At 56.8% G+C, this 115,343-nt stretch carries 94 protein-coding genes and 3 pseudogenes (2 of these 97 running past the window's edge); 35 read left to right on the top strand and 62 right to left on the bottom strand.

The window, feature by feature from the left end:
* From LPW13_RS04515 to LPW13_RS04500, 4 genes are all read right to left on the bottom strand, one after another.
* On the bottom strand, positions 1–274 hold the start of the coding sequence (locus LPW13_RS04515) for a glycine zipper 2TM domain-containing protein (protein ID WP_230438244.1). Its footprint begins 329 nt before the window's first position; only the first 274 of its 603 coding nucleotides appear in the window; its start codon is at positions 272–274; the stop codon falls past the left edge of the window.
* Positions 275–455: 181 nt separating this feature from the next.
* Positions 456–1,832, bottom strand: coding sequence for an L-cystine transporter (locus tag LPW13_RS04510; protein WP_230438243.1), 1,377 nt, complete (start codon positions 1,830–1,832; stop codon positions 456–458).
* Positions 1,833–1,963: 131 nt separating this feature from the next.
* Entirely contained in the window at positions 1,964–2,470 is a 507-nt protein-coding gene (locus LPW13_RS04505) for a TlpA family protein disulfide reductase (protein WP_230438242.1), read from the bottom strand.
* Positions 2,454–3,845, bottom strand: a complete 1,392-nt coding sequence (locus LPW13_RS04500; RefSeq protein WP_230438241.1) for a YihY family inner membrane protein — start codon at positions 3,843–3,845, stop codon at positions 2,454–2,456. Before LPW13_RS04500 ends, LPW13_RS04505 begins: the two co-directional genes overlap by 17 nt.
* 121 nt (positions 3,846–3,966) lie before the next feature.
* On the opposite strand from LPW13_RS04500, the gene arsC reads away from it, so the two are divergent.
* The 7 genes from arsC to LPW13_RS04465 all read left to right on the top strand — a co-directional run bounded on the left by arsC (position 3,967) and on the right by LPW13_RS04465 (position 11,748).
* Positions 3,967–4,311: an arsenate reductase (glutaredoxin) gene (gene arsC, locus LPW13_RS04495; protein ID WP_230438240.1), complete on the top strand. Its 345-nt coding sequence runs from the start codon at positions 3,967–3,969 to the stop codon at positions 4,309–4,311.
* Positions 4,311–4,919: an NAD(P)H:quinone oxidoreductase gene (gene wrbA, locus LPW13_RS04490; RefSeq protein WP_230438239.1), complete on the top strand. Its 609-nt coding sequence runs from the start codon at positions 4,311–4,313 to the stop codon at positions 4,917–4,919. Before arsC ends, wrbA begins: the two co-directional genes overlap by 1 nt.
* Positions 4,912–5,325, top strand: coding sequence for a DUF2069 domain-containing protein (locus tag LPW13_RS04485; RefSeq protein WP_230438238.1), 414 nt, complete (start codon positions 4,912–4,914; stop codon positions 5,323–5,325). The genes wrbA and LPW13_RS04485 overlap by 8 nt, the downstream gene beginning before the upstream one ends.
* A 127-nt stretch (positions 5,326–5,452) precedes the next feature.
* On the top strand, positions 5,453–7,318 hold the full coding sequence (sppA, locus tag LPW13_RS04480; RefSeq protein WP_230438237.1) for a signal peptide peptidase SppA: 1,866 nt from the start codon (positions 5,453–5,455) through the stop codon (positions 7,316–7,318).
* Positions 7,319–7,736: 418 nt separating this feature from the next.
* Positions 7,737–8,627 carry an HAD-IIB family hydrolase gene (locus LPW13_RS04475; RefSeq protein ID WP_230438236.1) on the top strand — a complete coding sequence of 297 codons (891 nt, stop codon included), beginning with the start codon at positions 7,737–7,739 and terminating at the stop codon, positions 8,625–8,627.
* 16 nt (positions 8,628–8,643) lie between these two features.
* Positions 8,644–9,867 carry a glycosyltransferase family protein gene (locus LPW13_RS04470; protein ID WP_230438235.1) on the top strand — a complete coding sequence of 408 codons (1,224 nt, stop codon included), beginning with the start codon at positions 8,644–8,646 and terminating at the stop codon, positions 9,865–9,867.
* Between the two features lie 123 nt (positions 9,868–9,990).
* A complete protein-coding gene (locus LPW13_RS04465) occupies positions 9,991–11,748 on the top strand; it encodes a sugar phosphorylase (protein WP_230438234.1) in 1,758 nt (585 codons plus the stop codon).
* A 24-nt stretch (positions 11,749–11,772) separates the two neighbouring features.
* On the opposite strand, the gene LPW13_RS04460 is transcribed toward LPW13_RS04465, so the two are convergent.
* From LPW13_RS04460 to leuC, 25 genes are all read right to left on the bottom strand, one after another.
* Positions 11,773–12,789: an HPP family protein gene (locus LPW13_RS04460; RefSeq protein WP_230438233.1), complete on the bottom strand. Its 1,017-nt coding sequence runs from the start codon at positions 12,787–12,789 to the stop codon at positions 11,773–11,775.
* Between the two features lie 122 nt (positions 12,790–12,911).
* On the bottom strand, positions 12,912–14,168 hold the full coding sequence (locus LPW13_RS04455; protein WP_230438232.1) for an MFS transporter: 1,257 nt from the start codon (positions 14,166–14,168) through the stop codon (positions 12,912–12,914).
* A gap of 155 nt (positions 14,169–14,323) precedes the next feature.
* A complete protein-coding gene (locus LPW13_RS04450) occupies positions 14,324–16,330 on the bottom strand; it encodes a transglutaminase TgpA family protein (RefSeq protein WP_230438231.1) in 2,007 nt (668 codons plus the stop codon).
* The gene (locus LPW13_RS04445; RefSeq protein WP_230438230.1) at positions 16,330–17,352 is read right to left on the bottom strand and encodes a DUF58 domain-containing protein; all 1,023 of its coding nucleotides are present in this window, start codon (positions 17,350–17,352) and stop codon (positions 16,330–16,332) included. The genes LPW13_RS04450 and LPW13_RS04445 overlap by 1 nt, the downstream gene beginning before the upstream one ends.
* A 2-nt stretch (positions 17,353–17,354) precedes the next feature.
* Entirely contained in the window at positions 17,355–18,266 is a 912-nt protein-coding gene (locus LPW13_RS04440; RefSeq protein ID WP_230438229.1) for an AAA family ATPase, read from the bottom strand.
* A gap of 327 nt (positions 18,267–18,593) precedes the next feature.
* Positions 18,594–19,778, bottom strand: coding sequence for an O-succinylhomoserine sulfhydrylase (locus LPW13_RS04435; RefSeq protein WP_230438228.1), 1,185 nt, complete (start codon positions 19,776–19,778; stop codon positions 18,594–18,596).
* A gap of 378 nt (positions 19,779–20,156) precedes the next feature.
* The gene (purF, locus tag LPW13_RS04430) at positions 20,157–21,644 is read right to left on the bottom strand and encodes an amidophosphoribosyltransferase (protein WP_230438227.1); all 1,488 of its coding nucleotides are present in this window, start codon (positions 21,642–21,644) and stop codon (positions 20,157–20,159) included.
* Positions 21,645–21,712: 68 nt separating this feature from the next.
* Positions 21,713–22,210, bottom strand: a complete 498-nt coding sequence (locus LPW13_RS04425; RefSeq protein ID WP_230438226.1) for a CvpA family protein — start codon at positions 22,208–22,210, stop codon at positions 21,713–21,715.
* Positions 22,211–22,451: 241 nt separating this feature from the next.
* Positions 22,452–23,219: an SPOR domain-containing protein gene (locus tag LPW13_RS04420; protein WP_230438225.1), complete on the bottom strand. Its 768-nt coding sequence runs from the start codon at positions 23,217–23,219 to the stop codon at positions 22,452–22,454.
* The gene (gene folC / locus LPW13_RS04415) at positions 23,206–24,471 is read right to left on the bottom strand and encodes a bifunctional tetrahydrofolate synthase/dihydrofolate synthase (protein WP_230438224.1); all 1,266 of its coding nucleotides are present in this window, start codon (positions 24,469–24,471) and stop codon (positions 23,206–23,208) included. Before folC ends, LPW13_RS04420 begins: the two co-directional genes overlap by 14 nt.
* Positions 24,472–24,777: 306 nt before the next feature.
* On the bottom strand, positions 24,778–25,632 hold the full coding sequence (gene accD / locus LPW13_RS04410; RefSeq protein ID WP_230438223.1) for an acetyl-CoA carboxylase, carboxyltransferase subunit beta: 855 nt from the start codon (positions 25,630–25,632) through the stop codon (positions 24,778–24,780).
* A 218-nt stretch (positions 25,633–25,850) separates the two neighbouring features.
* The gene (trpA, locus tag LPW13_RS04405; RefSeq protein WP_230438222.1) at positions 25,851–26,681 is read right to left on the bottom strand and encodes a tryptophan synthase subunit alpha; all 831 of its coding nucleotides are present in this window, start codon (positions 26,679–26,681) and stop codon (positions 25,851–25,853) included.
* Positions 26,682–26,692: 11 nt separating this feature from the next.
* Positions 26,693–27,913, bottom strand: a complete 1,221-nt coding sequence (trpB, locus tag LPW13_RS04400; RefSeq protein ID WP_230438221.1) for a tryptophan synthase subunit beta — start codon at positions 27,911–27,913, stop codon at positions 26,693–26,695.
* Positions 27,910–28,554, bottom strand: a complete 645-nt coding sequence (locus LPW13_RS04395; protein WP_230438220.1) for a phosphoribosylanthranilate isomerase — start codon at positions 28,552–28,554, stop codon at positions 27,910–27,912. Before LPW13_RS04395 ends, trpB begins: the two co-directional genes overlap by 4 nt.
* Positions 28,555–28,740: 186 nt before the next feature.
* On the bottom strand, positions 28,741–29,622 hold the full coding sequence (gene truA, locus LPW13_RS04390) for a tRNA pseudouridine(38-40) synthase TruA (protein ID WP_230438219.1): 882 nt from the start codon (positions 29,620–29,622) through the stop codon (positions 28,741–28,743).
* A 194-nt stretch (positions 29,623–29,816) separates the two neighbouring features.
* Positions 29,817–32,972 carry a FimV/HubP family polar landmark protein gene (locus tag LPW13_RS04385; RefSeq protein WP_230438218.1) on the bottom strand — a complete coding sequence of 1,052 codons (3,156 nt, stop codon included), beginning with the start codon at positions 32,970–32,972 and terminating at the stop codon, positions 29,817–29,819.
* 305 nt (positions 32,973–33,277) lie between these two features.
* Entirely contained in the window at positions 33,278–34,273 is a 996-nt protein-coding gene (locus tag LPW13_RS04380) for an Asd/ArgC dimerization domain-containing protein (protein ID WP_230438217.1), read from the bottom strand.
* 529 nt (positions 34,274–34,802) lie between these two features.
* Entirely contained in the window at positions 34,803–42,842 is an 8,040-nt protein-coding gene (locus LPW13_RS04375) for a calcium-binding protein (protein WP_377563511.1), read from the bottom strand.
* Positions 42,843–44,051: 1,209 nt separating this feature from the next.
* Entirely contained in the window at positions 44,052–44,846 is a 795-nt protein-coding gene (locus tag LPW13_RS04370) for a hypothetical protein (RefSeq protein ID WP_230438216.1), read from the bottom strand.
* 14 nt (positions 44,847–44,860) lie between these two features.
* Entirely contained in the window at positions 44,861–46,231 is a 1,371-nt protein-coding gene (locus LPW13_RS04365) for an HlyD family type I secretion periplasmic adaptor subunit (protein ID WP_230438215.1), read from the bottom strand.
* Complete coding sequence (locus LPW13_RS04360) at positions 46,228–48,411, bottom strand: type I secretion system permease/ATPase (RefSeq protein WP_230438214.1); 2,184 nt, start codon at positions 48,409–48,411, stop codon at positions 46,228–46,230. The genes LPW13_RS04365 and LPW13_RS04360 overlap by 4 nt, the downstream gene beginning before the upstream one ends.
* 382 nt (positions 48,412–48,793) lie before the next feature.
* Positions 48,794–49,909, bottom strand: coding sequence for an aspartate-semialdehyde dehydrogenase (asd, locus tag LPW13_RS04355; RefSeq protein WP_230438213.1), 1,116 nt, complete (start codon positions 49,907–49,909; stop codon positions 48,794–48,796).
* Between the two features lie 75 nt (positions 49,910–49,984).
* On the bottom strand, positions 49,985–51,058 hold the full coding sequence (gene leuB / locus LPW13_RS04350; RefSeq protein ID WP_230438212.1) for a 3-isopropylmalate dehydrogenase: 1,074 nt from the start codon (positions 51,056–51,058) through the stop codon (positions 49,985–49,987).
* A gap of 244 nt (positions 51,059–51,302) precedes the next feature.
* Complete coding sequence (gene leuD, locus LPW13_RS04345) at positions 51,303–51,950, bottom strand: 3-isopropylmalate dehydratase small subunit (protein ID WP_230438211.1); 648 nt, start codon at positions 51,948–51,950, stop codon at positions 51,303–51,305.
* A complete protein-coding gene (gene leuC / locus LPW13_RS04340) occupies positions 51,950–53,416 on the bottom strand; it encodes a 3-isopropylmalate dehydratase large subunit (protein WP_230438210.1) in 1,467 nt (488 codons plus the stop codon). The genes leuD and leuC overlap by 1 nt, the downstream gene beginning before the upstream one ends.
* A gap of 301 nt (positions 53,417–53,717) precedes the next feature.
* Here leuC and LPW13_RS18190 point away from each other — a divergent pair, with 301 nt between their 5' ends.
* The 3 genes from LPW13_RS18190 (at position 53,718) to LPW13_RS04330 (ending at position 55,388) form a co-directional block, all read left to right on the top strand.
* Complete coding sequence (locus LPW13_RS18190) at positions 53,718–53,939, top strand: LysR family transcriptional regulator (RefSeq protein WP_329957930.1); 222 nt, start codon at positions 53,718–53,720, stop codon at positions 53,937–53,939.
* Positions 53,940–54,596 (top strand): LysR family transcriptional regulator substrate-binding protein, encoded by a 657-nt coding sequence (locus LPW13_RS04335; RefSeq protein WP_329957929.1) that lies wholly within the window; start codon positions 53,940–53,942, stop codon positions 54,594–54,596.
* A 114-nt stretch (positions 54,597–54,710) separates the two neighbouring features.
* A complete protein-coding gene (locus LPW13_RS04330; RefSeq protein ID WP_230438209.1) occupies positions 54,711–55,388 on the top strand; it encodes a TIGR04219 family outer membrane beta-barrel protein in 678 nt (225 codons plus the stop codon).
* 82 nt (positions 55,389–55,470) lie between these two features.
* On the opposite strand, the gene aroC is transcribed toward LPW13_RS04330, so the two are convergent.
* Both aroC and prmB read right to left on the bottom strand, forming a co-directional pair.
* Positions 55,471–56,568 carry a chorismate synthase gene (aroC, locus tag LPW13_RS04325; protein ID WP_230438208.1) on the bottom strand — a complete coding sequence of 366 codons (1,098 nt, stop codon included), beginning with the start codon at positions 56,566–56,568 and terminating at the stop codon, positions 55,471–55,473.
* A 129-nt stretch (positions 56,569–56,697) separates the two neighbouring features.
* Complete coding sequence (prmB, locus tag LPW13_RS04320) at positions 56,698–57,627, bottom strand: 50S ribosomal protein L3 N(5)-glutamine methyltransferase (RefSeq protein ID WP_230438207.1); 930 nt, start codon at positions 57,625–57,627, stop codon at positions 56,698–56,700.
* 216 nt (positions 57,628–57,843) lie between these two features.
* Between prmB and folE the strand changes: the two genes are divergently transcribed.
* Both folE and LPW13_RS04310 read left to right on the top strand, forming a co-directional pair.
* The gene (gene folE, locus LPW13_RS04315; RefSeq protein ID WP_230438206.1) at positions 57,844–58,383 is read left to right on the top strand and encodes a GTP cyclohydrolase I FolE; all 540 of its coding nucleotides are present in this window, start codon (positions 57,844–57,846) and stop codon (positions 58,381–58,383) included.
* A 29-nt stretch (positions 58,384–58,412) separates the two neighbouring features.
* On the top strand, positions 58,413–58,769 hold the full coding sequence (locus LPW13_RS04310; protein ID WP_230438205.1) for a 5-carboxymethyl-2-hydroxymuconate Delta-isomerase: 357 nt from the start codon (positions 58,413–58,415) through the stop codon (positions 58,767–58,769).
* A 39-nt stretch (positions 58,770–58,808) separates the two neighbouring features.
* Here LPW13_RS04310 and LPW13_RS04305 read toward each other — a convergent pair whose 3' ends face one another.
* The 8 genes from LPW13_RS04305 to LPW13_RS04270 all read right to left on the bottom strand — a co-directional run bounded on the left by LPW13_RS04305 (position 58,809) and on the right by LPW13_RS04270 (position 66,941).
* Positions 58,809–59,675, bottom strand: a complete 867-nt coding sequence (locus tag LPW13_RS04305; protein ID WP_230438204.1) for an alpha/beta fold hydrolase — start codon at positions 59,673–59,675, stop codon at positions 58,809–58,811.
* Between the two features lie 98 nt (positions 59,676–59,773).
* A complete protein-coding gene (sixA, locus tag LPW13_RS04300) occupies positions 59,774–60,235 on the bottom strand; it encodes a phosphohistidine phosphatase SixA (protein WP_230438203.1) in 462 nt (153 codons plus the stop codon).
* 36 nt (positions 60,236–60,271) lie between these two features.
* Positions 60,272–60,922 (bottom strand): DUF4389 domain-containing protein, encoded by a 651-nt coding sequence (locus tag LPW13_RS04295; protein ID WP_230438202.1) that lies wholly within the window; start codon positions 60,920–60,922, stop codon positions 60,272–60,274.
* A gap of 110 nt (positions 60,923–61,032) precedes the next feature.
* Complete coding sequence (locus LPW13_RS04290; RefSeq protein WP_230438201.1) at positions 61,033–61,308, bottom strand: DUF4389 domain-containing protein; 276 nt, start codon at positions 61,306–61,308, stop codon at positions 61,033–61,035.
* An 87-nt stretch (positions 61,309–61,395) separates the two neighbouring features.
* The gene (locus tag LPW13_RS04285; RefSeq protein WP_230439146.1) at positions 61,396–62,418 is read right to left on the bottom strand and encodes an NAD(P)H-dependent glycerol-3-phosphate dehydrogenase; all 1,023 of its coding nucleotides are present in this window, start codon (positions 62,416–62,418) and stop codon (positions 61,396–61,398) included.
* Between the two features lie 328 nt (positions 62,419–62,746).
* Positions 62,747–64,663, bottom strand: coding sequence for a molecular chaperone HtpG (gene htpG / locus LPW13_RS04280; RefSeq protein WP_230438200.1), 1,917 nt, complete (start codon positions 64,661–64,663; stop codon positions 62,747–62,749).
* Positions 64,664–64,811: 148 nt separating this feature from the next.
* On the bottom strand, positions 64,812–65,966 hold the full coding sequence (locus LPW13_RS04275; protein ID WP_230438199.1) for a serine hydrolase domain-containing protein: 1,155 nt from the start codon (positions 65,964–65,966) through the stop codon (positions 64,812–64,814).
* A gap of 372 nt (positions 65,967–66,338) precedes the next feature.
* Positions 66,339–66,941, bottom strand: a complete 603-nt coding sequence (locus LPW13_RS04270) for a peroxiredoxin (protein ID WP_230438198.1) — start codon at positions 66,939–66,941, stop codon at positions 66,339–66,341.
* 377 nt (positions 66,942–67,318) lie between these two features.
* On the opposite strand from LPW13_RS04270, the gene LPW13_RS04265 reads away from it, so the two are divergent.
* From LPW13_RS04265 to bfr, 3 genes are all read left to right on the top strand, one after another.
* Positions 67,319–67,531, top strand: a complete 213-nt coding sequence (locus LPW13_RS04265; protein ID WP_230438197.1) for a bacterioferritin-associated ferredoxin — start codon at positions 67,319–67,321, stop codon at positions 67,529–67,531.
* Positions 67,532–67,762: 231 nt separating this feature from the next.
* Positions 67,763–69,082, top strand: a complete 1,320-nt coding sequence (locus tag LPW13_RS04260) for a DUF2254 domain-containing protein (protein WP_230438196.1) — start codon at positions 67,763–67,765, stop codon at positions 69,080–69,082.
* A gap of 387 nt (positions 69,083–69,469) precedes the next feature.
* On the top strand, positions 69,470–69,952 hold the full coding sequence (bfr, locus tag LPW13_RS04255; protein ID WP_230438195.1) for a bacterioferritin: 483 nt from the start codon (positions 69,470–69,472) through the stop codon (positions 69,950–69,952).
* A 75-nt stretch (positions 69,953–70,027) separates the two neighbouring features.
* Here the strand turns inward: bfr and grxD are convergent, their stop codons facing one another.
* Positions 70,028–70,360 (bottom strand): Grx4 family monothiol glutaredoxin, encoded by a 333-nt coding sequence (gene grxD / locus LPW13_RS04250; protein WP_230438194.1) that lies wholly within the window; start codon positions 70,358–70,360, stop codon positions 70,028–70,030.
* Positions 70,361–70,607: 247 nt separating this feature from the next.
* Between grxD and LPW13_RS04245 the strand changes: the two genes are divergently transcribed.
* The 4 genes from LPW13_RS04245 to LPW13_RS04230 all read left to right on the top strand — a co-directional run bounded on the left by LPW13_RS04245 (position 70,608) and on the right by LPW13_RS04230 (position 78,173).
* Positions 70,608–71,795, top strand: coding sequence for an aspartate aminotransferase family protein (locus LPW13_RS04245; RefSeq protein WP_230438193.1), 1,188 nt, complete (start codon positions 70,608–70,610; stop codon positions 71,793–71,795).
* Positions 71,796–71,813: 18 nt separating this feature from the next.
* Positions 71,814–72,728, top strand: coding sequence for an ornithine carbamoyltransferase (argF, locus tag LPW13_RS04240; RefSeq protein ID WP_230438192.1), 915 nt, complete (start codon positions 71,814–71,816; stop codon positions 72,726–72,728).
* Between the two features lie 965 nt (positions 72,729–73,693).
* Positions 73,694–76,657, top strand: a complete 2,964-nt coding sequence (locus LPW13_RS04235; RefSeq protein WP_230438191.1) for a ribonucleoside-diphosphate reductase subunit alpha — start codon at positions 73,694–73,696, stop codon at positions 76,655–76,657.
* Positions 76,658–76,883: 226 nt separating this feature from the next.
* Positions 76,884–78,173, top strand: coding sequence for a ribonucleotide-diphosphate reductase subunit beta (locus LPW13_RS04230; protein WP_230438190.1), 1,290 nt, complete (start codon positions 76,884–76,886; stop codon positions 78,171–78,173).
* Between the two features lie 140 nt (positions 78,174–78,313).
* Here LPW13_RS04230 and LPW13_RS04225 read toward each other — a convergent pair whose 3' ends face one another.
* From LPW13_RS04225 to LPW13_RS04215, 4 genes and pseudogenes are all read right to left on the bottom strand, one after another.
* A complete protein-coding gene (locus LPW13_RS04225; protein WP_230439145.1) occupies positions 78,314–78,406 on the bottom strand; it encodes a transposase domain-containing protein in 93 nt (30 codons plus the stop codon).
* 129 nt (positions 78,407–78,535) lie between these two features.
* Positions 78,536–78,679 (bottom strand): annotated as a pseudogene (locus tag LPW13_RS04220) (IS66 family transposase); the annotation flags it as partial.
* Positions 78,658–78,726 (bottom strand): annotated as a pseudogene (locus tag LPW13_RS18185) (hypothetical protein); the annotation flags it as partial. The pseudogenes LPW13_RS04220 and LPW13_RS18185, both read right to left, overlap by 22 nt.
* Before the next feature lie 449 nt (positions 78,727–79,175).
* The gene (locus tag LPW13_RS04215; protein ID WP_230438189.1) at positions 79,176–79,733 is read right to left on the bottom strand and encodes a hypothetical protein; all 558 of its coding nucleotides are present in this window, start codon (positions 79,731–79,733) and stop codon (positions 79,176–79,178) included.
* 389 nt (positions 79,734–80,122) lie between these two features.
* Here LPW13_RS04215 and LPW13_RS04210 point away from each other — a divergent pair, with 389 nt between their 5' ends.
* A complete protein-coding gene (locus LPW13_RS04210) occupies positions 80,123–80,350 on the top strand; it encodes a hypothetical protein (protein ID WP_230438188.1) in 228 nt (75 codons plus the stop codon).
* A 148-nt stretch (positions 80,351–80,498) separates the two neighbouring features.
* Here LPW13_RS04210 and LPW13_RS04205 read toward each other — a convergent pair whose 3' ends face one another.
* The gene (locus LPW13_RS04205) at positions 80,499–81,401 is read right to left on the bottom strand and encodes a LysR family transcriptional regulator (protein ID WP_230438187.1); all 903 of its coding nucleotides are present in this window, start codon (positions 81,399–81,401) and stop codon (positions 80,499–80,501) included.
* Between the two features lie 223 nt (positions 81,402–81,624).
* Between LPW13_RS04205 and LPW13_RS04200 the strand changes: the two genes are divergently transcribed.
* From LPW13_RS04200 to LPW13_RS04170, 7 genes and pseudogenes are all read left to right on the top strand, one after another.
* Positions 81,625–82,611 carry a cyclase family protein gene (locus LPW13_RS04200; RefSeq protein WP_230438186.1) on the top strand — a complete coding sequence of 329 codons (987 nt, stop codon included), beginning with the start codon at positions 81,625–81,627 and terminating at the stop codon, positions 82,609–82,611.
* Positions 82,612–82,700: 89 nt separating this feature from the next.
* A complete protein-coding gene (locus LPW13_RS04195) occupies positions 82,701–83,567 on the top strand; it encodes a glutathione S-transferase C-terminal domain-containing protein (RefSeq protein WP_230438185.1) in 867 nt (288 codons plus the stop codon).
* Positions 83,568–83,665: 98 nt separating this feature from the next.
* On the top strand, positions 83,666–84,250 hold the full coding sequence (locus LPW13_RS04190; RefSeq protein WP_230438184.1) for a nucleoside deaminase: 585 nt from the start codon (positions 83,666–83,668) through the stop codon (positions 84,248–84,250).
* Positions 84,251–84,331: 81 nt separating this feature from the next.
* Positions 84,332–84,817: a YcxB family protein gene (locus LPW13_RS04185; protein WP_230438183.1), complete on the top strand. Its 486-nt coding sequence runs from the start codon at positions 84,332–84,334 to the stop codon at positions 84,815–84,817.
* Positions 84,818–84,868: 51 nt separating this feature from the next.
* Entirely contained in the window at positions 84,869–85,132 is a 264-nt protein-coding gene (locus LPW13_RS04180; protein WP_277611015.1) for a zinc metallopeptidase, read from the top strand.
* Positions 85,020–85,553 (top strand): arsinothricin resistance N-acetyltransferase ArsN1 family B, encoded by a 534-nt coding sequence (locus LPW13_RS04175; RefSeq protein WP_230438182.1) that lies wholly within the window; start codon positions 85,020–85,022, stop codon positions 85,551–85,553. Before LPW13_RS04180 ends, LPW13_RS04175 begins: the two co-directional genes overlap by 113 nt.
* Positions 85,525–86,757, top strand: a pseudogene (locus LPW13_RS04170) (linear amide C-N hydrolase). The gene LPW13_RS04175 and the pseudogene LPW13_RS04170 overlap by 29 nt, the downstream one beginning before the upstream one ends.
* Before the next feature lie 17 nt (positions 86,758–86,774).
* Here the strand turns inward: LPW13_RS04170 and LPW13_RS04165 are convergent.
* Both LPW13_RS04165 and LPW13_RS04160 read right to left on the bottom strand, forming a co-directional pair.
* The gene (locus LPW13_RS04165) at positions 86,775–88,598 is read right to left on the bottom strand and encodes a cation:proton antiporter (RefSeq protein WP_230438181.1); all 1,824 of its coding nucleotides are present in this window, start codon (positions 88,596–88,598) and stop codon (positions 86,775–86,777) included.
* A 29-nt stretch (positions 88,599–88,627) separates the two neighbouring features.
* Complete coding sequence (locus LPW13_RS04160) at positions 88,628–90,157, bottom strand: BCCT family transporter (protein WP_230438180.1); 1,530 nt, start codon at positions 90,155–90,157, stop codon at positions 88,628–88,630.
* Between the two features lie 234 nt (positions 90,158–90,391).
* Here LPW13_RS04160 and LPW13_RS04155 point away from each other — a divergent pair, with 234 nt between their 5' ends.
* Complete coding sequence (locus tag LPW13_RS04155) at positions 90,392–90,721, top strand: hypothetical protein (RefSeq protein ID WP_230438179.1); 330 nt, start codon at positions 90,392–90,394, stop codon at positions 90,719–90,721.
* Positions 90,722–90,764: 43 nt separating this feature from the next.
* Here the strand turns inward: LPW13_RS04155 and LPW13_RS04150 are convergent, their stop codons facing one another.
* Entirely contained in the window at positions 90,765–91,610 is an 846-nt protein-coding gene (locus tag LPW13_RS04150) for a metallophosphoesterase (protein WP_230438178.1), read from the bottom strand.
* Between the two features lie 209 nt (positions 91,611–91,819).
* Here LPW13_RS04150 and LPW13_RS04145 point away from each other — a divergent pair, with 209 nt between their 5' ends.
* The 4 genes from LPW13_RS04145 (at position 91,820) to LPW13_RS04130 (ending at position 95,521) form a co-directional block, all read left to right on the top strand.
* The gene (locus LPW13_RS04145; protein WP_230438177.1) at positions 91,820–93,445 is read left to right on the top strand and encodes an alpha/beta hydrolase; all 1,626 of its coding nucleotides are present in this window, start codon (positions 91,820–91,822) and stop codon (positions 93,443–93,445) included.
* Between the two features lie 141 nt (positions 93,446–93,586).
* Entirely contained in the window at positions 93,587–94,453 is an 867-nt protein-coding gene (locus tag LPW13_RS18300; protein WP_230438176.1) for a hypothetical protein, read from the top strand.
* A 168-nt stretch (positions 94,454–94,621) separates the two neighbouring features.
* A complete protein-coding gene (locus LPW13_RS04135; RefSeq protein ID WP_230438175.1) occupies positions 94,622–95,011 on the top strand; it encodes a DUF2750 domain-containing protein in 390 nt (129 codons plus the stop codon).
* Positions 95,012–95,035: 24 nt separating this feature from the next.
* Positions 95,036–95,521, top strand: a complete 486-nt coding sequence (locus tag LPW13_RS04130; protein ID WP_230438174.1) for a DTW domain-containing protein — start codon at positions 95,036–95,038, stop codon at positions 95,519–95,521.
* Positions 95,522–95,573: 52 nt separating this feature from the next.
* On the opposite strand, the gene LPW13_RS04125 is transcribed toward LPW13_RS04130, so the two are convergent.
* The 6 genes from LPW13_RS04125 to LPW13_RS04100 all read right to left on the bottom strand — a co-directional run bounded on the left by LPW13_RS04125 (position 95,574) and on the right by LPW13_RS04100 (position 105,324).
* Positions 95,574–98,723: an efflux RND transporter permease subunit gene (locus tag LPW13_RS04125; RefSeq protein WP_230438173.1), complete on the bottom strand. Its 3,150-nt coding sequence runs from the start codon at positions 98,721–98,723 to the stop codon at positions 95,574–95,576.
* Positions 98,724–98,726: 3 nt separating this feature from the next.
* Positions 98,727–99,788, bottom strand: coding sequence for an efflux RND transporter periplasmic adaptor subunit (locus LPW13_RS04120; RefSeq protein WP_230438172.1), 1,062 nt, complete (start codon positions 99,786–99,788; stop codon positions 98,727–98,729).
* A gap of 293 nt (positions 99,789–100,081) precedes the next feature.
* Positions 100,082–100,504 carry an acyl-CoA thioesterase gene (locus LPW13_RS04115; RefSeq protein ID WP_230438171.1) on the bottom strand — a complete coding sequence of 141 codons (423 nt, stop codon included), beginning with the start codon at positions 100,502–100,504 and terminating at the stop codon, positions 100,082–100,084.
* Positions 100,504–101,418 (bottom strand): dienelactone hydrolase family protein, encoded by a 915-nt coding sequence (locus LPW13_RS04110; RefSeq protein WP_230438170.1) that lies wholly within the window; start codon positions 101,416–101,418, stop codon positions 100,504–100,506. The genes LPW13_RS04115 and LPW13_RS04110 overlap by 1 nt, the downstream gene beginning before the upstream one ends.
* A gap of 1 nt (position 101,419) precedes the next feature.
* Positions 101,420–103,012, bottom strand: a complete 1,593-nt coding sequence (locus LPW13_RS04105) for a BCCT family transporter (protein ID WP_230438169.1) — start codon at positions 103,010–103,012, stop codon at positions 101,420–101,422.
* A gap of 98 nt (positions 103,013–103,110) precedes the next feature.
* Positions 103,111–105,324, bottom strand: coding sequence for a TonB-dependent receptor (locus tag LPW13_RS04100; RefSeq protein ID WP_230438168.1), 2,214 nt, complete (start codon positions 105,322–105,324; stop codon positions 103,111–103,113).
* A 129-nt stretch (positions 105,325–105,453) separates the two neighbouring features.
* On the opposite strand from LPW13_RS04100, the gene LPW13_RS04095 reads away from it, so the two are divergent.
* From LPW13_RS04095 to LPW13_RS04085, 3 genes are all read left to right on the top strand, one after another.
* Positions 105,454–106,470, top strand: coding sequence for a GlxA family transcriptional regulator (locus LPW13_RS04095; protein ID WP_230438167.1), 1,017 nt, complete (start codon positions 105,454–105,456; stop codon positions 106,468–106,470).
* 234 nt (positions 106,471–106,704) lie between these two features.
* Positions 106,705–107,601 (top strand): BKACE family enzyme, encoded by an 897-nt coding sequence (locus tag LPW13_RS04090; RefSeq protein WP_230438166.1) that lies wholly within the window; start codon positions 106,705–106,707, stop codon positions 107,599–107,601.
* A 9-nt stretch (positions 107,602–107,610) separates the two neighbouring features.
* Positions 107,611–108,582 (top strand): L-carnitine dehydrogenase, encoded by a 972-nt coding sequence (locus LPW13_RS04085; RefSeq protein ID WP_230438165.1) that lies wholly within the window; start codon positions 107,611–107,613, stop codon positions 108,580–108,582.
* Between the two features lie 291 nt (positions 108,583–108,873).
* Here the strand turns inward: LPW13_RS04085 and LPW13_RS04080 are convergent, their stop codons facing one another.
* From LPW13_RS04080 to LPW13_RS04045, 8 genes are all read right to left on the bottom strand, one after another.
* On the bottom strand, positions 108,874–109,497 hold the full coding sequence (locus LPW13_RS04080) for a peptidase E (RefSeq protein ID WP_230438164.1): 624 nt from the start codon (positions 109,495–109,497) through the stop codon (positions 108,874–108,876).
* A 61-nt stretch (positions 109,498–109,558) separates the two neighbouring features.
* A complete protein-coding gene (locus LPW13_RS04075) occupies positions 109,559–109,927 on the bottom strand; it encodes a nuclear transport factor 2-like protein (RefSeq protein ID WP_230438163.1) in 369 nt (122 codons plus the stop codon).
* A gap of 109 nt (positions 109,928–110,036) precedes the next feature.
* Entirely contained in the window at positions 110,037–110,648 is a 612-nt protein-coding gene (locus LPW13_RS04070; RefSeq protein WP_230438162.1) for a LysE family translocator, read from the bottom strand.
* 402 nt (positions 110,649–111,050) lie between these two features.
* Positions 111,051–112,234 (bottom strand): IS3 family transposase gene (locus LPW13_RS04065; RefSeq protein WP_230435272.1). Its coding sequence is split into 2 segments (ribosomal slippage): positions 111,051–111,946 and positions 111,946–112,234, totalling 1,185 coding nucleotides; the frame shifts between segments, so codons are not numbered across the junction.
* A 455-nt stretch (positions 112,235–112,689) separates the two neighbouring features.
* Complete coding sequence (locus tag LPW13_RS04060; protein WP_230438161.1) at positions 112,690–113,364, bottom strand: alpha/beta fold hydrolase; 675 nt, start codon at positions 113,362–113,364, stop codon at positions 112,690–112,692.
* A 579-nt stretch (positions 113,365–113,943) separates the two neighbouring features.
* On the bottom strand, positions 113,944–114,330 hold the full coding sequence (locus LPW13_RS04055) for a tautomerase family protein (protein WP_230438160.1): 387 nt from the start codon (positions 114,328–114,330) through the stop codon (positions 113,944–113,946).
* 94 nt (positions 114,331–114,424) lie between these two features.
* Entirely contained in the window at positions 114,425–115,033 is a 609-nt protein-coding gene (locus LPW13_RS04050; protein WP_230438159.1) for a hypothetical protein, read from the bottom strand.
* A gap of 128 nt (positions 115,034–115,161) precedes the next feature.
* Positions 115,162–115,343 carry the final stretch of a hypothetical protein gene (locus tag LPW13_RS04045; protein WP_230438158.1) on the bottom strand. The gene runs 385 nt beyond the window's last position, so only the last 182 of its 567 coding nucleotides appear in the window; its start codon lies beyond the right edge, outside the window; it ends in the stop codon at positions 115,162–115,164.

Raw genomic sequence — 115,343 nt, 5'->3', positions numbered from 1 at the left:
CCGCCGCCCCGATCAGGCCGCCGATAATGGCGCCGGCAGGGGAAGCCTGCTGGTAGGTGACGGGCTGATCCCAGCACTGGGTACGGGGTTCCACCACTTGGATATCGTTATAGACGGGAGTAACAGCGGTGACGATGGCGTAATCATAACCATCGTTGCCCTCATAATAGCCGCTTTCGCCGGCGGCAGAAGTGGCGCTGAAGCCAACCAGTACCGCGACCAAGCTGGCGAAAGCCAGTGACTTGAACGGTTTGGAAAGAAGTTCTTGATGCATGTCATGCTCCCTGAGACCCGGACCCTGCGGCCGATGGAAGCACTATATGAAACGCTCGCTGAATCGATCCTGAACTCTAGTGGTCCATGCGGAAAATTCTGTAACCGATCACTTCGCCACAGGCTCCAGGTCGACGCTGCAGATTGCCGACCACCGGGACACTCAGACCTGACGGCGGGATTCAGCCATCGATCACCCGGTCCTCCTCGCGAATCTCCGGTACCTCATCCCCCAGCCAGTGCTGAGTCAGGGTACCTGCAGTCATGGCCCCATTCACGTTCAACGCCGTGCGCGCCATATCGATCAGCGGCTCGACGGAGATCAACAATGCTGCAATGGTTACCGGCAGCCCCATGGTGGGTAGCACCACCAGGGCCGCGAAGGTGGCGCCGCCGCCGACCCCGGCAATCCCGAAGGAGCTGATCACCACCACTGCCACCAGAGACGCCAGCCACACCGGATCAAACACGTTGATCCCCATGGGCACTGCCACCATCACCGCCAGCATCGCAGGATAGATCCCCGCACAACCGTTCTGGCCGATGGTGGCGCCGAACGAGGCGGAGAAGTTGGCGATGGCCGGAGAGTTCCCCAGTTTATCGATCTGGGTCTCCACATTCAGGGGAATGGTCGCAGCGCTGGAGCGCGAGCTGAAGGCGAATACCAGTACCGGCCATACCCTGGCGAAGAACGACACCGGGTTGACGCCGTTCACCAGCAGCAACAGTCCGTGCACGATAAACATCAACGCAATGGCAACGAAAGACGCCACCACAAAACTGAACAAGTTGAGAATATCCGCCCAGCTGGACTTCGCAATCAGGGCCGTGACCAGCGCCATGACGCCATAGGGGGTGAACGCCATGATCAGACGCACCAGTTTCATCACCCAGGCCTGGGCAACCGAAACAAATTCCTCGATCGCCGCACCGTGCTCCGGGTTTTCCTTGCGAACACCGAGCGCCGCCAGACCCAGCAACACCGCAAAAATCACAACCGCGATTACCGAAGTATCCCGATGGCCGGCGAGATCGAAGAATATATTGCGGGGAATAAAGGCGGTGAGAATCTCTGGAATACTCAGATCGCTGACCTCGCCGATACGCACATTCAACTCATCGACCCGCGCCGCTTCCCGCGCGCCCTCCACCAGACCTTCTGCGGTCAGACCGAACACGGAAGCGATCACCACACCGATCAACGCCGCCACAGCGGTGGTACCCAATAGAACCGCCAGCACCGAGGCACTGATCTTGCCCAGAGAGCGGGTATCACTGACCCGCACGACCGCGCCGAGAATCGACACCAGCACCAGCGGCATGACCACCAGATGCAGCAGATTGACGTAGCCGTCACCAATCAATCCAACCCAGCCGAGCACCCACTGGCTGTCGACGCCCCAGCCCTGCGCCAGATGTATCAAACCGCCGAACAACACCCCGAGGAGCAGACCGGCGAACACAGCGGGTGCAAGCGATTGGCGACTGCGGTGCCAGCGTGCCAGCGGCCACAGCAGTAACAGGTAGAAAGCGAAGAGTAAGAATGCGCTCAATTGCATTAGCCGACAGTCCAGTTATCCAGAAGTAAGCGATCAGAAAAGGCGGGCATCCTAGCAGTTGTCGCGTCATTCATTTAAAGACGCTTTGGTTATAGGCCTATAAGCACTGCGCTCGGCACCGGAAATGCTTGTTATTCCGCGCCCGATTCCCCTTCAACAGACGGAACGACTCTCGACAGCGCCTGCTCCAGGCTTTCCAACGACTGGGGGCCGACCAGACTTTCCCGCCAGTTGCCCTCCGCATCAATCAATAGCGTAGTCGGCAACACCTGGGGGCGTGGCTGCCCCCAACGGGCTTCCGGCTCCCGGGGCAATACCGGAAATGCAATACCGAACTTGTCCGCCTGCCGGCGGATCTCCGCTACCGGAAGGTCATCAAAAGAGATGCCGATGACCTGGACCCGATCCTGATTCGATTGCTGAAATTGATTCAGCTCCGGGATTTCCTCACGACACGGCTTGCACCACTCCGCCCAGTAATTCACCACCAGCACCTTGCCGTCTACCGCAATAGGGTCGCCGCTGAGGTCGCTATAGGTCACATTTTTTCCGGACGAAGAGTTGGAATCGCACCCGCTTACCAGTGCCGCGGCGAGACATAGGCAGGCCACGATCAGCACATCAATCGGTATCTGCACCGGCCTTCTTGTTTGTACTGCGTGCGCGCCCGCTGCTCTTCTTACGGTTCTTTTGTGCATCGATATTTTTACCCGATTCGTTGCCATCTGTTTCCTGAGGGCCTTTTTTCTGGGGGTCTTTGTCCTCAGGACCTTTATATTCGAGCGCCGCCTGCGCACCCTCGGCCAGGGAATTTCGAAACAGCTCGCCCAGGCTCAGAGAAAGTCGCTCCCCGGAGAATGTCTGCGCTTCCTTGAAGCGTGTTTCCACCTCGCGATACCAGGGCTGAGACTGCAGTTCACGATGCCCCTGCACCGGAATCGGCGCCGGGTGCAGCCAGCCAAGCAGTGTCTGCAGGGAAACGGCGTCCAGATCCCGCACCAGCACATAATCGTTGCGCTCTGTCTGGGTGATGACTTTGTGATCATTCAGCACCTGGCGGATACGTCGCCACTGTGCAGGCCGGATACCCGCCCGGGAGACATCCTGGTCACGCAGCGCCTCTCCCTGTTGGTATTTGCTGAACATTTTCTGCAACAGAACCAGCGCTGCCATCAGATCAGAATAATCCCGCCCCTGCGCCGCTGCATGGTAGGCAGACAGTGTCCGCACCAAGACACAACCGGCAAGCACGATTATCCAGATCAGGAAAATCCACATCAGGAACAGTGGCACAAAAGCAAAGGCACCATAAATGGCCTGCAGAGAGCTGCGAGCCACAATGGCCCCAAACAGATACTTGGCCGCTTCAAACGCAAATGCGGTAATCACGCCCCCCGCGATCCCGTGCCGCAGCGGCACCCGGCAATTGGGCACCGCAACAAACAGCAGGGTAAAAGCGATGGCGGTAAACAACCAGGGTAAAACACGCAGTACTACGGGCAGCATGCCCAGCATGTCGTTTTCCCCCAGCACTCTCTGCGAGAACAGATAGGTGGTAGCAGCCATACCGGCGCCGAGCAGAATCGGCCCCAGACTCAGAATGGCCCAGTAGAGCAGAAAACTGGATATGCCCCGACGCCCCCGGGGAATGTCCCAGATGGCATTGAAGGTCACCTCGATATTGCGCAACATCAGACCGGCAGTGACCAACAGAAAGGCAACACCCACACCGGTCAGCCGCTGCGCCTGCGAAGAGAAACTATTGATATAGTCCTGCACCTCGCGCCCGCTTTCGGGGACGAAGTGCGAAAAAATCTGTTCCTGAAGCTTGCTTTCCAGCCCGGCAAAATCCGGGAACAGGGACAACATGGCGTAGCTCACCGTCACCAGGGGGACGATGGCAAACAATGTCATATAGGTAAGTGCGGCAGCGTGCTGACGACAGTTCTTTTCGTCAAACAGTGTCCAGAGGGAGGTAAAAAAACGACGCCAACGGTGCACCATTTCTGTCATGGGTCTTCTCTTGTTCTTAAGGCCAGCGATAAGCGGTGCTGTGAATTTACGCATTATCCCAGCGTAGACGAGCCCCCGCAGGCTGTTAGAATACGCCAAACCTTAACAGGATACTGCCTCAATGTGGACGATCTACCACAACCCTCGTTGTTCAAAATCCCGTCAGACGCTGCAGCTGCTGCAGGAACACCAAGTTGAACCGGAAATCGTGCTCTACCTGGAGACACCCCCGGACAAAGGGACCCTGAAATCACTCCTGAAAAAGCTGGGCATCGAGCCACGCGCACTGCTGCGCAAAGGCGAAGACGATTACAAGGTACTCAACCTGAAAGACCCCGCCCTCAGCAACGACCAGCTGATTGAGGCCATGGTGGCCCACCCCAAGCTGATCGAACGTCCCATTGTGGTGAAAGGCGAACACGCCGTACTCGGCCGCCCACCGGAAAATGTCTTGGAGCTGCTGTAATGGCGACCCCGGAACCCTACGTACTGGTGCTTTATTACAGCCGCAATGGCGCGACTGCGCGCATGGCGGCAGAAATCGTGCGCGGCGCCGAGGCCGCAGGCCTGCCGGCAAAATTGCGCACCGTGCCGCCGGTTTCACCGGATACCGACGCCAGCCTGCCCGCGGTCCCAGACGCCGGTGCGCCCTACTGCACCGCCGATGATCTGCGCCACTGTGCCGGCCTGGCGATGGGGAGCCCGACCCGTTTCGGCAATATGGCGGCGCCCTTGCGCTACTTTCTCGACCAGACCAGCGATCTGTGGCTGGACGGCGGCCTCTCCGGCAAACCGGCAGCGGTGTTCACCTCCACCGGCAGCCTGCACGGCGGACAGGAAAGCACGCTGATTTCCATGATGTTACCGCTGCTGCATCACGGCATGGTGATTGCGGGACTGCCCTATTCCGAAGCGGCGCTGATGCATACCCGCACCGGCGGCACGCCCTACGGCGCCTCCCACTGGGCCGGTGGTAACAACGGCGAACTGAGTGACGACGAAATCACCCTCTGCCGGGCACTGGGCAACCGCGTAGGGCAACTGGCCCGCAAGCTGGGAGATGGGCATGACTGACTCCACACCGAAAAAGCCACCGGAAGACACGCAGCAAGAAGCGCAGAAAGAAAAGGGCGTTCTGGCTCGCAAGCTGCATGTCGCCCGGCGCCTGAACTGGGTGTGCTACATCGCCCTGCTGGTGCTGTTTGTGGTCTGGAACCTGTTTCTGGGCGGCTCCCTCAAGTGGTGGATCCTGCAGACAGTCCCGCTATTGCTGGTGCTACCGGGCATGCTGAAACAGCGCCAACGCAGCTATTTATGGCTATGTTTTATTCTGTTGCTGTACATCACCGCTGGTATTGTCGACGTAATGATGCCCGGGCGCGGTTGGCAACATGGCGCACTGACCCTGTTGAGCCTTACCCTGTTTCTGTCGGCCATGATGACCAGCCGCTGGCAGGTAAAGTACCACTCCCTCAGCTGACACCGCCGATGTAAACCGTTCCGGTAGCCGCAGGCTACCGGTAAGAACACAGCAAGCCACAAGATATTCGAGCCGTACAACATTCGAGCCGTACAACATTCGAGCCGTACAACAAGGAGTTTCAGGTTTGACAGAATCATCGACGCATAATAAAGGTTTCATCCGGCGCTTTTTCGGCGCCATTGGCGGTGCCATCACCTGGCTGCGCCGGGTGTTCACCAACCTCCTGTTTCTGTTAATCCTGCTGTTTATCGGCATTGCGATTTTCGGTGGCGAAGAGCGCATTACAGTCCCTCAGGGTGCCGCCCTCAAGATCGCCCCCGCCGGCTATCTGGTAGATGAAGTCACGCAGCCCGCCGGTATCCCGGCATTTCTTGGTGGCCGGGCCACGCCGCCGGAAACCCGGGTCAAGGACCTGGTTGAGGCGATCGATCGCGCCGCAAACGACAACCGGATTTCTTCACTGGTACTGGAGCTCGATCATCTGGCCGGCGCCAGTCTCAGCAAACTGGAAGAGGTCGGCGAAGCCGTACAGCGTTTCAAGGCAAAGGAAAAGCCCGTCTATGCCTTCGGCGACAACTACACCCAGGGCCAGTACTTCCTCGCCAGCTACGCCGACAATGTGTATCTCAACCCCATGGGGTCGTTGCTGATTACCGGCTTTGGCAGTTACCGCAATTACTACAAAAGTGCGCTGGATAAGCTGAAAATCAACTTTCACGTTTTCCGCGTGGGTGACTATAAAGATTTTATCGAGCCCTACACGCGCGATGATATGTCCCCCGCGTCCCGTGAAAATAACCAGCGCTGGCTGCACCAGTTGTGGGGAGAATATACCGAGCAGGTAACCGGGCTGCGCAACCTGCCCCCGAACGCTGTCGACGCTTTCGTCAACGAACTGCCAGAAAACATGCGCGCCAACGGCGGCAGCTGGGCAAAGGCAGCACTGTCCAACAAACTGGTGGACAAGCTCGCCAGCCGCCGCGCTGTAGTCAGTGAGCTGCAGGAGAAAGTCGGTGTCGCTGAAGGGAACAAGCAACAGTACAAGTCGATTGATGCCATGTCCTACCTGCGCCAGGCCAGGCTTACCAATCTACCCAACCCACAGAGTGACAAGATCGGCCTGATCACCGCAAGCGGTGCCATCATCGATGGAGAGGCGCCCGCGGGCCAGATCGGCAGCACCACGCTCAACAAACTGATCGCCAATGCGCGCGACAAGAAGGTCAAGGCCCTGGTGCTGCGTATCGACAGCCCCGGTGGTTCTGCATTCGCCTCCGAAGCCATTCGCCAGGAACTGTTGGCCACGCGTGAAGCCGGCATCCCGGTCATCATCTCCATGGGCAGCGTAGCGGCGTCTGGCGGCTACTGGATTTCCACCGCCAGCGACCGCGTGTGGGCCTCACCCTCTACCATCACGGGCTCTATCGGCGTCTTCGGTGCTTTCCCGACGTTTGAAGATTCCATGGAACACCTGGGCATTTACAACGATGGCATCGGCACCACAGAACTGGCGGGCGCCATGCGTATTGATCGCCCGCTACCGGAGATGGCGGCAAATATCATTCAGCAGGGCGTCGAGCACACCTACAATCAGTTCCTGCGCATTGTCGCGGAAGCCCGCCACAGCACGCCAGAAGAAGTCCACAAGATCGCCCAGGGTCAGGTGTGGACGGGCCGCACCGCCCTGGAGCTGGGCCTGGTAGACGAGTTGGGCAACCTGAAAGACGCCATTGCCGATGCGGCGCAGGTGGCCGAACTGGATCAATTTGAAGTGATAGAGATCCAGCGCGAGTTGACTCCCAGTGAACGGATCATGCGTGCACTCGCGGATAACGTGGATGCAGTGATCGGCGAAACCGTCCGCACCAACATGCCGCTGGGCGCCTGGTTACAGAGCCTGCAGCCCGCCCTGCAACCACTGCAGGAACTACACAGCTTTCAGGATCCTCGCGCGCTCTACGTACGCTGCATGAACTGCGTGGCTCCCTGACGCGCACTTTACACTCCTTTTTTCCCCTCCCCCGCAAACCCACTTTGCGGGGGAGCACACTGAGCATCGGTGTGGACGACTGACACCTCTTCTCCGACTACTCTCCTCCTCCCGTTTCTCCACACTGCCCTTCACCCGTTCTCCACCACTCTTCAGCACACCTGATCGCACCAATTTGGTGCAAAGAGAAATTGCCACTTACCCCAACATCCCAGATTGATGCACCGGTGCTTCACCTCCGCCCAAACGCGCCAGGTACTTGAAGTTTCTTGTGCCAATTCTGTCCCCACAAGCACCGTCACTGCTCACTTTTCTCCGTCTGGCACTATTTTTGGATTGGAATTAAGCAGAGGCTTAATGAAAGGCCTACGTAAAAGTGGATGAATAAATCATAAAACCCGGACCAGCGCGGTACTCAATGACAAAAGCACATCGCGAGGCACCCCCCTACTCCAGAGCTCATCCAGGAGTCCCCTGGCTGATAGTCAGCGATCTGGATGGCACACTCCTGGATCATTTCACCTATTCCCACGCACCAGCAGACCCAGTCCTGCGCAGGCTCGAGGAGCACGCAATACCGCTGATCCTCAACAGCAGCAAAACCCGCGATGAAATACTCAGTCTGAGAAAAGCACTCGACAACCAACACCCGTTTATCGTCGAAAATGGCTCGGCGATTTTTATTCCAGTGGGGTACTTCCCGAACTGCCCTGCAGAGGCCACACAACACGGGGAATACTGGGTGGTGGAACCGGGCGCCCCTCGCGGCCGCATCCTGGAGTACCTGCAGCAGGATCAACAAACCCATCCCGCGCCTTATCTCAATTTTGCCGCCGCCACTACTGCAGAAATTGTTGCCACCACGGGTCTGACGAAACAACAGGCCGGGCAGGCGCAACAGCGGGATTACTCCGAACCCCTCCTATGGCAGGGCGACGAGCAGCAGAAGCAGGCCTTTATTGCTCGCGCCAACGCCGCCGGCTTCCGCACGCTGCAGGGGGGGCGCTTCCTACACCTTCTCGGAAATACCGACAAGGGGATCGCCACCACACAGCTGAAAAAATACTATCAACAGTACAGCGACGTTCCCTGTCAGCTGATCGCAAGCGGGGACGGCCCCAACGATCTGGCTATGCTGGAGGCGGCGGATATCGCCGTTCTGGTGCGCTCACCGGTACATCCGCCCCCGGAATTTACCCACCACAGACTGCTCACTACACGGAAGCCCGGCCCCCTGGGCTGGGCAGAAACCGTGCGCGAAATCCTTACCGACGCAGATATTTTCAGCGGACCGATCTATCGGAAATAACCAACGGGAGTTTACCGTGACCGATTTTTTTCAAAATGGCGCCCTCACGACCCTGCACAACCTTTCCAATCGCAGCCTAGAGGATATGGAAGCGGAGCTGCTGAAATTTTCCAAGCATCGGCCGATGACCCTGCTGCTGCCATCACTCTATTCAGAACTGGAAGGCGCCGCACTTCCCCGTATTCTGAAAATCCTCGCGGAGGTACCGTACCTGTCGGAGATCGTCATCGGCCTGGATCGCGCGGATGAATCCCAGTATCGCGATGCACTAAAACAATTCAGCCAGTTGCCGCAACATGTACGGGTGCTCTGGAACGATGGCCCGCGCCTGCGCGAGCTGGATGCACAGTTGAAGCGCGACGGTCTCTCACCAAAAGACGCGGGCAAGGGGCGCAATGTTTGGTATTGCCTCGGCTATATCCTTGCCTCCCGCCGCGGTGAGGCCATTGCCCTGCACGACTGCGATATCGTTACCTACGATCGCCTGATGCTGGCGCGACTGTTCTACCCGGTAGCCAATCCCAACTTCAACTACGAGTTTTGCAAAGGCTACTACTCCCGTGTTGCCAACGGAAAAATCAACGGGCGCGTCTGCCGGCTACTGGTAACACCGCTGGTGCGTACGCTGAAAAAAATCTATGGACATACCGATTACCTCGAATACATGGACAGCTTCCGCTACTCCCTCGCCGGTGAATTCTCCTTCCGCCGCGACGTGATCAACGATCTGCGCATCCCCAGCGACTGGGGGCTGGAGATCGGTGTTCTCTCCGAAATGCACCGTAACTACTCCACCAACCGCCTGTGCCAGGTAGATATTGCCCACGCCTACGACCACAAACACCAGGATGTTTCATTTGGCAATGACGAGGGCGGGCTGTCAAAGATGTCCATAGATATTGCCAAGTCTCTGTTTCGCAAACTCGCCACCCAGGGCACCGTTTTCTCTTCCGAAACTTTCCGCAGCATCAAGGCAACCTACTTTCGCGTAGCACTGGATTTTGTGGAAACCTATCGCAACGATGCCATCATCAACGGGCTGGACTTTGATATCCACCGGGAAGAGCAGACAGTGGAGCTGTTCGCCAGCAACCTGGTAAAAGCCGGCCAGGCATTTCTCGACAACCCGATGGAGACGCCGTTCATTCCCAGCTGGAACCGGGTAACCAGTGCAGAGCCAAAGTTTCTGTGTGAACTGAAAAATGCAGTGGAAGCGGACTATGAGCAATACAACGTATAAATAAGCGCTCTCAATCAGAAACCGGTTATAGCCAAAACTTAAAGCTCGAGATTTTCTCCGTGGGCGCTGCGCACCAGAGTGCCCTTCGAGCTGCCAGTATTCAAACAGACCGCGGGGGGTTCCGTGACAGAGACTGCAGACTTACCTATCGAAGAAATACTGTTTCAGAAAGTGATCGATCACCTGCGGGTGATCTACCCGGAACTGGATATCAGGGCCATCGCCCGGGACCTGATACACACCATGCGACTGGACGAGGACTGCCAGAAGCCGCTCGCCCATAAAAATCTGTGGGACCAGACTGATATCACCGTCATTACTTACGGCAACAGTATTCTTAGTGACGATAACAATCAGAAGCCGCTACATACCCTGCATCACTTCCTGAAAACACACTTCACCATGCTGATCAACAGCGTGCATATCCTGCCGTTTTTTCCCTATTCCAGTGATGACGGCTTTGCGGTCTCCGCCTACAAACAGGTGGATCCTCCACTGGGAGACTGGAACGATATACTGCGTATCAGTACCGATTTCCACCTGATGGCGGATCTGGTGATCAACCACTGCTCGGCACAGCACGAGTGGTTCCGGAATTATCAGCAGGGCAAAGATCCCGGCAATGGCTTTTTCGTCGAAGCAGATCCCAGAGATGACCTCAGTATGGTGGTTCGCCCGCGGGTTACACCGCTCTTACGCCCCACCGAAACCCCGGACGGAACCCGCTATGTGTGGTGTACTTTCGGGCACGATCAGGTCGACCTGAACTTCCGCAACCCGAAAGTACTAGCCAAGATTGTCGACATCATCCGCCTGTATCTGGATATGGGTATACGGATATTCCGCCTGGATGCAGTCGCCTTTATCTGGAAACGGGCCGGCAGCATCTGCCTGAACCTGAAAGAAACCCATGAGATCGTTCGCCTCTTGCGCACGCTGATCGAGCATGCCAACCCCAATGCCGTCATCATTACCGAAACCAATATTCCCAACCGGGAAAATCTGTCCTACTTCGGCAACGCCAACGAGGCCCACTGCATTTATAATTTCTCGTTGCCACCGCTGTTGGTCAATACGTTGATTTCCGGTAACTGTCAGCACCTGAAGAACTGGCTGATGGCGATGCCGCCTGCCCAGAACGGCACCACCTATTTCAACTTCATTGCCTCCCATGACGGCATTGGTCTGCGGCCGGTAGAAGGCTTGCTGGATGACAGCGAGCAGGAAGCGCTGGTGCAGACCATGGAAAACTTTGGTGGTCAGATTTCCTGGCGCGCCCTGGATGACGGTAGCAACAAACCTTACGAAATCAATATTTCTTTGTTCGATGCGCTCAAAGGGACGGTGTCCGGTGAGGATCAGTGGCAACTGGAGCGGTTTATCTGCGCCCACGCAATCATGCTGGCACTGGAAGGCATCCCCGCGTTTTACCTGCACAGCCTGGTAGGCACGACCAATGACTATGCGCGGATGAAAGAACATGGCCACAATCGCGCCATCAATCGTCGCCAGTGGCAAGAGCAGGAGCTGAATGAAAGACTGGCAGACAGGGAAAGCCACCACCACAAGGTTTTCCATCGTTTGCGGCAGCTGATTCAATTGCGCCGGGAGCAACCCGCATTCCACCCCAATGCCACGCAATTTACCCTGCATCTGGGACAGCAGATTTTCGCCTTCTGGCGCCAGAGCCTGGATCGCCGTCAGAGTATTTTCTGTATCAACAATATTTCGGATGTGCCCCAGGAAATTTCACTCAACGCCATCAACCTGATCGGTACCGATGAGTGGAAAGACCTGGTCAGCGACACCACCTTCAACGACATGCTCGCCACGGTGACGCTGGCCCCCTACCAAACTCTGTGGATTACCAACCGTACTTGACCGGGCACACTTCAATAAAGCAGATCAGGATGCGTTGGTGGTGCGGGATTCCACCGGCTCGTCCACGTCATCAATACTCTCACCGGCCTTGATCCAGTGTCCGTTTCTGAATTCCACCTCAAAACGGGCCCAGTGTCGAAACTCTTCTCGCAGGCAGATTCCGGTTTCGTATCCGCCGTCCCCAGCCAGTACTTTGTAGATAATACGGTCCCTGACCGGTGGTGGTTCGCGGGATTCGTCGACCACCTGGCGCACACTCCAGAGCTTGCCCAGTTTGCCATTGCTGTAGCAGCGGCCGGCCACGATCGATCTGGGGTGGGTAATGTTGCGCTCGGCGTGCCGCTTGGCCAGTTCCAGTAGTTCCGTCAGCCCTTCTGCGGTGATATCCACGAAGGAGTCCTGCTCCTGGATCGCGGCAGCGAAGTCTTCCTGGGTGATTTCGTGCTCCCGCGTAACCGGTTCCGGGCTTACGGAAAGCTTGGCGCGGCGCCCCAGGTGCACCGGGTAGCGGCGCCAGTGAAAAAGGCCATTGAATGCCAGCGCCACCATCAGTATCAACAGGACATTGGTCAGGATCGGCACCAGCAAAAATTCAAAACCCAGTTGATACACTGCATCGCCACCGGTAACCGCGGTCAGTGCGGTCGCGCCTCCGGGAGGGTGAATACAACGGAGATAGTACATACCCGCCACAGCCAGGCCGACCGCAGCGCCGGCGGCGATGAGCTCAATGCCGATCCAGCGATGACACAACACACCAATCAGCGCGGATAGCAGGTGGCCGCCCACCAATTGCCAGGGTTGCGAAAGCGCCCCGTGCGGCACCGCAAACAGCAAAACAGCGCTGGCACCCATGGAGGCAATAATGAAAAAACTGGTGCCCACATTGATAAACCCGGCCTGCACGGAAAGCTGTGTTGCCCAGTTGACCACCACAATGGCGAGGGCCGCCCCCAGTGCAGACAACAGTTTTTCCCGGTGGCTGGTGGTATTGCGCTCAATCCCCAGATACGCACGCGATTCTCCAATCAACGTCGCCATCCTCGCCGCTGCCCACACCTGAAACCGCACTGTTCCCCTCCCCTTGATACCGGGCCGATTTATTAATTGAATTCTTGTTGACGTCGAAAGACGGCGACTCAGAACCGCGTGCGCTGATCGCTTCAGCGCTCGGGAATTTCCCCGTGTTCTAGACGCAACTGTCGCAATGCACCGCTGAACCACACCACCATGAAAGCCAGTACACTGAGGATTCCCGCCCACAATAGTGTGGTAAGCGGTGCGGAGTACTGACTCACGGCCCCCGCCGCCAGCGCACCGATCGCCGCTGAACCGAAAAGTGACAACTGGTAAATGGAAATAATACGGCTGCGCACCGCCGCTGGCGCCAGCACCTGTACGATCGCCTTGCCCAGCGCAGCCGAGGCAGCGGATACCGCCCCCCAGCAGGCACATAACAACATCAGTCCGTAGGGTGTCGGCCCGAAACTGATGGCTACCAACAGGCCGGCACTGTAGAGCAGGCACATGAGCACACCGCGCCCGGGCTGATCGCCCTGCCCGCGCCGCAGCATCATTACTGTGGCGACCACAGTTCCCGCCACGAAGGCAACCTGCAAGGTCGCGTAGTAGCTGGCACCGCGCCCATACTCTTCCGCCAACAGAGGTAAAACCACCAGAAAAACACCGATGTGGACCAAGCCATTGAACGCCACCAGCGCCACCAGCTCGCTGATAGCGCGACTTTTTTTTACTTCAGAAAACCCTTCCAGCAGCGCCGAGGGCAGATTTCTGGAGCCCCGGGTTTGCGGTGCAGGCCCGAGGTGGCGCATGGAGAAGAAACACATCGACGCGATCAACAGCACCGACAATTGAATCAGCAGCAGAGGCTGAGCCCCCCAGTGATCAAAGCGACTCGCAAGTAACATCCCCACGGCCTGACCACCATACTGGGCCAGCATCATCCAGGTCACCATATGTTGCACCCGGCTTTCACTGAGTTTGCCACTGCCCTCTTCCGGCTTGTGCGCAGAGCGCTGTACCAGGTTGTCCCGCGCCGGTTGCAGAAAAGCCGTACAGACCCCGAGACTGACCCCGTAGGCGAGCAGCAACGCCAGATCCGGCACCTGGAACCAGAGGGTGTAAGCCAGAGTGGCGTGGCAGAGGGAGAGACCGATACAAGACAACATTGCCACACGGGCAGAATCGAACCGGTCCGCCAGCGCGCCGCCGAAAAGAAGGAATAAAAGATTTGGCAATAGCACCGAAGCCTGCACCCACCCCAGCTGCAGAGCCGGCAGTTCCACCACCGATACCGCCAGCCACGGCAGCAGTACGACCTGCAGACCAGTAGCCAGAGAAGTGCCGCTGTAGCCGAGCAGGAAGGTTTGCAATCGTGCCGCGAACGCGGGAAATGCCATGACAGAATCCGGTAACTCTTACACTGAACTGGGCACGGAACACCACCACGGTTCCGGCACGGCGCTATTTTCCCACACATTGCACCGCTTGGGGGCATCCATAGCAAACGGATAACTTTCGGTTTGTGGAATCAGCGGTTCAACGGGCCAACCGCTTAATGAGTTAGCCGCATGGGCCAGAATCCGCGCAGTAAACGACGCAACTGTTTCTCCGCCGCCGGATCCTCGGCAAAGGCCGCTTTCTGGTACGCCGCAGTGATTCTGACAGCAGCACCGCCAAGGCGGGGATTCTCGGCCTGGATACGACGGGCGTAATCCGCCGGCGCTTCCCCGGAGTGACGCGCCAGCCCCACTCTCGCCATCCGTCGGCAGAAGCGCAGATACAAGCGGTTGGCGGGCGACAACCGAGGCCCCCGAGCGGACACCTTTAACCAGATCAGCAACCCGAGCAACGCCACCCCTGCGGGGACACCAAAAAACAGCAACAATCGGGAAACAGACACCTCTCCCAACAGCCGGCGCAGCAGCCCCTGCTGACGCTCACTGTCAAAGCTGACAACTGTCTGATACCAGCGATAGTTGATCATGTCCCACTGCAGGCGTATCCGGTTGAGGAACGCCAGCTTGTGCAGCGGCACCAGGGAATCCTGCATAAATTGATCGGCCGCGGCAGACTGCAATCCATCGCGAATGCGCTCCGGAGATACCGCAGCAGTGGGATCCACCCGCACCCAGCCTCGTGCAGGTAACCAGATTTCCGCCCACGCATGGGCGTCGTACTGGCGCACTAGCAGGTATTCCTCCTGCTCAACCCACTCTCCGCCCTGATAGCCGGCTACCACGCGCGCCGGAATACCCGCCGCGCGCATGGTAAACACATAACTGCTGGCAAAGTGTTCACAGAATCCCTGACGAGTAGAAAACAGGAATTCATCGACGGAATCCCGGCCCAATGCTGGCGGCTTCAGGGTATAAGTAAATTGACCATGGTATTCGGCAAGAACTTCCTCCGATATCTGCTCACCACTGAGCCCCCGGCGCTGTAACTCTGATGCCCATTGACGGGCACGCGGGTTGCCGTCATCCGGCAATTGCAGGTTTCGACGCCGCACTTCGGCGCTCAATGGGGTAACCTGAGGCGTACTTTCCCGCGGCCAGGTCTGAACCTGGTAGGCCAGTCGGCTGGCCACCGGCGCGCGATAAACCAGCGTATCCTCTGCGGTCGCCATCACGCCGCGGGTTTCAGAATCCGGCCGCGCGAGGGCAAACAGCCACGGATTGTAGCTGGGCTCCTGAATCACCTGATAGCGATAACGCGGGCCTACTTCCGGTAGCGGGCGAACAGTTTTACTTCCAGTGATCGCAGCGCGCCCGCGGCCAAAAGCGTCTGCAGGCTCTCCCTCACTCCAGCGGCGCCCATCGAAATGGCTGTATACCAGGCCGCGCCAGTAACGCTGCTCCGGCGGGGGTACCGAGCCATCGAAGGCGATCCGCAGCGCGGGCTTATCGGATTTCGACAGGCGGCTGAAATCCCCCGGCGTCATGGAATCACTGATACCGGTAGAAGCACCAGCACTGTTCTGCGGCACTGCCCACAGCGGCCCTAAACGAGGCACGGCGATAAACAGCAGCAACATGACCGGCATCGACTGCGCCAGCAGGCGCGCCGAAAGCCCCAGTGCGCGCCCGGGTCGCGCGCTGCCCCTCCCCTGTTGCGCCGCCAACGCCGCGGTAACAATCACCACACAGAAAATACCGTAAACGGCATAGGGGATGGTCTGCTCGAAGACAAACAGAGTGGCAGCGAGGAAATACGCAAGCATCAGGCTCAACAGCGCATCCCGCCGGCTCACCAGCTCGATATTTTTCAGGGTGAACGACACCGCCAGCAATGCCACCATGGGCTCCAGCGCGAACCAGCGCCGGTAAGTGAGCGATAACCCGGCCACCGCCAGCGTTACCACCGCCAGCTTCACCAGCCGCCCCGGCATTTCCCAGCGACCGCGATACACTTCGAGGCGCCAATAGACCGCTCCACACCAGGCCCCCACCAGCCAAAGCGGCAAGTGGGAGAACTGCGGCAGCAACACCGCCAGTTGCGCGGCAAAAATCCACAACAGGCTCTCCCGCGGCAACAGAGAATGTATCTGACTGGTGGCCACTAGCTTTCTCCTCCGCCGCGGACACTCTGCACCGGAAACAATGCCAGTGCCTTCAATACCTGCTGCTGGTGAGTGCTTCCAAGCCCGGGCTTGATCGTACAACCCGGCATTTTGAGTCCGTAGGCAATACCCGCCCGCTCGGCTTCCAGCACCCAGGCGCAAAGGTTGCTGAGACGGATCTCCACATCCCGACCGGCCAACAGGTCCCAGTCCAGCCACAGTCTCTCATCGGAGCCGCTGGCATATTCCCGGCTGTAGAGGTCGCGCCCTCCGGCATACTGCTTCCACGCTACATGGCGCAGGGAATCTCCCGGTTGATAGGGTTTGAGTCCGGCAAAATCTTCACCGCCACGTATATGCGGCTGCGGTGCGTCACCCTCCCCAACGCTGGCGCCTACCGGCAGCGGGCCAACCGATCTCGGTTGCGGGTACACCAGCCACTCGCAGTCGAGATCCACCCAGCTCCAGCAGCGGTACAGCCCTAACGGGAAAGTACTTTCTACCCGGATTCGCGGCGCGCGCACATGACCGCGCTGCACCACGGGCAGTGCGATTTCCACCTCGTTTTCGCGCCCTGTCACCAGATCGGTCTCGATGCCTTCTTCCGGCGGCCAGAAAATGCGCACACGCTCGTGTCCACGCCGCCCCCTGCGTTCGAGCACAATACGCGCGCGGGCAAAATCGCCGGCAAATGCTACTGGAGCCTCGACCAAGCGCAGTTTCAGTCCGGAGAGGTTGGCAAAGGTATGTACCGGCAGCACCACCATGAGCCCGACCATCAGAAACGCAAGGGCGAAAACGAGGTTGTTCTCGTAATTGGTGCCGAGAAGCCACAGTAAAAAAATCACCAGCATAAACGCGAGCCCGCTGCGGGTGGGCAGTACGAACAGGGTGCGGTGATTGAGGGTAACTGAGGTCGCGGCCGGGGAACGGCGATCGAGCCAGCGCATCCAGCGGCGGCGCCAGCGTTGCGCGATACCGGTGGATACGTCGGAAAAGGTGGATGCAGATCCTGTGCGCATTGTCAGGCGGCGATGATATCGACCTGGTGCATCATGCGCTCCACCAGTTGCGCGCCGTCGCTGCCGTCACTCTGCAGGCGGTGACCGGCGACGGCAGGCAGTACTGCCTGCAGGTCTTCCGGCAGCAGGTGGCCGCGATTGTGGATCAGTGCCCAGGCGCGGGCGGCGTGCAGTAGTGCCAGGGCGCCCCGCGGTGACAATCCCACGGCGCATTCCGGACTCTGGCGACTGTGTTGCACCAGGCGCTCGAGGTAGTCGAGCAGGGAGTCGGACGCTTTGACCTGGCTGACCAGGGCCTGCAGCTTTTTCAGGCCATCCCGATTGATGCGCGGTTTGAGGGCGGCGAGCTGTGCGCGGGGGTCGACGCCCTGGAACAGGGCGCGCTCGGCTTCGCGGGTGGGATAGCCGAGGCTGATACGCATGAGAAAGCGGTCGAGCTGGGATTCCGGCAGGCTGAAGGTGCCGGATTGCTGCAGGGGGTTCTGGGTGGCGATGACGAAGAAGGGGCTGGGCAGTGGGCGGGTTTCGCCGTCGATGCTGACCTGGCGCTCTTCCATGGCTTCGAGCAGTGCGCTCTGGGTTTTTGGGGAGGCGCGGTTGATTTCGTCGGCGAGCAGTAGCTGGCTGAAGACGGGGCCTTGATGAAAGCGGAATTGGCCGCTGTCGCGCTCGAAGATGCTGACGCCGAGGATGTCGGCGGGGAGCATGTCGCTGGTAAATTGGACGCGGTTGTAGGATAGCCCGAGGACTTGTGCGAGGGCGTGGGCCAGGGTGGTTTTGCCCATGCCGGGCAGGTCTTCGATCAGCAGGTGACCACGAGCCAGCAGACAGGCCAGTGCGAGCTTTACCTGGTGGTCTTTACCCAGAAGTACTTTGCCGATATCGGCGACAATGGCGGAAATAATTTTTTGCACGGCAAATCCATTACTGCTCGGTTTTTCTTTCCCCGTCGCTGTTCAGAAGTACTCCTTCAGAGATGACCTCCATCTAGCTCGGTGGTACGCAAGTAGTTAGGTTCAGGGGCGGTGCTGCTAGCGATAGTCGCTCACAAGACACGCCGTAAACCCATCCATGGGGGCTCTTCTGCGAGGTCCCTCTCACAGAAGGTCTTGTGAGCGACTATCCCTATCAGCCCCTTCGCATCAAAGGGCGAATATTGACCGAACCACTAGCCATTAATCATAGGCTCCGCGGTTAGCGGGGCTATTTATCATGTCACATTCTGCGTCATTGTGACCGGTTTATGTGAGCGTGGACAAGCCTCGCGCCAGATCTGCCTTCAGATCTTCGACATTTTCCAGCCCGACAGAAATCCGGATCAGGTTTTCGCTGATCCCCGCCCTCTCCTTGTCTTCATCGCTCAAACGCCCGTGGGTGGTGGTGGCCGGGTGGACGATGGTGCTTTTGGCGTCGCCGAGGTTGGCGGTGACGGAGAAGATATTGCAGGCGTCGATCACTTTCCATGCGGCTTCACGCCCGCCTTTGACCGCAAAACTGAACACGGCGCCGAAGCCGGATTGCTGGGCGGCGGCCAGTTGGTGGCCGGGGTGGCTGGGGAGGCCGACGAAGTTCACTTTTTCCACCGCTGGCTGTTCGCTCAACCACCAGGCAATATCCAGTGCGCTGGTGCAGTGTGCCTGCATGCGCAGCTTGAGGGTTTCCAGGCCTTTGAGGAATACCCAGGCGTTGAACGGGCTCATGCTGGGGCCGCAGGTGCGCAGGAAGATGACGATTTCGTCCATGACTTCCTTTTTGCCCACCACAACACCACCCACGCAGCGGCCCTGACCGTCGAGGAATTTGGTGGCGGAGTGCACGACGATATCGGCACCGAGGTCGAGCGGGCGCTGTAGTGCGGGGGTACAGAAGCAGTTGTCCACTACCAGCTGGGCACCGGCGCTGTGGGCGAGGTCGGCCATGGCGCGGATGTCGGCGACTTCGCACAGCGGATTGGACGGGGTTTCCATAAACAGCAGCTTGGTCTTGCCGTCGAGGGCGTCTTTCCACCCATTGAAGTCGGTGAGATCGACAAAGGTGACCTCTACCCCGAACTTGATCATGTAGCGGGTAAACAGCGCGGTGGTGGTGCCGAAGACGCTGCGGGAGCAGATGACTTTGTCGCCGCTTTTCAGGGTGGCCATGCACAGGCTGAGAATGGCGGCCATACCGCTGGACGTGGCGACGGCGGCCTCCCCTCCTTCCATGGCGGCGATGCGTTGTTCGAACATGCGCACGGTGGGATTGGTGTAGCGCGAGTAGACGTTGCCGGGGGATTCCCCGGAGAAACGCGCGGCGGCTTCTGCCGCGGAGGGAAAGACGTAACTGGAGGTGGCGTAGATGGATTCGGAGTGCTCGCCTTCCGCCGACCGGCTCTGGCCTGCACGTACCGCCAGCGTTTCCAGTGCGTAGCCGTCGTCTTCAAACATGGATTAACCGTCCCGGGTCTGTGTGATTGGAAGCGGTAATCTTACCCCAAGAAAAAGAAAAACGCAGAAACAAGAGACTCGGGCGAGAGAGCACTACGAAGTGCAGTAATCTGACGTGAAGCCAGAGTAGCGGGGATCCGTTTTCAAAAGCGTCGGCGACAGGGACGTCGCCGCCGCAGCGTACAGGGATGTATACACAGCGGTTTTGAAAACGGATACCCGATGCTCTGGCGCCACTACAGGACACTACGGAGTTCCCGGGGCCCGGTAAAACCTCGTAGTTCTGATGGTAGCGGTGCTTTAGCGTTAGACTAAAACACTTCGGCCCACCGATTGGTGGGCCGAAGTGATACTTAGACTGGTCTAGATAGTGAGAAGTTACAACGAACTATCATTGCCCTTACTGGACTTCGCATTGTCATTGCGCGCCGCGTGCAGGCTTTCCAGGTATTCCTCGGTTACATCGCCGGTGATGTACTTGCCATTGAATACCGCGCAATCGAACTCTTTGATCTCACTGTTACCTTCCGCAGAAGACTCCACCAGATCTTCCAGCTCCTGATAAATCAGCCAGTCCGCACCAATCTCCTCACAGACCTCTTCCGTCGTGCGACCGTGCGCAACCAACTCAGAGGCCGAAGGCATATCAATACCGTACACATTCGGGTACTTGACCGCCGGCGCCGCAGACGCGAAGTACACCTTATTGGCACCCGCCTCGCGTGCCATCTGGATAATCTGCTTGCACGTAGTACCGCGCACAATCGAATCATCCACCAGCAACACATTCTTGCCGCGGAACTCCAGCTCGATCGGATTCAACTTCTGACGCACAGATTTTTTACGCTGCTTCTGACCTGGCATGATGAAGGTACGGCCGATGTAGCGGTTCTTCACCATCCCTTCCCGGAATTTTACACCCAGACGGTGCGCCACCATCTGGCCGGCGGAGCGGGAGGAATCCGGGATCGGGATGACCACGTCGATATCGTGATCCGGGCGTTCGCGCAGAATCTTCTCTGCCAGGTGCTCCCCCTGACGCAGGCGCGCCTTGTGTACGGAAACACCATCCATGATCGAGTCCGGACGGGCAAAGTACACATGCTCGAAAATACACGGGTTCAGTGACGGGTTTTCCGCACACTGCTCCGAATGCACGGTGCCATCCAGTTCGATGTAAATGCACTCACCCGGCGCCACATCGCGTACCAGGGTGTAGCCGCCCACATCCAGCGCGACGGATTCAGAGGCCACCATGTATTCGGTGCCCTTGTCGGTTTCGCGCTTGCCGTAGACCAGCGGGCGAATGCCATTGGGATCGCGGAAGGCGACGACGCCGTAGCCGACAATCAATGCCACACAGGCGTAGCCGCCGCGAACGCGCTTATGTACCGCGCGCATTGCGGTAAAGATATCTTCCGCTTTGGGCTGTAGCTTGCGCTGTTCCAGCAGTTCGTGGGCGAACACATTCAGCAACACTTCGGAATCGGAGTCGGTGTTGATGTGGCGCAGGTCCTGCTGGAAGATTTCTTCCTTCACCTCACTCACGTTGGTGAGGTTGCCATTGTGGGCCATGGCGATGCCATATGGGGAGTTGACGTAAAACGGTTGCGCCAGTGCGGGGCCGGAGCTACCGGCGGTGGGGTAACGCACATGGCCGATACCGAAATTACCTGTCAGGCGCTGCATGTGCCGCGCGCGGAACACATCCCGCACCAGGCCATTGGCCTTTTGCTGATTCAGGCGGTCACCATCACAGGTGACGATGCCCGCGGCATCCTGGCCCCGGTGCTGCAACAGGGTGAGCGCGTCGTACAACTGTAGATTGACGTCACTCTTACCGACGATTCCAACGATGCCACACATACTTCAGTTAACCCCAGTCATTGTGAGATGGTCATGGTGATCTAGCGCTGCCTCCTGCAACCCAGGGATCATTCAATTTTTCCTGCGAAGAATTCCTTGATCGCACCGGCCGCTTCGCGTGCGCGATCCTCAAATCCGAGAAAATGCGGAATCAGCGACGATTCCTGCCACCAGCCATCCTCATTGACCGGCGCCAGCGCCGGCGCAAAAATCAGTAACGCAAGTACGATGATGCAACCGCGAAACAATCCGAACACCATACCCAATACCCGATCCGTGCCGGAAAGCCCGGTGGCTTCCACAAACGCAGACAGTGTCATATTCAGGCCGGCGCCTGCCAGCAGGGTAAAAATGAACAGAATGGCAAAGGCGGCGATGGCCTGTAGAGAAGGTGTATCGACAAGGTTGGAAAGCAGTGGTGCCAGCTGGTCGCGGAACATCATCGCCACCACGAATGCCGCCACCCACGTGAGGAGCGATAGCACTTCGCGCACAAATCCCCGGCCCAAGCCGATCAGCGTGGAAATGGCGATGATTGCCAGAATGGTCCAGTCAGCCCAGTTCATTCAACCCTACCTGCTACGCAGCGGCCGCCGCGAAGAGCGCGCATTCTAACTTACCGACCGGGGCGCGTGAAGCCGTTCACTCAATCCATATGAATTAGGCTGAACCTTTCGCGACCAGACAGTTTGCACTCCTGCCCCGGGATCCCCCGGTACACAGGGCCCCGAACCCCATTCCCGCCCCCTGTATAGTATGGTCTGCGCAGGTTTTTCAGAGGCGATATCGAGGCGACCCGCTAAGCCCTCAAGCTTTGTAGCGCAGCACCAGCGTTTCGGTCTTGAGCAATTGATCCAGACGACGCTTTTCTGACTCGGCATCTGCACGCTCCAGTTTTGGGCCCACGAAGACACGCACAAAGCGCCCTTTGGGCGTCTCTACCGCCCGGGTATAGGCGCGGAAGCCGGCGTCGAGCAGCTTGTCCCGCATCCGGTCTGCGCTGGCCTCCTTGCTATAAGCCGCCACCTGTACCACCCATCCCTCCGGAAGCCCCGCGGCGTCCAGACGGGTTTCTTTTGCGGTGGAGACCTCGGCCTTCTTGGCCTTCTGCTGAGCGTCCGGCTTCGGTAACGAAGTGGGTTCCTCGGCAGTTTCTGTTTGAACCCGCGTCGTGGCTTCAGAGGGCTTGCTATCGGACCCGGAAGTCACAGGCTCGAGGTTATCGGATTCAGCTGCCGCCAGCGGCGCATCCGGGTCCGGTGCCGGGCCGAATTGCTCTTTGAATTCCGGCTGAAATACCTCGTTGACTGGCGGAGCCGGTGCCACATCAACCACGGGCTCCGGCTCTGCGATGGCAATGGGCTGAATATCCGGGGGCTCTGGAATCTGTGAGGTAATATCGATGTAGCGCGCGCCCTCGCGATCGAGCAATGAGGGCAGAAAGATTACGGCCAGTGCCACCAATACCAACGCGCCGACAACACGCTGCCTGACCCCGTCGTTCAGACGACGCGACTGGGTATTCCGGGTAGTTTTGGAAGAAGGATTGGCGGAGTCACTGTTACGACTGGCCATCGTGTTGTTCTCTTGTGAGCTGCAGGACTTCCGCAACGGTAAAGAAAGAACCGAATACAAGCAACCTGTCTCCCGCCTGCAGCACTTCAATCAGCGACTGCAACCGCTCCGCAACGGGCATGCACTGGCGGTCCACCTGTGCTTCAGGCACCCCCGCTTCCGACAAACCGCGCAACAGCTGAGCGGCATCTGCCGCGCGCGGATTGTCCGGCAACAACGCCGGGAACCAGTGATCAATCTCGTGTTTGAGGGGCGCCACCAGGCCGGGCACATCCTTATCCGCCATCACCGCCACCAATGCCAGCGTGCACCCGGAAACCGGCCGCTGCGCCAACCATTCCGCCAGATAGGTGGCTGCCGCGGGGTTGTGACCGACATCCAGCACCAGCTCCCTGCCCAACCAGTCCAGACGCTGGCAGCGTCCCGGCATCTGGAGTGTTTCCAGTACCCGGCAGACTTCGTCTGCCCCCGGGAGCGCACCTGCGAGCGACAGCGCGGTCAATGCGGCGGCGACGCTGGCCGGCGGCAGCTGAACCTGCGGCACACCAATAGTCAGCTCCGGCTCCCCCTGCAGGCGGAACCGATGGTCCCCGATCTCAAACTGGTGACCGATAAAGTAGCTCTCGCATCCCAGCTCACGAGCCGCATCCACCACCGAAGCAGGCGGGTGCGCATCGGCACACACAAAAGTTTTACCGCGGCGCAGGATGCCCGCCTTCTCGGCCCCGATCACTTCGCGGTCATTGCCCAGCCAGGCCTCGTGATCTACGGCCACACTGGTGATCACGGCAATATCCGCATCCACCAGATTGACCGCATCCAGGCGCCCACCGAGCCCCACTTCCAGCAGCGCAAACTCCACCTCGGCGCGCTTGAACAACCAGAAGGCCGCCAGCGTGGTGAACTCAAAGTAGGTCAGGCTGGTCTCCCCCCGAGCCTGCTCCACCGCCTCGAAGGCAGTGATCAGGTCTTCATCACCGACCTCTTCCCCATCAATCCGGATCCGCTCATTAAAGCGCAACAGGTGCGGCGAGCTGTAAGCCCCAACGGTGTGACCTGAGGAGCACAGCAACGCCTCCATCGTGCGCACACAACTGCCCTTGCCGTTGGTACCCGCTACGGTGACAACCCGCCGCGCGGGAGTGTCGGCATCGAGCCGACGGGCGACCGCAGATACCCGCTCCAGGCCCAGTTCAATTTCCGTGGGGTGCAGTTGTTCCAGGCGGGTGAGCCAGGATTGCAGATCGCGCATGGGGAAAGCCCGAGTTGATTAAAACAGTGAGACGAAAGTGACTAGAGCGGCGGGAATTTTAGTCGCGAAAGGCGGCAGGAGGAAGACATCGAGGGACAATGCCCTCTCCCCCATTTTCTCGGGGAACTCATTGGCGCTGTCGCTACCGGGTGTGGTTTTGCGAGACACGCCGTAAACCCATCCCTGGGGGCTCTGCAAAAACATCCCTGTTTTTGAAGGTCTCGCAAGACCACACCCGGTATCGACCGCTTCTCCCGCGGCTGGGTTTGGCCGAAAGTATCGTCGCGGGATTCAGGTCAGGGACGATCAGTTATTGGTAAGCTTGCCCAGCAGGCGGCTCACGGTATCGCGCATATCGGCGCGGGGGATAATCATGTCGATCGCGCCGTGCTCCAGCAGAAACTCACTGCGCTGGAAACCTTTGGGCAGCTTCTGGCGGATGGTCTGCTCGATAATGTTGGGGCCGGCAAACCCCGCACGGGCACCCGGCTCCGCGGCGTTAATATCGCCCAGCAGCGCCAGGGATGCGGATACACCACCGTAAACCGGATCGGTCATGATGCTGATATAGGGCACACCGGCACGGCGCATCTTCTCAAGCACTGCCGAGGTCTTCGCCATCTGCATCAGGGAGATCAAGGCCTCCTGCATACGCGCACCACCGGTCGCGGAAAAGCAGACCAGCGGGATATTCTCTTCCAGAGCACGTTGTGCCGCACGGGTAAACTTCTCACCGACGACGTAGCCCATGGAACCGCCGTGAAACGCAAACTCAAATGCAACGGCCACTACGGGCTGACCTTTTACCAACCCCTGCACCGCGATCAGCGCGTCTTTTTCACCGGTGGCCTTCTGGGCCTGGGTGAGGCGATCCTTGTACTTTTTGACATCTTTAAACTTCAGGCGGTCGACCGGTTCCACATCCGTGGCCAGCTCTTCCCGCGCCTCGTTGTCGAGGAACAGGTCGAGTCGACGGCGGGCGCCAATACGGAAGTGATGGTCACATTTGGGGCACACATCCAGGTTGCGCTCCAACTCCGGCAGATAGAGAGTGGCATCGCACTTGACGCACTTTTTCCACACTCCTTCCGGTACTTTACTGCCACCGGAGCGGCGCTCGGTTCGAATAACCGCGGGAACAATTTTTTCTAACCAGCTCATTCTGCTTCCAATTTTGCGAGGCGCGAAAGCAACAGACGTCTTCCGCGTTCAGATTCTCTACCCGATTTACCGTAAATTTACCAAGGGGCACCGGCAGATGATAAATGACCGGCGATCCTGAAACCGCGAATTAAACCACTTTCGCGCTATTCCCTCTTGGCCAGATAAGCCGCGCATACGGTCTTTCTGGCCAGTCAATCCGGCACATCCGCAGTCTATCAGGCATCCAGTGCCACGCGCATTTCACTCACCATCGCGCCAATACGATCCTTGGCTGCAGCGGCATCCCCGGCCTCACCTACAGCAGATACCAGAACGCTGCCCACCACCGCGCCATCGCCATCGGCACTCACGGCTTTGGCGGAGGCGCCATCCTTGATGCCGAAGCCGACACATAGCGGTAGATCGGTATGCTGGCGGATACGGGCCAGATTGTCGCGCACCGAGTCCAGATCCAGATGCCCAGCCCCGGTCACCCCTTTCAGGGATACATAGTAGACAAACCCGCTGGCAAGCCCGGTGATTTGCGCAATGCGCGCGTCACTGGTGGTGGGCGTCAGCAGGAAGATATTGCGCAGGTCCCGCGCACTCAGCAATTCGCTGAGCGGGCCCGCCTCTTCTGCCGGCAGATCCACCGTAAGCGCACCATCGGCACCGGCCGCTTTCAATCCATCCGCAAAGGCTTCGGCCCCCATTTTCTCAATAGGATTGGCATAGCCCATCAGAATCACCGGCGTCTCGACATCTTTGCTGCGGAATTCTTTGACCAGCTGCAGGCATTTGCGCAGGGAGGCTTTGTTGGCCAGTGCACGTTCATGGCCTTTCTGGATCACCGGCCCTTCCGCCATGGGATCGGAAAACGGCACCCCGAGTTCGATCAGGTCGGAACCGCTGGCGACCAGTTGATGCATCAGATCAACGGTATTCTCCAGACCGCCATCGCCGGCAACGATATAAGTCACCAGCGCCTTGCGGCCTTCGCCGCGCAATTTGGCGAAGCGGCGATCAATACGATTGCCCTGTGCAGTTTCTTTATTTTCCTCGGTCATGACGCCACTCCTTAAACTTCGATGCCGTCAATGGCGGCCACGGTAAAGATATCCTTGTCGCCACGCCCGGAAAGGTTAATGACGATGTTCTGCTCCGGCGACAGTGTGGCCGCGAGCTTCAGGCCATAAGCCACCGCATGGCTGGATTCCAACGCCGGCAGAATACCCTCGGTGCGGGTCAGCTGGCGGAATGCCGCGAGTGCTTCGTCGTCATTGGCGGTCACGTATTCAACCCGACCAATATCCCGCAACCAGGCGTGCTCGGGGCCAACGCCCGGATAATCCAGGCCCGCAGAAACCGAATGGGTCTCGATGATCTGGCCGTCTTCGTCTTCCATCAGGTAGGTGCGGTTGCCGTGCAGGATACCGGGTACGCCGTCGTTCAACGGTGCCGCGTGGCGGCCGGTCTCGACACCGTCACCGCCGGCTTCTACGCCGTACATCTTGACGGATTCGTCGCCGAGGAATGGATGGAACAGGCCGATGGCATTGGATCCGCCGCCCACACAGGCCACCAGGGCATCCGGCAGTTGTCCAAACTGCTCAAGGCTCTGGCGACGGGCCTCGCGGCCGATGACCGAGTTGAAGTCCCGTACCAGCTGCGGATAGGGATGCGGGCCCGCCACGGTGCCGATAATGTAGAAGGTGTCATCCACATTGGTGACCCAATCGCGCATCGCCTCGTTCATGGCGTCTTTGAGGGTTTTGGAACCGGACTCCACCGGTACCACTTCCGCCCCCAGCAGCTTCATGCGGTACACGTTGGGAGACTGGCGCTTGACGTCTTCCGCGCCCATGTACACTACACACTTGAGCCCCAGGCGCGCGGCAACAGTGGCGGTGGCCACGCCGTGCTGACCGGCACCGGTCTCTGCAATCACGCGGGTCTTACCGCTGTGTTTGGCCAACAGTGCCTGCCCCACGGTGTTGTTCACCTTGTGGGCGCCGGTGTGGTTCAGATCTTCCCGCTTGAGCCAGATGCGCGCGCCACCGGCGGCTTCGGTCAAACGCTCCGCCAGGTACAGCGGTGACGGGCGTCCCACGTAGTGCGCCAGATCTTTATCAAAGTCGGCAACAAACTCCGGATCGTTTTTCAGGCGCTGGTACATCTCCTGCAATTCATCCAGGGCGCTGATCAGGGTTTCCGATACAAAGCGACCGCCGAACTCGCCAAAATGCCCGCGCGCATCCGGGTAGGCCCCGAAATCAATGGGGGATGTGGGTTTACTCACTGCTCAAACTCCTTCTGCAAATTCTGTTCGCACGCCGATCTGGCGGCGTGAATAAAGGCGCGCACCTTGTGCGGATCTTTGCGCCCGGGGGATGCCTCAACGCCGCCGCTGACATCCACGGCATCGGGCCGTGCGGCGCGGATGGCCTCCGCCACATTGTCCGGGTTCAGCCCGCCCGCCAACACAATGGAACGCCCGCTGCTTCGGGGTACCCGCTGCCAGTCAAACGTGTCACCCGTGCCGCCGGGCACGCCGGGACGATAGGCATCCAGCAGGAAGCCCCGCGCATCCACGTAGGGCGCCATCGCCTCCAGCGGGTCGAGATCCGGCTTCATGCGCAGTGCCTTGATATAGGGTCGGCGGAACTGCCGACAATAGAGCGCGGTTTCGGCGCCGTGAAACTGTAAGAGGTTGAGTGGCACCTGCTGCACCACCTGCTCCACTTGGTCCGGGTGGGCATCCACGAACAGACCGGTCAACACCGCGAACGGCGATACCGCCCGCGCGATTTCGGCGGCCTGCTCCGGGGAGACATTGCGGGGACTGGGCGGGTAAAACACCAGCCCCAGCGCGTCGGCGCCGGCCTGCACCGCCACTTCCGCATCTTCGACACAGGTAATACCACAGATTTTTACGCGCATAATCCATCAAACCGCTGCTACAGGCCGCCGTCAGCGGGCAGGACTGCAACCTCAATCCCGGTTCGCATCAGCAAATACCGCCAGATCATTGATCTGCCAGAGACGGACGGACATGAAAACTGGAGAGCCCGCGATACTAGCAGATTGGCGCAGCGCGGGGAACGCGGGCACCAGACAGGCGCCAATTCAATCAGCCGGCAAACCACCCAGCGGCAGCGGCACCAATAGCGGGCCTGGCTCCACCTCCGGCAGCACAAACTCCCCGGGATACTCCACGTCCACCAGGTACAACCCATGGGGCGGAGCGGTGACGCAGGCGGCGGCGCGGTCTTTCGCGGCCAGCACTTCACCCACCCAGGCCGGGGGGTGATCGTTGCGCCCCACTGCCATCAACACGCCGGCGATATTGCGCACCATATGGTGCAGGAAGGCCGTGGCGCTGACTTCCAGCACGATCAACTGACCCACACGGCCGATATCCAGCTTCAACAGCCGACGCACCGGAGACCTGGCCTGACACTGGGCCGCGCGGAAACTGCTGAAATCGTGCTCGCCGATCAGGTGCTCGGCACCCGCGCGCATGGCATCGATATCGAGCACCCGGTCGGTCCAGGTCACCTCACTGGATGCCTGCGCGGAACGCGTGGGTGCGCTGTGGATCAGATAGCGATAGGTTCGCCGCCTGGCGGAGAAGCGCGCGTGAAACTGCGCCGGCATTTCCTGTGCCCAGTGCACGCGCACATCAAATGGCATCTGGGTATTTACCCCCTGAATCCACGCCTTGGTCGGGCGGATTGCATGGGTGTCAAAATGAATGACCTGTCGGGTAGCGTGCACCCCGGCATCGGTGCGCCCGGCACAGACCAGGGTCACCGGTTCGGCTGCCACCATGGACAGCGCCTTTTCCAGGGTTTCCTGCACCGTATGCGGATCGTGCTTCTGCTTCTGAAAGCCGCGCAGCCGGGTTCCGCAATATTCCACCCCCAACGCAATCCGCCGCAGGCCATCCGGCAGCGACTCCCCGGGCGGCACTTCGCCATTCGCTTTGTATTGGTAGTGACCACTCATGATTTGACCAGAAAAATTACAACTGCGCTGCCCCTATTACCTCAGAATATACAGCCTCCCAGGTTCCAGGATATTAGCCTGTGGGAGCAGACTGATGTAACAGGCTGGAAAGCAACGGACTGAAAAGAAAGACCCCGCGATGTGCGGGGTCAAGGTGTTGTTGCCGTAAATGGCGGAAAACGCTTAGACCGCGATCAGCTCATACGCTCCAGCATTTCCCTGGCGCGCTGTTGCGGCTCACCGGTAGCCTCGTCGGCAACTTCACCCAGAATTTCGCGGGCACCGTCTTTATCCCCCATATCGAGGTAAGCCTGGGCCAGCTCCAACTTGGTGCTGACCTCATCACCACCTTCAAGCAGGTTCAGCTCGGCGTCCAGGTCACCTTCGAGATCAAAGTTGAGATCATCGTCTTCCAGGGTTTCTTTCTGGGGGGGAGGTTTGGCCTGCGACGGAGCCTCAGCCACCGCGACATCGTCGGATTCTGGTTCCGGTTCCCGACCGCCCGTCGCCCGGCTTGCAGTGTCAGCCTGACGACTTTCCTGACCACTGCCAGTCAGCTCATCGCCTTCGAGCTCAAATTCGCCCAGATCGATGGAATCCAGATCCAGTTCGCCCAGGTCGTCACCAAAGCTTTCCAGGTCGTCATCCGCCAGCGCATCGGACTCCGCAGTTGTCTGCTGTGTCTGTGACTCGGACGGCTGATCTTCGTCCATCGGCGTCAGATCGAGATCGAATTCCAGGCCGCTCTCATCTTTACTGTTGACATCAGATGTGGTGTCCGCCTGCGGTTCCATATCCAGCTCGAACGCCATTTCCGGGGAGTCTTCAGAAGCGCCCCCCGCATTGGTCTCGTGCTGATCCAGGTCTCCATCCAGGTCGAGCGTGTCCAGATCCAGGTCCAGTTCACCACCGGCACTGAATTCGTCGAAATTGAAATCCTCATCAGATTCACTCGAAGCCGAAGCCTTCGCGTCCGACGACGGCACCCGGGTTACATCTTGGGCCGTCTCCAGCTCGATCGCTTCATTCTTTTCTGAAGACCATTCACTTTCCAGGCTATCGCCCAAATCCAGATCTTCGCCAAGATCCAGGTCTTCTCCCAAATCCAGATCCAGCTCGAGCGCATCATCGGACTGCGCGCTGGCTCCAGGCTGGCCAGTGGTTTCTTCCCCGGAATCCAGCTCCAGGCTCAGATCATCCAGCGAGAGGTCATCTTCACTCTCAGCAGCCTGTTCACTGCTGCTTGACGAAAACTCCTCCAGATCCTCAAACGAGGCACTGAAGTCTCCGTCGTCCAGATCTGCGCCAAGGTCGTCGAGCTGCACCGCTTCCAGTGACTCACTGGAGTAATCAATGTCAGGCAATTCGAAGGTACCGGCATCGGCAATGGTTTCCCGCAGACGAGCGGCGCGATCCGCTGCCGGGCCATCGCTGTAACCCAGCAACTGGCGATAGTGGTCGTCAAAATCGGTGACATTCTGCCGTTGAGCGTATACTTCCAGCAGCATCAGGCGTGCATCAATATTCGCCGGTGCCCCCTCCAGCCCTTTCAACAGCTTGGATTCGGCTTCCTGGTACTGTCCCAGGGACAGGTGGATTTCGGCTTCTCCCACCGGGTCATCGGTTTCCACTTCGCCCAGTTCGTCGAGGTCGAGGGATTCGCTGGTTTCGAACTCCTCCACTGCACTCAGGTTATCTTCACCTTCCTCGAATACCGGCTCCTCGGCTACCGTGGATTCAGCGGCCATTTCCGCCTCCACCTGGCGAATCGCCTCTTCTTCCTCTTTGCGACGGCGCCAGGTAAAGAAGCCGAATACTGCCGCCAGCAATGCCACAGCGCCGATACCGATCAGATGGATATTTTCCATCAGCTGCTCGACCAGTGTGGGTTCAGACCGGGTCTGCACCACTACCCGGTTGCGGGAGCCCTCGTCCTCAGCGGCCGGCTCGGGCGCCGCCTCTTCAGCTGCGGTTTCGGCGTCAGCAGTACCGTCTGCTTCTGACATTTCTCCAGCGGCCACCGGAGTCTCTTCGGCCAACGGTTCTGAAGCGTCTTCGGAAAGCGATTCTTCAGTCAGGGCGCCGTTTGCATCAACTTCACCGGCGTCAGCTTCGCCCGCATCGGTTTCCGCCGCAGCATCCTGCACTGCGCGCATCTCTTCGTTGGACACCTCTACCATGCGTTCCATGGTATCGATCTGCTCGTTGAGCTCGCCGATGCGGTCCTCCAGCTCGGCGCTCTCTAGACGGGACTTATCCAACTCTTCTTCGGTAGCGACCAGCTCCCCCTCAAGCGCCTCACTTTCACTGGCGCCACTACCGGAACCGGACAGTACGGATTCGTTATCGCCCGGTGCCGCAAGGGAGACACGGCCTTCCGGCGTTTCACTAATGGCAGCATCGGCTTCTGCCGCGCGTCCATCCAGAGGCGCCCCCACGGCATCGCTGGCAACATCACCCACGCGATCCCGCCAGGCCTCGTTCTGGGTCGCAACCTGGGTCACGGCTTCACTACGAGACATGGCGCGCACATCTTCCGCTGTGGGCAGGCGCAATACTGCGCCCTTCTTCAGCAGGTTGATATTGTTGTTGATGAACGCTTCGGGATTCAGGCGCTGGATTGCCAGCATGCTCTGCTGGACAGAGAGGTCGCGGGTTTCACGGGTATCGCGGGCAATTTCCCACAGAGTTTTGTTGGCTTCAACCGGACCGTAAACGCGGCTGCCGCTGTCTGCGGGCGCGCTCGGCTCGGCATAGGATTCTGCCGGCTGTTGAACCGTTTCCGGCTCGGCGCTCGGCGTCGGCTGAGCAGTCTCCGCCGCCGGCTCTACCGGCGCAGGTTCCGGACGCTGTGTAGTCGTCGTTTGCAGCGGACGCTGTACCGGCGCCTCGCGACGCACCTGCTGGCGCTCGCGCTCGGCGGCGCGCACAGGCTGGGACGCAGTATTAGTGGAGAAGGCAGGCAGGTCCATCAGCAGCGTGTATTCACGCAGCAGACGACCACTGGGCCAGCGGGTTTCCACCAGGAAGTTCAGGAAGGGCTCGCGAATCGGCTGGCGACTGGAAATGCGGACAACGGGCTCACTACCGGAGTAATCCACTTCGAAGCGCAGATCATTCAGGCCATAGCCCCGATCTACACCGGCCCGCTCAAAGTCTTCGTTACTGGCCAGCCGCACCTTGACTTCGTTTTCTGTCAGGCCACGGGTCTGCAGCAGCTTGATCTCAGCGTCGAGAGGCTGGTTCAGAGTGGAGTTGAGTTTGATCTCCCCCAGTCCGAGTGCCAGAGATACATTACTCCCCAGTGCACTGACCAGACCTACCGCTAGTGCCAGCTTTTGCACACGCATAACCGATTCCCTTTATTGTTAGAATCTACCCGGAACCCGAACAAAAAACACACAAAATGCACTATTCGGATGCCGGACTTGCGCAGTTTTTCTGCACAATCAATTATCAAAAAAGCCCGTGCGCTGGCGCAGGGCTCTACTCCCCGGCGATGAAATCGCCCCCCGTTTAATCAGCAATCCATCCGCAATGTTGCCTAGTGCCTCCTTTTGCCGCAGTTGGGCATTCTTTACGCCAAGCACCGCTTTTGGATGCAAATGGGCAAAGTTAAGGAGAAACCTTACGAATGGCCGCTAAGTATTAAATATCAATGGATTTTTAGCAACAAGTGGACAATCTGCGCACAATTAATTGCGACGTCTTTCCGAAGATTATCGGAAACCGCACAAAAATTAACCTGCCGTGGGCTAACCAAGCCCTGACGCAGCCTGCCAAGTAAGGTGTTCTCTCCCCCGACGGCCTCTTCCGCAGAAGGGCGCTCGCGCATCTCCAGGCGCGCACCATTGGCGAGCAGGCCGCGCACCGTATCCAGAGGCTGCGCCTCTTTCAACGTCACGCTGATATTGGCCAGCTGCCCATGAAATACCGAGGTGGTGTTGATGGTGGCATCCAGCAGCAGCTCGTCTCCCAACAGGCGACGCAACTCGTGCACCAACGCCAACTCGCCAAAACTGTGGCCGCTCTCCAGAATGGCTTCGGCAGAGCTCAGATGATTGAAGGCAAGACGCTGACCCGTGGTCGGGTCCACCTCTGCTTCCTGGCCATTGAACATTCGCGCGGTCTGCGCCGCGGCAGAATCCACCGCGGATTTACCCAGCGCGGAAACCGGCTGATTCAACACCACCTCCACCGAATGCAACTGCGACTTCAGCGGATACAACGCCTCCGCCACCATCGCCGCCCCGGCCACCGGCAGCGCGACTACATTGCGCTCACCAGACTGCACCTCGGCACTGTTCAGCAGCGGATGAACAAGGGCAACACTCTCATCGCCACGGGTAATCCCCGCCGCATCGATCACCCAGGCGCCGGCAGCTTCCGCGGCCGCCAGCACTTCGCGCGCCGTGTCGTCACTGTTCAACAGCAGAACCACCTGCCCTTCAGAGAAGGTGAAATCCTTTGCCACCTGCACCGCAATACTGCGATTGGCAAACACCTGCGGATCCGCATCCGCCGCATCCGCGGCCAGCAACTTCAGGTCCGCCGGCGCCACGGTTTTGCGCTCGGCGAGAATCTCCAGCAACGCATCAAATGCGGTGGCGTCGACGCCGACGATAACCAGTTCGCGGTTGGATTCAGTCATATTGAGTACTCATTAGCAGGACGGTGTACCGGGGCCACCCAAGGGTAAGGCCATAAAGTGTACACAAAAAGTGCAATTGGAAAGGCGGGCGATTATACGCATGCGAGAGAAATGACGAAACGGCAGGATTGCCGTTTTGCACAGCCGAAGGCTGCCCAAAGGGTGAGGGCCAGGGATGGCCCGAATGACAAAGCCGCTTCAACAGTGTGAAGCGACTATTGGTGCCAACGGGGTCACAAGATCGAAGGTATAGGGGGAGCCCTCAGTCATGATCCCGCCTGGGTTCACAACTAGCTGTGGGTGCCACCACAGGCCGGATGTTGACGTCCTTGCCCCGGAGTGGCTCTCCGGGGCAAGGAGTTTACCGCCTAGTGGTCCATGCGGAAAATTCGGTAACTAAAGCACACAGCCACAGGCTCCAGGGGGGCGTTGAAAAAGCGCAGGACTAGCAGCGTTAATTCAAGCTTTTGCAGCGTCGCCCTGGAGTCTGTGGCGAAGTGATCGGTTACAGAATATTCCGCATGGACCACTAGGCACTGGCCTGCCAGGCGGCAACGATCGCTGTGTTCACCTGGCTTTGGTCTTCCGGTGTCAAATTGAGCTCGCCACCGGCGGGAGCGCCAAATGCGGCCATGGCCGTTACCAATTGCTCCACTTCACTGGCCGTAATAACGGCATCATCCGTCCGCACCGCATCCAGTTGGTTGGCGGGGTCCAGGTACCAGTCCTGAACCCGCACCTGATCCTGAGTGCCGAGCAGATCCACGACCAGATCATCACCATCGCGATGGAACCACAAGTCTGACTCGTCGATACCGTCGGCAAACTGCAACTCGTCGTTACCCGCAGAATTGGAGAAGTTATTGATGGTATCGACTCCACCTCCCGCAGCAAAGTGGTAGGTATCATCGCCTTCACCACCGACAAGATAGTCGTCACCGAGGTTTCCGTGCAGCTGATCGCTGCCCGCACCGGCATCAATAAAGTCGGCATCGGAAGAAGCGAGAATAATCTCATCTGCCGAACTACCCACTGTCAAAGTGCCAAAACCGCGCTCGTCCGGCAGCCCCTGATAATCTGGCGACCCCACCGGGTCGGGATTACTCAGACCAAAGGCGCCGAAGATCTGATCAGCCGTCAACTCGCCACCAGAGGAAAACTCGATGCGGTCGATGGCGTGATCGCCCCCTTTGAAGAAGTCACGCAGGGTGACCTGATCACTACCGCCACTCACCTGCAACACCAGATTGTCACCGGACTTCTGCAGGCCACTGGCCACGTCGTTGAAACCGATGTCTTCGAAACGCAGTACATCAAGGCCTCCCCCTGTGTTGTCGATCACATCCTGGCCATCCCCGGCGTTGAAAACATAGAGGTCGTCACCGCGTCCGCCAATCAGCTGATCGTCGCCACTGCCACCACTCAGGATATCTGCGCCGTTGCCGCCCTCCAGATGGTCATCTCCGCTGGCGCCGCTCAACTGGTCATTGCCGTTGAAACCACGGATCAGGTCGGCTTCTGCTCCCCCATCGAGGGCCGCATCGTCGCCAGCACTGCCATCCAATGTCTGCGCATAGCCTTCCTGCGGGGCCGGCACTGGCAGGCCGAAGGCACCGAATATCTGCTCCGCAGTCAACTGGCCGCCGCTTTCAAATTCGATGGTCTCGACCAGTGCATCGCCGCCGAGGAAGAAATCCTTCAATGTCACCTGGTCGGTACCACCGCCCACCCGCAGTACCAGGTCATCTCCGGACTTGAGCAGGCCGGAGGCTACCTGGTTGAAGGTGATGCCTGCAGCAAATTTGAGCGTGTCCGTTCCAGAAGATTCTTCGATCAGGTCCTGCCCGCCGGTAAAGACGTAGACATCGTCGCCCTCGCCACCGAGCAGGCGGTCGTTGCCAGCGCCGCCGGACAAGGTATCGTTGCCGGAACCTGCCACCAGAGTGTCACTGGCGGCCGTACCGTTAATGGTATCGTCTCCGCCCAGACCAGGTTCCGGTGCCGGTTCGCTGTCACCACCGGAACCTTCATCACCCTCACCATCGCCTGGGTCGGTCTCGCCACCGCCGTTGTCGCCGCCTCCGCTGCCATCGGGCATCGGCGTCAGCAGTGCATCCAGGTCGGCTGCCGGGATCGAATAGCCACCGTCATCGGGCTGGATATAAGTGATGGCGTAGTCGCCACCGAGGAAGTGGTCGGTAACACGCACCTGCTGTTGCAGATCGCCGTCAACCAATATCACCAGATCATCGCCGTCACGGTGATAACTGAGGCGGGAGCGCTCCAGTCCATCGACGAAGAAAACGCCATCCGTACCGCCGCCGCTGTTGTCGATCACGTCCACGCCATGACCGGCCGCGTAGTAGTAATCATCGTCACCGGCGCCACCGAACAGCTGGTCGTCGCCATCCCCTCCGCTGAGGACATCGTTGCCGGCGCCGCCAACAATCACATCATTGCCGGTGCCGACACCGCCGCCGTTGCCTCCATACAATCTATCAGCGCCATCGCCGCCTTCGAGACGATCGTCACCGCCCATGCCGAAGACCGTATCGTCACCGCCCAGCCCCTCAATCAGGTCACTACCGGCGCTACCCACCAGTTGTTCTCCGTCGGTAGTACCGGTGATTACGCTATCGTACTCGCCGGTCTGCCCACCTTCGACACGCTGATTGATCTCCTGAGTGGAAATCATAAATCCACCATCCGGTTGTACCCAGTCGATAGCAAAATCTCCGCCGAGGAAATGATCGCGGACACGCACGCTATCGCTACTGCCGTCATCCACCAGGATCAGCAGATCGTCACCATCGCGGCTAAAAGTCAACCGCTCTTCGGTGAGGCCACCGGCGAAGAGCACACCGTCAAAGCCACCGTCGCCGTTAAGGATCTCGTCGTGGCCATCACCGGCGCCGAAGACATACTTGTCGTCACCGGTGCCGCCGCTCAACTGGTCGTCACCAACGCCACCACTGAGTTGGTCGTTGCCGCTTCCGCCGAGCAGTGTGTCGTTGCCTGCACCCGCCTCGAAGTAGTCGTCGTCTGCACCGCCGTCCAGGTGATCGTCCCCGTCACCGCCGAACAACTTGTCCTCACCATCCTGACCGAACAACTGATCGGACCCGGTGCCGCCCTGCAGGGTGTCACCGCCCAGACCACCCACGAGATAGTCGTCACCGCTACGGCCCACCAGGTTGTCAATGCCATCGCCACCGAACAGGCGATCATCGCCCTCTTCGCCGTCCAGGTAATCGTCGCCGGCCTCACCGTAGATCTCGTCGTTGCCGGTACGCCCCCACACCTTGTCGTCGCCGTCGCCCGCGTGAACCTCCTCGTTCAGGTCGCGGTAACCCAGCAGCGTTTCCGCCGCGTCGGTTCCCATCGTCACGGTGCGCGCCTCCACATCCGCAGCGGTGAGCAGAGTGCCGCCGGCAAATTCGAAGCGGTTTACCTTGTAGTGGTCGGTCGGCTCCTGGAACCAGTTGCGGATGGTGATCGCATCAGCGCCGTTGCTGTGCTCAATCTGCAGGTCGTCGCCGGTGCGGATAAATTGCAGGTCCCCTACATCAATGCCCGGACCAAATTGCAGGGTATCCATGGATGGATCGACATTGCCGTAAGCCTCGCCGTCGCGGCGCTCGATCAGCGTGTCGCGGCCGTCGCCGAGATTGAACTGGTAAATATCGTCACCGAAGGAGCCGTAGAGCGTGTCGTCGCCGGTACCGCCGGCTAGGGTGCTGGCGCTGCCGGACCAAGTGCCAGTATCCGCAATCAGAGTATCGTCACCGGCACCGCCAATTAGGATATCGGAGCCAAGGCCTCGCAGCTCGTCGTTGCCGTCTCCGCCATCCAGGGTTCCGATACCCTCCAGAAGATCGTCACCCGCGCCGCCGGAAAGTAGGCCTGATCCGTAAAGCTGATCGTTGTCATCGCCGCCATGCAATGTTCCGGCGCCCCACAACACGTCATCGCCCGCGCCACCTAAAAGCTGGCCATTTCCGTACAGCTCGTCACTTCCATCACCGCCGGACAACAGATCCTCACCTCCGTCACCATAGAGCTTGTCGTTGCCGGCATCTCCGTTGAGGGTGTCCTTCCCTGCACCTCCCCGAAGAAGGTCGTCGCCACCGCCACCCGAGAGCGTATCGTCACCACTTCCTCCGTGCAGAGTGTCGAGACCGTCGCCACCATCGACCGTGTCATTGCCATCAGCAGCCTGGACAAAATCGTCGCCCGCACCCGCAATAATTGCGTCATCGTCAGCGTGACCGTATATGGAATCGTCCTGCCCAGAGCCTTCCAACGCCTTCAGTTTGATCGCTTCGTAATTCCAGATAGAGCCATCCTGGAACTCAAACTGCTCGATTGCGGTCTTCCCCGCCATGCCGGCCTGATCGGAAAACTGCCCCTGCACACGCAGTTCGTCTCCGGTAACCAGATTGGTCACAACCAGATCGAATCCATCACGGCGTAACTGCAAATCGGCAGGCTCAACATCGGAGAAATACACGCTGTCGCTGCCAGCGGTGTCTGTGATCAAATCCTCGCCCCACCCTGTGCTGAATTGATACCGGTCACTACCCTCACCGCCTTCGAGCCGGTCATTCCCGGTACCGCCTTCGAGCAGGTCGTCTCCATCGCCTGCAAATAAGGTGTCATTGCCATCGCCACCCTGCAGATGATCATTACCAGCGCCCGCAAACACAGTATCGTCGCCGCCCAGCGCTTCAATGGAGTCGTCGCTGGAATACGCGCGGATCAGATCCGCCGCTCCCGTGCCTTCGAGAGTGAGCAGACGCAACTGAGCCGGGTCAATTGCAGTTGACAGCCCCGCGCCATACTCCACGCGGATACCGACTATCGGGGTCTCCTCGGGGAAGAAAGAAGTCAGGGTCAATTGATCTCCGACACTGTCCTGGAAAGTAACCTCCAGGTCGGTACCGTTGCGCCGAAACACCAGCCCGTCCAGTGAGAGATCCGATACATAGATGGTCACTACATCATCGTAAGCATCGGAAATGACGTCCTGACCATCCCCTCTGGCGAACAGGTAACGGTTGGTGCCGGTACCGCCATCGAGATGGTCATTGCCCTTACCACCCGCAAGGAGGTCGTTTCCGGCGCCGGCGGTCAGCGCGTCATCGCCGTCGCCTCCACGCAGTGTGTCATTGCCCGTATCGCCCCTCAGAAGGTCCTGCCCTGCGCCGCCGAGCAAAGTATCTTCGCCGGCGCCGCCGTATAAGCGGTCATCGCCGGCGCCGCCATTCAGGAGGTCGCTGCCTTCATCACCACGCAACTCGTCATTTCCGTCATTGCCGAAGAGCTGGTCATCACCCAGGCCGCCATCCAGGGAGTCTGATCCATCGCCACCAGACAGCGTATCTTCACCCGCGTACCCAAACAGTTGATCATCTCCCGCAAGCCCATCAAGGGTATCGTTGGAGCCATATCCTTTGATCACGTCGCTGTCATCGCTGGCCTGCAACACCAGAGACTTGACATCTTCGATACCCCACACGGTACCGTCATCAAATAAGATCTCATCAACCGCAGTACCATCTGCCGCCTCGCTTCGGAAGTAGTTGGCCAAGCGAATACTGTCGTTGGTTGAAGTCTGGATCAACAGATCGTCACCGAGACGCTCTAAGTCCACCGCACTCGGGACGATGCCTTGGCCAAAGACCACACGATCGCGCTTGCCCTCCGCTTCGGCGGCATTGTCGATCACGTCGTTGCCATGTCCCGCGTCAAACTGGTAGACGTCGCTACCTCGTCCACCAATCAATCTGTCGTCACCGATTCCACCTGTGATTAGATCGTCGCCGTCATCACCCATCAGCACATCATCGCCAGCACCGCCGGAAATCTGGTCATTCCCTGCCAAGCCATGAACAGAGTCACTGCCCGCCAACCCGTCGATGGTATCTCCCGAAGCCGAGCCAAACACTAAATCGTCGTTTTCAGTAAGCGAGGATTGGACCAGTAGTTCCAGGATTTCCGACTGACCTAGTGAGCTTCCGTCGGCAAAACGGATCAATTCAACGGCACCGAAGTCCAGCGTGCCGTCAAAGTCAAAGAAGTTGTCAATACGCAACGAACCGGCATCGCCGCCGTCCTGGTTCTTTACATGAACCCAGACACTGGTCGTGTTTCGGGAAAACTCCAAGCTGTCTTTAGTAATTCCTTCACCGAAAACCAGCTGATCCATGCCTCCCCGGTCGAGAATGACATCGTCACCATGCCCGGATGCGAAGTGGTAACTATCGCCACTTCCGTATCCGTACAGCTGATCATCGCCGTCGAGGCCGTAAAAAATAGTGCCTGTACGGGTGCCGTTTAGGGAATCACCTTCTGATGTACCGATGACCGAAGAGAAGTCGAAGAAAGGTGCCAAGTCGACACTGGATGCCGCGATGGCCTGAAATGCCGCATCACGCTTGTCACGATAACTGGGAGAATAGGTCCCCAGATCCGTCAGCACAGTTATCACACCAGAAATGCGTTCAGCCTCACCACTGGCAAGCAAAGTCTCCAAGCGCCCTTGGAGTTGGTCCCACGCCACAGTGATGCCGTGGGCGTCCGAGCCGAAAGCCGACTGAATGATGTCCAGCTCCTCGGCATATTCAGTCTGTGCCAGGATCTGTGCAGCGGTGAATCGCTTGAATTCCTCGTATTCGGCGATGAGCAGGGGCGCCGCCTGGCCATGGGGGTTGGGGTCCCGCTCACCCCAGCACCAGGTCCCCATATAAGGTCGGCCAACAAGATTTTCCAGCGTTACCAACTGCCGCGCATCCATCACGTGCCCGTAGATCTTGCTAGGATCGCGGCTGTAGGGGTCCACATCCGCAGCGCCGGCCCAGCGGTAAATCAGATCGTCCAGCAGCGCATCGCGAGCCGAATCATCGGCGGCAGACACATAGTCGGCGAGCAGATTCTTCAGATCGGGATCGAGGGTCATCGCCTGGCGCAGGTCGTGAACCTTGCCGAATCCCTTGGCGCTCGGCAGAAACAGCACGTCGGGTGTGAGTTCAATATCGCCACTGTTAACCCGGCGGCTGGCGTCCACCTTGAACCACACGTCGGCGGCAGTGGAGGCGGTGCCGTCGCTCAGCATCACAGTGGCCACCTGCCGGTGCTCGTGGCCGTGGGCGTCCACCTGGTCAGAATCACTATAGCCGGTGCTGATAGACACTACCCCGCTATCGGTAAGGCTTTGTAGCTCTCCTGCATCGCTGATACCGTTGCCGTTGAGGTCGCGCCAGACCTGCAGTGTGCTGAATGCGCTATCCTGTGCATCGACTACACCATCCCCATTAGAGTCGTACTCCGCCAGCGCCTGGAAGCCGTGCTCGGCCGCCTCTCCACTGCTCAGAATACTGTGGTTTCCAAACAGCTCCGCGCCGCTGCTGATGCGGCCGTTGCCGTCCCGGTCATGTACCAGCAGACCATCGTCAGCCCCTACCCAACCGGATAGCTCACTCAGGCCATCACCATTCAGGTCAAAATAGCTTGCGCCCACTGCAAGCGTCTCGATACCGTCGCCGTCGAGATCAATTACTATGGGAGAGGTACGGTTTTCCGCGTCATCGGTTTCCGGAGACTCGTCTTCCTCCTCTTCTTCATCACTCAGCACGATATTCAGGGAGCTTTGATCTTTGCTGTAATTGTGTATGGTAAGGCCGTCGTTGATGGTCAGTGTTGATCCACTCAGAACATAGACATTGCCGCGGCTATCCCGGTACTCATTTTCCGGGTCATCTTCTTCCCGGGTGCCCCCAGCCAGCAAACTACCATCGAGATATACACTTCCCTTGCCATCATCATCAGTGATCTCGTCCTCACTGTCGGCGGCATAGATGTCATTGCCGCTCCCTCCGTAGAGGTAATCTGCTCCCTCTTCTCCATCCAAAATATCGTTACCATCTCCCCCTTTCAGGGTATCTGAACCATTGCCGCCATTAAGTTGATCCGTGCCACCATCACCATAAAGCTCATCATCATTCTCCCCTCCGAAAATCTTGTCATCCCCGGAGCCTCCATAGATAATGTCCTGGCCTTCGAGACCATAGATTTCATCTGTACCCTCTTCTCCTTGCAAGGTATTGTCACCACTATTCCCGTGAATGATATTGTCTAGGGAATTTCCGGTACCATCTATGTTGTCGCTACCAGTTAGCTCAAGCTCTTCCACGTTTTCGGAAAGCGTGTAGGTGATACTCGTCTGGACCCGGTCCGTACCTTCATTTTGGTTTTCGATTACTTGATCATCTTCATGGTCAACGACATAGATATCGTCATCCAGGCCTCCAACCATTTTATCGGCGCCATCCCCCCCATCTAGAGAATCGTTGCCAGCGCCGCCGATAAGCTCGTCATTTTCGAAGGAAGTCCCGTAGATTATGTCGTCACCACCGCCCCCAATGGCAACTGCTCCCTTGTAGGGTAGAATCTCAGTAAAGTTTCTCAGGTCCAACGGATTTACAATGCCGTTATTGTCTGGGCCCTTTCCGTCGTAAACAACGAATCGCCCTTCACTATCCTCATAGGTGATAATGTCATTCGAAACCAAATCCGATAGAACTCCGGAAAACAGTCCCACGAAATGTGGAAGATTAGCAGCAATATAGGCTTTGCTAGCCTGCTCTTCTGCCCATGTCTTAGTATTCAGCAAATCCAGCCCCGTATAATCATCACTGGCAAGGTTCTGCTTACTAGAGACCGAGCCGGTGAATACTATAGGAACCTGCCTGCCGATTCCGGAAGGATCAATCTGATCTTCTGTTAGGTAATTCGTAATTCCCGCAAGGAAACCACCACCTTCATAATCAAAATTATCATTTACAGGCTCCACACAGATATCGACAATCTCCCTGAAGCCGTTTGGATGGACAACAAACTGCGCACCGTCATTAATTTTGAATTCAGTCGAGCCGAATACGTATGCTCGCTCCGCGTAGTCGCTATCAGTAACGCCACTGTAATATTGACTTACAGACAAAGTGCTATTTGGGTCTAGCCCATAAGCTAAAAGCAGGTCTTTAGTGGAGTACGTTCCAGGAGCTAATCTATTTCCATCCCCCAAATACTTTGCATCAAAATTACCCAAGAAATTTCTGACGAAATTAAACCGCTCAACGCCGGCGAACCTACCACCCCCCGTCGTCATATATTCGTCCATATCTACCTCAATCGGATCGCCCAATTGGCCTTCAGGGCGAATCAGCGCCTCTTCCTTGAGGTTCGCCGGCGGCGCATCCTGATTGAATAGGTACCTGGAAACCACTTGGTCGATTGTTGGCATAGCCATAAATACTCTCCTTACATCCATTTAACAAAATCCAAACTCAAAGCATTTTCAACCTTCTCTGTCATAACATCCCCACAAGTGGATACAGAGACAGCACGACTATGAACTGCAATACCCCGATTAAATGCTTCAAAAGTACCCTCGTAAGCTTCCCGCTTATCTTCCATATATTCCTGAGTGGTTCGTTTATAAAGCCTATTATCACAACACCCTTTCTGTATGATTAAGCTTTCTGCAGAATAAAAATTCTCCCCGAAACCAAGGTATCCTTAATCCTGATCTTGATATCATGCTTTTTCAACACACATTATTTGAATGTCACATAACTTGTACTCCTTTTACCGGCGACGCATCCTGATTGAACAGATACCTGGAAACCACTTGCTCGATTGTTGTCATAGCCATCGTCTACTCTCCTTGCAGCGATCTAACCAATTTAAATACAAAAATCTTTCAAACTACCATTAATAACTAATTATTGGAGTATCCCCAACGAATCCACTTGGTGATGTTTAGCCTGGGGCCCATTCCTCTTTCACCTTTCCTAGTCAAAACATCACCACAGTTTGACACCGCAATAATGTCCTTGCCACGCATTTTCTGTTTATCTATATTTTTTAATGTCCACAGATATGCATCAACAGAATCTTTCCTATATACCTCACTCTCTCTATAATAGGTCCTGTTATCACAACAATCCTTACTTATAAAGACTCTATACAGACCATAATAATGATTGCCAAATCCAGAATATCGATCAAGAAAACCAATATCAAAGGACTTTAACAACCAATTACTCTCCTTAATCTTCTCAGCACTTTCTGAAAAAAAAATCGCGGCCAACTCATCCTTATAATCAAAATATGTGAATAATGTAAACTTTTCTGGCACTAAGGAAACATCAAATGAATCTTTTTCTGGAGCTACTATCTCAATAGAAAAGTTTCCCTCAAAAGATTTTTCATTATTAAGTGATTCTTTTGCAATTCTTTTTAACTCTTCTGTAGTTATATCCGGGCCAATGCCAACCTGCCACCCTCGATCAGTTTCTCTTAGTCGCTTGTTGGCAGCCTTGACATCTGTAAGTACCAGGCTCCGCAGCATAGCCTTCCGCAACTCATCATCACTTAGAACCCTGCCTTCTGCCGGGCAGATTCCTGCATCGACCTGCGACAATCTCCAAGAGATATGGAAATAAATAGCAATTAGAGAGAGAACCACAATAGATATAAGAAAATAAAGCAACTTTCTTTTATAGATTTGCACTTGCGCCCCTACCTTTATCTTTCTTTCATGCTATCTTTCTTGTACCTGAGCAACGGCGATAGAAAAAATTCAATTATCCGCCTCTGCCCGGTTTTCACTTCAGCCATTACCGACATGCCCGGCGATAACCGTACGTGCTTACCCGCTATCGAAAGACCATCCTGCTTCAACCTCAAACGCGCCTTATAAATAAGTCCGAGCTGTTCATCCTGCACGGCATCATCGGAAAGATTGATAAGCTCTGCATCAATGACGCCATACTTGGTAAAGTTGAAAGTATCGATCTTGACTTCCGCCGTCTGACCTTCCTGCACGAAGCCGATATCCTTGTTGAGGATAAAGGCCTCCACCTCCATCTCACCCTGCTCGGGCACAATCAACATCAGCTCCTGGGCCGGTGTAACCACACCGCCGATGGTATGGACCGCCAGTTGCTGAACGGTGCCATCTATAGGCGCCTTGATATGGTATTGCCTGCTGCGCTGCTCGGCCTTGGTCTTTTCCTCCCTCAGTGAGGATTCCCGAGTCTGTGCTTCCTGCAACTGCTGCAGGGTGCTTTTATACTGCTGGTGAACCAGGGCATCCTGTTGTGCCCGGTTGGCCGCCAGGGAAGCCTCCAGCTGTTGTAGCTGCGCTTGCTGTATGCCGATATCCTGCTCGACTTCTATCTGGCTCTGCTTGACCTCGAGATAATCCATGCGCGGGCCGAGATTTTTCCGCTGCATCACTTCATAGGCGCTCACCCGCTCATTCAACACCTCCAGCAGGCGCCGGCTCTTGGTTACCTCGGCCTCTGTCATCCGGTACTCAGCCTGCAGTCGGGCCGCCTCTCTCTCCAGGGCATTGAGATTGGCCGTAATCTCCGCGGCTTCCTGCCGCAGCAGTGCCTCGTATTTTGCGAGATAGGAGGCAAACTCCGGGTTGTCATTTTTTAGCACCGGCAACTGTAAGCGACCATTCGCAAACCAATCGGCCAACGCCTGCAGGCGGTGTCGTTGCAACGCCGTATCACGCCACTCCTGCTGCAGACGGCGCACATCGGCCTCGGTGATGGAGGTATCCAGGGTGATCAGCGGATCGCCCGCGGTAACCCGCCCCCCTTCATGTACATGGATCGCCGCTACCGCGGCGGTTTCCAGCGGCTGGATGGTCTTTACCCGCTCGCTGGGGATCACCTTGCCCTGCGCGGTAGCGACGATATCGATACGGCCGAAGCACGCCCACAACAGGGCGATCACAAATAGCGCAGCGATCGCCCAAAGGATTGCTCTCCCAAGGGGAGAGGGTGGGGTCTGCTCGATCTCAATTGCGGCAGGGCGGAAACTGTGGATATCCCCATCCGTCAGTACTGCCTGCTTTTCCGAGGCCAAAGCCGGGAGTTTCACGACTGCTGCCTCCCCGCACCGCTATCGATGGATACCGTCTTCAAAACCGGCGTATGATTTTGATAGCTGTGCAACCGTGCGTAGTAGCCCTCCTGCTCCAGCAATGCGTCGTGCGGGCCACTCTCGACAATGCGACCCTTGTCCACCACCAGTATGCGATCCGCATGGCGTACGGTAGAGAGGCGGTGGGCGATAATAAATACTGTGCGGTCCCGGCATATATGGCGCATGTTCTCCTGGATAATCCGTTCGGATTCATAGTCCAAGGCACTGGTGGCCTCGTCGAAGATCAGAATGCGCGGGTTGGTGATCAGGGCCCGGGCAATCGCTATGCGCTGCCGCTGCCCGCCGGAGAGGGAGGCCCCCTGCTCGCCCACCAATGTGTCGTAGCCTTCCGAGAGCTCGACGATAAAATCGTGGGCGCCGGCGAGCCTGGCCGCCTGGACCACCCGCTCCATTGGCAGGCTGGGGTCAACCAGGGCGATATTGTCCTTGACCGATTGGTTGAACAGCCGGTTTTCCTGCAGCACTACACCCACCTGGCGGCGCAGCCAGGCCGGCTCCATCTGCGCCAGGTCTATGCCATCCACCAGTACGCGGCCAGATTCCGGTAAATAGAGGCGCTGAACCAGCTTGGTCAGGGTGCTCTTCCCCGACCCGGAGCGGCCGACAATGCCCACCACCTCCCCGGATTTCACCTCCAGCGAAAGCTCGCGCAGGATATGGGGCTGATCCGGCCCATAGCGAAAGGAGACATTGTCAAAGGTCACCCTGCCCCGCACCTTCGGCAAGGTGGTGCGATTGGGGTTATGGCCTGGCTCGGTCGGCGTGTTGAGGATATCCCCCAGGCGCTCTATGGAGATTCCCGCCTGCTGGAAGTCCTGCCAGAGCTGCACCAGTTTGAGAATGGGGCCGCTGACCCGGCCGGCGATCATATTGAAGGCGATCAGCTGGCCGATGCTCAGGTCATTGCGCATCACCAGGGTTGCACCCACCCATAAGATCAGCACTGTGACCACTTTATTGATCAGTTGCGCCACCTGGCCCGCGATATTGCCCAGATTATTGGCCTTGAAGGACGCGGCCACATAGCCCGCCAGGTTCTCCTCCCAGCGGCGTTGCATCTGAGGCTCCACCGCCATGGCCTTTACGGTTTCGATACCCGCAATGGACTCGGTAAGGAAGGCCTGGTTTTCCGCTCCGCGCTTGAACTTTTCGTCCAACCTGCGGCGCAGGATGGGTGTAATGTAGACCGAGAGAGCTACATAGAAGGGGATGGAGCCCAAAACAATCCAGGTCAGCGTAGGACTGTAAAAGTACATCACCGCAAAGAACACGATGGTAAAGAACAGATCGATAAGCAGGGTGAGCGCCGAGCTAGTAATAAAATTTCGAATCGTATCCAGCTCCCGCACACGCGCCACCGTATTGCCCACCTGGCGGGTGAGGAAATAGGCAACGGGCAAACGAGTCAGGTGGTGGTAGAGCTTGGCTCCCAGGGTGACATCCACCCTATTGGTGGTGTGGGTAAACAGGTAGTTGCGCAGTCCGTTCAGCAACACATCGAAAACAGAGATCACGATAAGACCGAACGCCAGCACATCAAGGGTGGTCAGGCCCTTGTGCACCAGCACCTTGTCGATCATTACCTGAAAAAACAGCGGTGTAATCAGTGCAAACAGCTGGATAAAAAAGGAAGCGAGAATAACGTCCCGCAATAGATGCTTGTACTTGAGGATTGCAGGGATAAACCAGCTGATATCAAACTTGCCGGTTATTCCCGGCAGGATGGAGCGCTTTGCGATCAGTACTAAACGACCGCTCCAGCGAGAGAGGAACGCATCTTTGGAAAGGGTTTCCGGGCCTTTGCCGGACGGCCCCTGAATAAGGACTTTATCCTCCGCCACCCGAGCAAGAACAACAAAGGAGCCATCATCGAGTTCAGCAATGGCGGGCAGGGCAAGGCGGGACAGTTTGTCCCAATCTGCGGAAAAACCCCGGGCTTTCAGGAGCAGATGCCGCGCAGCACGAATGATCTCGGATTCGCGAAACTGCTGTTCGCTGGAAGCGAACTGGTGACGGAGCTGATCGGGGTCAGCGGCAACCTGGTGAAAGCGCGCCAGTATTACCAGCGCGGAAATACCGGAGTCCAAACTCCCTTTGGTACTAGTAGTACTCATCCCTATGAACTACCTTCTAAAACTACTATTTCTATCGGACGGTCAACACAGCCGTGACCGAACTTCAATATCCTTTCCATTTTGCTCACGATAAGTTTGTGACCAAAGTGGCGGGTAGAGTATCAACGAAAAGAAAAGGGAATAAAAGGGAATAAATGGGAATCAAAGAGTAATCTGCAGAAAAAACCGGTAGCAAAATCCGAGCGCCGGGTTGCAATACTCTTTGCAGGGTTTAAAAGCAGGAGCAGTAATCGCCAGGGATGGCTTGAGTGCAGGTTTTACAGGAGCGAGTATCTGCCCGGCCGCGATCAGAATCCAGGAACCGTCCCAGATACTGACCCCGGCTACGGACCGCTCCTACAGGGGAGCCGGCTTTCAGGCGTTACAGCTTACCCAGCAGGATCAGCAGTACACGACGCAGAGGTTCTGCGGCGCCCCACAGCAGCTGGTCGCCCACGGTGAAGGCATTCAAGTATTCACCACCCATGCTCAGCTTGCGCAGACGGCCCACCGGGATATCCAGCTTGCCGGTAACGGCAGTCGGGGTCAGCTCTTTCAGGGTTACTTCGCGGTCGTTCGGCACAACCTTCACCCAGTCGTTGGCGGAACCGATCAGCTTTTCGATCTCCTCCATCGGCAGATCTTTTTTCAGCTTCACAGTGAACGCCTGGCTGTGACAGCGCATCGCACCGATACGTACGCACGTACCATCCACCGGCACATCAGTTTCGGTGGCCAGAATCTTGTTGGCTTCCACCTGCGCCTTCCACTCTTCGCGGCTCTGGCCGGATTCCAGCTGGGTATCGATCCACGGCAGCAGGCTGCCCGCCAGCGGCTCGCCGAACTGCGCGGTGGGGAAATCACCGCTGCGCATGGTTTCTGCTACCTTGCGATCAATTTCCAGAATCGCGCTGGCCGGATCTGCCAGTTCGGACGCCACACCGTCACGGATGCTGCCCATCTGGGAGATCAGCTCGCGCATGTGCTTGGCACCGGAGCCACTGGCCGCCTGGTAAGTCTGTGCGGTTACCCACTCAACGAGGCCTTCCTTGAACAGGCCGCCCAGGCCCATCAACATCAGGCTCACGGTGCAGTTACCGCCGATGTAATTTTTCACACCGGACTCGATGCCGCGATCGATCACGTCGCGGTTCACCGGGTCCAGCACGATGATGGCATCATCGTCCATGCGCAGGCTGGAGGCCGCATCGATCCAGTAGCCATTCCAACCTTTTTCGCGCAGCTTCGCGAAAACTTCTTTGGTGTAGTCACCGCCCTGACAGCTGACAACCGCATCCAGCTCCGCCAGTGCGTCCAGGTCGTAGGCGTCTTTCAGGGGCGCAACTTCTTTGCCAATCTCAGGCGCTTTACCACCCGCGTTGGAAGTGGAGAAAAATACCGGCTCGGCGATATGCGCGAAATCGCTTTCTTCCAGCATGCGGCCCATCAAAACGGAGCCGACCATACCGCGCCAACCTACGAATCCTACCTTGTTCATTTCATTACCCTGTTAAATCTGTGAGTTTCTGGATCCCGACCCGTGTCGGGGGAACGAGTGACAACTGCGGACCTATCAGAAAGCGGCCACCACTGCTGCGCCCATTTCCGCGGTGGAGACTTTCTTCGAGCCTTCGGTATAAATATCCGCGGTACGCAGTCCCTGATCCAGTACCTTGCTCACTGCCGCTTCGATCGCTGCTGCGGCCTCGCCCATATCGAGGGAGTAGCGCAGCATCATCGCGGCAGACAAAATGGTGGCCAGCGGATTGGCGACGCCCTGCCCTGCGATATCCGGCGCGCTGCCGTGACAGGGTTCGTAAAGGCCAAAACCGCTTTCGTTCATGGAAGCCGAAGGCAACATACCAATGGAGCCGGTCAGCATGGCGGCGGCATCGGACAGAATGTCGCCAAACATATTGCCGGTCACCATCACATCGAACTGCTTGGGTGCACGCACCAGCTGCATGGCCGCGTTGTCGACGTACATATGTGACAGCTCCACATCCGGATACTCCGGCGCCAGGCGGTCCAGCACTTCGCGCCACAGTACGGTCACATCCAGTACATTGGCTTTATCGACGGAGCACAACTTGCCGCCGCGCTTCTGTGCCGCTTCGAACGCGGTACGGGCGATACGCTCGATTTCCGACTCTTTGTAGACGTAGGTGTTGTAGCCCTGTTTCTCACCATTCTCCAATGTTTTGATACCGCGGGGTTCTCCGAAGTAGATACCACCGGTCAATTCGCGCACGATCAGAATGTCGAGACCCGAAACCACTTCCGGCTTCAGGGAAGACGCTTCGGCCAGCTGCGGATAGAGAATGGCCGGACGCAGATTGGCGTAGAGGCCGAGTCCGCTGCGGATTTTCAGCAGGCCCTTTTCCGGACGGATGGCGCGGTCGAGAGTATCCCACTTGGGACCACCCACGGCGCCCAGCAGTACGGCGTCGCACTCGCCGGCGTTTTTCAGTTCGGCATCGGTCAGCGGTTCACCGTGGGCATCGATTGACGCCCCGCCGATCAGGCCTTCGGTAAATTCCAGGTTCAGGCCAAACTTCTCATCGGCAACTTTCAGTACCGCTACCGCCTGCTCGACAATTTCCGGGCCAATACCGTCGCCCGGGAGGATCATGATTTTTTTGCTCACTATCTCATTCCTTTTCTGGAGGCTTCGTAGCAACCAGCAATAAAGTTTTGGGGCGGCGCTGCCAAAATCGAAGCACAATTCTTGAAGCGAAGGCTTCGACGGCGATGGGCATTTGCCAGACCTTCTGCGAGAGGGACCTCGCAGAAGAGCCCCCATGGATGGGTTCACGGCGTGTCTGGCAAATGCCCATCGCCGGCGGAGCCGCCACTAAAGCTAGCTAGTGGGACCCCATACCCAAATAGTGCTATTTCACTGCATCAAACAGCCACGGCGCCTGTTCACGACGCTTGGCTTCATACGAGCGGATCGCATCCGCATCTTCCAGAGTCAGGCCGATATCATCGAGGCCGTTCAGCAGGCAGTGCTTGCGAAATTCATCCACTTCAAACCCGATGGTCTCGCCATTGGGCTTGATTACCTGCTGCTTTTCCAGATCGATGGTCAGCGCGTAGCCTTTCTCGGCGTACATCTCCTGGAACAACTGCTCGACGGTGTCCTCATCCACAACGATCGGCAACAGACCATTCTTGAAACAGTTATTGAAAAAGATGTCCGCAAAACTCGGCGCAATCACCGCGCGGAAACCGTAATCATCCAACGCCCAGGGCGCGTGCTCACGGCTGGAACCACAACCGAAATTCTTGCGCGCCAACAATACTGATGCGCCTGCATAACGCGGGTGGTTCAGCGGAAAATCCGGGTTTACGGGGCGCTGGCTGCAATCCTGCCCCGGCTGGCCTTCATCGAGATAGCGCAGCTCATCGAACAGGTTCGGGCCAAAACCGGTGCGCTTGATGGATTTCAGGAACTGCTTCGGAATAATCAGATCCGTATCCACATTGGCGCGATCCATTGGAGCGGCAATGCCTTTATGTTGGGTAAAAGCTTTCATCACGCGTCTCCTTTTTCACTCACGGCAGTCTTCTGCATTTCACGCACATCCACAAAGTGACCCGCAATCGCCGCAGCCGCCGCCATGCTCGGGCTCACCAGATGGGTACGACCACCGTAGCCCTGGCGACCTTCAAAGTTGCGGTTGGACGTGGAAGCACAGTGCTCACCGGCACCCAACTTGTCCGCATTCATCGCCAGACACATGGAGCAGGACGGCTCGCGCCATTCAAAACCCGCTGCCACAAATACCTTGTCCAGCCCCTCTTTTTCCGCCTGCACTTTTACCGACTGGGAACCGGGCACAACAAGCACCTGCTTCACACTGTCGGCCTTCTTGTGACCTTTGGCCACTGCGGCAGCAGCGCGCAGGTCCTCGATCCGGGAGTTGGTGCAGGAACCAATGAAAACGCGATCCAGGTTGATATCGGTAATCTTCTGGCCCGCTTTCAAGCCCATATATTCCAGTGCGCGTTCGATACCGGACTTCTTGGTAGCGTCGCTTTCCGCTGCGGGATCGGGCACCGCCGCGCTCACCGCAGCAACCATTTCCGGAGAAGTGCCCCAGCTTACCTGCGGCTCGATTTCTTCCGCCTTCAGCTCAACGATTGCATCAAAATGCGCGCCGTCGTCGGAATGCAGACGGCTCCAGTTTTCCACCGCCATATCCCACTGCGCCCCCTTGGGTGCATAGGGCTTGCCTTTCACATAGTCCAACGTCACCTGATCCACCGCTACCATGCCCGCGCGCGCGCCGGCTTCGATGGCCATATTGCAGATCGTCATACGACCTTCCATGGACAGACTGCGGATTGCAGAACCGCCAAACTCAATCGCGTAACCGGTACCGCCAGCAGTACCGATCTTGCCGATTATCGCCAGCACCACGTCTTTTGCGGTAACGCCCGGACCGAGCTCACCGTCCACGCGCACCAGCATGTTCTTCATCTTCTTCTGGATCAGACACTGGGTGGCCATCACATGCTCCACCTCAGAAGTACCGATCCCGTGCGCCAGCGCACCCAGCGCACCGTGGGTGGAAGTATGTGAGTCACCACACACCACCGTCATCCCCGGCAGCGTCGCCCCGGTCTCCGGACCGATCACATGCACAATGCCTTGGCCCGGGTCATTGATACCGAACTCGACAATACCGAACTCGGTACAGTTCTCATCCAGTGTCTGCACCTGAATGCGGGACACCTCATCCTGGATCCCGGCAATGCCACCGGAACGCTCCGCGGCATCGGACGGCACATTGTGGTCCGGAGTGGCGACCACAGAATCCGTCCGCCACGGCTTGCGGCCGGCCAGGCGTAGCCCCTCGAAGGCCTGGGGCGAGGTCACTTCGTGAATCAGGTGGCGATCGATATAAATCAGTGCAGTGCCGTCATCGCGGCTTTTGACCAAGTGGTCTTCCCAGAGCTTGTCGTAAAGCGTCTGTTTATTGTGCGCTTGCTGGCCCATTAGCCCCATCTCCTCTATGGATAACATGCTGGAGTCTATGGATGTGATTGAATAACATCAATTTATATTTATTATATGGCGCATTCGGTTTTGGAATACCAAATACTGCGATGCGAAGGAGTCAGCTGCGGGGGCGGCTTTGCGAGACCGTCTGCGGCCAGGACGGCCGTAGCCGAGCCCCCAGGGATGGGTTTACGGCGTGTCTCGCAAAGCCGCCCCCGCAGCTGACGCCGCCACATAACCAGACCCGAAGCCCCCTGAACCCCACTAGTGGCAGCGCCGCCACCGAGACGCAAAAAGTATGGAAATCCAGTGGTTAAAAGCTTTTCTCGCCATTTCAGAACAGGGCTCCGTGTCTGAAGCGGCAGAACAGCTGCACCTGACCCAGCCCGCGGTCAGCAAACGCCTCGCGTCCCTCGAACAGCAACTGGGCACCCCCCTGTTCGACCGCATCGGCCGCAAACTGCAACTCACCAACGCCGGCAAAGCCCTGCTCCCCCGCGCCCGCCACATCCTCAACTAAGTGAGCGACGCCGAACACGAACTCAGAAGCATCGGCGAAACCATCGGCGGCAGCCTGCGCATCGCCACCAGCCACCACGTCGGCCTGCACCACCTGCCCCCGGTCCTGCGCGACTTCAGCAACCGCTACCCCGACGTCTCCCTCGACATCGACTTCCTGGACTCAGAACAGGCCTACGAAGCACTCATGGCCGGCGAATACGAACTCGCCGTCGTCACCCTCGCCCTCAAGGACTACCCCAGCCTCAACGCCCAGATCATCTGGCCCGACCCCTGCGTCGTCGTCGCCGCCCCGGACCACCCCCTGGCACAGATGCCCGAACTGGATTTGCCCGCACTGGCCAAATACCCCGCGATCCTGCCCGACCTCAACACCTACACCGGCCGGCTGATCAAACGCGAGTTCGACGCCCACAACCTCAAACTCACCGCCAAACTGGCCACCAACTTTTTAGAGACCATCAAAATGATGGCCGGCGTCGGCCTCGGCTGGAGCGTACTGCCGCAGACCCTGGTGGACGACTCCCTGGCAGAGCTGCCCGTACCGCAGCTGCGGGTCGTGCGCAACCTCGGCATCATCTATCACCGCAACCGCACCCTCAGTAACGCCGCCAATGCCCTGCAGCAGTTGCTGGTCAAGGAAGCGCGGGGGCTCTGAGCCCGATTCCCCGGACTTCCTTTCGATAGCAAAATCTCAAAATCGCCAACTGTTCAGAGAAAGTTCAAAAAAAACCTGTAAACTCCGCCGCAAAATCAAAAGGGAGCGACTCCAATGAAAAAAGTGACTCTGGCACTCTGTGCCGTTCTGGCGTCTGCTGGCGCCAGCGCTGACACCATCCTCGGCTTTGATGCTACCGCGGGGGCATGGAAACAGGACTACAGCGGTGACCTGAACAATTTGCTCGATGGCGATTATCTGAAGGATGGCAACAACACCTTCCTGCAGGCTGCGCTTGAACACCCGATCCCGCTGGTGCCCAACGTCCTGATCTCTCACACCCAGATTGAATCCAACTTTGACGGGATCAATAGCGATCTGGACCTGAGCCACACCGACGCCACCCTGTATTACGAAATTCTGGACAACTGGGTAAACCTCGACCTCGGCCTGACCGCGCGACGCTTCAATGGCTCTCTGGAGGTTTTGGGTATGGACAGCGAAACTACCACCGCAGATTTCGCCGGCACCGTCCCCATGGTTTACGGCCTGGCTCGCTTCGACCTGCCATTTACCGGCTGGTCCATCATTGCCCAGGGCAATGGTATTGAATATGACGGCGACAAGATCACCGACCTGACCGCCAAAGTCCGCTGGGACTTCGTTCCCGCGCTGGATTTCGCGCTGGAAGCCGGTTACCGCACCATGTCCATCGACGCGCCCGAGCTGGATGAGCTGGAGCCGAACCTGGAAATCAAAGGCCCCTACCTGGGCCTGAACCTGCACCTGTAATCAACGGATTACACACAGGCACAAAAAAGGCGGAGCGTTGTTGGCGCTCCGCCTTTTTTTTGTCTGAACAATACCCGCAGGCTTAACCGTCGATGCCCGCAGGAATCTCAAGCCCGAAATCCACATCGCCATTCTGCGCCCGCTGACGCAGCATATGGTCGATCAGCACCAGCGCCATCATTGCCTCGGCAATCGGTGTAGCGCGGATACCCACACAGGGGTCGTGACGCCCCTTGGTCACCACCTCAATGGGGTTGCCGCTGGTATCCAGGCTCCTGCCGGGAATCCGCAGGCTGGAAGTGGGCTTCAGCGCGATATGCGCGGTCAGCTCCTGGCCACTGGAAATACCGCCGAGCACACCGCCGGCATTATTGGACTGGAAACCTTCCGGGGTAATTTCGTCCCGGTGCTCGGTGCCTTTCTGCTCCACCGAGGCAAAGCCCGCTCCGATTTCTACCCCTTTGACCGCATTGATGCTCATCAGGGCGTGAGCGAGGTCTGCGTCCAGGCGATCGAAAATGGGCTCGCCGAGCCCTGCAGGTACACCGCTGGCATGAACGGAAATGCGTGCACCGATGGAGTTGCCCTCTTTGATCAGGGCCTGCATGTATGCTTCCATCTCCGGCACTTTGTCCGCATCCGGGCAGAAGAACGGGTTCTGATCCACCTGAGACCAGTCGAGCTTGTCGACCTTGATTGGCCCCAGTTGCGACAGGTATCCGCGTACCTCGATACCTTTTTGTTTCAGCCATTTTTTGGCAATCGCGCCGGCGGCGACGCGCATGGCGGTTTCGCGGGCGGAGGAGCGGCCGCCGCCACGGTAGTCCCGCAGGCCGTATTTGGCCCAATAGGTGTAGTCGGCGTGGGCGGGGCGGATCTGTTCGGCAATATTGGCGTAGTCTTTGGAGCGCTGGTCGGTATTTTCGATCAGCAGGCCGATGGGGGTTCCGGTGGTTTTACCTTCAAACACGCCGGAGAGAATCTTGACCTGGTCGGCTTCCCGGCGCTGGGTGGTGTACCGGGAAGTACCGGGCTTGCGGCGGTCCAGTTCCTGCTGAATTTCCTCCGTGGTGATCTCCACGCCCGGAGGGCAACCATCGACGATGCAGCCTAATGCGGGGCCGTGGCTCTCGCCAAAAGTGGTAACGCAGAACAGCTTGCCAAAAGTGTTGCCCGACATATCCGGTTTTCCCTACCTCTAGTCAAATATTCGTTGAAGGGGGCGCATTATAGAGGATTCCGTGGCTGGCGGCTCGGGCAATTACTATTCGACTTTCTCCAATTTGGTTCTGGCCTGGTGGCGGTCCCGCTACCGGGCGCCCACCTCGAACATCTCACGACACGCCAGCAAATCTTCCCGGGTCAACACGAACACCCCGTGTCCGCCATCTTCCAGCTCCGGCCATACAAACGGCACCCGCGGGTAGGCTTCTTCCAGTGCCTCCCAGCTATTCCCTACCTCACACACCAGAATGCCCTCCGACTGCAGGTAGTCCGGGGCCTGCAGCAGCAAGCGACGAGTGAAGTCCAGACCGTCGTCACCGGAGCCCAGCGCCAGGCCGGGCTCTGCGCGGTACTCCGCGGGCATTTCGGCCAGGTCCCGGGCATCCACATAAGGCGGGTTGCTCACGATCAAATCGTAGCTGCAGCCTTTCAACCCCGCGAACAGGTCCGATTGCACCGCACGCACCTCATCATTCAGGTGGTGACGGTTGATATTGATCTGGGCGACTTCGATGGCGTCGGCGGAGATATCGCTGACATCCACCCGCGCACCGGGGAAAGTGTCGGCACAGGCAATGCCAATACAGCCGCTACCGCAGCATAGATCGAGGACGGCTAGGGGATCCTCCTGCAGCCAGGGCTCGAAGCGGTGGCGGATCAGCTCACCGATGGGAGAGCGCGGCACCAGCACGCGCTCGTCCACATAAAAGGGAATATCGCAGAACCAGGCCTCATGGGTGATGTAGGGCGCCGGCAGGCGTTTGTCGATGCGCTGGTCCAGTACGTTCATCACCTGGCGGCGCTCGTCCATGGTGAGGCGAGCGTTCAGGATCTCCGGTTTGCTGTCCACCGGCAGGTGCAGGGCGTGGGTGACCAGAAGGACGGCTTCGTCCCAGGCATTGTCGGTGCCGTGACCAAACCACAGGTTTTCTTCATTAAAGCGGCTCGCGCCCCAGCGCACATAGTCCAGCACGGTACACAGCTCGTGTAAATTGGACTCACGTTTCTCTATCATTGGTCTTATTCCTCAAATTTTGGCGCTTTACTCCCGCACCGCAAACGCTTAGGGTAGCGCACCCTCCGGAGTCTCCGAGACTCCACTGTGCCGCCGGGTTACCGGCTATCGACGCCCCGTCATCTCCAGTGTCTGTGTGCCTGGCGAGCTGACAACGCTATGTTAGTGCCAGAGCGCTGAATTGGTCCCGGGGTGAGACGTTGGAAGCTGATTGAAATGAACGAACATTACGCGCGAATTATCGAAGCCATTGGCGAAGACCTCGACCGTCCGGGCCTGAAAGACACGCCGCAGCGTGCCGCCAAGGCCATGCAGTACCTGACTCGCGGTTACCAGCAGACCCTGGACGAAGTCGTCAACGACGCCCTCTTCCCCTCGGACTGCAGCGAAATGGTGCTGGTGAAAGACATCGAACTCTACTCGCTGTGCGAACACCACATGCTACCGTTTATCGGCAAGGCCCACGTCGCTTATATCCCCGACGGTAAAGTACTGGGCCTGTCCAAGGTGGCACGCATTGTAGACATGTTTGCCCGCCGTTTGCAGATTCAGGAACAGCTCACCGTACAAATTGCGAAAACCCTGGAAGAAGTCACCGGTGCCGCCGGCGTTGGTGTGATCATCGAAGCCAAGCATATGTGCATGATGATGCGCGGTGTAGAAAAGCAGAACTCGGTGATGAAGACTTCCGCCATGCTCGGCTCCTTCCGCAGCCAGCAGGCTACCCGCAATGAGTTTCTGTCACTGATCCGCTAATCCCGATCCATAGATGGAGGAACGCGCTCATGCCGCACCTGGTCATTGAATACGCCCAGAAACTGGAAGAGAACCTGTCAATTCCGGCATTGGTCACCGATGCCCACCAGGCCATGAGCGCAACCGGCCTTTTCTCTGCCGACGCGATAAAAACCCGTGCGGTGCCCTACCGGAATTTTGTACTGGGCAGAAATCCCCAGGGGTCCGGAGATCAATTTATTCACGCGGAAGTACGCATTCTCGAAGGTCGCACCACGGAGCAGAAAGAAACGCTCAGTGCAGCAATTTTTAACTGCCTGTGTGAAGCCGCGCCGGAAGTGGCGGATATTTCGGTCGAGGTGCGCGGTATGGAGAAGGCCAGCTACTCAAAGCGGATTCCTTTCTGACGGCCTCCATCTGCCTCAGCCAGTCTTAGACGGGCAGCATTACGCGGTCACATCCGTCAGGAAATCCTGAAACCAGCCTGCGATCTCACCGGCGCCATCTTCCATATGCAGATGATGGCTACCGGCAAACTCCCGCACTTCAATATTCGGATGCCGCTCTGCCAACGGGCGAATACGCTCGATCATCCCCTGAATACCATCCCGCCCCAACGCCAGCCGAATCGGCATCACTGCGCGATCGAGAAATGCCTGCACCTGCGCGGCATTCAACTTGGACAGCGAGCTGGTCAGCAGCTGAGGATCATTGCTCCATATATATCCGCCCTCCACCGGTCGCACGCCCCGCGCCACAAGACGCTGGGCCGCGTCATCCGTCAGCTTGAACAGCCCGTTCTTGCGCGCCGCCACGGCCACTTCCAGTGAGCTGAAGATCTTGGGCTTGCGGTTGCGATAGCGCGCGCGCTGCTCGATGGCTTTGCGCAAGGTCTCTGGAGCTTCACTGTCTTCCGCCGGTGGCGGCACCAGGCCGTCGATCAGCGCCAGCCGCAACACGCGTTCGGGAAAGGTGGCGGCGGTGACCATGGAAATCACCGCACCGCGGGAATGGGACAGCATGGAAAAGGTCTCCCAGCCCAGGGCATCCGCCATCCCCAACACGTCCTCAATTTCGCTCCAGAGGGTGTAGTTGGCATCCTGATGGCGGTGGTAACTCTGGCCGTGTCCGGCCATATCCGCCGCTACCAGATTGATTCCGGTGAGGTGTGGTGCCAGGCGATCAAAGCTGGCGCAGTTGTCCAACCAGCCGTGTAGAGCCAGCACCGGCACGCCATCCAGATCCCCCCACTGGCGGGCGGCGATGGTATTTCCGTGGATATCGAGCTGAATTTCGCGGGGAGAATGGGGCATGAATCATTACAGCAAAGAAACTCGGCCGCCCATGTTGGCAGGCGGCGAGTGCGGCCTCAATGGCCTCAGGTGACAGCAGGTATGACCAATGGACAGGATCAGGATGGCTTGTGCTGCAACCACTCGAGCTCAGCGCAGTCCCGGGCCCAGACATCCGCTTTAAGGCAGGCGAGACTGGCGGTACCCAGAGGGTGTTCATTACCGGTACCACACAGCCCATTGACCAAACTACCCACCAGGGGCTGATGGCTTACCAGCAATAGCGGAAACAGCGCTTCGTCCGCTTCCGCCAGCACATCCATCAGCTGCTGTACCGGAGTATCGCCGGTGAGGTTCTCATTGATCTCAACCTCGAGACCAAAAGTCTCCGCCACAATCTTGGCAGTTTGGCGGGTGCGCACAAACGGGCTCGCCCAGATCGTGCGCACCTGCGCCAGCTCAGAAGCGCGCTCCTTGCACACTGCCCGCACCTCTTCGCGCCCCTCATCCGTCAACGCGCGCGTTTCGTCGCTGTTGCTGAATGGTTCGGCGTGACCATGGCGCAGCACAAATAACAGCACAGATTACTCCTGTATCAAAGGTATCCACCGGGGCGGTTACGACTTGTCGGAACCCTTATCTGAATCAGACGAACCGGAAATGTCGGCACCGGCATCCTCGGTTTCAGCGTCCGCCAACTTCTTGGGTTTTTGGGCAGTCTTTGGCTTATCCTCATCTTCCGGGTCTGCACCGAGATTGATTACCGGCTCATCGTCGGATTTCTCGCTGTCTTTTCTGGTGGATGATTCAGCCGTAGGCTTTTCACTCTTGGCCGCGGGCTTTTCACTTCTGGCCGCGGGCGCTTCAGCCTCAGCGGCAACCTCTTCCGCGGCGGCGCTCTCTTCCACGGTCGCTTCCGATTCGCTTTTATCGCTGATGACCTCACCATCGATCTCTTCAGCGCTTTCGTAATCAGACAGGTCTTCCACGTCGGATTCGGGCCACTCGGAAAACGGGAATGGCTTTTCTTCCGAGTTGTAAATCATGAACTGCAATGTCTGGTATATATAGGACGCAATCTGATCCCCCAGGCGACGCAGGTTGTCATTGGGCCCACCGGTAAAGATGGAAAACAGGAACTGGGCGATCACCACCGCCAACATGACAAATCCCGCGATTTCCAGCAGCACGGCAAACAGCACCATATACACCAGGCGCAGCCATTGATTGGGCGACGTGAGATTTTCCTTCAACTCTTCATTGCTCATAAAATAATCACCAGGACAATTGAAATAAAAATGGGCAGGGTCCGATCCACTTTAGACCCCGAATGGGAAATCGAGCAGCACTCGGCCAGCGGGCAGCCCCGCTTTTGCCCCTATTCCGGCCAGTCAGCAAACGGAAACGGCTTTTCTTCCGTGTTGTAAATCAGAAACTGCAGGATCTGATAAATATAGGATGCAATCTGGCTACCGAGCGGGCGCAAATTGTCGTTTGCGCTGCCGGAAGTAATGGCGAAAAGAAACTGCAGAACGATAGCGGCCAACATAACCACACCCGCTACCGACAGAAGCATCACAAAAAGCACCATGAACAACAGACGCAGCCAATGGTCACTGGAAGTCAGATTGTGTTTGAGCTGTGCGTTTTCCATGATGGAGACCATTTTTTGTGAATTTACGCTTTCGGTTATTCGTCTTATTCGCCAAACCCAGGCGTTATTGTGGCCTGACAGAACGCGCTATTGTGGCTTGGCGGAATAGGCAACGTCGAAAGTCTGCTCGCCAGACATCAGGTCCCGGATAACTTCGGGAATTGGGGTACCTTCAAACAATATGGCGTGAATCGCAGAAACCAAGGGCATGTAGACGCCTAATTCATCGGCTTTGCCTTTAATCAGACGAACGGTGTTCACGCCTTCGGCGACCTGACCGATTTCTGCGACGGCTTCATCCAGCTGCCTACCCTTGCCTACCAGGTAACCCACACGATAGTTGCGGCTCAGATCCGAGGAACAGGTCAGGATCAGGTCCCCCACACCGGCGAGACCGATAAACGTCATCGGGTCTGCGCCCATGGCCTCGGCAAAACGCATCATTTCCGCCAGCGCGCGGGTAATCAGCAGGCTGGTGGTGTTCTGACCGCGCCCCAGGGCAACGGCCATGCCGGTGACAATGGCATAGATATTTTTCAGTGCGCCCGCCAGCTCAACTCCGAATACGTCGTTACTGGAATAAACCCGGAAGGTTTCCGAGTGCAACACTTTCTGGATCGTTTCGCACAGCTCTGCATCTTCACTGGCAATAACGGTGGCGGTGTAGTGACCGGCAACAATTTCCTTGGCGAAATTGGGGCCGCTCAATACCCCCACACGCATGCCTTCGGTCTCCTCGCGCAGGATATCGCTCATCAGGTGGAAGTTGTCATGCTCGATTCCCTTGGTCAGCGAGATCAACTTGGTCCCCGGTGCCAGAATGGGCGCGGCACGGTGCACCACTTCACGGAATGACTTGCTGGGAATGGCCACAAATACAATCTGACAACCGCGTACCGCCGCTTCCAGATCACTGGTGATGTTGAGGTTCGGGTCCAGGGTGACGCCCGGCAGGTAGTACTGGTTTTCCCGCGTCGCCATACAGGCCGCAGCGCGCTCCGGGTCCCGCATCCACTGGCGAGTGTCATGGCCATTGCCGGCAATGATGTTGGCGACCGCCGTACCGAAGCTGCCACCACCGAGAATCGCGATGGCGTAGGAAGAGTCCACTGGAGAGTTAGATGTTCGCTCGGTCATAAACTTCTGACTTGGTGAATTTGCGGGAGATTATACGGGGCCTTGGCACTGAGCCCAACGGCTCGGTGACAACTGTGTCATGTTTACGCAATTCGGCGGCATTTTCCGTGAGATCGCGACGAATTCACAACCAACTCACGAACCGAAAATATAGCGCAGCAACCTGGCAGACAAGACGCCAGCACACTGTTTGGCGCCAAAGCCCCCTGACAAACCACTCAAGCAGCCGTCCGATAATACGCTGCCCTGCCAACAAAAAAGGGGCCCAAGGGCCCCTCTGTGTGTGAAGACTAACGCCGCATCAGCTATTCAGCTCCAGTAGCAGTGAGTTCAGACGACGCACATAGTCCGCCGGATCCGCCAACTGGTTACCTGCTGCCAGGTTTGCCTGGTCCAGCAGAATGTTAGTCAGGTCGGCAAAACGGTCTTCATCCTGCTCCTGATCCAGACGCGCCACCAGCGGGTGAGACGGGTTCAGTTCGAAGATCGGCTTGGCCTCCGGCAGGGACTGGCCCGCCTGCTCCAGAATACGGCGCATCTGCATACCCATATCCTGATCACTGGCTACCAGACACGCGGGAGAATCCACCAGACGCGTGGTGGCGCGCACATCCTCTACACGCTCTTTCAGTACATCTTTTACCCGGTCTACCAGCGCGCCAGCCTCTTTCTCGACTTTCTCGCGCTCCGCCTTGTCATCCTCGTCTTCCGCTTCGCCCAGGTCCAGCGCGCCCTTGGCGACATCCTGGAACTGCTTGCCGTCGAATTCCTGCATATGGCCGACGAACCACTCGTCCACCTGGTCGGTCAGCAGCAGTACTTCGATGCCTTTCTTGCGGAACACCTCAAGGTACGGGGAAGACTTGGCGGTGGCAAAATTGTCGGCACATACGTAGTAGATGTGCTTCTGCCCATCCTTCATGCGACTGACATAGTCTTCCAGCGACTGATCCTGCTTGTCGTTGTCGGTATGGGTGGTGGAGAAGCGCAGCAGTTTGGCGATTTTCTCTTTATTGGAGAAATCTTCCGCCGGCCCCTCTTTCACGACCGAACCAAACAGATCCCAGAACTTCTGGTACTCGTCGGCGTCTTTCTTCGACAGCTTGTCGAGCATGTCCAGCACGCGCTTGGTCAGTGCACTCTTGATCGCATCGGTGTTGCGGTCTTTCTGCAGAATCTCGCGGGATACGTTCAGCGGCAGGTCGTTGGAGTCCAGCACCCCTTTGACGAAGCGCAGGTACAGCGGCAGGAACTGCTCGGCGTCGTCCATGATGAAAGTGCGCTGCACATACAGTTTGAGGCCACGGGCGGCGTCGCGCTGGTACAGATCGAACGGCGCACGCGCGGGAATGTACAGCAGGCTGGTGTAGTCCTGCTTGCCTTCCACACGGTTGTGGCTCCAGGTCAGGGGATCGTCGAAGTCGTGGGAGATGTGCTTGTAGAACTCCTTGTACTCCTCGGATTTCACCTCGGAGCGCGGACGGGTCCACAGGGCCTGGGCGGCGTTGACGGCTTCGAATTCAGGCGCTTTGCGCTCGGACGCCTCTTCGCCCTCCGCTGCCGGCATCTCCTCTTTCAGCATTTCCACCGGCAGGGCGATGTGGTCAGAGTACTTTTTGATGATGGAGCGCAGGCGCCAGCCGTCGGCAAACTCTTTGCCGTCTTCTTTCAGGTGCAGCACCACGCGGGTGCCGCGGTTCGGCCACTCGATATTCTCAACGGAGTATTCCGCCTCACCGCTGCACTCCCAGTGTACACCCTGACTGGCGTCACTACCGGCGCGTCGAGTGAAGACATCCACCTTGTCGGCGACAATAAACGCGGAGTAGAAGCCTACACCGAACTGGCCGATCAGGTGCGCATCTTTCTGCTGATCGCCGGTGAGGTTCTGCATAAAGCTGGCGGTGCCGGAACGGGCGATGGTGCCCAGGTTCTCAATCACCTCGTCACGGCTCATGCCGATACCGTTATCGGTAATGGTAAGTGTGCCGGCGTCTTTATCGAATTCGATGCGGATACGCAGATCCGGATCTTCTTCCAGCAGCTCCGGCTTGGACAGGGCCTCAAAGCGCAGCTTGTCGGCGGCATCAGACGCATTGGAAACCAGCTCGCGCAGGAAGATCTCCTTGTTGGAGTACAGCGAGTGGATCATCAGGTGCAGCAGCTGCTTGGCTTCGGTCTGGAAGCCGTGGCTCTCTTTGTGGGCCTCAACGGTCATGGATCGGTTCTCCCCTAAATCAATCAGATCAACTTCAGGGGATCAGATATTGGGCCACGGGCGCCCAATTCAAGCGCCTACGATAGGAGAAATTCCGAAACAGGCGGCAGATCAGAGAAACGGGCCGGGCAGGATACCGACCGAGAAGTTATTTTTTGGCAGCCGCGATCGCCTGAACCAGCTCGCCACGACCGGTCACATCCACGATAAAATTGGCCGTGAGATCCGAAATGATGCGCGACTCCGCGTTCATCAGAATCACAATCCCCACTTTGCGCTGCTCCGAGTAGGCAATGGCGGCGCGGAAGCCCGCAACCCAGCCCCCGTGGAAGATAATGCGGTCATCGCCGATGGTATAGATACGCCACCCCAGGCCGTATCCTGCGTGATCCAAATAGTCGCGCCAGATACGGTGGCGCATATGGCGCTGGGTTTCCACCCGCTCGGTGGTGATATCCGCAATCACATCCGGCGGCAGCACCGTGGGGTAATAGCCCATCTGCGCCTTGAGCCACTGGGCCATATCATTGATGCTGGCGTTCACGCCGGCGGCGGGTGCCGCCAGGTAGTACTCCTTTTCCACCTTCACCGGGCGCCAGCCGCGGCCGGTCTGCACATGGGGCGCGGCGCGGTTGCTGCTCGCCATAAAGCTCTCCCACCCCAGCGACGCATCTTCCATCTTCAGCGGGGTGAAAAAACGATCTTTCAGCTGGCGGCTGTAGGGCACACCGGTGGCCTTCTCGATCACGTCCTCGATCAGGCTGAACAGCACGTTCTGGTAGCCATAACACTTGCCCGGAGCACAGTGGGGATCGATGCTGGAAAACATCGGCAGGATCTTGGACAACGGCCGGTTGTCTTCCAGGTAATTGTCGTAAGCATTGGGGGTCAGACCCGAGGAATGGCTCAACAGGTGCTGTACCTGTAGCTGCATGGAGAGCGAGGGGGTCTTGAACGTGAGTTCGGGCACGTAGCGTACTACCCGGTCATCCCAGCTGAACTTCTGCTCGTGCTCCAGCACCGCGGCCATACTGCCGGCAAATGTCTTGGAGACCGAAGCCAGGCGGAACACGGTATGGTTGGTGACCGGCTTTTTCTTGCCTTTCTGCCGTACCCCGTAGGTACCCATGGCCACAATCCGCTCGCGATCCACGATCACGTAGGCAGCGCCGGGGACATCACTCTTCTTTAGGAGCTGGCGGAAATATCGGTCAAAATCTTTAGCACTAGCATCCACAGATTTGAGCGCTTTGGCTCCATCCCGTGCGCTTTTCGGCGCTTCTGTGGCAAATGCCGCGTGCATGACCACAGTGCAGATCGCTGTCAGCAGCAGTGACAACGCATGATTTGTAGCCCGTCGCAAGCGCGGGCAAGAGCCTTGAGAATTGCTGAAAAACACCATCTGCCGTACTGCTGACTGCCGCTGGAACATAATTAAGACTAGCAGCCCGGGCAAAAATTCTGTGGCGGATAAATTTCGTCTCGGGCCGAGGCGGGATTGTAATAAAACTGGCACATACACGCACTTCTGGCGGACACGGCACACGCCCTACCGCTCCCCGACTCTCCATTGGGATTGAGAAGCCAATGGTCACCCTGCAGGCACAAAAAAACCGCCTTTCGGCGGTTTTCAGAGCGTAACGGGCGCCTGGCGCCCGCCACTGCCAAGCAAGCCTTACAGCTTCTCGGAGTTCTCGCTCAGGTACGCAGCAACGCCTTCCGGAGAAGCGTTCATACCTTTGTCGCCTTCCTGCCAACCGGCCGGGCAGACTTCACCGTGCTCCTGGTGGAACGCCAGCGCGTCAACCATACGCAGCATTTCGTCTACGTTACGGCCCAGCGGCAGATCGTTTACGACCTGGTGACGAACCACGCCTTCCTCGTCAATCAGGAAGGAACCACGGAATGCAACGCCACCTTCGGACTCAACGTCGTAGGCCTGGCAGATTTCGTGCTTGGTGTCGGCAACCAGGGTGTACTTAACCGGACCGATGCCGCCTTCGTTCACCGGAGTGTTACGCCATGCGTTGTGGGAGAACTGGGAATCGATGGAAACACCGATTACCTCAACACCGCGCTTTTTGAACTCTTCCAGACGGTGGTCGAAAGCGATCAGCTCAGACGGGCATACAAAGGTGAAGTCCAGCGGGTAGAAGAAGATTACCGCTTTCTTGCCCTTGATGGTTTCCGCCAGGTTGTAAGTGTCAACGATTTCGCCGTTGCCCAGAACAGCCGCCGCAGTAAAGTCCGGAGCGGGCTTGCCTACCAATACAGCCATGAGAACCTCCTCAATGAGATAATGGATTTACAAGAATGGCCAATTTATAACCAACCGCTATAAATTGGATAAAGATCGATAGTGGGCCGCTATGATACACAGGGGCCTATGCCAGTCCCATTAAATTTTTATATAACGCCGATAAAATCCACCCCCATCCACTTCTGACTCTCGGCGCCTTTTCTCCCCCCTTCTCTATATACCCGGATTCGGCAGACATTTCAGACCGTCGGGTCAGAGAATTCCTGCGCCCAGCTCACCCGCTGACTAAAATTGATACTGATCGGGCAAAGAATGTAATTGACACTAATTCTCATTAACACTAATATCCTGCCACAGGATTGGTTGAAGATTGATTAAACGCCAGGTTGCTCGCGATGTACGTATGTATCTGTAAAGGCATTACCGATAGCCAGATTAAAGAAGCGGTTTACGACGGCTCCACGTCCGTCAAGTCGCTGCGTCGCCACCTTGGAGTTTCTTCCCAGTGCGGCCGCTGTGCCGAACTGACCCAGGAAATCATCGACGAGACCATGACCGCAGGTATGGTCTCCAACGCCAACAACGCACTGTTCTACTCAGCGGGCTGATTCTCGAGCAAAAGCGCTCCCCCACTCAGTTTTTCACTGCGGGTGTCGCCCCTCATTCCCGGCACCTGCTTCCTGTGCCTTCCCGCTTTCAGGGCACGTTTTTAGCCCTTTGCCCAAAACCGGCCGGCTCACCGACTCTACCCACAATTCCCATCTCGCTCCCTGACATCTCCACGACATGTCCTATCTTTAAAGCTCCGCCCGGATTCACCCGCGAGACGGCTGGAGACCATGAAACAGCAATTGCTACACCTGATTGAACGTCTGCGCGGCAGCTTCTGGCTGGTGCCCGCGGTGATGATGCTGGCAGCGCTGGTACTGGCTCAGGGATTGCAGTCCCTGGATGCACGGCTGGCGATAGAATCCATTCCCGGGCTTGGCTGGCTGTCTCTGCGCGAGCCGGACAGCGCCCGCGCCCTGCTCTCCACCATTGCCGGCAGCACCATTACTGTCGCCGGCACGGTCTTCTCCATTACCACCGTCGCCCTGACCCTGGCCGCCAGTCAGTTCGGCCCCCACCTGGTGCGCAACTTTATTCGCGACCGCGGCACCCAGGCTTCCCTTGGCATATTCCTCTCCACCTTTGTCTACGCCCTGATGGTGATGCGCGGCATTGATAATGGGGAGAACAACGGCCGCAACCTCAGCCTGGCGGTTACCGCGGCGGTGGCTCTGGCACTGCTGTGTATGGCCTACCTGATCTATTTCATACACAACGTGGCGCAATCGATTCAGGTAGACAACATCACCTACCACATCAATCGCGAGTTCCGCGATGCACTGGAATCGCTTTACCCTACCGAAGAGAGCCGCGATCCACTCAAGTCCCGCCGGGAAATCAATGCCCTGAGCCTGGGCGACAACTGCCACTGTGTCATGACCCGATCCAGCGGCTACGTACAGCGTATTGATCGCGAGAAACTGACCCAGTGGGCCACGGATAACGATTGCTGCATCGTACTTCTGTGTCACCCGGGGACTTTTCTCAACCACTGGAGCTGTATGGCGCGTATTTTCGAGCCACCTCGGGCACTGGATTCAGATGACATTGCCGATGCCATTGCCAGTGCCATCACCGTCGGCTCGCAACCCACTGCCGAACAGGACATCGTCTTTTCCATTCGCCAACTGGCACAGATTGCCGTGCGTGCGCTCTCCCCCGGGGTCAATGATCCTTTCACCGCTTACGCCTGCATGGATCGCTTGATCGACGGCATCGGCATTATTCTGCAGCGCCCGCAACTGCCCAACTGCTTTCACGACCGTGACAGCAGACTCCGCCTTGTTACCTCGGAGCTCGACTTCGCCGATGTGCTCTCCGCAGCACTGGATGAGATTCGCGAATATGGCCGTGACAGCAGTGTAGTAACGCGTCATTTGTTAAAACAGCTCACAGAACTGGCGGAAATCTGTGATCGGCGGGAAGATCAGCGCGCACTCAAACATTTGCTCGAGCGCGTGTCGGAAGATTGCGAAAACTGTATTGAAGACCGTTTCGATATCGCCACAATCCAGCGCCACATCACCCGGGCTCGCAACAAGCTGGATTAACGTCTGCCAAGCCGCACTGAAGCCGAGTGCAACTATTTATTGTGAAAGATACTGGTTCTCGTTATGAATACGGCATACGCAATGGCAGCACCGCTCAAAACAATCTAAAAAGCAATTATTCTCAATAATTTTTTCGGCCTTTTTCCCGTTAATTTTCCTGCTTTTTTACCGCAATATCCCCGACGTTCGCCGCTTGACTTGTGCGACAGCGCGACGCAAACTCCACACAACTTTGCGCGCTGGGCCCGGCAAATAGACCCTACAATTTTGATCTGCAGGGCATCGACTTTTACCGGCCACCTGAATTATTCCAGCGCCATAACCGTGTTAATCGATCAATAAATTCCCTCACAGGGTACCGCCCGTCAGGGCTAAAAGGAGACAGCAATGAAAGGCGATCCCAAGGTTATCGAGCATCTCAACAAAGCACTCGGCAACGAGCTGATTGCGATCAATCAGTACTTTCTGCACTCGCGCATGTTCAAGGACTGGGGCCTGAAAGAACTGGCAGACAAGGAGTATCACGAGTCCATCGATGAGATGAATCACGCCGATTGGCTGATCGAGCGCATCCTGTTTCTGGAGGGCATTCCCAACCTGCAGCACCTGGGCAAACTGCTGATCGGTGAAAACACCGAAGAAATGCTGAAGTGCGACCTGAAGCTGGAACAGAAAGCCATCCCCGACCTGCGCGACGGTATCGCCTACTGTGAGTCCGTACGGGACTATGGCAGCCGCGAGCTGTTGGAAAAAATCCTGGACTCTGAAGAAGAGCACGTGGACTGGCTGGAAACCCAACTGAGCCTGATCGACAAAGTCGGCCTGCAGAATTACCTGCAAACCCAGATGGCAAAAGCCTCTGAGGAATAATGCTTCCCGGCAAATACCAGGTACAAAAAAACCGCGGACATGCCGCGGTTTTTTATGCCTGACTGATCAGCGCGGTTATTCGCCCTGCTCGGCGCTACCGGTCGCTTCTTCGATCAGAGTTTTCAGCTCGCCGCTCTCATACATTTCCATGATGATGTCACAGCCACCTACCAGTTCCTGCTTGACCCACAGCTGCGGGAACGTCGGCCAGTTGGCGTACTTCGGCAGCTCCTGGCGGATATCCGGATTGGACAGTACGTCCACATAGGCAAAGCGTTGGCCACAGGCCATGATCGCCTGGGAAGCGCGCATGGAAAAACCGCACTGGGGCGCGTTGGGGCTGCCTTTCATATAAAGCAGGATGTCGTTATCAGCGATCTGCTGCTTGATGTTCTCCAGAGTATCCATAGTGGAAGTTAACCTCGGGTTGGGAAATGTCCGACACCGGCCGTGCCAAGCGTCAATCCAGAAAGCGCGCATTGTAACCGATTCAGTCGGGTACGCACGCCCGCTGGCACGGAAACACCGCTGTGATACCATTGCCGGTTTCCCGGGGAAACTGCGGCAGAGCGCCTCTCCAGGCGTGCTTTCTGCGGCCAGGCGTGCTTTCTGCGCCTCCCCCGCTCTTTGGCCCACTTACAGAGGAGATAGTATCGTGGCCACTCCCGCGCTGATGAAAAACTACGGTGAAAGAACCCTGACCCTGGTCCGGGGTGAAGGTAACTACGTGTGGGACGATGCCGGCCGACGATATCTCGACGCCCTTTCCGGTATTGCCGTCTGCGGCCTGGGTCACTGCCACCCGGCGGTCACCCTGGCGCTGCAGGAACAGGCCAACACCCTGTTGCACGTGTCCAATCTGTACAACATCCCTCCACAGGAGCAGCTGGCGGACAAGCTGGTGGGCCTATCGGGCATGGACAATGTGTTCTTTTCCAATTCCGGCGCAGAAGCCAATGAGGCGGCGATCAAACTGGCGCGCAAGCTCGGCAACGAGCGCGGCCTCGCCTGCCCCAAAATCATCGTGACCGAAGGCGCGTTTCACGGTCGCACCCTGGCCACCCTGACCGCCACCGGCAACCCCAAGGTTCAGCAGGGCTTTGCGCCACTGCCAGAGGGGTTCCTGCGGGTGCCGTATAACGATGTGGCCGCAATCGAACAGCTTGCCGCCGAGCACAGCGACATTGTTGCGATCCTGGTAGAGCCGGTGCAGGGAGAGGGCGGCATCCGCATCCCCGACACCGACTACCTGCCGCGCCTGCGCGCCCTGTGCGACCAGCAGGACTGGTTCCTGATGCTGGATGAAATCCAGACTGCCAATGGCCGCAGTGGCAAACTGTTCGCCTACCAGCACCACGACAACCTGCTACCGGACGTAGTCACCACCGCAAAAGGTCTCGGCAACGGTGTCCCCATCGGCGCCTGTCTGGCCCGGGGCAAAGCCGCGCAGTTGTTTACTGCCGGTGCCCACGGCTCTACCTTTGGCGGCAACCCCCTGGCCTGCCGCGCCGGTATCGCCGTACTTGAGACCATCGAAAACGAGTGGCTGACGGAAAAGGCGGAAAAGCTCGGCACCCGGTTACTGGATCAGTTGCGCGATGCGCTCGCCGGCTGTTCCCATGTAAAGGAAGTCCGCGGCCTCGGCCTGCTGATCGGCATTGAACTGGATCGCCCCTGCGGGGAGCTGGTAGAGCTGGCGCGCACCCAGGGCCTGCTGATCAATGTCACCGCCGGCAACGTGGTGCGCCTGCTGCCGCCGCTGACCCTGACCGACGCTGAATGCAACCAGATCGCCACCACCGTGGCCACACTGGTGCGTGATTTCGCCCAACAGGCCGCCTGAATTACGGAGGATAACCCCATGGCAGTCAGACATTTTCTCACCCTCCTCGACCTGAGCCGGGACGAACTGCACGGCATCGTGGAGCGCGCGATCGAACTCAAGGCCCTGCGCAACCAGGGCGTCGCCAGCGAGCCGTTCCGCAATAAAGTGCTGGGCATGATTTTCGAAAAATCTTCCACCCGCACCCGCGTCTCCTTCGAGGCCGGTATGGCGCAGATGGGCGGCAGTGCCCTGTTCCTGTCGCCGCGGGATACCCAGCTCGGCCGCGGCGAACCCATTGAAGACAGTGCGCGGGTGATCTCGCGCATGGTAGACATGGTGATGATCCGCACCTTCGGCCACAACGTGCTGGAGCGCTTTGCGGAATACAGCAAGGTACCGGTGATCAACGCCCTATCCGACAGTTACCACCCCTGCCAGCTGCTGGCGGATCTGCAAACTTATGTAGAGCACCGCGGCAGCCCGGAAGGCAAGGTGGTGACCTGGGTGGGTGACGGCAACAACATGTGTCACTCCTACATCAACGCCGCCCGTCAGTACGATTTCGAGCTGCGTATTGCTTGCCCGGAGGGCTACGATCCCGACGAGTCCATCGTCGCCGCCGCCAAAGACCGTGTACAGATATTGCGCAACCCGGTCGATGCCGTACGCGATGCCGACTGGGTCGCCACCGATGTGTGGGCCTCCATGGGCCAGGAAACCGAGCAGAAAGAGCGCGAACGCGCATTTTCCGGCTTCCTGGTAGACCACGAGCTGATGAGCCACGCCAACAGCGATGCCATCTTCATGCACTGCCTGCCCGCCCACCGCGGCGAAGAGGTCAGTGGCGAACTGCTGGAAGACGACAGTATCTCTGTGGTCTGGGATGAGGCGGAGAACCGCCTGCACGCCCAGAAGGCGCTGATGGAGTTCCTGCAGGAAAACAGCCAGTAGTCTCCCAGCCGCCCCGGCCGCAGCCCCCGTGTCACACGGCATTTGACGCCAGGTGACGCACATGCCCACCCTTGAGGTGGGCATGTGTGGCGGACAGTTTGCCGTCATCCCGATGCCCGACACTTTCGACCGCCAGGTGCTGGTTTGATCAGGCTTTAACCAACCCGCTTTCGTTATTGCCCCGCTTAATTTGAGGCCTGGTTACTATTAAAAAATATTCTTAAAAATACCGTCCTCTCTCACCAGCTGGTCATCAAACAACCACCCCCAGTAATGACGGGCACTCGCGCCAGTAATCCGGTGGAAATTCGCGAACTAACCACAAATTATCCACAAGTAACCCCAAAGTTATCCGCCTTGAATTAGGCCGCCAACCGCATTATCTTGTTGGTCGTCCGAGGCTGCACCCCAATATATTGGGTTTCGAACCCGGGCCGCCCCCAAGTGTACGCACCGCAAGAATGCAGTGTGCACACTTTCCCGGTAGCGCGGCCGGTTATCCAGGTCATTTGCAGGTCCCGCCTCCGGACACTGTCGCGTCACCAGATACCTTTTGCCCAACGGCACAATCGGCAATTCTGATCAACGGAATGCACCGGCAAGACACCACACGGTTTAGTTCGACACCTTTCGACACTAGAGCCGTGAGCAAGCAAACGAGCGCAAGGGATGCACTCATGTTTCAGGCCACCGATTCAAAGCGCAGTATCAAGCAGTACCAGTACCCCACCAGAGTTATCCGTGTGGAGCCCAGGCTTCGCCGCCCTCTTGTGGGCGATGCGTTGATACTGGCGCAGTAAGGTAAACGGCGCACCGAGGGCGCGAGATGCGGCTACCGCAAAGAAGACCACAGCAAAGAATTTTTAGCGGCTGCCCCGGCGGCCGTTGACCACACAAAATCAGAACGCCACAAGCGAACTACAAGACTCGTCCACAGACGACACACACAAACTACGGAGAAATTCATGCACACAGAGACAGGGCGCTCGAAGTCTGTGCCAGAAGGCACTACCAAGGAAGCGGTAACAGACCCGGCCAGCAGCAACACTACCCTGGCTGCCACAGCCCCCGGTCAGATCCGAGTCATCAAGCGCAACGGTACCGTCGTACCCTACGCCGACAGCAAAATCTCCGTGGCTGTCACCAAGGCCTTCCTCGCGGTAGAGGGCGGTACCGCCGCGGCCTCCAGCCGCATCCACGAGCGCGTGGCGGAGCTGGTGTCCCATATCAGCGCCACTTTCAAGCGCCGTATGCCCTCCGGTGGCACCATCCACATCGAAGAGATCCAGGACCAGGTCGAGCTGGAACTGATGCGCGCAGGCGAACACAAAATCGCCCGCGACTATGTGCTCTACCGCGAAGAGCACGCTCGCCTGCGTGCCGAGAAAGAAAAGCAGGAGCCGGTTGCCGAGCAGGTTGCCGAAGCCCACCCCAATATCCGGGTAAAAGTCGAAGACGGCACCAAAGAAGGCAAACTGGTACCGCTGGACATGGAGCGCCTGCGCACCATCGTCAGCGAAGCCTGTGAAGGCCTTACCGACGTCAAAGGCGAGCTGATCCTGAGTGAAGCCCTGAAGAACCTGTACGATGGCGTTTCTGAGAACGACATCAACACCGCCCTGGTGATCACTGCGCGCACCCTGGTGGAACAGGAACCCAACTACACCTACGCCACGGCTTTCCTGCTGCTGGACAAACTGCGTGCCGAAGCCCTGCGCTTCCTGGGTGTGGCCGAGTCCGCGACCCAGAAAGAGATGGAAACCCTCTACAAGCCGGCCCTGGCCGCTTACGTAGAGAAAGGCATCGAGCTGGAACTGCTGGATCCGGCCCTGAAAAGCTTCGATTTGGAAATGCTGGGCGATGCGATCAAGCCCGAGTGCGATCACCAATTCACCTACCTCGGCCTGCAGACCCTGTACGACCGTTACTTCCTGCACTCCGACGAGGTGCGCTTTGAATTGCCACAGCTCTTCTTTATGCGTGTGGCCATGGGCCTCGCCATCAACGAAGACAAGCCCAACGAGCGCGCGATCGAGTTCTACGAGCTGCTGAGCTCCTTCGACTACATGAGCTCCACCCCGACCCTGTTCAACGCCGGCACCCTGCGCCCGCAGCTGTCCTCCTGTTACCTGACCACCGTGCCGGACGACCTGCACGGCATCTACGGTGCTATCCAGGACAACGCCATGCTGTCCAAATGGGCCGGCGGCCTCGGCAACGACTGGACCCCGGTGCGCTCGCTCGGCTCCTACATCAAGGGCACCAACGGCAAATCCCAGGGCGTTGTGCCCTTCCTGAAAGTGGCCAACGACACCGCGGTAGCCGTGAACCAGGGTGGCAAGCGCAAAGGCGCCGTGTGTGCCTACCTGGAAACCTGGCACCTGGACATCGAGGAATTCCTCGAGCTGCGCAAGAACACCGGTGACGACCGTCGCCGTACCCACGACATGAACACCGCCAACTGGGTGCCGGACCTGTTCATGAAGCGTGTATTCGAAGATAAAGAGTGGACCCTCTTCTCCCCGGCGGACTGCCCGGACCTGCACGACCTGTTCGGCGATGCCTTTGAAGAGCGCTTCACCCACTACGAAAAACTCGCCGCCGAAGGCAAGCTGAAGCTGCACAAGAAAGTGCGTGCGGTAGACCTGTGGCGCAAGATGCTGGGCATGCTGTTTGAAACCGGCCACCCCTGGATCACCTTCAAGGACGCCTGTAACCTGCGCAGCCCGCAACAGCACGCCGGTGTGGTACACAGCTCCAACCTGTGCACCGAGATCACCCTGAACACCAAGGCGAACGACGAAATCGCGGTCTGTAACCTGGGCTCCGTAAACCTGTCCCAGCACATCGGCGAAGACGGCAAGCTCGACATGGGCAAGCTGGAAAGCACCGTGAAAACCGCTGTGCGCATGCTCGATAACGTGATCGACATCAACTACTACTCCGTGGAAACCGCGCGTCAGTCCAACATGCGCCACCGCCCCGTGGGCCTGGGCCTGATGGGCTTCCAGGACGCGCTGTACAAAGCCGGCATCTCCTACTCCAGCGATGAAGCGGTGCAGTTCGCCGACACCACCATGGAAGCGATCAGCTACTACGCCATCTCCACCTCCAGTGACCTGGCGGCAGAGCGCGGCAGCTACGGCAGCTACGAAGGTTCCCTGTGGAGCCAGGGCATCCTGCCGATCGACTCCATCGAAGTACTGGCCAAGAACCGCGGCGAGAAATTTATCGAGCAGGACACCAGCACCACCCTGGAGTGGGACGTAGTGCGCAAGAAGGTAGCGAGCCAGGGCATGCGTAACTCCAACGTCATGGCCATCGCCCCGACGGCGACCATCGCCAACATCACCGGCGTATCCCAGTCCATCGAGCCCACGTACCAGAACCTGTACGTGAAATCGAACCTGTCCGGCGAGTTCACCGTGGTGAACCCCTACCTGGTACACGACCTGAAAGCCCGCGGCCTGTGGGACAAGGTGATGGTCAACGACCTCAAGTACTACGAGGGTTCGGTACAGAAAATCGAACGTGTACCGGCGGACCTCAAAGCCAAGTACGCCACCGCGTTTGAAGTGGAGCCGCGCTGGATCGTAGACGCCGCCAGTCGCCGCCAGAAGTGGATTGATCAGGCGCAGTCCCTGAACCTCTACATCGCCGGCGCCAACGGCAAGAAACTGGACCTGACCTATCGCATGGCCTGGTATCGCGGTCTCAAGACCACTTACTACCTGCGCGCCCTGGCGGCCACCAGCACGGAAAAATCCACCGTGACCGGCGGCACCCTGAACGCGGTCAGCGCCGGTGGCGGTGCCCCCGCCGCCGGCGTATCACCCGCGCCGCAGGCCTCCGCCCCACAGGAGCCGGCCCCGGCAGCAGTGCCCGCCGCCTGCTCCCTGGACGACCCGGACTGCGAAGCCTGTCAGTAAGGTTCATACCGTATCAAAGACTCTCGGGGGAGAGCACCGCGCAGCACTTTTGTTCAATTTCCATTGCGTGAAAGTGGCTGCGCAACCAAGACCATAAGCGCCGCCCCGGCACGGGCACAAAACTCAGTACCAGAGTAAAAGCCCGGGCCGGGCGCAGGTCGCCCATCACATATTCCGGAGCTCCCTGCCCCACAGGCAGCTCGACCAAAAGATAAGGGGAGAAATCATGCTGAGCTGGGACGATTTCGACACACCGTCACAACCCGAAAAGAAAAAGAGCGAACCGCAACCGGTGCCGGGTGCGCTGCAATCCGAGCAGCAGGCAGTCACCGAACCCGGCGCAGCCTACGAAACAGGCAGCGCCAGCAGTGCCCCGGCACCGACCGCGGCCCAGAAAGAGGCCGCCTCTGCAGTAGCCGCGTCTTCCGCCGTGGAAGCCGCACGCAGCGCCGTCAACAACCTGGACCCGGCCCCGGGCCTGGAAGAGCTGGAAATGGGCGCCGCCCGTATCGAAGTGGACGAGAAGCGCATCATCAACTGCCGCGCCGACCTCAACCAGCTGGTACCGTTCAAATACGACTGGGCCTGGCAGAAATACCTGGACGGCTGCGCCAACCACTGGATGCCGCAGGAAGTCAACATGAACAAAGACGTGTCCATGTGGAAAGACCCCGACGGTCTGACCGAGGACGAGCGTCGCATCGTGGAATACTCCCTGGGCTACTTCTCCACCGCAGACTCCCTGGTAGCCAACAACCTGGTGCTGGCCATCTACCGCCATATCACCAACCCGGAATGCCGCCAGTACATCCTGCGTCAGTCCTTTGAAGAAGCCATCCACACCCACGCCTACCAGTACTGTGTAGAGTCCCTGGGCATGGACGAAGGCGAAGTCTTCAACATGTACCGCGAAGTACCCAGCGTCGCCAAGAAAGCCGCCTGGAGCCTCAAGCACACCCAGTCCATCGGCAACCCCACCTTCCAGACCGGCACCCCGGAGACCGACCAGGAACTGCTGCGCAACCTGATCGCCTTCTACGCCGTTACCGAAGGCATCTTCTTCTACTGTGGCTTCACCCAGATCCTGTCCATGGGCCGCCGCAACAAGATGACCGGCGTTGCCGAGCAGTTCCAGTACATCCTGCGCGACGAGTCCATGCACCTCAACTTCGGCATCGACGTCATCAACCAGATCAAACTGGAAAACCCACACCTGTGGACCGAACCGTTCCAGCAGGAAGTGACCCAGATGATCCTGGAAGGCATGGAACTGGAAGTCGCCTACGCCCGCGACACCATGCCCCGCGGCGTACTCGGCATGAATGCCGCGATGATGGAAGAATACCTCCACTTCATCGCCAACCGCCGTCTCAGCCAGCTTGGCCTGAAAGAACAATTCCCCGGCGCCCAGAACCCCTTCCCCTGGATGTCCGAGATCATGGACCTGCGCAAGGAGAAGAACTTCTTCGAAACGCGGGTTATCGAATACCAGACTGGCGGTGCACTGCAGTGGTAAGACACTGAATATGCATCGACTGTAGAAAAGGATTTACTACAAAAAGAAGTCGCTCACAGGAAGAGAGGTATTGAAGCGGGCGAAAGCCCGCTTTTTTTATGGTCATATATAGCCTCTTGTATATTGTAAGCGTCCGGACATCACACCTTGTCAGCGGGAACCCAGCTATGAGGTAGAAGCTCGTCGATAGCACTGGCGTGATACATCGGTAATCGCTGCATCACATCTTTCATATCCGCATACGGATCATGACCATTCATCTTGGCTGACTGGATCAGACTCATGATCGTGGCCGCACGTTGACTACTGCGTAAACTACCGGCAAACAGCCAGTTGCTACACCCCAGTGCCCACGGCCGGATCTGGTTTTCGACATGGTTGTTGTCGATGGGCACGGTGCCATCATCACAGTAGCGTGTCAGCGCTTCACGCTGTAGTCGATGGCCTTGGCGGTTGCCGATCCGTTGGGTACCTTTTGGCGGTGCGTCATCAACCATTGGTAGAGACTGTTCAGTAGCGGCTTTGACCGCTGCTGGCGGAGTTGTTTTCTCACGTCTACGGTGAGCCCTTTGGCGTCCCACTCTATGTCATAGAGCTGCTGTATAGGTGGACACCTAAATTACGGGGAAGAATCCAGCTGCATAGATGAGTTAATCGGACGCTTACGATTAATCGAGCCCGAGATACACTTCTTCCTCCCTCGCGCCGGCGATTGCACGCCGTTCGCGACAATTGGCTTTCTGCCCCGGCGGGCGCCGCCGCAGACACAATAGCAAATAGCCGGATGCGGGCCTTCCGCAATCCGCGTAAGTGCCAGCCCTGGCCGAGTGCATAGGACACGACGAGCAGAAACGTCGGCCCGGGAACGATCAAGAGAATCGCGGACGCCGCGGCAAAGGCGGCCCAGATTTCAAACGGCATGAGGGTCTCCCTTGCGGCCAGCATCCGTGCCGGGGAACGTTTGTCGAGAGTGTTTTTTTGGCGGTGGCGCGACCCCAACCCTCACAGGATCGCCAGAACCCCGGTGAAGCCGATCGAAGACACGCTGCCTAATCCCAGGGTGCACGCCAGGATATCGATCGACGGGGCAACCAACTGACGCACGGCGCTGCGTCCCAGGAAGAGCCCGTCCGTGACCGTTCCGGTTTGCGTCACGGTGTACACACCGGCTCCGATATTCGTGACTGCATTGAGCTGGAGAGTGCTGGATTGGCCATTGTTCCAATCGATGAAGACGGTCACCGGGTACATCTCGAGCAGGGACAGGCAAGACCTGCCCGCCACCGGGCTCGAGAAACTCCCGCTTCCGGCGGTGATGCCGGGCACCGTCGATTCGCATGGTGCATAGACCGAATCGTCTGAGAAGGTGACGGTTGCCGGCTGGTTGGTGATGGGTGGATCGTAAGTCGTGTTCGAACTACCGGTGCAGGTAATCGTATCCACGGACTGCGCCTGGGCCGGCACCGCGACGAGGGAGAGCCCGAGGAGCGCACCGGCGGCCACGGACCATGCGACGAGAGCGAATAGACATGCATTCCGAATAGTATTAAAAATTTTCATGAAAAATCCCGGTTACTGTTGTGTTCGATGCCCGCCATTATTAGCACAGGTTTTGGTTTTGAAATATGACACAATAAATTCCTGTCACGAATTTAATCGAGTTACATTTTTCGTTTATATAAGCGTCATCATTACGATCTCTAATGGAGTGGACTCTTAACAATAACAACTGGAACAATTGGGGTCAGAGTAAAATTTTGACGCCCTATTTCACCAAATGAGTAACGTGAAAAATCTGCCCGGAGAAAAACCTCTACGATAAGTCTCCATATATTGACCCGATGAAATAAGGGATTATTTATGAAACTCGAGTACACAACGGTATTCGGATTACAAATTTTCTCCATGAAGTGAGATTGATAAAAGCCATAATCCAGAATTACGAGACCATGGATACGGAGTATTACGCCAAGGAAAACGATCAAACTTTGACGAAAAAACAACGCAAAGTGGAGTGTGAGAAAGCCCTTAAATGTCTCGAGCAGCAACGAGCCCGAATCAGCACACTGACGGATATCCAAGCTCAGCTTGAGGCATATCGGAATCAGGGTTTACAGGCGACAAAAGGCAACCTGGCGGGCGTGGTATTCGATAAAAGTTTGGTGCCGCAATATTGAAGTAACAACAGGGTGATGATTGGGGGCAGAAAGAAGTTCTTGCGCCTCCCCCTAATCAATCCCCATGAATTTAAGATGGATGAAATCAAGCAGAAAATTGCCTTTTTCGCTTCCACCGAGGTATTCGCGAATAGCGGCTATTCGCAGCTCAGTCCCAATGCGGCCCCTCCGCAAAACACTCGGCCATAAAATCCACAAATGCCCGAACCTTGGGTGAAAGATACTGCCGTTGGGCGAACACCAGGTAAATCGAGACTTCCAGGGTTTCGAAGTTTGTCAGGAGCGGGCGTAGCCTGCCCGCCTTGATGTCCTGCCCCACCACAAATGTCGGGGCGCGCATTATGCCCGCGCCGTTCAGCAGGGCTTCGCGCAGCGCGAGGCTGTTATTCATCTGGATAGATCCGGACACAGGCACGGAAACCGGCTTGTCACCCGCTGCGCGAAAGTGCCATTCCTGTCCGGATTCCTGGTAGCGGTAAGTGATGATGTTGTGATCCTGGAGCTGCTGCGGCGTTTTCGGTGTACCCCGGCGCGCAAGGTACTCGGGGGAAGCGACGATCGCGTGGCGACACGGGCCCAGGCGCCGCGCCACCAGGGACGAGTCGGGCAGCTCGGAAATTCTTACCGAGACATCAAAGCCCTCCTGGATCACGTCGACCTTGCGATCGTCCAGGTTCATGTCCACCGACAGTTCCGGGTAGCGGCGGGTAAATTCCGGAATGATCGGCGCTATATGTAGAACACCAAATGACATCGGCGTATTGATCCGCAACACCCCGCGCGGCTCCCCCTGCAGACGTGTGACCTCCGCTTCCGCCTCCTCGATCTCCCGCAGCCCGTGCAGGCTCCGCTCGTAAAAGACTCTCCCGGCCTCAGTCAGGCTGAGGCGCCGTGTGGTGCGGTTCAGCAGCCGGGCGCCGAGACGCTTTTCCAGCCGCGTGACGTATTTGCTGACCACCGATTTGGACAGCGACAGTCGCTCTGCCGCCGCGGTGAAACTGCCACTGTCCACCACCTGCGCAAAGACGGCGACATCCGTAAGAGAATCCATATTTACTTCGATTGATAAAAATTCGTGAACAATGTAATTCCGATTGTCGGGATTATCAACGATTAAGAAACCAGTATCGTGTCTTCCACGGCGCTACTCCCCGCGGCAACACGTTCCCGGGGAGCCCGTCACCGGAGCATTGAAGCGGCCCCGCGACGCTGCACAGTTTTCAGCCACCTCGAAGGTGTGCTGTGGCCAAAACAACCATCAGAGGAAAAACACGATGAAATCCGCTTTCTCACACTTAGTCATCACCGCTGCGCTGCAGCTTGCCGTTGCCTCCACCGCCGATGCCGCCCCGCGCAGCGTCGGCCAGAGCCCTTGGGGCGCGGAGGATGAAATCGGCCGCCTCAACCTTATTACCGAAGAGTCCCGCAGCGATGTGTTGTCCCGGGTCTCTGGCGGCAGCGTTTACGATCTGTCGGTGGAGTACTTTATCGGGATGCCGAGCTGGCAGGCGGCGGGCGATCCGCACTACCGCATCTGGATGACGCACACGCCCGATGGCACGGTAGTGGACGACCCGCTGCACGTCGGCACCACCATGAACGAGCATGTCAGCTATACCGGGGCCGCCGTCTCCATGTACACCCATATGGGCACACATATAGATGCTCTGGTGCATTTCGGATTGAACGGAGAAATCTGGAACGGCTTCAGCGCCGAGGAACACCTGGGCGACCGGGGCTGGAAAGTCGCCGGGGCGGAAAAAATTCCCCCGCTGGTGGCGCGCGGCGTCCTGATTGACGTGGCCGCGGCAAAGGGCCTCGACATGCTCCCCGATGGCTACCGGATTACGCGGAAGGATCTGGTTGCGGCGCTGGAATGGCAGGACGTATCCCTGCGCGAGGGGGATGTGGTACTGATCCGCACCGGCCGCATGAAACGTTACGCGGATGCCGCCGCTTATATGGACAATCCCCCGGGTATTGGACTGGCAGCAGCCCGCTTCCTGGTCGAGGAGAGCGGCGCCATGGTGGTGGGCGCAGACAACCTGAGCTTTGAGTCATTCCCTTCCGAGCTGGAGACCGACTATGTGCCGGTTCACACCTACCTGCTCGCACAGCAGGGTGCGCCGATCATAGAGCTCGCCTACCTGGAAGACCTATCCAAAGACAAAGTCTACGAATTCGCTTTTATCGGTGGCTCACTGAAGCTGCGCGGCGCCGATGCAGCGCCGATCCGCCCGGTCGCGATTCCGATCCGGTAACCGGCAGGAGGCGCGGGTGCCGGCCGGTAACAACAAGGCCTTAAGCGCCCGCGCAAGCCTTACTAATCACGTCAAATTGGAGCAACTCAATGATGACCGCTAAAAACTCTGTGGAGACAAAGATCCCGCGGCCAACGATGGAATCCCGGCTTCACCTGTACCTCGCCTGGGGTTGCCCCTTCTGTCACCGGATACTCACAGCGCTGGCACTGACCGGCTTGCGCGACCATGTGAGTTATACCTGGATGAACAACATCAAGGGCCCGGCGGGCTGGGAGATAGCGCCCGCCGATGAACCCCTGCTCGGGGAAAATTCCCTGCGGAACGTGTACCGGCGACTGCAGCCGGGTGTGGACGCGACACCCTCGGTGCCGCTGCTGGTAGACCTGTCAACGAAGAAGCTGCTGTCATCGGATTCGGCGCAAATCACGCGATTTATTGCGACGGGAATGGACGGCGCTCACGCGATTGAGCGGGAACTGGCTCCCACCCAGCTGGTGGACCAGATCGACGCCATGAACCTATGGCTGCACCGCCATGTCAATCGAGCGGTGTACGAAGTCGGTTTTGCCACTAGCCAAGGAGAGTACGAACGGAAGCTGGCCGTATTGTTTCAGTCGCTCGACCGCCTCGAGCTGCGCCTGGCGGAGCAGCCGTATCTGCTCGGCAACACACCGAGTGAGAGCGACCTCTTTCTGCTGCCGACGCTATTGCGTTTTGACAGCGTCTATCACCCGCTGTTCAAGTGCTGCTACCGGTATATCGCCGACTATCCCGCGCTTTCAGGCTATCTGGCTCGCATGCAGGAAATCGACGGGGTGGCAGCCACCTACGATGAATTTCTGACAAAACAGCACTATTTCTGCAGTGTCATGCATGTCGGCAATGAGGTACGAGACCTGAATCCGTCTCGCCTGATTCCGGTGACCCAATATAGTATGTTATTGCAGGCATAACGGTATTCTGCAATACGCGGTTTATGCTGTAAAAAGAGTTGACTACTACAGGCCGGTGAATAGACACCCGGCACAGATCGGGTTCAAGGACAAATGACATGAAGACTCTTTTCAACAAGCAGACAGATAAAAACGATGAAGCATTGAGAGCAATAGCGCATATGCCGACGCGAAGCCTGGATGTTCTGATGGACCAGGAGTTTACTCTGGGGCTATCAGATACCGATCTAATGCGCGTCGCTGTATTACTCGCGGAGAAGAGCTACAACGAAGGAGGCTGCCCGATTGGCGCGGTTATCGTTGACAACTCGACAAGAGAAATCCTGGGAAAGGGGCACAATACCCTTGTCCAGGAAAGCCATCCCTACAACCACGGTGAGACTTCCGCTATTCGAGACGCTGGCCGCATTGACTTCAGCAAAACAACGCTGTTTACCAGCCTGAGTCCATGTGACATATGTGCGACATTAATTTACATGAGGGGCTTCAGCCAGGTAGTCATCGGAGACGTGACAAATGCCTCCGGCAATGAGAGTCTCCTGGAAAGCAGAGGCGTCCAGGTAAAAGTCTTGGAGGACAGCCTCGGAATCAAGCTTTACGCCCGCTTTCGTTCTGAAAAACCCGACCAGGACCTGGAGGATTGGCAGGGCGTAAGCGCATTGAAAAAGCGCGACGATCAATAAACAGGCCTCATTGGGCGTGGCACTACAGTTCCGCTACAGTGCCGCTATACATTTAATTAAACAGATACGAAAAGCGGTTTCATGCAATCTTTCAAGACACAATTCACCTTATCCCGAGATTACCTTGCCGAATGTTTTGATCAGTCGCTACCTCATGGAAAAAACGCCAAACCCAATTATCTATTCCCTGTACTACTGCTCGCTGCCGGTGTTGGAACACTGATTTTCACCGAGCATTCCAAAGTTCTGGGTTACATGCTGATCGCTTTAGCTCTTCTGGAACTGCTTCATATTCGATTTCGACGGGCCTGGTGGCTGGCGCGACAGATGTGGGGTAAAAGTGGCGGCAGTGAAGTGACATTAACTGTCGATGAAGCTGGAATAACCACACAGAATACCCACGTGAAAACAGCGCTATTATGGTCAGACATCGAGCGTGTCATCGAAACCGAGTTAGGGTTAATTGTTGTGGCTAAATCCGGTGGCCGTCACTACTTGTCTAAATCGTTATTTACTGCGGCTCTGGTCAATGAGATTATCACCAGAGCCAAGGGTGAATGCTCGTAAGACCTTGTACAAACATATGGGGTTCAAAAAGGTGCGAGATTTAAAAAATCCCTGCCAATATTACGGAAAGGATACCTTCCACAACACCTTTTAGGCTCCGCCCACAGTGTATTGAAAGCTTGCGCTTTGACCTACGTCGCGGGCGCCCTGCTGGACGTATTGCGCCTGTGGCGCTGGATAAGACTTTTCCGGCAAAAGGTGCTTGAGCAAACTAGAGATGATTCAAGCTCAACATATCAAGGATGCAATAATGATTCGAACAGCAAAAGTTGCAGATGCGCAAAAGATCGCTGCCATTTACAACCACTATATTGAACATACCTGGATTACGTTTGAGGTGGACCCAGTCTCGGCGGACGAGATGGCAAGCCGCGTAGAGGCATGCCATAAAAACAATTTTCCCTGGTTGGTTGCCGAGGAGAATGGTGAGGTGCTCGGTTACAGTTACGCCACCCAATGGAAAGGACGCTGGGCGTACAGGCACTCCGTAGAGGCCACGGTTTATCTGAACCACACTGCCACGGCTAAAGGGTTGGGGACTGAGCTCTATCGGGAACTGCTCTCGCAACTCACATCACGAGAGTTTCACGCTGTGATCTGCGGCATAGCCTTACCGAATGCGGCAAGTGTGGCGCTGCACGAAAAATTCGGCATGAAGAAGGTCGCCCACTTCCAGGAAGTAGGCCGGAAGTTCGGGAAATGGGTGGATGTTGGCTACTGGCAATGTCTGCTCTAATCTGACGAAGACTTACTTTTACTCACTATCAGAAGAAATCGTGGACCTCAGCTCCGAGGTCTACCACCGCAAGTCGGTGACTGCCGCCCAACCCCGACATAACCTTGTCAGCATTTACTACACTCCTCCCATGAGGTGCTATTTAATGCTGAATGTCCGATTCTCCTCCCTATGTTGCAGCCTGCTGGCTTTTGTGGTGGTAGCCGCCGCTACGCTGCAGCCAGCAACCGCGTGTACCCGCATTCTGTGGAATGACAATGGTCTGGCGGTGGTGGTAGGCCGCACGATGGACTGGCCGGAATCCACCCAGCCTGTCCTGACTGTCTTCCCTCGAGGCATGGAACGCAATGGCGGCTTCACTGGCACAGAGCTGACCGTGAAAGAGAACCCGGCGAAATAGAAATCCAAGTACGCGAGCATGGTGACCACTATCTACGGGATCGGCACCGCGGATGGCTTTAACGAGAAGGGCCTGGGCGGCCACCTCCTTTATTTGGATGCGACGGATTTCGGGCCCCGGGATACCAGCCTTCCCGGGGTGCAGGCGGGGCTCTGGCTACAGTTTCTGCTGGATAACGCTGCCACGGTGGAAGAGGCGCTCGAGCTGTTGAAAACCGTCCAGATCGTAATGACCGAAGCGCACGGCCATAAGGCCACCCTGCACCTCGCACTGGAAGACGACAGCGGGGATTCGGCTATCGTGGAATACATTGACGGAAAGCCCGTGGTACACCACGGCAGGCAGTATCGCGTGGTGACCAATGACCCCACCTACGACGAGCAGTTGGCGCTACTGGAGAAACAGGACTTTTCCAACCCGAGCAGCGATACGCCCCTGCCCGGCAATGTAAAGGCCACCGATCGCTTTCAACGCGCTGTTTACTTCTCGTCCATGCTCCCCAAGCCGGCTACAGAACGGGAAGCCATTGCAAGTATTCTCGCGATTGCGCGCAATGTTTCGGTACCGTTTGGGGCCCCCTACAAAGACTTTGGTATTTACAACACCGAATATCGCACAGCGATCAATCTGAAAGACAGGCGCTATTTTTTCGAACTCACCACCAGCCCCAGTGTCATCTGGGCAGATCTTTACAGCTTCAAACTGACACGGGGCTCTCCGGTAATGGTATTGAAGCCCACCAGCATATTCCTTTCCGGCAATGTTTCCAGCCGGTTTCGTGAAGCGGAAAAATCGCCGTATTGATTGTCTTGGCTGCCAGGCTATCCGGCCCCCTCCTTCTGGTTCTCCTCTTCCGGCATCACCAGGCTTACAATTTGCCACTCTGCTTTGGGCGCAAACTCATGGGATACCGTATTGATATGGATCTTTCCCTGCGGGTCCACCGCATAAAGTCCCGTGGCGCGGTTGCCGTAGGTTTTCCTGTAATCCTCGATGGTAAAGCTTTCCGTAAGGCCTGTAGTCCTGATTGTTGCGCCCCTCGCTACCTGGCTGGCAAGGCGGCTGTAGGTAGCATTTTCTGAGAAGAGTTCCAGTTTTTTTGCGTAGTCTTCCGATACCCGGTGGCTGGCCCGCTCTTCCGGTGCACCGTGGCTCAGCCCCAGCACCGAGCCCTTGCCCAACACATGCTCGAAGTGATAGGTCACCAGCGGGTTGAGCTGCTTGTAGGGAGACAGTACCAGCACCTTGCCGATGGTGGAGATATCCATGGTCAGGCTGGCATGTTCGGAGACCGGGTTGCCGTAATAGATAGGGATATTTTCCATACGGGCCTCGCGAATGGCATCCCAGTTGGTATCTGCGATTCTGACCGGCACATCCTTTTGCATCAGGTCTTTGGCCAACAGTCGCGCAAACTTGCTACCGCCGAACAGAAGGTATCCATTGGGATAGGGAGCGCGAACTCCCAGCAGCTTGGCGATGCTTTTGGAAGTCAGGCTCTGAATCACCACGGTGGCAATAATCACCAGAAATACCATTGGAACCAGCAGTTCGGATTTCGTCAACCCAAGAGCATCTAATTTAATCGCGAAGAGCGCGGAAACCGCCGCAGCAACGATCCCCCGGGGCGCAATCCAACTGAGCATCGCCAGTTCACGCCAGCTCAGCCCCGCTCCGAAAGAAGACAGGAAGACCGATAGCGGTCGAGCCACATACATGATCACAGCCAATACCAGCAAAGCACCCCACCCCAGCTGTGCCAGGGTATGAAATTCCAGCCGCGCCGCGAGCAGGATGAACAATGCAGAAATCAGCAGAACACTGAGGGTTTCCTTGAACTCGAGGATGTCATCGACATCCAGGTTCTTCATATTGGCCATCCAGATCCCCATCACCGTGACCGTGAGCAGACCGGATTCATGGGACAACAGATCGGATGAGGCATAGGCCCCGAGCATCAGGGTCAGTACCGCGGTGTTGCGCAGGTAGTGCGGTACCCAGTTTTTCCGCAGCAGGGTGCCGAGGAAGTAGCCCATCAGTGAACCCAGCCCAAACCCGATCGCTACCACCTTCAACAAAATGATCAGGGCATGCTCGAAGGCACTTTGCGAGGCAACGATGTACTCGTAAACCAGTACTGCCAGCAGCGCGCCTATCGGATCTATGACGATGCCTTCCCAGCGCAGGATATTGGAGATACGCGTATTGGGGCGCACGGAGCGCAACATGGGTACGATCACTGTCGGTCCGGTCACCGTAACAATGGCACCAAACAATGCCGCTAGCTGCAAAGGCATTCCGAGCAGATAGTAGGCGGCCGGTGTGGCGATCAGCCAGGTCACCAGCGCCCCGAGGGTACACAGGTTGCGCACCATCACGCCGTGGCCGGCAATATCGGACAGCTTCAGGGTGAGCGCACCCTCAAACAGGATAATCGCCACTGCCAGTGATACGAGCGGAAAGAGCAGGTCGCCGAACAGCACATCGGGGTCGAGGACCCCCGTCATCGGCCCGAGCACCAATCCGGCCACCAGTAACGGAAGGATGGCCGGCAGCTTGAGCCTGAAAGCCAGGTACTGGCACGCGATCGAGACGATGCCCACCATCACCAACAGCGCCATTGGGTTCGAGGCGATTTGCTCCATAAGTCCTGATCAGTCGATTGCAATCTTCATTAGCGGGTAGGACATTGACGGTTCGCCAGTTCCCTTGCCAGACGAGGCCCGTTCCACAGACTGGGAAGAATAATCAGTGACACCGGTACGGCGGTAACCACAATAAACTTCTGCAGTGCACCGACGCCTCCTTCGCCAATGCTTATCAGGATCGCCGCGCAGCTGCCCATCATGATGCCCCAGAAGATACGCGTGGCCGCCGGCGGATGTTCCTCGCCAGTCATCACTACGGAGATACTGTACGTCATTGAGTCTCCGGTGGTGGCCACAAAGATGGTGGTCAACACCAGGAATAAAATGGAAAGCAGCGTGCCCCAGGGCAATGCCTGCGTGGTGGCCAACAGCGCCGCCGGCAGATTCAGTCCCTCAAACGGCTTGGAAATAATACCGGGATTCTGGATCTCCAGAAAAATGCCGGTACCGCCGACAATGGTGAACCAGAAGCAGGTCACCAGTGGCGCAACCAGTGCAATCACAAAGATCAGTTCCCGCACCGTGCGACCGCGTGAGATGCGCGCTACAAACAATGCCATGATGGGGCCGTAGCCGATGAACCAGCCCCAGAAGAACACCGTCCACCAATCCAGCCATTGGGTATCTGCGCGGAAAGTGGCCATGGGGAAGAAGTTCCCAATATAGGTCCCCAGCCCCTCGACAAACCCGTCAGCGATAAATGCAGTGGGACCGACAAGCAAAATGAACGCCATCAAAACTACCGCCAGCACCACATTGAAGCGGCTCAGAACCTGGATACCGCGATTGACACCAGTCACCGCGCTGATGGTATAGATTGTGACCAGTCCAATGATGACCAGAAACTGGGTAGTGAATCCGTCCGAGACGCCAAATAGCTCATGCAGACCAAAACTCACCTGCAACCCCAGAAAACCGATAGGCCCCACGGTTCCGGCCACTACGGCAATCACGCAACAGGCATCAACCAGTGCCCCGCCAACACCGTGGAGAATACGCTCACCAAAGAGTGGATAGAGCAGCGTGCGCGGCTTTAAGGGCAGTCCCCTGTCATAGTGCAGCACCATCAGAACAATGGCAGTCAGACACCCCAGGATCGCCCACGCCAGAAAGCCCCAGTGCATGAAACTCTGCGCCAGCGCATTACTGGCCTGCACCACGGCGTCTTCCTGCTCTCCGAACAAGGGGGGCGGCGACAGAAAGTGGGCAATGGGCTCCGCCGCAGCCCAGAAAACCCCACCCCCGGCCAACAGCGTACACATGATGATTGCCACCCACTTGAACGTGGACATCTCCGGGACATCGAGATTCCCGAGCCGGACTTCACCACTGCGGCTTATCGCGACATACAGCGCGATAAAGAACGTCGCCAGCATCAGCAACTGCCAGTAAGCTCCAAACAGGGTTGTGGACCAGTGAAAGGCGTTTTTCACCCAGGCAGCGACCAGTTCCAGATCCCAGAGCGAGAGCCCAACAAACAGGCTGATCAGGCCACCGCTGATGATCAAGACCGGTACATCTACTTTTCCAATCAGCGACTCGAGCAGTGAACGCATAATGCAGGTTTCCGGACGTTGTCAGTGAGATGAGGCGCGCGCAACCGGGAACGCAGCCGAACCCCCAAGTAAAACAGGCTGCAGACGACAAGATTTACGCCGGCAGTTGGCTCAGTTTAGCAGTGACCGATAGTTAGCAGGCATTCGCGAGAGAAACGGCACTGATCCCACAACTGGCCATACTGTGGTATTAATGTTTGTAGCAGCGGAAACTTGTCCAGAAAGGAGACCTAGATGGAATTTCTCATCCTGTTGATCGTGGTGCTGGTGGTATTGGTACTGCCACTGAAAATGGCGGCGGCCATGCTGGGGGCGCGCAATACCGGTGTATTTGCCTGCCTGTTTGCACTGCTCCTCGCGGTCATCATCCAGCATTTTGTTGGCGGCCTGATTCCCGGGGTTACCGAAGAGTGGGGCCTACTGATCACCATCCCCCTGGCGGCGCTCGCTTACATGCTGGTACTCGGTACCGGCTTCTTTAAGGCGGTTCTTATTGCACTGGTGCAGGGGCTGATCACCATTGGGATTACGCTGTTATTGGGTGGCGTACTGACCGCACTTTGACGAAATCGCACACGTCAACTGTGGGAGCTCAACGAAAACGCTGTTAAGCCGCGGATGGATTGATACACACCACCCCCAACTGCTCATCGGGCTCACCTCGATAAGTATCGACAAAATGGCAATTCCCTACGGTCGTGGGGACCGGCACGTAGGAATGCCCCATAAACACGCTATTGATCCCAGCGATTGAAAAGGCGGAAAACCTCCCGTCCGCGCCAGCTTCAATATGTCCTTCCGGCAGAGCCCCGAAACGGCCCAACCCTTCCAGAAACGCCTGCTTATCTTCCGGAACGGCTCTCTTTCCCTCCCCCGGGCCAACCAGCTCGCGGTACAAACGGGTGATCAGACCCCGGTTCCAGAGCAGCGGCTTTGCCGCCGTGCGCATTGCCTCATCTGACAGGGAGCCCCCCACTGTCCAGAGTACGCCGATGCATTGCAGCAGCCGCTTCACTTCCATCCAGCTGCTATCGGGTACATCTGCATGCACCAGGCCGATGGCACCGCTCTCTGTCGCAATCTCCATCGCCCACGGCCACTGGCGGACTTTTTCCACCAGTCGCTGCTGTAGCGGGTACGGCAGATCATAAAACCATTCACCGCCATTGCTGTAATGCAGCGGCACCGCAGTGGCATCTTCAAACCCGGCAATCATCATTGCCTCGTGATTGCCCAGGATGCTGAAATACACCTGCTGATCGATCATCTCCAGAAGCTCGACGCTGTCCGGCCCGCGATCGATGATATCCCCGACACAGAACAGCCGATCCTTTGCACCATCAAACGCCAGGTCATTGAGATTACTGAGCAGTTGCTGATGGTGACCGTGTAAATCCCCGACAACAAAATCCCGCCCCGTGGTGTTTCGGCCGACTTGCCAGTAAACAGACATAGATTTGCTCTTCTTGCACTTTCGTACCTTGTGAACACTAGCAGCAATAGGTAATTCGCATCGAGAGGGAAACTGGGTTCGAGACGTTCTCAGCTTTACAACTTAAACTGCAGTAATAGATGAATACTGACGTATTGGCAGGTATTATCGCGTAGATTCAGCTCTCCGCAGCCAAGTAAGGCATAAGTAGAGCCAAAGGGAATTTTCAGGTGGCGATCTCTATCGATACCCTGGGCGGTTTGACGCTCAAACATAACGACGAAGAAATCAGGTTACCTGCCTCCAAGCGCACGCGCGCGTTGCTGGCCTATCTGGCTATCAGCAACCGTCCACACCGCCGCGAAAATCTGTGTGAAGTTTTCTGGGAAATACCGGACGATCCACGGGGCGCTCTGCGCTGGTCCCTCAGCAAGATTCGCCCGCTGGTCAATACGCCAGACGAAGAGCGCTTACAGGCGGACCGCGAGCGTGTGTTGCTCGATATCCGGAACATGACCATCGACATTCACCAGATTACCAGCGAGCTGAAAAATCAGGATCTGCCTTCCGCCCGCCTCACCGCCATCGCAGAACAACTGCAGTACACTTTTCTCGAAGGTCTGGAGCTACCGGACCAGGATCGCTTCCAACTGTGGCTGAACGCCGAACGACGTGACCGGGAGCGCCAGCTCGCCACGACCTGCGGCCGCCTGGCTGGCCATCGCGACATTCCGGTGGATGACCAACTACTGTGGGCACGCCGTTGGTGTGAATTGGCGCCACTCTCCCCCGAATCCGCCACCATGCTGGTCACGCAACTGGACCGCATGGCGTTGTCCATAGAGTTATCGGCAACCCGCCGCGAGCTCAGCGAACGGTTTCAGAAAGCCAGTATTCCCTGGAACGCTGATGCTCGCGCCGATCTCGGTGGCAAAGACCATTGTAAAAACGAAAGCACGAGGGCGAACTTCCTCTCCGATCGCGAGCTACTGGCGCAACAGAAAATCCAGTTCTGTACGGCCAAAGACGGTGTCCGTATTGCCTACGCCGCTGTCGGCCCGGGATCAGACACAGGTACTTCCGAGGCTCCCACCATAGTCAAAGCCGCCAACTGGTTGACACATCTGGAGCACGACTGGGACGCCCCCATCTGGAGCCCCCTGTTCCGCGACCTTGCTTCGGACCACCACTTCGTTCGCTACGATGAGCGCGGCAACGGCCTGTCGGACTGGCATGTCGATGACATTTCATTTAACGCCTTCGTCACCGACCTCGAATCCGTGGTGGATGTCCGTGGTGTGGAAAAATTTTCACTCCTGGGCATATCTCAGGGCGCCGCCGTATCCATCGACTATGCCGTGCGCTACCCGGAGCGGGTCAAACACCTGATTCTGTTTGGTGGCTACGCCGCCGGCTGGCGTATCGGCGCCAGCGCGACGGAAACCAGAGAAAGGGAAGCGGTAATGACCCTGACCGCGTCCGGCTGGGGCCAGGACAACCCGGCCTACCGGCAGATTTTCTCGTCCACATTTATGCCGACGGCGAACAGTGAAGAGTTCGCCTGGTTCAATGAGTTCCAGCGCCTCACCACCTCTCCCGAGAACGCGGTTAAGTTTCTGTCGGTTTTCAGTGAAATTGACGTGCGGGACAAGTTGGCCCAGATCCAGGTGCCTACTTTGGTAATTCACTCCCTCGACGATCAGCGTATTCCGGTAGCGGTCGGTCGGGAACTGGCGGCCGCCATCCCCAGCGCGGAATTTTTGGGACTGGAAAGCTCCGGCCATCTGCTACTGGGCCGCGAGCCAGCGTCTAAGGCCTTTGTAAACGCCGTACGCGAATTTATTGCACGCAATTAGTGCATCAAAACCATCGCCGTGAAAGAACCTTCCGCTCAGCCCTGACAAAGCCCCGCTTTACCACGCTTATTACCACGCGTCCCCTGTACGCTACGGCCAATTCGTCAATGTACAGCAGAGCTCAAGGAGCCGGAGGTCATTATGCTATCCGCACAAGAATTCACCAGACAGCTCGTCAATCTCAGTAATCAGTATCGCAGCGACAATTTATGGGTCGGCAACTGGAGACAAAATAACTGGAATGACCCCGATGAGATGGCAGAGTACATCCACTTTGCTTATAACCTGTATGAAGCCACTGCACACAATCGGCTGCAGCTGACCCTGCTGGGTGGCACCGGCATCCGCAAAAATGAAGCCTATATCAAGAGTTTCGGCGTGACCGGGATCAATGGCATTCAGGACGACATCACAAAAAAGTATGTGAGAAGAGAGGTCCAAAAACGCCATGCCCGTTCCGCCATACCTGCAACCGCCGCGGACAATCCGGACCGCGAACCGGCCAGGGTACGGGGCGGCAGCATCCTGAGCGAAACACGCTGGTCTCCCATTCTCAATGATTCTCTGATCCTGGGAGCAATTACAGCCCGCCAGCAGTTTGCCGTAGCATTCACCGTATCCGAACAGTGGGCCTGGGATAGAATGCATGCAGGCAAAGAAACCCGAACATCTGCCATCGCTGACAAGTTTGGCGGATCAAAGACAATGATCAATGCCTGGAAACAGTTCCTGAATAGCCAGCAAACCATGTTCTTTACCGGACGCACCCCGCGTGTATTTACCAGAGAGCTGCTGGGCCTGAAATTTTTCGGCTACAAGCCAGAGTTCAGCTGGAATCAGCTATCGTTCGGCCCGGACTCACGCGCAACTATTCGCCCAGACTTTCAGACCTACCTGCGAAAGCTCAGAGAAGTCCGGTTTGAGGCTGGTGATCGAGCGAGGGTTACGCAGGAAATCTCAACCTTCCTGTTTGGCGAGCAGAACGCACTCGGAGCAAACTGGACCTGACCGGAGCAGCGCGCCGGAGTATGCTTCAAACAGGAAAGCATCCAGGGTGTGACCGGGCATTCAGCGACAGACCGATATCGCAGTAACAGGCTGAAGGCTAAATTTCCGGGCTCTGGGACAGATCTTCGCGTAAGCTATGGCAGTAAATACTCAGATATAGCGAGCGGAATGATGAGCCAAAATGAAGTCAGTGAAATCCTCGGCCTGGATTGCGAAGCCCGCTATGAATATTTCCTGGATGCCGTCGGTGAAGAGCGGGAGATCTGGATCCTGATCAACAGTGACGAACACTTCCTGAAGCTGCACTCGGAAGACCAGGGCGGCTTCGAGTACCTGCCCCTGTGGCCGAGCGAAGCCTTCGCCGAGGCCTATGCCGCCAGCGAGAGTGACCTGAAAGCCAAGAGCATTCCCCTCCCCCAGTTCCTGAACCGCTGGCTCCCCGGGCTGGAAAAGGATGCCATTGAAGTGGGCGTTTTCCCGGGTGCGGATAACAGCGTTTGGATCACGGAGCCGGCAGACCTGGAGCAGGATCTGCGCGAAGAGCTGTCCCGGTTCTGAGCCCCCGCTTCACTTTTACCCTTTATGAAGATCACCCTGCTCACCCACCAACGGGAGCTGGACCGCAAGACCAATACCGGCGCTCTGGCCCTGGCGTGCTGTGGGGCGCTGGTTGAGCGCGTGGTCTGGGAACGCCGCAACCCGGACCCGGCACTGGTGGAAGCCGTAGAGCGCGGCGAGGCGGCACTGGTCTACCCCATCGACAGTGATCACGATGCACAACTGGAGGACTTCAATCGGGTCATCCTGATAGATGCCACCTGGCAGGAAGCCCGCAAGATCTACAACCACAGCCCGTACCTGAAAGCCGCTCCGAAGTTCGCCATCTCAACAGAAACAGCATCCAGCTACCGCCTGCGCCGCAACCAGCCGGAAGGCGGCTTGTGCACGGCGGAATGTGTGATGGCGATATTGCACAGGATCGGAAAAAGAAAAGCCGCAACCCGATTGGGTGCGGCTTTTGAGTCTTTCAATATTTCACCGGGTACTCAACCGACGAAGACAAACTGAGACAAAAGCTCGAGACTTTTCTCTGTACCCATTAGTGCTTCTTAGCGTTTTCTTATCCGTCTGCCCCCTTCGCAGCCTGCTGCAACTCTTCCTCAAGCCGGCTGCTTTCCACCGAGCGCGGTTTGTGAAAACGTCCCAGCCCCAGATACACAACCGGTGTCAGGTAGAGGGTAAACAGCGCCGCCAGCCCAAGGCCACCGAACATCACCCAGCCGATGGCGGAGCGCGCTTCGGCGCCGGGGCCGGAGCTCAGGATCAATGGCAGGCCGCCGAGCACGGTGGACAGCATGGTCATGGCGATGGGACGCAGACGCACCCGTGCGGCTTCGGTGACAGCGTCGTATACGCTGTATCCACGGTCCCGCAACTGGTCCGCAAACTCCACCAGCAGGATCCCGTTCTTGGCCATCAGGCCGATCAGCATCACCAGGCCGATCTGGGAAAAGATATTCACCGTAGTGCCAGTGAAAAACAGTGCGTAAACCGCCGCAGCCAGACCAAAGGGCACCGTGGTCATCACGATCACCGCGCTGCTGATGCCCTCGAACTGCGCACACAGCACAAGGAAAACCACCAATGCGGCGATGGCGTAGGTCATGGCCACTTCCCGCGAGCTTTCCTCCAGAGAATCCGCCTCGCCCAGAAAGACGATCCCCACATCTTCCGGCAGCACTTCCTTGCCCAGCTGACGGATATCCTCGACTGCACTGGCCAAGGGATAACCAGGTTCCAGCCCCGCATCAATCTCAATCGCGCGGCGCTGCCCGTGACGGTCGAGTTCGGCGGCAACGCTCTCTTCCCGTAGGGTGACCATACTCGACAGCGGTAACAGCGCACCGCTGTCACTTTTTACATACAGGTTGACCAGATCTTCCGGCGAGGAAACCGTGGTATTGGCAGTTTCCAGCATGATCGGCACCGCCTGATCCCCCACGTTCAGGTCCACCACATCCAGGCCATCGACAACGGTGCGCAAGGTAGTGGCGATACTGTCCAGCGGCACGCCGAGGTCGGCGGCGCGGCGGCGATCGATCTCGATCGATAACTGCGGCTGGCTGGGGCGATAGCTGATATCCGGCTGCCCAAGGTGAGGCAGCCGATCCTCCATGGCGCGCGCCATTTTGCGCGCGGCATCGTAAATATGCGGGTAATCATTGCCCACCAGAGCAACCTCGATACCACCGCCGCCACCACGCAGGGAAAGACTGTTCGGGCTACTGACGCGAATGCGGGCGCCGGGAATCTGCTCCAGCGGGCCGAGGATTTCGTCAATCAGGGATTGCTGAGACACAGTACGCTGCTCCCAGGGTGCCAGCGGCAACGAAAAGTGCGCCCGATTGGGATCGTAGCGGCCTACTTGGGAAATGATATCCGTCGCATCGCCGCGCGCCACCAGCGGCCGCAACACATCCTCGATATGCTCCGCCTGACGCCCGATATAGTTCTGCCCCACCCCATCGGGGCCAGTGGCGAACACGTAAATCACACCGCGATCTTCCGAGGGCAACAATTCCTTGCCCAGGGAGAGATAAAGACCACCAGCGCCCACCGCAAGCATCATGGCCACTGCAAAGCTCAACCAGCCGTGACGCAGACACGCCGCGAGGCTACGGTAATAGCCGCTGGCAATCTTTTCTCCGATACGAACCAGGCGCACGTAAAACGGATGGGGTTCGGCATTCGACTCACTCTGGAAGTCATTCCGAGACACCCGCGCAGTCAGCATCGGCACCAGGGTCAGAGCCACCACAGAAGACAGTGCCACCGCCGTCGCCAGCACCAGGCCAAACTCGCGGAACATACGCCCCGCGGTACTCGGTAACAGCGCGATGGGAATAAACACACTGATCAATACCGCGGTGGTGGCGAGAACCGCAAAGACCACCTGTCGTGTCCCCAGCACTGCGGCCGCGCGGGCGCCCATACCCTGGCTGCGCAGGCGCTGGATATTCTCCAGTACCACAATCGCATCATCCACTACCAGACCGGTGGCGAGCACAATGGCCAACAGCGTCAGAATATTGATGGAGAACCCCATCAGCCAGATGCCCGCGAGCGTGCCGACCAGTGCGATGGGAATCGCGGTACTGGGAACCAGGGTGGTGCGCAGATTGCCGAAGAACAGCCAGATCGCTGCGATCACAATCAGCACGGTATACATCAGGCTGGTAACCACTTCCTTCACCGAACCTTTAATGAACACCGCGCGGTCTTCGGTAACAGTGATCGAAAGATTATCAAAGCGCTCATTCAGCGAGTCCACAGCCCGGCGCACGCCCTCACTGATCTCGATGGTGTTACTCTGGGCCTGACGCACCACGCCGAGACCAATGACCGGGCGATCATTGAGATATACCAGAGACTGGACATCTTCCGGCCCGAACGACACATGCGCGACGTCGCCAATGCGCACCTCACCGTCCACAATGATGTCCCGAATCTGCGCTTCGGTAACGGTGGAGGCATCCGTACGCACCAGCAGTTGTTGATCTTCTGATGTGAAGCTGCCGGAAGGCACATCCAGCGGTGCCTGCTCCAGTACACCCGCCACATCACTGACAGACAGACCGAAACTGGTCAGGCGCAGTGGATCCAGCACAACCCGCAAAACGCGCTGGCGCTGGCCGTTGATCGGCACATCGGCCACACCGGGAATTGAGATCAACTCGGGAATAATGTCTTTTTCAATAATGTAGGTGAGCGCTTCATCACGCAGGCGGTCGCTGGTCACCGCCAGATGCATCACCGGCTCAGGTTGATCCGCGGCTTTCACCACGGTCAATTGCTCGCCGTCGTCCGGCAATTCCCGCTCCGCCTGGCTCACTGCCTCGCGCACGTCCGCCGCTGCAGTATCCAGATCGATATTGGAATTGAATTCAATATGGATACGGAAGTTGTTTTCTTCACTGGACGACTCGATGTGCTTGACGCCGGAAACCCGGGCCACGGCGCCCTCCACGATACTGGTCACTTCCGAGTCCATGGTTTCCGGTGAGGCCCCGGGCATTTCGCCGCGAACGGAAACAATGGGTACGTCCACATCAGGCAGTTCCCGCACTTCCACCGCGCTGAATGCGGCGATGCCGGCAATAGCGATCAACAGGTTGAGTACCAGCACCAACACCGGACGCCGGATCGCCAGCGAGGCGAGATCATCGCGATTAAAGTCAGCCGGGGCTGCGTCCTTGGTGTGATCCGTCATGACTTACAGCCCCGCCAGATTGGTCACTGGCAATCCCTCGCGCATTCGCTGGGTACCCTCTGTAACCACGGATTGACCTTCCGGCAGGTCCGACTCCACCAGAATCGCACCCTGCAGTCGCTGCACCACGGTGGCCGGTACCCGGCTGACGGTTCCATTTTCCTGCACCGCCCATACAAACGCGCCGTCATTCCCCCACTGCAAGGCCACTTCCGGTATCACCGGGTATCGGCCCGCTTCCATACTGAGCGTCACCCGGAAACTCATACCGGGCCGCAGCAGATCAGCGCTGTTGTCTACCTGTGCGCGCACCGCAAAGGTTCGGGTGTCGGGGCTGACGCGGCTATCGATATCGATCACTTGCCCCTGATGGTCCGGGTTGCCATTGGCCCAGGTGGCCACCGAAATCGACTGCCCCTCTTTGATCTGGCCCAGAAACAACTCCGGCACCTGAAAGGTCACCAGCAGCGTACTGCGATCGTCAATGGTGGTGATGGCGGTGGAGGGATCGATACGGGCACCGGGATCGATATTGGTGATCCCGATGTGTCCATCAAACGGGGCTTTGACACGGCGGTAATCCAGCGCCACCTGCGCCCGTGCCAGGCTGAGGCGAGCGCGCTCTACCGCACTGCGCGCATCGTCCAACGCGCTCTCGGTGACCGAGCCCGAGCTGCGCGTTCGTTTGTAGCGGCTGAAGAGTCGTTTGGCATCCTCCAGGTTGACCTGGGCCAGCTCTACTGCCAGTTTCTGATCGCGGTCATCGAGTTTAACGATCGCCTGTCCCGCTTTAACGCGGTCGCCGGCTTTTAGCGAGACTTCAACGACTTCGCCACGCACTTCCGGATACAGGGTAACGCTCTTGTATGCACGGGATGTTCCCACCGCCTCTACCTTGACCTGTCGCGGCTGCCAGGCCACTGCTTCCGTGACCACGGGCTGCGCTGGGGTTTCCCGCTCGCGGGAACCCGCCCCGGGCTCCTGCTGACATGCGGAAAGAAACCCCATACTCAGTATCACGGCGGCAATACTCGCCCCCCGCAAACCGCTGTTACGTCCTGCCATATCTGCTCTCAAATTGACTCTACCAACCACTAAACCGCAATATTCGACGGCGTCACATACTGATACGTGGCACAGAGAGTACAGATTACTTTCCACAAATTCCATTATTGGTATGGCCAATCCATGCAATAGCATTTCAACTTCGGCCATCACCACCGAGACTGGTAAGACATGCACTTTTCCTGCCACTCGACGGCGGCCTGCTGCACAGCCCTACCCGCCCGCAAACGACCGACTGCCCCATAAAAAAACCCCGCAATGCGGGGTTTCATGAGCGCGATCAATAGCCGTCGTCAGACATCTTCAGCCATATACGGCTTCACCTTCTCTCGCATCACATCGGGAATGAACGCAGTACCGCGCCGCTTGAGGTCGAACAGCACTGAAGTCGCCTTGTTGACCGCTGCCACTTCACCAGTCTCGGTCAGCACCAGTATCTGGCGGTATGTGATGGAGCTGTTCCCCACGCGCAACGCTTCGCACTCCACATGCACTAGCGCACCTTCCGGCACCTCTGCCTTGTAGTCGATCTCGTGGCGGACATCCGCCCAACCCAGGCAACGCTCCCCATCCACCATCGCCTGGTGGCCAAGGGTCAACATAAAGTGCTGCATGGCATCGTCAAACATCCCCACATAGTTGCGGGTATTCATGTGCCCCATTTCATCGCATAGCCAGGTGTGCGCCACACCGGAAAAAGTACGTACGCCCGCCATTACTGATTGCCCTTGATCATTTTCAGCATGGTCTGCCAGGCGTCTTCTGTGGCCTCGGCATCAAACACCGAGCCCGCTTCAATATTTGCCTGATTCGGGTTGGCGTGGTCGAAAGTGTGGGTGGCCCCCGGATAGATCTTCAAAGTCAGCTCGCCGGCATTCTCTGGATGCTTGGGCGCATATGCCTGACAGACTTCTTCTTCGATGTAGCGGTCTTCGGTGCCGAGGAACATGACGCTGTCTACATCGACCGTCCACGGCTGCATGCAGGTGCCATAGAACATGAAGGCACCCTGTACACGCTGCTCAAAGTCAACCTGTGGCCATTCGACAAGGCTAAAAGGTGCGCTCTTGGCAGAAGCCTGAGCCAATGCCGCCCAGATGGTCACTGCACCGTGAGAGAAGCCGGCCAGGTACAGCTGGTCTGCGTCCACACGCGGGTCATTCTCAACGTCTTCGATGGTGGCCAGAATATCCGCGGAGCGCTGCCAGGGTGTCATCGCCTGGAAGTTACACGCCTGCTCCCATTCGATACCACGGCCCTCGTAACTGTCGACCGCGATCATACCGATGCCGGCGTCATTGAATTTCTTCGCCCAGTCTTTCTCGTGGCTTTCAGTTGGGCCGCTACAACCATGGAAGAACAGCACCGTCGGCACCTTGCCCCCACCTTTAGGGAAAAAGCGCTGATCGTATGGGCGCAGATCTTCGCTTATGACATCCAATGTGGTTTCTTTCACCGTCGCTTTGGCGTGGGCGATGGCGTTAGCCACAAAGGACTCCATGCCCCCCTCTTCCACCACGTCCTCGAGCTCCTGCCGGCTCTCATCGTTCGCCTGTGCGAGCGGGGTCATCAACAATGCCGAAAACGATACCGACACCAAAGCACTCAAAATGAACTTGGGTTTATACATCTTAGTTTTCCTTATCTGAATTATTCGCATCAATCTTTGCCGACGCCACGATCAGGGCATCCTTCTGCACTTCTTTGCCAAAGTCTTCGTTCAATACCCGCGTCAACGCCCGGAAGATAACGAACAGCACAATCGTAAGTGGGAGTGCGAGGATAATGGTCAGAGACTTGACCGTATCCAGACCACTGGCGAACAACAGCCCCACCGCGATCAGTGCCAGCGCAAACGCCCAGGCCAATCGATTGCGTTTGCCCGGCTCCTGCTCTCCGTACAGATTTTTAGTGCTGATACTCGCCAGAACATAGGCGGAAGAGTCCAGCGTAGTTGCCAGAAACACAAAACTGAGCAGAGTGAAGGCGGCGAGCACTACTTTACTGAATGGCAGAGTTTTGACGATCGCCACCACAGTGGCCGGAATACCTTGCTCGTTCAGCAGCTGGGTTACCTCCAATGCACCGGAGAGCTCCAGGTGCAAAGCATAAGAACCACAGACACTGAGGAAGGAAATACAACCGAGGCTACCCCACGTCAGAATGCCCAGTACCATCTGGCGAATGGTGCGCCCGCGGGAAATACGCCCGAAAAACAACCCCATCAGCGGCGCGTAGGCAATCCACCAGGCCCAGTAGAACAGGGTCCAGGCGTCGGGAAAGCCACCGCGCTCAATCGGGTCCAGCCAGAAGCTGATACGCGGGAAGCTGTCCAGCATCAAACCGATACTGTTGGCAGACATGGAGAGGATAAATACCGTCGGGCCCACAAACAGCACCAGGAGTACCAGTGCAATAGCGAGAAAAATATTGATATCACTGAGGATGCGGATACCGGCCTTGAGACCTTTATAGGCACTGGCACCAAAGATCAGGGTCCAGAATGCAATCACACCCAGCTCGGTATAAAGGTTTTTCTCGATACCCAACAGCGAGGTAGTCAGTCCGGAAACCAGCGGTACACCCAGGCCCAATGAGGTACCCGCGCCCCCGACCAAACCGAGAATAATCAGGGTATCGATCAACTTGCCGATCCAGCCATCTACACGATTCCCCAACAGCGGGCGGCAGACCTCTGAAATCCGCAGGTACGGACGACGGCGCACATGCAGCATATACGCCACGGCAACGGACGGTACCGCGTACAATGCCCAGGGCACAAAGCTCCAGTGGAACAGCGTGTACATATGGCCCCACTCGGCAGCCTGTGGCGAGTGCGGATCAATATGCAGCGGCGGTGTCGACAGGTAATAAATTGGCTCGACAAAAGACCAGCTCACCAGGCCGATACCGATACCGGCGGAAAACATCATGGCCGCCCAGCTGAGTTCGGAGTACTCCGGTGGCTCATCGGTGCGTGCCATCTTCACCTGGCCAAAGCGACCGAAGGCCAGCCACAGTGCAAAAACAAACGTGCCGAAACCAAAGCATACAAACAGCCAACCAAATTGGCTGGTCACCTGCGACATCATATGAGCAGCCCAGGTCTGAGCTTGATCCGGTTTAAATACCAGGAGACAGGCGGCCATGATGGCAATGCCGAAGGCGGGAATAAAGACAGGCAGGTCCAGCCTGGGCTGCCCCTGTAATTGGGATACTTTCACTCGTATTTTTCCTGTTCAGGACAAAAAACAGAGGTGCCGGATCCAGGTTGCGTAATCGAGCTCCGGCGCCTCCGAGTGGCGTTACATAACGTCAGAGATCAGAAGAAATCTTTGGTTACGCTGATACCCCAGGTAGTAGGTTCACCCATAATGGCGAAGCCCATACCCGTCTGTTCAAAGGCGTGTACAACGTATGCTTCGTCGGTCAGGTTTTTCCCCCACAGGGACACCTTCAGACCGTCGAAGTTGTCCCAGGTCGCATTGGCATTGACCAGCGTGCGTGCGTCGTCGGATGCGGCCTCGGTATTACCCACACTGTAAAACACCTCGCCCTGATACATGGCATTGGTATTGAAGTTGATGGCAGAACCATTGCCCAGCATCCACTCGTAGTTGATGCTGGCAGAAGCGGAGTGCTCTGGTGTGCGCGCCAGGTTATTGCCCACAATAGTTGGGTCCGATTCAAAGCTCACGTATTCGGAATCGGTGTAGCCGTAGTTCACGGCCAACATCAGGGCGTCGGTCACTAGTGCTGACGCTTCCAGCTCTACACCCTTGATTTCGGCATCACCTGTTGCGGTCTCAACCTGACCGGTTTCCAGGTCCACGGTAAAACTTTGCAGATCGGTGTAGTCGAGATAGAACACAGCGCCGTTCAAACGTACGCGCTGACCGAGCATACTGGTTTTAAAACCTATCTCGTAGTTGGTGGCATTTTCCGGATCAAAGGCAACAGTCGCACCCTGCTCGGTCGCGGCAATACCGTTGAAGCCACCGGCCTTGTAACCTTCAGAGATGGTCGCGTAAACGATATCCGCATTCTCAGTGGTATAAGTCAGCGTGGCTTTCGGGGTGAACTTCTTCCAATTCTTGTCTGCGGTTACAGAGTAGTCTTCTGCGAGGAAACCAAACTCATCCGGCGCACCGCTAGCAACACTGGTGAAGTCTTTCTGGTCGTAGGTGTAACGGCCACCAAAGCTCGCGCTCCACGCTGGTGAGAAATGATAAGTCGCTTCACCGAATACCGCATAGCTGGTGGTTTCGTTGCTCGCATCCCACACCGGGCGAGACATCAGCCCCGGGAAACCGGCCAGGTCATAGACACGGGAAGAGTCAAAGCTCTCTACACGGTCTACGTCTTCCTGGAACAGATACAGACCAGCGGTCCACTCCAGTGCCTCGGTACCGGTAGACTGGACGCGCAGCTCCTGGCTGAACTGGCTGGACTCTTCCGCTGCATCGTTGGTCATCGCCGCACCGGCCGCGGCCAGGTAACGGCCCATCATGTCGTCGTTGAATGCGTAGTCCTGGGTACGGTAAGCGGTAATGGACACCAGATCTACGGTATCCAGCGAGTGGGTCAACTTGGCGGAAACACCGTACATGTCGCGCTCGGCATAACCGTCGACAAAGCTGTCGACTTTATCCGCATCATTCTCTGTGGGATGTGCGGTGCCGAAGACGTCTTCGTAGCCGACGATACTGCGCGCACCGGAACCGATCAGATCGTCGGTGGCGTAATCCGCACTCAGCATCAGATCAGTGCGGTCACCGAGTACCACCGCGAGCTTGCCACGCACGGACAGGTTGTCCTGATTGCCCAGATCGTCGTTGCCGGTATTCACGTTCTCAATCCAGCCGTCCCGGGTACGACGGGAAACAGCAACACGGCCATTGACGCTGTCCGCAATCGGCCCGCTCAGCATGCCGCGGAACTCTTTCAGGTTGTAATTACCTCCGGTAACCTTCGCCTTCGCTTCAAAGGTGTCGGTGGGGTTGTTGGTAATCACGTTGATTGCACCACCGGCAACGTTACGGCCGTACAGGGAGCCCTGCGGGCCACGCAGTACTTCTACCCGTTGCACATCGAACATATCTGCTCGATAGCCACCGGCGCGGCCAGCGTAGACTTCATCAATGAAGACACCGACAGATGCATCATCACCCACGGAACTGGAGTTGGTGCCCACACCGCGAATGTACGGCTGCGGCGTAACCGGGTTGTAGGAAGACAAAGAAAATCCCGGAGTCATTGCGGAGACATCTTCTACGTCGAGCATATTGCCCCGTTCCATGGCCTCTTCACCGAAGGCAGAAACGGCGATGGGAACGCTCTGCAGGTTCTGGGATTTTCTCTGGGCGGTGACAGTCACCTCTTCCAGACTCAGGTTGCCAGCGCTGGTAGCCTGCTCAGGATCAGCTTCTTGAGCGACAGCGGTTTGACCAATGACCACCGCAAGAGATGCGGAAATGAATTTGGCCAGCGGGTTCAGGTTCAGTGGAGAATTAACAGTATGACTATCGGGTTCCATTCAACTTCCAATTAGTTATTGATTAAAAAGGCTTCAAAAATATCCGCCTGCGTGTTGAGTGGGGCTTATCCTACTGTCTAACCTGACATATACTTTTTAAAATGCGACTACTTCTTAAACAATTGCGACATGACCACTGATTCACCCACTTTCGACAGCCTGGATACTTTTCAGCCTCCCAAATTCGGCCCGAGCGATGTGGTCCATATCGGCTTTGTACTGATCCCGCAGTTTTCTTTCTTTGCCCTCGCCTGTTGCTCGGAGCCCCTGCGTGTTGCCAATCGGCTGGCGGACCGGAAGCTGTTCCAGTTCACCTTTATGTCTGAAGACGGCGCACCGGTAGAAGCGTCCAATGGCATCCCCTTCGAGGTGCAATACCCGATGGCGGAGTGTCCCAGCGAATACCAGACGGTCGTTGTGGTATCCGGTTTCAATCCGCTGCAAGGCTGTAGCGATACCCTGTACTCCGAGCTGAGGCGCCTTTCCGCCAATGGTGTAAGCCTCGGCTGTGTCGACACCGGAGCCCATATTCTCGCCAAGGCGGGGCTGCTCCAAGGGCAAAAGGCAATCGTGCACTGGGAGGCCAGTAGCGGGTTTCAGGAAAGTTACCCATCTGTTCAAGTAGTACCAGAAAGGTTCCTGATTGAAGAAAACCAGGTATCGGCGGCAGGCGGATTAAGCAGTCTCGATATGATGCTGAACATCATTCGCGCCGCCCACGGGAGCAAACTGGCAACCGCTGTGGCCGAGCAATTTACCTATACCCATGTGCAGAGTGCGGATGATGCGCAGCGCATGAGCCTGCGCGGCCGGCTCTCCACCACCAACCGACGCCTGATTCAGGCCGTGCAGATAATGGAACAAAACCTGGCCACGCCGCTGTCCATTAAACAGATCGCAAGCCAGTGCGAGACTTCTGTACGCGAGCTGGAGCGGCTGTTCAAAAACGAAGTTGGCACTCCGCCCAAACGCTATTACAGGCGATTGCGTCTCGATAAGGCGCGTCAGCTTCTCCGACAGACCGAAATGACGGTACTGGATATTGCCATCTCCTGCGGTTTTCAATCCGCGGCCTATTTCAGCTCCGCTTATCGTCAGGACTTCGGTGTCAGCCCCAGTAAAGACCGCGGCTATTCTCCCGGCTAATCCTTCTTCATTACTGATTGGTGCGGATTCCTCGGCTCCTCCTACCTGACAACTGCCGTCCCCCCAAACTTGCATGTCTCTTCCCCACTCCATCATTGACCGCTGCGTCTATCAACTTTTTCCCCCGCCTGTCGGTTTTTCAAAAGTAACCAGCGGATTTGTACGAGCCAATTCTTGTTCAATCACTAGCATAACCGCTGAAGTCTCCCCTCTTCCTATCAGGAGCAAACACGAATGCAGATGAACAATAAGGTGATCATCACCTGCGCCCTCACCGGCGCCGGGGCCACTACTGAAAAAAGCCCCCACGTACCCGTAACTCCGAAGCAGATTGCCGATGACGCCATCGCCGCCGCCAAAGCCGGTGCAGCCATCGCACACATCCACGTGCGCGATCTGGAAACCGGCGCACCGAGCCGCTCCGTTGCGCTGTATCGCGAAGTCGTTGAGCGCATCCGCGAGGCGGACACCGATGTGGTGATCAACCTCACCGCCGGCATGGGCGGCGACCTGCTGCTGGGCCCGGATGAAAACCCGATGGATTTCGCAGATGGCACCGACGTGGTCGGCGGTATGGAGCGACTGGCACACATCGAAGAACTGCGTCCCGAAATCTGCACCCTGGACTGTGGCTCCCTCAACTTCGGCGATAACAACCTGGTGTACATCTCCTCCCCGGAGATGCTGCGCCTTGGCGCCAAGCGCGTACAGGAACTGGGCGTAAAACCGGAACTGGAAATCTTCGACACCGGCAACCTGTGGTTTGCCAACCAGATGATGGCAGAGGGCCTGCTGGACGAACCGCCGCTGTTCCAACTGTGTATGGGCATCCCTTGGGGCGCGCCGCCGGAAATCGGCACCCTGAAATCCATGGTGGACAACCTGCCAGAAGGCGCCCAGTGGGCGGGATTCGGCATCGGCCGTCACCAGTTTCCAATGGCAACCCAGGTCATGCTGCTCGGCGGCAACATGCGTGTCGGCCTGGAAGACAACCTGTATCTCAAGCGCGGCGAACTGGCTACCAACGCACAGCTGGTGGAGAAAGCCCGCAATATCGTAGAACTGCTGGGCGGCACCGTAGCCACCCCCGCTGAAACCCGCGAGCGTTTGAACCTGAAAGTACAGGGCTAAGGAGACTACATGTCACACGCAACAGTAATCGGCACCGGCGTCATCGGTGCCGGGTGGGTCTCCCGCCTGCTGGCTCAGGGCCACGACGTCGTCGCCTGGGATCCCGGTACAGAAGCCGAACGTAAACTCCGTGAGAGTGTCGACACCGCTTGGCCTGCGCTGGAGAAAATCGGCCTGGTAAAAGGCGCCAGCAAAGAGCGCCTGTGTTTTGCAACAACACTGGCAGAAGCCTGTGGAGGTGCCTACTTCATTCAGGAGAATGCGCCCGAACGCGAAGAAATGAAGATCGATCTGCTGGCAGAGATCAGCCAGGCGGCCCCCGAAGATGCATTGATCGGCTCTTCCACTTCCGGCTTCAAGCCTTCCGTGCTGCAGCAGAAAATGGTCGCACCGGAACGTTTCGTGGTAAGCCACCCGTTCAACCCCGTGTACCTGCTGCCGTTGGTAGAAGTCGTCGGCGGTGAAAAAACATCAGCGGAAACCATCGAACACGCACAGGAATTCTTCAAGGCCATTGGCATGCACCCACTGCATGTACGTAATGAGATTGACGGCCACCTGTCCGACCGTCTGCTGGAAGCCATCTGGCGAGAAATCCTGCACCTGGTCAACGACGGTGTGGCCACCACCGGTGAACTCGACCAGGCCATCACTTACGGCCCCGGCCTTCGCTGGGCCTTTATTGGCACCAACCTCACCTATCACCTGGCAGGCGGCGAAACCGGCATGCGCCACATGCTGGAACAGTTCGGCCCGGCCCTGAAGCTCCCATGGACCAAACTGGAAGCGCCGGAACTTAACGATCAGCTGATCGATCGCATGGTAGAAGGCACACAAGAGCAAGCGGGTGACAAGTCTATCCGTGAACTGGAAGCCTTGCGGGATAACTGTCTGGTGCGCATTATGGAAGCATTGAGCGAGTTTGAAATGGGTGCCGGTAAAGTGCTCTCAGAGCACCGCGAGCGCCACGGAATTACATAAAGCCACCAGATTGACTAATGCTTTAGCGCACCAAGTATTTACGGTGCGCTTATGCGAGATAATGGAGTGCAGCGACACCTCAAACGAGCGCAGCCATATGTGTCAGCATACGGCAACCTGCTGAAATCACAGTCACGATTCCGCGGTATCTGTCAACGTGGTTATCGCATTTAAGTCATCACCTCTTTAACGACAGTCTCAATACTCAGAATGATTCATCTTGACTCTTAACGTTTGTGGCTGTGGAGAATTGTGAGCGCAGCGAGTAATTTATGCGACAGACTACAATTTTTAATTTTCTCTGGTCCACACTTCATACTCATTATCATTCACGATAATTGCTTGCGTATTACTAATAGGGAGAAGATCTAACTCGTCTTCATAACTGGATATTATACGCTCAACTGACTCTTTAAATGGGAAGTTTGTATAATGAGGAACTGGGTAAAATTCAACCAGACCTAATGAAGAAAAAGAACCAATCTTCGGCGCGGCTGAGAAATCGTCCATGCCTTTCACATACTCTATATTCCGTGAAAGGATAATAGAACCGGCAGATTCCCCGATATACTTCTTCCCAGATTTTATATGATCAGTTATAAGCTTATCTGAACCTGTCCTCTTAAGCTCTTGAAGTAAAAAGAATGTATTTCCGCCGGTAATGTAGATGTAGTCATTATTTTCGAGTCTGCTTTCTATTTCTTCACTAGTTGCCGTTGAAATTTCTAGTTCATCAACTATTAAACCTAGTTTTTCCAGGGCTTCCCTTCCTGCCCTCACGTAAAACGTTACCTCTTCTGTGAGGCTTGCTGTTGGGATAAATGTAACTCTTTGACCGTCATGATTTCCTCCACTGAATTTTACAAACAGATCTGTTACATCAGCGAAAGATGAAGATAGAAATATTTCTCTCATCAGATTCTCCTGCTACTCTAATGGCGTCGCATTTCAAACTTGATACCAAGTGCTTCGTAGCCTAGCACTTTCCGTAGCTACAAACCCTATTGATTTTCACACATTTTGCACTTGTAAATTCTATGAAGTGGCAAAAGTGAAGCACCTTACCTTTCCTATCTTGGATATAACCATTTGCTGAACCTGATTTTCCATGTGAAATTACATGGTCAACTTTTACTAGAGCAACGCCCTCTCCACAACTTTGAATATGAGCTCGGAGACCATCTCCTTCCGTTACACTACTATTCGCGAGTTCCCAGACAGCCCCTTCAGATAGAACTCCATCAAGAAACTCAAAATCACCAGATTCTAAAGCAACGACCACCTTCTCTACAAACTGATTTTTGGGAGAATTTCCGCAATCTTTACTCCGTATAATTTCAATCACACTCTAGATTCCTGGTTGCAACTAACGCTGCCGAAATACGCAGCTTAGTAATGAAAGGTGAAGCGGTAACGGAAAAGTTGTCGCTGCACTTGGCCTTTTCATGAATAGCTTACTTACTTGAAGCGGCTAAACCAATACCAGAACCAACGAAAACTCCCGCACTAACTTTATTTAAAAAGACACTAACTTTTGATGACGAAATCTTAGATTTAGCAAAAGAGGAAAAAATTGCGTAGGTTGTGTGAACAACTATTACTAGCGCGCTAAAAGTCATCGCCAATAAAACAAACTGTGGCCTATACTCTTGAGACAGGTCAATAAATTGGGGAAATATAGACATAAAGAAAACAGCAGCTTTTGGATTTAGAATGGAAACTAGAAAACCTTCAACAAAGCATCTTAAAAATGAGATCTCCTGAAAACTAGAGCATGCTCCGCTTGTCTCTTTTGCACACCACGTTTTTATGCCCAGGTATATTAAATATACAGCACCCATTATTTTCACAATGGTGAAAGCCATTACAGAACTTGCCAAAATAATGCCTAAACTTGTAGCAGAAATAACCGCCACAAGCAATATTGCTAATGCTATACCAAGTATCCCAGAAATTGATTTAAATAATCCTCTCTGAATAGAATTATTAATAGTCAACATAACTGCGGGCCCAGGCAATAGAATAGTAGCTATTGCTACGCCGACATATATTAAATAATTATCCATGTATCCATCTCATAAGGCGCAGCCAGCGCGGACCGCATTTTGTGTAAATGTTTGAGCGGCAGCGAGTAATACAAAAGGTGGTCAGGCAGACGGTGATGTCATCATCACCGCCCCCCACAGATCCGGACGTGCGTGATTAACGTATCCGGCTCCTCAATTCATCACCTTCGCGGGTCTCACGACTGATAGTCTTACCACCAGAAGTGGGTAACGCTGTAACAGTCTTTCAGCGCCCCCCAACTCAACCGATACCTCTGTGATCGTCGCCGCAGCCACTTTATCCAGAGCCGCCGTACCAGATACAAGAAGCGTCCCAGCGATTCGCTGTTGCCTCTGATCCCAAAGTAGGCGTAGTGACCCCTGATCTTTGATCTTGCCCCGATAAAACGGACACACCATTTTTCATGCTGCTATTCGCTCATATTCCATCGGAGATTGATAATCTAGCGCAGAATGCAGCCGCTTACGGTTATAGAAATCATTAATATACCGAGCCAAAGCATACTTTAAATCGCTCGCTTTGTGGAAGATTGTACCTCGAATTAGCTCGGCTTTGAGGCTATGGAAGAACGACTCCATATGAGCATTGTCAGTACACTTACCTGGCCGACTCAAGCTATGCTGAATACCGTATCGTTTCAGGTCCTTTTGGTATTCAGACCCTCGGTACTCAACGCCCCTATCTGTATGCAGCATCAATCCTGGTGGCGCACCTCTTTTCCTTACAGCATTTGCCAGCGTTCTTCTAGTAAGCTCGGTTGTTCTCTTCGTATCTAAGCTCCACCCGACAACTCGACGAGAGTGCAAATCCATGATGGCTGATAAGTAATGCCATTGGCCCTTAACTTTTAGATACGTTACGTCAGCAACCCAAACCTGGTTCATGCTACTTGGCACTGCTCCGTCCGATCGAAGATTGTCGCCAGAAGCCAGGAAACGCTTCACACCCGGCGCTCTTCGTGTTACGCGAGTTACCCTACCTATTAGCCCCATCTCCTGCATCAAACGGGCTACACGCTTACGACTAACCTCATAACCTTGGTTCTGCAGTGCTTTCCAGATTCGCGGACTACCATAGCGCCCTGCAGATTCATCAAATATTTGCTGAATCTGTGTTTTCAGGTCTTCATCTTCGCACTTTCTACCTGATGGCGGCCTTTTCACCCAGTCATAGTAACCACTGCGTGACACGCCCAGCCACTCACATGTTTTTCGTATACCTAGCTCTTGTCCAAATCTCTGGATGAATCGATACCTTGCTGATGTTCCTCCGCAAGAAACCGTTGCCACTTTTTTAGCAGATCGACCTCCTGTTTGAGCTTCCGATTCTCCGCTTCTAAGCGCTTTACTTTCGACAGCTCTTTCTCATGCTTGGACACTACCCCGGTCAACTTCTTTCTTTTATCAGCCACTATCTTTCCATCCCTATACTCTTTTCGCCATCGTGACAGCATGAACGGATGAATGTCGAGTGTAGCGGCCACCTCTTTTACTCGAACACCGTCAATTAAGCTGAGCAATACTGCTTTTACTTTGAATTCGTTTGAATACTTCCAGGTTTTTTTGGGGTTGTTGCATTTCGGCATCAGACACCTCGTCAGTTTGACTTTGGTGTCCGCTAAAGCGGGGGAAGATCAATGTCGGTTGCAGCGCCTGGTTATGGCTGACGCACTCCGAAGTACCTACGGGCACCGAATGCGCCGAAGCTCCTTAAAAACGAGGAAATAACTTCCAGCTTTCCCCAACCAATTATTCTCTTATTGGCACTCCACGTTACTGCAGCGGAGTTGCCGCTATCCCAATGAACTTAAACGAAAGCACTAGGAAAGAAACTGCTTAATTTTACCATGGCAAAAAGCCAAATGCTGCGCGCCAAATTAGTGCTCTAAATTACACGCTGGCACAGACAACCATTTTTACGGACCGGCACCATAACGCCGCGCTCAGCCGCGGCTAACTTTGGGCGCTTTGTGCGCGAAAATGGGAGCACAGCGACCGCGCATAAAGTGCTCAAAGTTAGACGTCGGTCTGCAGCGCATTGTTACGTGGCTGCGGCACGGAGTATGACTTTCGCACATGATTCCGGAGCAGTTTGAGCAATAAAGTGCCCGCCTTCCACGGATTCAATATTTAACTCAAGATAGAGTTTGCTCAAAACTTGGAGCGCCTCACGCCCGACCAGAAGATCATTTGTTGGGCGAATATACACAGCTTCTATTGATTGATGGTGCCTTGGTGCCTCAAGTTCAGCAATATTTTTTAGACGCTGTTTCAAGATCTTCGGCTCAACCATTGAAACAGCGCTACGAACTGACTCCGATAGCTCTCGATTACCACGGCCACCGAAACATAATATTTTCATCAGCCAATTTGGCAATAGGCTTGGCTTTATAGCATTTTCCGGCAGCGCTGCAGCTAGCTTTGCTAGCATGCTTGGGCAAGAAATAAAGCTAGCGATAAAAATTACCTTTGAGATCCTTTTCTCTAGGATACGGCATAGTTCATATGCGATTCGTCCAGAGTAAGATTCAGCAACCAATATAACGCTTGTTTCTCCAATTCTTTCAGCAATCTGCTCAGCTTGCTGGCGGTGGCTCACGCCCTGTACTTCATTGAGGCAAACAACTTCTCGGTCTACTTCTCGCGGCATATTCAGAATTAGCTCATTGAAGAGAAATCCCGTTCCATCCATTCCTGGTAGAAATACAATTTTCAATGTTTAGCTACCATCACGTAACGCCCAGCGCAGGCGCAGCCAGCGCGGAGCGCTTTTTGTGTTAATGTTTGAGCGCCATCGAGTAACACAAAAAGTGCGTAGCGTTGGCTGTCGCTCTGCCGCTGTTTGTTATGCCTATTCACTCGCTGGAACTACCTGGTAGACACCGGACCCATTGATCAAAATACCATTGGCCATCATGTAAGCGAACGTTAAGACAGATAGAGCTACTATGAATACATGCACTTTGGTGGCTGAACTGACGTACTTGGAAAAGTAGCTTTCCTCATTTTTTGATTCTACTACCCAAGTAATCACGAATGGCGCCCCTAAGACAATCCCAATACCCACCATGAAGAAGTATGACAGGTAATCTTCGTAGTAATAGAGAAACCATGACTCATAGAATGATGAGAATGTTACGAAGTAGGCTGAAAGCGCAAGTAGCAAAGTACCACTATAAATAAATATTTTTTTCAATTTGGGTGCCAGAATTTTTGCTCTAAGGCATAACGCCCGCCATAAACGGCCGAGTGAAACGAGGTCCGGCGACCGAAGGGAGCGAGTTTAATGGCTTTGTTACACGTTGACTTTATATTTGAGGTCATTTGCCTCATCCCCTGTCATCCCGCGGAATCCCCACTGATGCGGTTGCTGCTCTTTGATCGTAATTTCAACGTCAATTGGCGCTAAGGATAGCTGCGACTCAAGCTCTTGGAACAGTGACTTGATAAGAGCCCTTTGCGTTTCCGGCTTTCGGCCGGACATCATATTGATTTCAATGACTGTATAGGCGTCGCTTCTGCCACCAGGGTAATAGAAATCCTCTCGTTCCAAGGGGACAAATCTATGCGCACGCTTATCTTCCGGCATACCTAGAACAGACTGCATGCAGCCGTGAATGACATCCGACAGCTTGGCCTTTATTGGATTTAGCTGGTCCTTGATTCCATAAACTACAATCATGCTATTTCCTTAATACGTGTAACGCCTGGGCTCAGCCGCCGGTTTGGAGCGGCAGCGGAAAACCGGTCGGCTGCAGCCCCTGGTTAACTGCGGCTTACTCCCAAATCTGAATTCCAATCTTTTCACCGTTCTTGGCAGAGCTGATTTGCTTGGAAAAGTCACTCAAGAACGCAAGCGCCTCTCCAACAGCTACTGGCTTCAATGAAACCCCTTGCTTGGCTTCTTCTGTGCAAAACGGAGGGTAGACGCCAATAACCTCACCGGGCGCGAGGGAGGCGCCTTCCTTCTGCAACTGAAGCAATGGCTCAAGTCCCAAAAAATCCACTGGATCGGTCGTTGCAGCGTCCAGAAAGGAGGCAAGCCCTAACTCCAGACATTCGATCTCTCCGGTTTCTGCGTACAGTTTATAAACGACGCGATCTTTGAGTAAGTACTGATCTGCCACGCAGTCTTGTGCAAAAGGAATATCAGGCTGGCCCACTGCAGGAAAAAGCTTATGGATCGCAGTTTCACCAAACAATGCTGCTCTTAGACTATGCCACTCTGGCTCTTTACAGATACCACGGACGTGAAGCCCGCCGCCAAATTGAATGAAACCGTTCAGCTGCTGCAATAGGGAAAGCAGATTATCAGGAATCAATGACTCGACTTCTTGATCTGCCTGATATTTGGGTCCCTGATACGTAATGTTAGATAAATCCATGATTCCCCTTTGCAGTTAACGTCGAGCTCAGGGGCAGTTTACTTTATGCACCATTTTTTGCGAAATTGGGAGCATAGCGACCCGCAAAAAATGGCACATAAAGTAAACTGTCCCTTTGGAGCGAATTGTTAGCGGGGCAATAGGCCAGCGTCGGTGTGTACAATTTTTCTGAACCAGTCTAGTGGATCATCTGTTTCTTCATAGAATCTATGTACCGTGTATGAAAGACCATTATCTCGCATTGAATCTTTATCTCTTCGGCTACTATGAACCCCATACCCATCAATTTCGATAAGATGTTTAAGGCTCC

The sequence above is a fragment of the Microbulbifer celer genome (assembly GCF_020991125.1).
Lineage (GTDB): Bacteria > Pseudomonadota > Gammaproteobacteria > Pseudomonadales > Cellvibrionaceae > Microbulbifer > Microbulbifer celer.
The sequence above is the reverse complement of the archived record's forward strand: the minus strand, read 5'-3'. Positions and strand labels throughout refer to the sequence as shown.

What these genes read in the sequence shown, in the direction of transcription:
- LPW13_RS04055 (WP_230438160.1), bottom strand. Translation starts at nt 114,330, where the DNA reads ATGATTGTAGTTTATGGAATCAAGGACCAGCTAAATCCAATAAAGGCC.
- LPW13_RS04310 (WP_230438205.1), top strand. Translation starts at nt 58,413, where the DNA reads ATGCCGCACCTGGTCATTGAATACGCCCAGAAACTGGAAGAGAACCTG.
- LPW13_RS04125 (WP_230438173.1), bottom strand. Translation starts at nt 98,723, where the DNA reads ATGACGGATCACACCAAGGACGCAGCCCCGGCTGACTTTAATCGCGAT.
- LPW13_RS04130 (WP_230438174.1), top strand. Translation starts at nt 95,036, where the DNA reads ATGAAGATCACCCTGCTCACCCACCAACGGGAGCTGGACCGCAAGACC.
- LPW13_RS04095 (WP_230438167.1), top strand. Translation starts at nt 105,454, where the DNA reads ATGACCACTGATTCACCCACTTTCGACAGCCTGGATACTTTTCAGCCT.
- LPW13_RS04235 (WP_230438191.1), top strand. Translation starts at nt 73,694, where the DNA reads ATGCACACAGAGACAGGGCGCTCGAAGTCTGTGCCAGAAGGCACTACC.
- LPW13_RS04395 (WP_230438220.1), bottom strand. Translation starts at nt 28,554, where the DNA reads ATGCGCGTAAAAATCTGTGGTATTACCTGTGTCGAAGATGCGGAAGTG.
- LPW13_RS04460 (WP_230438233.1), bottom strand. Translation starts at nt 12,789, where the DNA reads ATGGCGACGTTGATTGGAGAATCGCGTGCGTATCTGGGGATTGAGCGC.
- LPW13_RS04090 (WP_230438166.1), top strand. Translation starts at nt 106,705, where the DNA reads ATGCAGATGAACAATAAGGTGATCATCACCTGCGCCCTCACCGGCGCC.
- LPW13_RS04455 (WP_230438232.1), bottom strand. Translation starts at nt 14,168, where the DNA reads ATGGCATTTCCCGCGTTCGCGGCACGATTGCAAACCTTCCTGCTCGGC.
- LPW13_RS04190 (WP_230438184.1), top strand. Translation starts at nt 83,666, where the DNA reads ATGAAGACTCTTTTCAACAAGCAGACAGATAAAAACGATGAAGCATTG.
- LPW13_RS04115 (WP_230438171.1), bottom strand. Translation starts at nt 100,504, where the DNA reads ATGGCGGGCGTACGTACTTTTTCCGGTGTGGCGCACACCTGGCTATGC.
- LPW13_RS04330 (WP_230438209.1), top strand. Translation starts at nt 54,711, where the DNA reads ATGAAAAAAGTGACTCTGGCACTCTGTGCCGTTCTGGCGTCTGCTGGC.
- grxD (WP_230438194.1), bottom strand. Translation starts at nt 70,360, where the DNA reads ATGGATACTCTGGAGAACATCAAGCAGCAGATCGCTGATAACGACATC.
- LPW13_RS04225 (WP_230439145.1), bottom strand. Translation starts at nt 78,406, where the DNA reads ATGAAAGATGTGATGCAGCGATTACCGATGTATCACGCCAGTGCTATC.
- LPW13_RS04150 (WP_230438178.1), bottom strand. Translation starts at nt 91,610, where the DNA reads ATGTCTGTTTACTGGCAAGTCGGCCGAAACACCACGGGGCGGGATTTT.
- prmB (WP_230438207.1), bottom strand. Translation starts at nt 57,627, where the DNA reads ATGATAGAGAAACGTGAGTCCAATTTACACGAGCTGTGTACCGTGCTG.
- LPW13_RS04195 (WP_230438185.1), top strand. Translation starts at nt 82,701, where the DNA reads ATGATGACCGCTAAAAACTCTGTGGAGACAAAGATCCCGCGGCCAACG.
- truA (WP_230438219.1), bottom strand. Translation starts at nt 29,622, where the DNA reads ATGAGTGGTCACTACCAATACAAAGCGAATGGCGAAGTGCCGCCCGGG.
- accD (WP_230438223.1), bottom strand. Translation starts at nt 25,632, where the DNA reads ATGAGCTGGTTAGAAAAAATTGTTCCCGCGGTTATTCGAACCGAGCGC.
- LPW13_RS04510 (WP_230438243.1), bottom strand. Translation starts at nt 1,832, where the DNA reads ATGCAATTGAGCGCATTCTTACTCTTCGCTTTCTACCTGTTACTGCTG.
- asd (WP_230438213.1), bottom strand. Translation starts at nt 49,909, where the DNA reads ATGAACAAGGTAGGATTCGTAGGTTGGCGCGGTATGGTCGGCTCCGTT.
- htpG (WP_230438200.1), bottom strand. Translation starts at nt 64,663, where the DNA reads ATGACCGTTGAGGCCCACAAAGAGAGCCACGGCTTCCAGACCGAAGCC.
- LPW13_RS04265 (WP_230438197.1), top strand. Translation starts at nt 67,319, where the DNA reads ATGTACGTATGTATCTGTAAAGGCATTACCGATAGCCAGATTAAAGAA.
- LPW13_RS04160 (WP_230438180.1), bottom strand. Translation starts at nt 90,157, where the DNA reads ATGCGTTCACTGCTCGAGTCGCTGATTGGAAAAGTAGATGTACCGGTC.
- LPW13_RS04215 (WP_230438189.1), bottom strand. Translation starts at nt 79,733, where the DNA reads ATGAAAATTTTTAATACTATTCGGAATGCATGTCTATTCGCTCTCGTC.
- arsC (WP_230438240.1), top strand. Translation starts at nt 3,967, where the DNA reads ATGTGGACGATCTACCACAACCCTCGTTGTTCAAAATCCCGTCAGACG.
- LPW13_RS04385 (WP_230438218.1), bottom strand. Translation starts at nt 32,972, where the DNA reads ATGCGTGTGCAAAAGCTGGCACTAGCGGTAGGTCTGGTCAGTGCACTG.
- LPW13_RS04135 (WP_230438175.1), top strand. Translation starts at nt 94,622, where the DNA reads ATGATGAGCCAAAATGAAGTCAGTGAAATCCTCGGCCTGGATTGCGAA.
- argF (WP_230438192.1), top strand. Translation starts at nt 71,814, where the DNA reads ATGGCAGTCAGACATTTTCTCACCCTCCTCGACCTGAGCCGGGACGAA.
- LPW13_RS04435 (WP_230438228.1), bottom strand. Translation starts at nt 19,778, where the DNA reads ATGTTTGAAGACGACGGCTACGCACTGGAAACGCTGGCGGTACGTGCA.
- wrbA (WP_230438239.1), top strand. Translation starts at nt 4,311, where the DNA reads ATGGCGACCCCGGAACCCTACGTACTGGTGCTTTATTACAGCCGCAAT.
- folC (WP_230438224.1), bottom strand. Translation starts at nt 24,471, where the DNA reads ATGCGCGATCTGCAATCCTGGCTCACCCGCCTGGAACAACTGCACCCC.
- LPW13_RS04290 (WP_230438201.1), bottom strand. Translation starts at nt 61,308, where the DNA reads ATGGAAAACGCACAGCTCAAACACAATCTGACTTCCAGTGACCATTGG.
- purF (WP_230438227.1), bottom strand. Translation starts at nt 21,644, where the DNA reads ATGTGTGGCATCGTTGGAATCGTCGGTAAGAGTGACGTCAATCTACAG.
- leuD (WP_230438211.1), bottom strand. Translation starts at nt 51,950, where the DNA reads ATGAAAGCTTTTACCCAACATAAAGGCATTGCCGCTCCAATGGATCGC.
- LPW13_RS04110 (WP_230438170.1), bottom strand. Translation starts at nt 101,418, where the DNA reads ATGTATAAACCCAAGTTCATTTTGAGTGCTTTGGTGTCGGTATCGTTT.
- LPW13_RS04185 (WP_230438183.1), top strand. Translation starts at nt 84,332, where the DNA reads ATGCAATCTTTCAAGACACAATTCACCTTATCCCGAGATTACCTTGCC.
- LPW13_RS04270 (WP_230438198.1), bottom strand. Translation starts at nt 66,941, where the DNA reads ATGGCTGTATTGGTAGGCAAGCCCGCTCCGGACTTTACTGCGGCGGCT.
- LPW13_RS04200 (WP_230438186.1), top strand. Translation starts at nt 81,625, where the DNA reads ATGAAATCCGCTTTCTCACACTTAGTCATCACCGCTGCGCTGCAGCTT.
- LPW13_RS04210 (WP_230438188.1), top strand. Translation starts at nt 80,123, where the DNA reads ATGGATACGGAGTATTACGCCAAGGAAAACGATCAAACTTTGACGAAA.
- LPW13_RS04205 (WP_230438187.1), bottom strand. Translation starts at nt 81,401, where the DNA reads ATGGATTCTCTTACGGATGTCGCCGTCTTTGCGCAGGTGGTGGACAGT.
- LPW13_RS04230 (WP_230438190.1), top strand. Translation starts at nt 76,884, where the DNA reads ATGCTGAGCTGGGACGATTTCGACACACCGTCACAACCCGAAAAGAAA.
- bfr (WP_230438195.1), top strand. Translation starts at nt 69,470, where the DNA reads ATGAAAGGCGATCCCAAGGTTATCGAGCATCTCAACAAAGCACTCGGC.
- LPW13_RS04295 (WP_230438202.1), bottom strand. Translation starts at nt 60,922, where the DNA reads ATGAGCAATGAAGAGTTGAAGGAAAATCTCACGTCGCCCAATCAATGG.
- LPW13_RS18300 (WP_230438176.1), top strand. Translation starts at nt 93,587, where the DNA reads ATGCTATCCGCACAAGAATTCACCAGACAGCTCGTCAATCTCAGTAAT.
- aroC (WP_230438208.1), bottom strand. Translation starts at nt 56,568, where the DNA reads ATGTCGGGCAACACTTTTGGCAAGCTGTTCTGCGTTACCACTTTTGGC.
- LPW13_RS04275 (WP_230438199.1), bottom strand. Translation starts at nt 65,966, where the DNA reads ATGCACGCGGCATTTGCCACAGAAGCGCCGAAAAGCGCACGGGATGGA.
- LPW13_RS04050 (WP_230438159.1), bottom strand. Translation starts at nt 115,033, where the DNA reads ATGGATTTATCTAACATTACGTATCAGGGACCCAAATATCAGGCAGAT.
- LPW13_RS04100 (WP_230438168.1), bottom strand. Translation starts at nt 105,324, where the DNA reads ATGGAACCCGATAGTCATACTGTTAATTCTCCACTGAACCTGAACCCG.
- LPW13_RS04305 (WP_230438204.1), bottom strand. Translation starts at nt 59,675, where the DNA reads ATGCCCCATTCTCCCCGCGAAATTCAGCTCGATATCCACGGAAATACC.
- LPW13_RS04080 (WP_230438164.1), bottom strand. Translation starts at nt 109,497, where the DNA reads ATGAGAGAAATATTTCTATCTTCATCTTTCGCTGATGTAACAGATCTG.
- LPW13_RS04420 (WP_230438225.1), bottom strand. Translation starts at nt 23,219, where the DNA reads ATGGCCAGTCGTAACAGTGACTCCGCCAATCCTTCTTCCAAAACTACC.
- LPW13_RS04260 (WP_230438196.1), top strand. Translation starts at nt 67,763, where the DNA reads ATGAAACAGCAATTGCTACACCTGATTGAACGTCTGCGCGGCAGCTTC.
- LPW13_RS04165 (WP_230438181.1), bottom strand. Translation starts at nt 88,598, where the DNA reads ATGGAGCAAATCGCCTCGAACCCAATGGCGCTGTTGGTGATGGTGGGC.
- LPW13_RS04425 (WP_230438226.1), bottom strand. Translation starts at nt 22,210, where the DNA reads ATGAACTGGGCTGACTGGACCATTCTGGCAATCATCGCCATTTCCACG.
- LPW13_RS18190 (WP_329957930.1), top strand. Translation starts at nt 53,718, where the DNA reads ATGGAAATCCAGTGGTTAAAAGCTTTTCTCGCCATTTCAGAACAGGGC.
- LPW13_RS04070 (WP_230438162.1), bottom strand. Translation starts at nt 110,648, where the DNA reads ATGGATAATTATTTAATATATGTCGGCGTAGCAATAGCTACTATTCTA.
- LPW13_RS04380 (WP_230438217.1), bottom strand. Translation starts at nt 34,273, where the DNA reads ATGACTGAATCCAACCGCGAACTGGTTATCGTCGGCGTCGACGCCACC.
- LPW13_RS04475 (WP_230438236.1), top strand. Translation starts at nt 7,737, where the DNA reads ATGACAAAAGCACATCGCGAGGCACCCCCCTACTCCAGAGCTCATCCA.
- LPW13_RS04360 (WP_230438214.1), bottom strand. Translation starts at nt 48,411, where the DNA reads ATGAGTACTACTAGTACCAAAGGGAGTTTGGACTCCGGTATTTCCGCG.
- LPW13_RS04445 (WP_230438230.1), bottom strand. Translation starts at nt 17,352, where the DNA reads ATGCGCACAGGATCTGCATCCACCTTTTCCGACGTATCCACCGGTATC.
- folE (WP_230438206.1), top strand. Translation starts at nt 57,844, where the DNA reads ATGAACGAACATTACGCGCGAATTATCGAAGCCATTGGCGAAGACCTC.
- LPW13_RS04500 (WP_230438241.1), bottom strand. Translation starts at nt 3,845, where the DNA reads ATGACAGAAATGGTGCACCGTTGGCGTCGTTTTTTTACCTCCCTCTGG.
- LPW13_RS04485 (WP_230438238.1), top strand. Translation starts at nt 4,912, where the DNA reads ATGACTGACTCCACACCGAAAAAGCCACCGGAAGACACGCAGCAAGAA.
- LPW13_RS04120 (WP_230438172.1), bottom strand. Translation starts at nt 99,788, where the DNA reads ATGGCAGGACGTAACAGCGGTTTGCGGGGGGCGAGTATTGCCGCCGTG.
- leuC (WP_230438210.1), bottom strand. Translation starts at nt 53,416, where the DNA reads ATGGGCCAGCAAGCGCACAATAAACAGACGCTTTACGACAAGCTCTGG.
- LPW13_RS04155 (WP_230438179.1), top strand. Translation starts at nt 90,392, where the DNA reads ATGGAATTTCTCATCCTGTTGATCGTGGTGCTGGTGGTATTGGTACTG.
- trpA (WP_230438222.1), bottom strand. Translation starts at nt 26,681, where the DNA reads ATGACCGAGGAAAATAAAGAAACTGCACAGGGCAATCGTATTGATCGC.
- LPW13_RS04085 (WP_230438165.1), top strand. Translation starts at nt 107,611, where the DNA reads ATGTCACACGCAACAGTAATCGGCACCGGCGTCATCGGTGCCGGGTGG.